Annotated in this window: 104 protein-coding genes, 2 pseudogenes and 1 other annotated feature (1 of these 107 only partly in view); of the genes and pseudogenes, 67 read left to right on the top strand and 39 right to left on the bottom strand. The window is 43.6% G+C overall.

Going from position 1 to position 115,343, the window contains the following annotated elements; translation table 11 throughout:
- The first annotated feature begins 306 nt into the window (after positions 1–306).
- The 14 genes from ACYX4M_RS19265 to ACYX4M_RS19200 all read left to right on the top strand — a co-directional run bounded on the left by ACYX4M_RS19265 (position 307) and on the right by ACYX4M_RS19200 (position 17,585).
- Positions 307–723, top strand: a complete 417-nt coding sequence (locus ACYX4M_RS19265) for an HvfA family oxazolone/thioamide-modified RiPP metallophore (RefSeq protein ID WP_476081365.1) — start codon at positions 307–309, stop codon at positions 721–723.
- A 150-nt stretch (positions 724–873) separates the two neighbouring features.
- Positions 874–1,725, top strand: a complete 852-nt coding sequence (locus ACYX4M_RS19260; protein WP_476081364.1) for an HvfB family MNIO-type RiPP peptide maturase — start codon at positions 874–876, stop codon at positions 1,723–1,725.
- Positions 1,722–2,486 carry an HvfC family RiPP maturation protein gene (locus ACYX4M_RS19255; RefSeq protein WP_476081363.1) on the top strand — a complete coding sequence of 255 codons (765 nt, stop codon included), beginning with the start codon at positions 1,722–1,724 and terminating at the stop codon, positions 2,484–2,486. Before ACYX4M_RS19260 ends, ACYX4M_RS19255 begins: the two co-directional genes overlap by 4 nt.
- 153 nt (positions 2,487–2,639) lie before the next feature.
- Positions 2,640–2,762 (top strand): hypothetical protein, encoded by a 123-nt coding sequence (locus ACYX4M_RS19250; protein WP_476081362.1) that lies wholly within the window; start codon positions 2,640–2,642, stop codon positions 2,760–2,762.
- 22 nt (positions 2,763–2,784) lie between these two features.
- On the top strand, positions 2,785–3,321 hold the full coding sequence (gene apt, locus ACYX4M_RS19245; RefSeq protein ID WP_476081361.1) for an adenine phosphoribosyltransferase: 537 nt from the start codon (positions 2,785–2,787) through the stop codon (positions 3,319–3,321).
- Between the two features lie 41 nt (positions 3,322–3,362).
- Positions 3,363–6,377 carry a DNA polymerase III subunit gamma/tau gene (gene dnaX / locus ACYX4M_RS19240; RefSeq protein ID WP_476081360.1) on the top strand — a complete coding sequence of 1,005 codons (3,015 nt, stop codon included), beginning with the start codon at positions 3,363–3,365 and terminating at the stop codon, positions 6,375–6,377.
- 38 nt (positions 6,378–6,415) lie between these two features.
- Positions 6,416–6,742 (top strand): YbaB/EbfC family nucleoid-associated protein, encoded by a 327-nt coding sequence (locus tag ACYX4M_RS19235; RefSeq protein WP_014950049.1) that lies wholly within the window; start codon positions 6,416–6,418, stop codon positions 6,740–6,742.
- A gap of 340 nt (positions 6,743–7,082) precedes the next feature.
- Positions 7,083–9,701, top strand: coding sequence for an HWE histidine kinase domain-containing protein (locus ACYX4M_RS19230; RefSeq protein WP_476081359.1), 2,619 nt, complete (start codon positions 7,083–7,085; stop codon positions 9,699–9,701).
- Positions 9,702–9,705: 4 nt separating this feature from the next.
- Positions 9,706–12,102, top strand: coding sequence for an EAL domain-containing protein (locus ACYX4M_RS19225; protein WP_476081358.1), 2,397 nt, complete (start codon positions 9,706–9,708; stop codon positions 12,100–12,102).
- A gap of 217 nt (positions 12,103–12,319) precedes the next feature.
- A complete protein-coding gene (locus ACYX4M_RS19220) occupies positions 12,320–13,267 on the top strand; it encodes a hypothetical protein (RefSeq protein ID WP_476081357.1) in 948 nt (315 codons plus the stop codon).
- A gap of 5 nt (positions 13,268–13,272) precedes the next feature.
- A complete protein-coding gene (gene recR, locus ACYX4M_RS19215; protein WP_476081356.1) occupies positions 13,273–13,872 on the top strand; it encodes a recombination mediator RecR in 600 nt (199 codons plus the stop codon).
- A gap of 253 nt (positions 13,873–14,125) precedes the next feature.
- A complete protein-coding gene (htpG, locus tag ACYX4M_RS19210) occupies positions 14,126–16,048 on the top strand; it encodes a molecular chaperone HtpG (RefSeq protein WP_476081355.1) in 1,923 nt (640 codons plus the stop codon).
- 347 nt (positions 16,049–16,395) lie between these two features.
- Complete coding sequence (gene adk, locus ACYX4M_RS19205) at positions 16,396–17,040, top strand: adenylate kinase (RefSeq protein WP_476081354.1); 645 nt, start codon at positions 16,396–16,398, stop codon at positions 17,038–17,040.
- Positions 17,041–17,189: 149 nt separating this feature from the next.
- On the top strand, positions 17,190–17,585 hold the full coding sequence (locus ACYX4M_RS19200; protein WP_334059353.1) for an MAPEG family protein: 396 nt from the start codon (positions 17,190–17,192) through the stop codon (positions 17,583–17,585).
- Between the two features lie 80 nt (positions 17,586–17,665).
- Here ACYX4M_RS19200 and ACYX4M_RS19195 read toward each other — a convergent pair whose 3' ends face one another.
- Both ACYX4M_RS19195 and lepB read right to left on the bottom strand, forming a co-directional pair.
- A complete protein-coding gene (locus ACYX4M_RS19195) occupies positions 17,666–20,185 on the bottom strand; it encodes a TonB-dependent receptor (RefSeq protein ID WP_476081353.1) in 2,520 nt (839 codons plus the stop codon).
- A 523-nt stretch (positions 20,186–20,708) separates the two neighbouring features.
- Positions 20,709–21,383, bottom strand: coding sequence for a signal peptidase I (lepB, locus tag ACYX4M_RS19190; protein ID WP_476081352.1), 675 nt, complete (start codon positions 21,381–21,383; stop codon positions 20,709–20,711).
- Between the two features lie 311 nt (positions 21,384–21,694).
- Between lepB and ACYX4M_RS19185 the strand changes: the two genes are divergently transcribed.
- Positions 21,695–24,595: a M16 family metallopeptidase gene (locus ACYX4M_RS19185; RefSeq protein WP_476081351.1), complete on the top strand. Its 2,901-nt coding sequence runs from the start codon at positions 21,695–21,697 to the stop codon at positions 24,593–24,595.
- A 198-nt stretch (positions 24,596–24,793) separates the two neighbouring features.
- Here the strand turns inward: ACYX4M_RS19185 and ACYX4M_RS19180 are convergent, their stop codons facing one another.
- Together ACYX4M_RS19180 and ACYX4M_RS19175 are read right to left on the bottom strand one after the other, a co-directional pair.
- Positions 24,794–26,545, bottom strand: coding sequence for a methyl-accepting chemotaxis protein (locus ACYX4M_RS19180; protein ID WP_476081350.1), 1,752 nt, complete (start codon positions 26,543–26,545; stop codon positions 24,794–24,796).
- Entirely contained in the window at positions 26,481–26,930 is a 450-nt protein-coding gene (locus ACYX4M_RS19175) for a hypothetical protein (RefSeq protein WP_476081349.1), read from the bottom strand. The genes ACYX4M_RS19180 and ACYX4M_RS19175 overlap by 65 nt, the downstream gene beginning before the upstream one ends.
- Positions 26,931–27,239: 309 nt before the next feature.
- Here ACYX4M_RS19175 and ACYX4M_RS19170 point away from each other — a divergent pair, with 309 nt between their 5' ends.
- Positions 27,240–28,085, top strand: a complete 846-nt coding sequence (locus tag ACYX4M_RS19170; protein ID WP_476081348.1) for a formate/nitrite transporter family protein — start codon at positions 27,240–27,242, stop codon at positions 28,083–28,085.
- A 75-nt stretch (positions 28,086–28,160) separates the two neighbouring features.
- On the opposite strand, the gene hisIE is transcribed toward ACYX4M_RS19170, so the two are convergent.
- Genes hisIE through hisG form a run of 8 tightly spaced genes read right to left on the bottom strand, consistent with a single transcriptional unit; the run spans position 28,161 to position 35,301 of the window.
- A complete protein-coding gene (hisIE, locus tag ACYX4M_RS19165) occupies positions 28,161–28,778 on the bottom strand; it encodes a bifunctional phosphoribosyl-AMP cyclohydrolase/phosphoribosyl-ATP diphosphatase HisIE (RefSeq protein ID WP_105929303.1) in 618 nt (205 codons plus the stop codon).
- Complete coding sequence (gene hisF, locus ACYX4M_RS19160; RefSeq protein WP_179983945.1) at positions 28,775–29,587, bottom strand: imidazole glycerol phosphate synthase subunit HisF; 813 nt, start codon at positions 29,585–29,587, stop codon at positions 28,775–28,777. The genes hisIE and hisF overlap by 4 nt, the downstream gene beginning before the upstream one ends.
- Positions 29,569–30,306: a 1-(5-phosphoribosyl)-5-[(5-phosphoribosylamino)methylideneamino]imidazole-4-carboxamide isomerase gene (gene hisA / locus ACYX4M_RS19155; RefSeq protein WP_476081347.1), complete on the bottom strand. Its 738-nt coding sequence runs from the start codon at positions 30,304–30,306 to the stop codon at positions 29,569–29,571. Before hisA ends, hisF begins: the two co-directional genes overlap by 19 nt.
- Positions 30,306–30,935 (bottom strand): imidazole glycerol phosphate synthase subunit HisH, encoded by a 630-nt coding sequence (gene hisH / locus ACYX4M_RS19150; RefSeq protein WP_187446637.1) that lies wholly within the window; start codon positions 30,933–30,935, stop codon positions 30,306–30,308. The genes hisA and hisH overlap by 1 nt, the downstream gene beginning before the upstream one ends.
- A complete protein-coding gene (gene hisB, locus ACYX4M_RS19145; protein ID WP_476081346.1) occupies positions 30,935–32,005 on the bottom strand; it encodes a bifunctional histidinol-phosphatase/imidazoleglycerol-phosphate dehydratase HisB in 1,071 nt (356 codons plus the stop codon). Before hisB ends, hisH begins: the two co-directional genes overlap by 1 nt.
- Positions 32,002–33,081 carry a histidinol-phosphate transaminase gene (gene hisC / locus ACYX4M_RS19140; protein WP_476081345.1) on the bottom strand — a complete coding sequence of 360 codons (1,080 nt, stop codon included), beginning with the start codon at positions 33,079–33,081 and terminating at the stop codon, positions 32,002–32,004. Before hisC ends, hisB begins: the two co-directional genes overlap by 4 nt.
- The gene (hisD, locus tag ACYX4M_RS19135; RefSeq protein WP_476081344.1) at positions 33,081–34,385 is read right to left on the bottom strand and encodes a histidinol dehydrogenase; all 1,305 of its coding nucleotides are present in this window, start codon (positions 34,383–34,385) and stop codon (positions 33,081–33,083) included. The genes hisC and hisD overlap by 1 nt, the downstream gene beginning before the upstream one ends.
- A gap of 13 nt (positions 34,386–34,398) precedes the next feature.
- Positions 34,399–35,301, bottom strand: coding sequence for an ATP phosphoribosyltransferase (hisG, locus tag ACYX4M_RS19130; protein WP_179983939.1), 903 nt, complete (start codon positions 35,299–35,301; stop codon positions 34,399–34,401).
- A 50-nt stretch (positions 35,302–35,351) separates the two neighbouring features.
- Positions 35,352–35,469: a sequence feature (His leader region), on the bottom strand.
- A 229-nt stretch (positions 35,470–35,698) separates the two neighbouring features.
- On the opposite strand from hisG, the gene ACYX4M_RS19125 reads away from it, so the two are divergent.
- Positions 35,699–35,938 (top strand): hypothetical protein, encoded by a 240-nt coding sequence (locus tag ACYX4M_RS19125; RefSeq protein WP_476081343.1) that lies wholly within the window; start codon positions 35,699–35,701, stop codon positions 35,936–35,938.
- Positions 35,939–35,953: 15 nt separating this feature from the next.
- On the opposite strand, the gene ACYX4M_RS19120 is transcribed toward ACYX4M_RS19125, so the two are convergent.
- A complete protein-coding gene (locus ACYX4M_RS19120) occupies positions 35,954–36,874 on the bottom strand; it encodes a ParA family protein (RefSeq protein ID WP_476081342.1) in 921 nt (306 codons plus the stop codon).
- 59 nt (positions 36,875–36,933) lie between these two features.
- Here ACYX4M_RS19120 and ACYX4M_RS19115 point away from each other — a divergent pair, with 59 nt between their 5' ends.
- Positions 36,934–38,844: a TonB-dependent receptor domain-containing protein gene (locus ACYX4M_RS19115; protein ID WP_476081341.1), complete on the top strand. Its 1,911-nt coding sequence runs from the start codon at positions 36,934–36,936 to the stop codon at positions 38,842–38,844.
- Positions 38,817–39,866 (top strand): MBL fold metallo-hydrolase, encoded by a 1,050-nt coding sequence (locus ACYX4M_RS19110; RefSeq protein WP_476081340.1) that lies wholly within the window; start codon positions 38,817–38,819, stop codon positions 39,864–39,866. The genes ACYX4M_RS19115 and ACYX4M_RS19110 overlap by 28 nt, the downstream gene beginning before the upstream one ends.
- A 75-nt stretch (positions 39,867–39,941) precedes the next feature.
- Here the strand turns inward: ACYX4M_RS19110 and ACYX4M_RS19105 are convergent, their stop codons facing one another.
- The 4 genes from ACYX4M_RS19105 to ACYX4M_RS19090 all read right to left on the bottom strand — a co-directional run bounded on the left by ACYX4M_RS19105 (position 39,942) and on the right by ACYX4M_RS19090 (position 42,935).
- Complete coding sequence (locus tag ACYX4M_RS19105; protein ID WP_476081339.1) at positions 39,942–40,931, bottom strand: hypothetical protein; 990 nt, start codon at positions 40,929–40,931, stop codon at positions 39,942–39,944.
- Between the two features lie 304 nt (positions 40,932–41,235).
- Positions 41,236–41,808: a lipid-binding SYLF domain-containing protein gene (locus ACYX4M_RS19100; protein WP_014950022.1), complete on the bottom strand. Its 573-nt coding sequence runs from the start codon at positions 41,806–41,808 to the stop codon at positions 41,236–41,238.
- 220 nt (positions 41,809–42,028) lie between these two features.
- Positions 42,029–42,274: a DUF6482 family protein gene (locus tag ACYX4M_RS19095; RefSeq protein WP_476081338.1), complete on the bottom strand. Its 246-nt coding sequence runs from the start codon at positions 42,272–42,274 to the stop codon at positions 42,029–42,031.
- A 178-nt stretch (positions 42,275–42,452) separates the two neighbouring features.
- Entirely contained in the window at positions 42,453–42,935 is a 483-nt protein-coding gene (locus ACYX4M_RS19090; protein WP_476081337.1) for a DUF2244 domain-containing protein, read from the bottom strand.
- 152 nt (positions 42,936–43,087) lie between these two features.
- On the opposite strand from ACYX4M_RS19090, the gene ACYX4M_RS19085 reads away from it, so the two are divergent.
- From ACYX4M_RS19085 to ACYX4M_RS19075, 3 genes are all read left to right on the top strand, one after another.
- Entirely contained in the window at positions 43,088–43,993 is a 906-nt protein-coding gene (locus ACYX4M_RS19085; protein ID WP_476081336.1) for a sulfite exporter TauE/SafE family protein, read from the top strand.
- A gap of 127 nt (positions 43,994–44,120) precedes the next feature.
- Complete coding sequence (locus ACYX4M_RS19080; RefSeq protein ID WP_476081335.1) at positions 44,121–45,425, top strand: alpha-amylase family glycosyl hydrolase; 1,305 nt, start codon at positions 44,121–44,123, stop codon at positions 45,423–45,425.
- Between the two features lie 85 nt (positions 45,426–45,510).
- Positions 45,511–45,729: a hypothetical protein gene (locus ACYX4M_RS19075; RefSeq protein WP_474873534.1), complete on the top strand. Its 219-nt coding sequence runs from the start codon at positions 45,511–45,513 to the stop codon at positions 45,727–45,729.
- Positions 45,730–45,815: 86 nt separating this feature from the next.
- Here ACYX4M_RS19075 and ACYX4M_RS19070 read toward each other — a convergent pair whose 3' ends face one another.
- Both ACYX4M_RS19070 and ACYX4M_RS19065 read right to left on the bottom strand, forming a co-directional pair.
- Positions 45,816–46,439, bottom strand: a complete 624-nt coding sequence (locus ACYX4M_RS19070) for a phosphatase PAP2 family protein (RefSeq protein ID WP_476081334.1) — start codon at positions 46,437–46,439, stop codon at positions 45,816–45,818.
- Between the two features lie 134 nt (positions 46,440–46,573).
- The gene (locus tag ACYX4M_RS19065) at positions 46,574–47,269 is read right to left on the bottom strand and encodes an EF-hand domain-containing protein (RefSeq protein ID WP_476081333.1); all 696 of its coding nucleotides are present in this window, start codon (positions 47,267–47,269) and stop codon (positions 46,574–46,576) included.
- Positions 47,270–47,841: 572 nt separating this feature from the next.
- On the opposite strand from ACYX4M_RS19065, the gene ACYX4M_RS19060 reads away from it, so the two are divergent.
- Positions 47,842–48,762 (top strand): cation diffusion facilitator family transporter, encoded by a 921-nt coding sequence (locus tag ACYX4M_RS19060; RefSeq protein WP_476081332.1) that lies wholly within the window; start codon positions 47,842–47,844, stop codon positions 48,760–48,762.
- Between the two features lie 102 nt (positions 48,763–48,864).
- Positions 48,865–49,197, top strand: a complete 333-nt coding sequence (locus ACYX4M_RS19055) for a hypothetical protein (protein WP_476081331.1) — start codon at positions 48,865–48,867, stop codon at positions 49,195–49,197.
- A gap of 190 nt (positions 49,198–49,387) precedes the next feature.
- On the opposite strand, the gene ACYX4M_RS19050 is transcribed toward ACYX4M_RS19055, so the two are convergent.
- Positions 49,388–49,627, bottom strand: a complete 240-nt coding sequence (locus tag ACYX4M_RS19050; protein WP_476081330.1) for a hypothetical protein — start codon at positions 49,625–49,627, stop codon at positions 49,388–49,390.
- Between the two features lie 296 nt (positions 49,628–49,923).
- Between ACYX4M_RS19050 and ACYX4M_RS19045 the strand changes: the two genes are divergently transcribed.
- From ACYX4M_RS19045 to ACYX4M_RS18990, 12 genes are all read left to right on the top strand, one after another.
- Complete coding sequence (locus tag ACYX4M_RS19045) at positions 49,924–51,843, top strand: ATP-dependent DNA helicase (protein WP_476081329.1); 1,920 nt, start codon at positions 49,924–49,926, stop codon at positions 51,841–51,843.
- A 78-nt stretch (positions 51,844–51,921) separates the two neighbouring features.
- A complete protein-coding gene (tsaB, locus tag ACYX4M_RS19040; protein ID WP_476081328.1) occupies positions 51,922–52,638 on the top strand; it encodes a tRNA (adenosine(37)-N6)-threonylcarbamoyltransferase complex dimerization subunit type 1 TsaB in 717 nt (238 codons plus the stop codon).
- An 88-nt stretch (positions 52,639–52,726) separates the two neighbouring features.
- Complete coding sequence (locus ACYX4M_RS19035) at positions 52,727–53,020, top strand: hypothetical protein (RefSeq protein WP_334059383.1); 294 nt, start codon at positions 52,727–52,729, stop codon at positions 53,018–53,020.
- A gap of 349 nt (positions 53,021–53,369) precedes the next feature.
- A complete protein-coding gene (locus ACYX4M_RS19030; RefSeq protein ID WP_476081327.1) occupies positions 53,370–54,017 on the top strand; it encodes a Slp family lipoprotein in 648 nt (215 codons plus the stop codon).
- A gap of 105 nt (positions 54,018–54,122) precedes the next feature.
- Positions 54,123–54,962: an alpha/beta fold hydrolase gene (locus ACYX4M_RS19025; protein ID WP_476081326.1), complete on the top strand. Its 840-nt coding sequence runs from the start codon at positions 54,123–54,125 to the stop codon at positions 54,960–54,962.
- 121 nt (positions 54,963–55,083) lie between these two features.
- Positions 55,084–56,751, top strand: coding sequence for a long-chain-fatty-acid--CoA ligase FadD (gene fadD, locus ACYX4M_RS19020; RefSeq protein ID WP_476081325.1), 1,668 nt, complete (start codon positions 55,084–55,086; stop codon positions 56,749–56,751).
- A gap of 48 nt (positions 56,752–56,799) precedes the next feature.
- Complete coding sequence (gene rnd, locus ACYX4M_RS19015; protein ID WP_476081324.1) at positions 56,800–57,957, top strand: ribonuclease D; 1,158 nt, start codon at positions 56,800–56,802, stop codon at positions 57,955–57,957.
- A 76-nt stretch (positions 57,958–58,033) separates the two neighbouring features.
- Positions 58,034–58,330 carry a YcgL domain-containing protein gene (locus ACYX4M_RS19010; RefSeq protein WP_476081323.1) on the top strand — a complete coding sequence of 99 codons (297 nt, stop codon included), beginning with the start codon at positions 58,034–58,036 and terminating at the stop codon, positions 58,328–58,330.
- A 6-nt stretch (positions 58,331–58,336) separates the two neighbouring features.
- Positions 58,337–59,419 carry a lytic murein transglycosylase gene (locus tag ACYX4M_RS19005; protein ID WP_476081322.1) on the top strand — a complete coding sequence of 361 codons (1,083 nt, stop codon included), beginning with the start codon at positions 58,337–58,339 and terminating at the stop codon, positions 59,417–59,419.
- Positions 59,419–60,087, top strand: coding sequence for a fumarylacetoacetate hydrolase family protein (locus tag ACYX4M_RS19000; RefSeq protein WP_476081321.1), 669 nt, complete (start codon positions 59,419–59,421; stop codon positions 60,085–60,087). Before ACYX4M_RS19005 ends, ACYX4M_RS19000 begins: the two co-directional genes overlap by 1 nt.
- Positions 60,084–60,578 (top strand): YcgN family cysteine cluster protein, encoded by a 495-nt coding sequence (locus ACYX4M_RS18995; protein ID WP_476081320.1) that lies wholly within the window; start codon positions 60,084–60,086, stop codon positions 60,576–60,578. Before ACYX4M_RS19000 ends, ACYX4M_RS18995 begins: the two co-directional genes overlap by 4 nt.
- A 135-nt stretch (positions 60,579–60,713) precedes the next feature.
- A complete protein-coding gene (locus ACYX4M_RS18990; protein ID WP_476081319.1) occupies positions 60,714–61,997 on the top strand; it encodes an alginate export family protein in 1,284 nt (427 codons plus the stop codon).
- Between the two features lie 85 nt (positions 61,998–62,082).
- On the opposite strand, the gene ACYX4M_RS18985 is transcribed toward ACYX4M_RS18990, so the two are convergent.
- Genes ACYX4M_RS18985 through nhaB form a run of 3 tightly spaced genes read right to left on the bottom strand, consistent with a single transcriptional unit; the run spans position 62,083 to position 64,733 of the window.
- Positions 62,083–62,631 carry a GNAT family N-acetyltransferase gene (locus ACYX4M_RS18985; RefSeq protein WP_474857117.1) on the bottom strand — a complete coding sequence of 183 codons (549 nt, stop codon included), beginning with the start codon at positions 62,629–62,631 and terminating at the stop codon, positions 62,083–62,085.
- Positions 62,628–63,155 carry a disulfide bond formation protein DsbB gene (gene dsbB, locus ACYX4M_RS18980; protein ID WP_474857116.1) on the bottom strand — a complete coding sequence of 176 codons (528 nt, stop codon included), beginning with the start codon at positions 63,153–63,155 and terminating at the stop codon, positions 62,628–62,630. Before dsbB ends, ACYX4M_RS18985 begins: the two co-directional genes overlap by 4 nt.
- A gap of 3 nt (positions 63,156–63,158) precedes the next feature.
- Positions 63,159–64,733 (bottom strand): sodium/proton antiporter NhaB, encoded by a 1,575-nt coding sequence (gene nhaB, locus ACYX4M_RS18975; protein WP_476081318.1) that lies wholly within the window; start codon positions 64,731–64,733, stop codon positions 63,159–63,161.
- A gap of 429 nt (positions 64,734–65,162) precedes the next feature.
- Between nhaB and fadR the strand changes: the two genes are divergently transcribed.
- From fadR to ACYX4M_RS18955, 4 genes are all read left to right on the top strand, one after another.
- Positions 65,163–65,873 carry a fatty acid metabolism transcriptional regulator FadR gene (gene fadR / locus ACYX4M_RS18970; protein WP_476081317.1) on the top strand — a complete coding sequence of 237 codons (711 nt, stop codon included), beginning with the start codon at positions 65,163–65,165 and terminating at the stop codon, positions 65,871–65,873.
- Positions 65,874–66,186: 313 nt separating this feature from the next.
- Positions 66,187–68,364, top strand: coding sequence for a S9 family peptidase (locus ACYX4M_RS18965; RefSeq protein WP_476081316.1), 2,178 nt, complete (start codon positions 66,187–66,189; stop codon positions 68,362–68,364).
- Positions 68,365–68,578: 214 nt separating this feature from the next.
- Positions 68,579–68,938 carry a phasin-related domain-containing protein gene (locus tag ACYX4M_RS18960; protein ID WP_025255732.1) on the top strand — a complete coding sequence of 120 codons (360 nt, stop codon included), beginning with the start codon at positions 68,579–68,581 and terminating at the stop codon, positions 68,936–68,938.
- Between the two features lie 223 nt (positions 68,939–69,161).
- Positions 69,162–69,926 (top strand): hypothetical protein, encoded by a 765-nt coding sequence (locus ACYX4M_RS18955; protein ID WP_476081315.1) that lies wholly within the window; start codon positions 69,162–69,164, stop codon positions 69,924–69,926.
- A 124-nt stretch (positions 69,927–70,050) separates the two neighbouring features.
- Here ACYX4M_RS18955 and ACYX4M_RS18950 read toward each other — a convergent pair whose 3' ends face one another.
- The 4 genes from ACYX4M_RS18950 to ACYX4M_RS18935 form a co-directional block, all read right to left on the bottom strand.
- Positions 70,051–70,617 (bottom strand): hypothetical protein, encoded by a 567-nt coding sequence (locus ACYX4M_RS18950; RefSeq protein WP_476081314.1) that lies wholly within the window; start codon positions 70,615–70,617, stop codon positions 70,051–70,053.
- Between the two features lie 209 nt (positions 70,618–70,826).
- Positions 70,827–71,363 (bottom strand): DUF3592 domain-containing protein, encoded by a 537-nt coding sequence (locus ACYX4M_RS18945; protein WP_476081313.1) that lies wholly within the window; start codon positions 71,361–71,363, stop codon positions 70,827–70,829.
- Positions 71,364–71,420: 57 nt separating this feature from the next.
- A complete protein-coding gene (locus ACYX4M_RS18940; RefSeq protein ID WP_476081312.1) occupies positions 71,421–72,854 on the bottom strand; it encodes a hypothetical protein in 1,434 nt (477 codons plus the stop codon).
- Between the two features lie 78 nt (positions 72,855–72,932).
- A complete protein-coding gene (locus tag ACYX4M_RS18935) occupies positions 72,933–74,393 on the bottom strand; it encodes a DUF3336 domain-containing protein (RefSeq protein ID WP_476081311.1) in 1,461 nt (486 codons plus the stop codon).
- A 410-nt stretch (positions 74,394–74,803) separates the two neighbouring features.
- Between ACYX4M_RS18935 and ACYX4M_RS18930 the strand changes: the two genes are divergently transcribed.
- From ACYX4M_RS18930 to ACYX4M_RS18920, 3 genes are read left to right on the top strand one after another with little or no spacing between them, the layout of a single operon-like run.
- Entirely contained in the window at positions 74,804–76,012 is a 1,209-nt protein-coding gene (locus ACYX4M_RS18930; protein ID WP_476081310.1) for a DUF445 domain-containing protein, read from the top strand.
- A gap of 55 nt (positions 76,013–76,067) precedes the next feature.
- Positions 76,068–76,733 carry a TetR/AcrR family transcriptional regulator gene (locus tag ACYX4M_RS18925; RefSeq protein ID WP_476081309.1) on the top strand — a complete coding sequence of 222 codons (666 nt, stop codon included), beginning with the start codon at positions 76,068–76,070 and terminating at the stop codon, positions 76,731–76,733.
- Between the two features lie 20 nt (positions 76,734–76,753).
- Positions 76,754–78,193, top strand: coding sequence for a wax ester/triacylglycerol synthase domain-containing protein (locus ACYX4M_RS18920; protein ID WP_476081308.1), 1,440 nt, complete (start codon positions 76,754–76,756; stop codon positions 78,191–78,193).
- 24 nt (positions 78,194–78,217) lie between these two features.
- On the opposite strand, the gene ACYX4M_RS18915 is transcribed toward ACYX4M_RS18920, so the two are convergent.
- Positions 78,218–78,943, bottom strand: coding sequence for a DUF1439 domain-containing protein (locus ACYX4M_RS18915; protein WP_476081307.1), 726 nt, complete (start codon positions 78,941–78,943; stop codon positions 78,218–78,220).
- A gap of 214 nt (positions 78,944–79,157) precedes the next feature.
- Between ACYX4M_RS18915 and ACYX4M_RS18910 the strand changes: the two are divergent.
- Positions 79,158–80,810 (top strand): annotated as a pseudogene (locus ACYX4M_RS18910) (GMC family oxidoreductase).
- A gap of 52 nt (positions 80,811–80,862) precedes the next feature.
- Here the strand turns inward: ACYX4M_RS18910 and ACYX4M_RS18905 are convergent.
- Positions 80,863–81,474: a TetR/AcrR family transcriptional regulator gene (locus ACYX4M_RS18905; RefSeq protein WP_476081306.1), complete on the bottom strand. Its 612-nt coding sequence runs from the start codon at positions 81,472–81,474 to the stop codon at positions 80,863–80,865.
- 138 nt (positions 81,475–81,612) lie between these two features.
- On the opposite strand from ACYX4M_RS18905, the gene ACYX4M_RS18900 reads away from it, so the two are divergent.
- The 3 genes from ACYX4M_RS18900 (at position 81,613) to ACYX4M_RS18890 (ending at position 85,186) form a co-directional block, all read left to right on the top strand.
- Complete coding sequence (locus ACYX4M_RS18900) at positions 81,613–82,449, top strand: crotonase/enoyl-CoA hydratase family protein (protein WP_476081305.1); 837 nt, start codon at positions 81,613–81,615, stop codon at positions 82,447–82,449.
- A 121-nt stretch (positions 82,450–82,570) separates the two neighbouring features.
- Positions 82,571–84,613, top strand: coding sequence for an oxidoreductase (locus ACYX4M_RS18895; protein ID WP_476081304.1), 2,043 nt, complete (start codon positions 82,571–82,573; stop codon positions 84,611–84,613).
- 210 nt (positions 84,614–84,823) lie between these two features.
- The gene (locus tag ACYX4M_RS18890; protein WP_476081303.1) at positions 84,824–85,186 is read left to right on the top strand and encodes a HopJ type III effector protein; all 363 of its coding nucleotides are present in this window, start codon (positions 84,824–84,826) and stop codon (positions 85,184–85,186) included.
- Positions 85,187–85,257: 71 nt separating this feature from the next.
- Here ACYX4M_RS18890 and ACYX4M_RS18885 read toward each other — a convergent pair whose 3' ends face one another.
- The 4 genes from ACYX4M_RS18885 to ACYX4M_RS18870 all read right to left on the bottom strand — a co-directional run bounded on the left by ACYX4M_RS18885 (position 85,258) and on the right by ACYX4M_RS18870 (position 90,070).
- On the bottom strand, positions 85,258–87,507 hold the full coding sequence (locus ACYX4M_RS18885) for a tetratricopeptide repeat protein (RefSeq protein WP_476081302.1): 2,250 nt from the start codon (positions 87,505–87,507) through the stop codon (positions 85,258–85,260).
- Positions 87,508–87,586: 79 nt separating this feature from the next.
- Entirely contained in the window at positions 87,587–88,807 is a 1,221-nt protein-coding gene (locus ACYX4M_RS18880; protein ID WP_476081301.1) for a retropepsin-like aspartic protease family protein, read from the bottom strand.
- Positions 88,804–89,253 (bottom strand): acyl-CoA thioesterase, encoded by a 450-nt coding sequence (locus ACYX4M_RS18875; protein WP_476081300.1) that lies wholly within the window; start codon positions 89,251–89,253, stop codon positions 88,804–88,806. Before ACYX4M_RS18875 ends, ACYX4M_RS18880 begins: the two co-directional genes overlap by 4 nt.
- Before the next feature lie 106 nt (positions 89,254–89,359).
- Positions 89,360–90,070: a DUF8198 family protein gene (locus ACYX4M_RS18870; RefSeq protein WP_476081299.1), complete on the bottom strand. Its 711-nt coding sequence runs from the start codon at positions 90,068–90,070 to the stop codon at positions 89,360–89,362.
- 154 nt (positions 90,071–90,224) lie between these two features.
- On the opposite strand from ACYX4M_RS18870, the gene ACYX4M_RS18865 reads away from it, so the two are divergent.
- From ACYX4M_RS18865 to ACYX4M_RS18855, 3 genes are all read left to right on the top strand, one after another.
- Positions 90,225–90,839, top strand: a complete 615-nt coding sequence (locus tag ACYX4M_RS18865; protein ID WP_476081298.1) for an elongation factor P hydroxylase — start codon at positions 90,225–90,227, stop codon at positions 90,837–90,839.
- Positions 90,836–91,999 (top strand): ATP-NAD kinase family protein, encoded by a 1,164-nt coding sequence (locus ACYX4M_RS18860; protein WP_476081297.1) that lies wholly within the window; start codon positions 90,836–90,838, stop codon positions 91,997–91,999. Before ACYX4M_RS18865 ends, ACYX4M_RS18860 begins: the two co-directional genes overlap by 4 nt.
- 119 nt (positions 92,000–92,118) lie before the next feature.
- Positions 92,119–92,412, top strand: coding sequence for a YfcL family protein (locus ACYX4M_RS18855; protein WP_476081296.1), 294 nt, complete (start codon positions 92,119–92,121; stop codon positions 92,410–92,412).
- 458 nt (positions 92,413–92,870) lie between these two features.
- Here the strand turns inward: ACYX4M_RS18855 and ACYX4M_RS18850 are convergent, their stop codons facing one another.
- A complete protein-coding gene (locus tag ACYX4M_RS18850) occupies positions 92,871–93,212 on the bottom strand; it encodes a carboxymuconolactone decarboxylase family protein (RefSeq protein WP_039222723.1) in 342 nt (113 codons plus the stop codon).
- A 376-nt stretch (positions 93,213–93,588) separates the two neighbouring features.
- Here ACYX4M_RS18850 and ACYX4M_RS18845 point away from each other — a divergent pair, with 376 nt between their 5' ends.
- Positions 93,589–97,722 (top strand): hybrid sensor histidine kinase/response regulator, encoded by a 4,134-nt coding sequence (locus ACYX4M_RS18845; protein WP_476081295.1) that lies wholly within the window; start codon positions 93,589–93,591, stop codon positions 97,720–97,722.
- Between the two features lie 67 nt (positions 97,723–97,789).
- Positions 97,790–99,097 carry a short-chain fatty acid transporter gene (locus tag ACYX4M_RS18840; protein ID WP_476081294.1) on the top strand — a complete coding sequence of 436 codons (1,308 nt, stop codon included), beginning with the start codon at positions 97,790–97,792 and terminating at the stop codon, positions 99,095–99,097.
- 109 nt (positions 99,098–99,206) lie between these two features.
- On the opposite strand, the gene ACYX4M_RS18835 is transcribed toward ACYX4M_RS18840, so the two are convergent.
- Positions 99,207–99,731, bottom strand: a complete 525-nt coding sequence (locus tag ACYX4M_RS18835; RefSeq protein WP_476081293.1) for a cysteine hydrolase family protein — start codon at positions 99,729–99,731, stop codon at positions 99,207–99,209.
- 125 nt (positions 99,732–99,856) lie between these two features.
- Here ACYX4M_RS18835 and ACYX4M_RS18830 point away from each other — a divergent pair, with 125 nt between their 5' ends.
- The 3 genes from ACYX4M_RS18830 (at position 99,857) to ACYX4M_RS18820 (ending at position 102,782) form a co-directional block, all read left to right on the top strand.
- The gene (locus tag ACYX4M_RS18830; protein ID WP_476081292.1) at positions 99,857–100,813 is read left to right on the top strand and encodes a GlxA family transcriptional regulator; all 957 of its coding nucleotides are present in this window, start codon (positions 99,857–99,859) and stop codon (positions 100,811–100,813) included.
- A gap of 81 nt (positions 100,814–100,894) precedes the next feature.
- On the top strand, positions 100,895–102,097 hold the full coding sequence (gene zigA, locus ACYX4M_RS18825; protein WP_476081291.1) for a zinc metallochaperone GTPase ZigA: 1,203 nt from the start codon (positions 100,895–100,897) through the stop codon (positions 102,095–102,097).
- Between the two features lies 1 nt (position 102,098).
- Positions 102,099–102,782, top strand: a complete 684-nt coding sequence (locus ACYX4M_RS18820; protein ID WP_476081290.1) for a DUF1826 domain-containing protein — start codon at positions 102,099–102,101, stop codon at positions 102,780–102,782.
- 223 nt (positions 102,783–103,005) lie between these two features.
- On the opposite strand, the gene ACYX4M_RS18815 is transcribed toward ACYX4M_RS18820, so the two are convergent.
- Positions 103,006–104,484, bottom strand: coding sequence for an ATP-binding cassette domain-containing protein (locus ACYX4M_RS18815; RefSeq protein WP_476081289.1), 1,479 nt, complete (start codon positions 104,482–104,484; stop codon positions 103,006–103,008).
- A gap of 151 nt (positions 104,485–104,635) precedes the next feature.
- Here ACYX4M_RS18815 and ACYX4M_RS18810 point away from each other — a divergent pair, with 151 nt between their 5' ends.
- The 6 genes from ACYX4M_RS18810 to ACYX4M_RS18785 all read left to right on the top strand — a co-directional run bounded on the left by ACYX4M_RS18810 (position 104,636) and on the right by ACYX4M_RS18785 (position 109,637).
- Positions 104,636–105,367, top strand: coding sequence for an SDR family oxidoreductase (locus ACYX4M_RS18810; protein WP_476081288.1), 732 nt, complete (start codon positions 104,636–104,638; stop codon positions 105,365–105,367).
- 5 nt (positions 105,368–105,372) lie between these two features.
- Positions 105,373–105,861: a GNAT family N-acetyltransferase gene (locus tag ACYX4M_RS18805; RefSeq protein WP_476081287.1), complete on the top strand. Its 489-nt coding sequence runs from the start codon at positions 105,373–105,375 to the stop codon at positions 105,859–105,861.
- Between the two features lie 84 nt (positions 105,862–105,945).
- On the top strand, positions 105,946–106,458 hold the full coding sequence (locus ACYX4M_RS18800) for a M23 family metallopeptidase (RefSeq protein WP_476081286.1): 513 nt from the start codon (positions 105,946–105,948) through the stop codon (positions 106,456–106,458).
- 14 nt (positions 106,459–106,472) lie between these two features.
- Positions 106,473–106,862: a hypothetical protein gene (locus ACYX4M_RS18795; RefSeq protein WP_476081285.1), complete on the top strand. Its 390-nt coding sequence runs from the start codon at positions 106,473–106,475 to the stop codon at positions 106,860–106,862.
- Between the two features lie 280 nt (positions 106,863–107,142).
- Entirely contained in the window at positions 107,143–108,531 is a 1,389-nt protein-coding gene (locus ACYX4M_RS18790) for a L,D-transpeptidase family protein (RefSeq protein WP_476081284.1), read from the top strand.
- A 41-nt stretch (positions 108,532–108,572) separates the two neighbouring features.
- On the top strand, positions 108,573–109,637 hold the full coding sequence (locus ACYX4M_RS18785; protein WP_476081283.1) for a YcbK family protein: 1,065 nt from the start codon (positions 108,573–108,575) through the stop codon (positions 109,635–109,637).
- Positions 109,638–109,723: 86 nt separating this feature from the next.
- Here the strand turns inward: ACYX4M_RS18785 and ACYX4M_RS18780 are convergent, their stop codons facing one another.
- Together ACYX4M_RS18780 and ACYX4M_RS18775 are read right to left on the bottom strand one after the other, a co-directional pair.
- Complete coding sequence (locus tag ACYX4M_RS18780; RefSeq protein ID WP_476081282.1) at positions 109,724–110,332, bottom strand: lactoylglutathione lyase family protein; 609 nt, start codon at positions 110,330–110,332, stop codon at positions 109,724–109,726.
- Between the two features lie 229 nt (positions 110,333–110,561).
- Complete coding sequence (locus tag ACYX4M_RS18775; RefSeq protein ID WP_476081281.1) at positions 110,562–110,975, bottom strand: helix-turn-helix domain-containing protein; 414 nt, start codon at positions 110,973–110,975, stop codon at positions 110,562–110,564.
- A gap of 90 nt (positions 110,976–111,065) precedes the next feature.
- On the opposite strand from ACYX4M_RS18775, the gene ACYX4M_RS18770 reads away from it, so the two are divergent.
- Positions 111,066–111,551 (top strand): DUF2938 domain-containing protein, encoded by a 486-nt coding sequence (locus tag ACYX4M_RS18770; RefSeq protein ID WP_476081280.1) that lies wholly within the window; start codon positions 111,066–111,068, stop codon positions 111,549–111,551.
- Between the two features lie 50 nt (positions 111,552–111,601).
- On the opposite strand, the gene ACYX4M_RS18765 is transcribed toward ACYX4M_RS18770, so the two are convergent.
- Complete coding sequence (locus tag ACYX4M_RS18765; protein WP_476081279.1) at positions 111,602–112,213, bottom strand: chalcone isomerase family protein; 612 nt, start codon at positions 112,211–112,213, stop codon at positions 111,602–111,604.
- Between the two features lie 136 nt (positions 112,214–112,349).
- Here ACYX4M_RS18765 and ACYX4M_RS18760 point away from each other — a divergent pair, with 136 nt between their 5' ends.
- From ACYX4M_RS18760 to ACYX4M_RS18740, 5 genes and pseudogenes are all read left to right on the top strand, one after another.
- Positions 112,350–113,057, top strand: coding sequence for a hypothetical protein (locus ACYX4M_RS18760; protein ID WP_476081278.1), 708 nt, complete (start codon positions 112,350–112,352; stop codon positions 113,055–113,057).
- Positions 113,058–113,187: 130 nt separating this feature from the next.
- Positions 113,188–113,286, top strand: a pseudogene (locus ACYX4M_RS18755) (GNAT family N-acetyltransferase); the annotation flags it as partial.
- A 45-nt stretch (positions 113,287–113,331) separates the two neighbouring features.
- Complete coding sequence (locus ACYX4M_RS18750; protein WP_474873474.1) at positions 113,332–113,676, top strand: VOC family protein; 345 nt, start codon at positions 113,332–113,334, stop codon at positions 113,674–113,676.
- A gap of 345 nt (positions 113,677–114,021) precedes the next feature.
- Positions 114,022–114,687, top strand: a complete 666-nt coding sequence (locus ACYX4M_RS18745; RefSeq protein WP_476081277.1) for a FlgO family outer membrane protein — start codon at positions 114,022–114,024, stop codon at positions 114,685–114,687.
- Positions 114,688–114,691: 4 nt separating this feature from the next.
- Positions 114,692–115,343 carry the 5' portion of a FlgO family outer membrane protein gene (locus ACYX4M_RS18740; protein WP_476081276.1) on the top strand. The gene runs 113 nt beyond the window's last position, so 652 of the gene's 765 nt are visible here — the first part of the coding sequence; its start codon is at positions 114,692–114,694; its stop codon lies beyond the right edge, outside the window.

Raw genomic sequence — 115,343 nt, 5'->3', positions numbered from 1 at the left:
ATTCCTCCTTCAGCCGAACCTCAAAAATGGGGTCGAAGTACTTTATTACTATCAAGGTGAGTACGCAGTTATACCGTTATCCCCAGTACCGAAAATTCAGAAAAAGTACTCTGACCCCTTTATTTGTTATTTATTCAAGCTTTAATGTGCATTTCGAATTTTATAAAAATCAATAATATCAATTGGATATAAAATAACTGTAAAAAAGTTAATTTTTTATGAAATTTCCTTGTGGGTAGGAAGGTCTTCTTAAATACACGTGCTTACTGTACGTCAAACATGACTAATATTATTGAGGGTAGATCAATGAAACAAATTAAAAAATCATCAGTAGCGACAGCGTTGGGTGCAGTTGTAATTGGCTCTTTGGCGTCAACGGTTGCAGTAGCAGATGTAAATCCATTTGGTATGCAAGCATTAGAATCTGGTTACAGCCAATTCGCTGCGGAAGGCAAGTGTGGTGAAGGCAAATGTGGCGGCGACAAAGCAGAGAAAGAAGGCAAGTGCGGCGGCGACAAGAAAGCTGAAAAAGAAGGCAAGTGTGGCGAAGGCAAATGTGGCGGCGACAAGAAAGCTGAAAAAGAAGGCAAATGTGGCGAAGGTAAATGTGGCGGCGACAAGAAAGCTGAAAAAGAAGGCAAGTGTGGCGAAGGCAAATGTGGCGGCGACAAGAAAGCTGAAAAAGAAGGCAAGTGCGGCGAAGGCAAATGCGGTAGCATGTAATTGTTATTCAATTAACATTGTGTAGCGTAAGATAGAATGATGTAAGGCTATACGAGTTAAGCTTAGCAACAAATGGCTGTCGAATGATGGCCATTTTTGTCTAAAAACGTACGTTACTATTGTGCAATCCCATGCGGTAAAGGGGAAGATATGGAAAACATCTGTGGCGCGGGTCTTGGATTTCGTCGAGAAATGCTTAAAGCGCTTTCACCTGCATTGCCATCTGAGGTCGATTTTTGGGAAGTTGCACCTGAAAATTGGATCCCACTTGGTGGAAAGTACCAAGATCAATTTCAGCAAGCGTCTTCGCAAGCTCCCTTTACAACTCATGGTTTATCTTTGTCTATCGGAAGTAGCGACAAACTAGATGTCGAGTTTGTAAAAACCGTTAAACGATTTTTAGATGCAAACAACATTGCATTGTATAGCGAGCACTTAAGCTTTTGTTCTGGCAACGGTCATATGTACGATCTGATGCCTATTCCTTTTACTGAAGACGCGATTAAGCACGTAGTATCTCGAATTGTTCAAGTTCAAGATATCATTGAACGACCGCTAGTCTTAGAAAATGTCTCTTATTACATTGCGCCAGGCCAAGAGATGGATGAGCTTGAATTTACCAAGAGCATACTAAAAGAATCGGGTTGCAAAATGCTTCTCGACGTAAATAATGTTTACGTGAACAGTATCAACCATAAATACGATGCGAAAGCGTTCATTAACGGCTTGCCCTCAGACAAAATTGTGTATGGCCATATTGCAGGTCATTATGATGAAGCAGAGGATTTGAAAGTTGATACTCACGGGGCTGATGTGATTGAGCCAGTTTGGGCGCTGTTGGAGCACGCTTACCTTACTCACGGCGTATTTCCGACTTTGTTAGAGCGTGATTTTAATATTCCCCCGCTAAGCGAATTATTAGCGGAAGTGAAGAAAATTAAGCAAATTCAAGCAAAATGCGAAGCTGCAATAGCGTCAAGGGTTAAAGGAAGTGTCGCGTGACTCAGTCATTTCAAACCACTCAAAAAACGTTCGTTGATGCGATCAAAGACCCAAAGACATTTTGTGATACCGACGCTGATCACATTCGCCGGATGAAAATTTATCAATCCCTGTTTTTTAACAACGTCGATAATTTCGTCAGTACCGGTTTTCCCGTTTTAAAATCTATTGTGGTAAAACAGTATGGTGAAAAAGGATGGGAGAGTATTGTGCGTCAGTTTTTTATTGAGCACGAATGCCGCTCTCCTTATTTTGCCGAAATAAGTAAAGAGTTCGTTGAGTACCTTTCAACAGAGCCAGCCTTCGATATTACTCTGCCTGACTTTGCTGCGGAGCTTGCTCACTATGAGTGGCTTGAGCTTGACGTCAGTATCAGAAAAAATGAAGACAATGTTGAGTTCTATCAGCAAGAAAACAATGTTACCGCTATTAGGGTGTCACCGTATGCCTCGTTGGCGGCATATCAGTTTGAAGTCCATCTAATTGGTGAGGATTATATCCCTGAGCAACCTGCCCAAGAACAGCAGTTCTACGTTGTTTACAGAGACCGTGAGTTTGACGTTCAATTTGCTCATGTTAATCCGGTAACGGCTATTCTAGTCAACACGCTGGAACAAAATGAAATGGGAATGGAAATAGAGCAATTAGCTGAGTCGTTGTGTGAGCAACTTCCCCAAATTCCGTCAAACGTGCTTGTAAATGGTATGAACCAGACCCTCACTGATATGTTACAAAAAGGAATACTGCTTCCAGTATCCTAAGTAACCATTACTATTTAGCTGCTTTATATTAAACTTTCGCTAAGATCTGGTCTGAAAGTGAGCGATCGATCATATTAGCGCTGTCAATCGGGCTTGCTTTCGATTAACATTTAGCACCATTTTTTTGTTCACAAAATTGTTTAGGTAGTGCAAATGGCTGACAATTCAGATTTCATAGAAGTCTATAACAAGTGGTACTTTCTAGCATCGCTAGTAACTCTAATCGCGTTCCCGTTGATGCATATCATCGCCGGCTGGTTCACCTTCTGGTTATAACGCAGACATTCAAGGCATAATTGTGACTGCAGAATATATTAAATCAGTAGTGAAAACCGTACCTGACTATCCAAAGCCAGGTATTTTATTTAGAGATGTGACCAGCGTTTTAGAAGATCACAAAGCATTTAGTAGCTGTATCTCGTTACTTGTAGAAAAGTATCAAGGTATGGGATTTACCAAGATAGCAGGTACTGAAGCACGCGGGTTCCTTTTTGGTGCGCCATTGGCCATCGAAATGGGCATTGGTTTTGTTCCAGTAAGAAAACCCAACAAACTTCCTCGTGAAGTCGTTAGCGAAAGCTACGAGCTTGAATACGGCATGGATACTTTGGAAATCCATAAAGATGCCATCGAGCCAGGTGATAAAGTGCTTCTTATTGACGATTTACTTGCAACAGGTGGGACGATAGGCGCTTCTGCAAAACTAATTCGTTCATTGGGCGGTGAAATAAATCACGCAGGTTTTGTGATTAACTTACCAGACCTGGGTGGCGAAAAGAAATTGAGTGCGCTTGATATAGAAAGCTACTCTATTTGTGAGTTTGAAGGCGAATAATCGCTATAAAGCATAATTAGCAAAAGGCGAAATACGTAATAATGAGTTATCAGGTACTAGCAAGGAAGTGGCGACCAGGCAAGTTCAGCGAACTTGTAGGTCAAGAACATGTAGTCTCTGCCATTTCAAATGCTTTGGATAACGACCGTCTACACCACGCTTATCTGTTTACAGGTACGCGAGGTGTAGGTAAAACTACTATTGCACGTATTTTTTCGAAAAGCCTTAACTGCGAAGAAGGGCAAGGGGCCAACCCTTGCGGTCAATGTAATACCTGTAAAGAGATAGAGCAGGGCAACTACGTTGATTTGTTAGAGATTGACGCTGCATCAAGAACTAAGGTCGAGGATACTCGCGAACTTCTTGATAACGTACAATACAAGCCAACTCGCGGACGTTATAAAGTGTACCTTATCGATGAGGTACACATGCTTTCAAAACACAGCTTTAATGCGCTGTTAAAAACGCTGGAAGAGCCACCTCCACACGTTAAGTTCTTACTGGCGACCACCGATCCTCAAAAGCTTCCGATAACCATCTTATCCCGTTGCTTGCAGTTTAACTTGAAAGCCATGTCTCGGGAGCAGATTGTTGGGCAGCTGCAGCATATTTTAGAGCATGAACAGCTACCTTTCGAGCCACAAGCGCTAGCGCTTCTGGCAAGAGCCGCCCAAGGCAGTATGCGTGATGCGCTGAGTTTAACTGACCAAGCGATTGCACAGGGTGGAAATCAAGTGCTGGCATCGGTGGTAACCGATATGCTGGGGCTGATGGACAAGAACCAGTTGCTTAAAGTGGTTCATGCTGTGGTAAGTAAAAGTCCTGCTGATGTATTGCAGTTGGTCAATGACATCGCAGAGCAAGCCCCCGATTATGACAACGTACACAGCGAATTAGCTAGCCTGCTGCACCAAATAGCATTAACGCAATGGGTGCCTGAAGCATGTAAGCTAGAAACCACGTCGGCTAAAGCGATATTTCAATTAGCGAAAACTATTCCAGCAGAGCAAGTGCAGTTGCTTTACCAGATTGCGCTGCAAGGAAGAAAAGACTTACCGTTTGCTGCAGACGGAAAAAGTGCGTTTGAAATGACATTGATGCGTATGATGTCGTTTGCTCCAAACATCCCCATCGACGACACCGCAAATGAGATTGAAAACGGGAGGAGTGAGCATAGTTTACCTTTAGATCATGCTTCTTCCAGTGGTGGCCCGGGAAACGTCGGTAAGCAGGAGGAAGCGCCGTTAAGCGAAACTTCTGCAACCAATGTGCAGGAGGAAACGCCTTCACATCTATCGGTTGAATCTACCTCTACCCAGTCGTCAGAAAGTGCGCCATCTACCCCAGACTCACTTGCTACATCAATAATTGAAAAAGAGCAGCAAGAGCAGGAACACGCAGCCGCTGATGAAAGCGAGTTGAGTGGAAGTGATACTCTGTCGGCGCTACCTCATGCAGAGTCAGAGGCTTCGCCGACTCAATCAACAGGGCCGGAGCGTGATGCTTCACATGATGATGAATCCGTAAAGCCAGCTCCAACTTCGTCTATTGAAGAACTACCCGTAGAAAAAAACGCGGTACAAACAGAAAACGTTGCTGCAGAGCTTGAACCAACGCTTAAGGATGTCAGTGCCCCCTCTAGCAAAGCAGAGCAGCATTACGATGGACCTCCATTAGATGCGTACATGGACGATATGCCACCTCCGTCAGAAGATGATGGGTCGTTAGGTTTTGATGGATTTCATGATGCTGAAGGCTCTTATGACGCTAAAGGCTCTGATAAAAACAGCGAGGTGTTGGCGCACGAGAACGAAGTGTCTTCATTAACCGCCGAAGAGCAGTTGACTTCTACGGCTGATATGTTGGCACTTCGTCAAAAGTTAAAGCAAAGAAAAGCACAAGACGCAGAGGCAAAAAGTACCAGCGCAGCAAATGCTAAGACCGAAAGTGCAAGTGATATTCAAGCGCGCTTTACCAGAAGTAAAGCCGAGGCTTTGAGTACTGCACAAACTGCACATGGAGTTAACAAGGGTAGCGATAATAGTGCAGGGCAGGCTAGCGCTGATAATGAAATCAAGAGGGGGGATTTAAACCCCGTTGGGCATGAAGACAGCCGTGAGCTGCAAGACCATAGCCCTGAGCCTCTAAATAATAGTCCAGAGCTTAAAGAGAGCAGCCCGGAGCGTATAGATAGCGGCTCAGAACATAAAGACAATAGTGTTGCGCGCGTAGACATTCCTCAACTGGAAAATACAAATTCAGGCTCGTCCTTAGGTAATACTCTCGCGCATTCTTCTGACGCTATGCATACTAGCGAGTCAGAAAAGAATCATTCTAGCTCAAACCACACGAGCGATTTCTCGCTTGATGAGTTTGAAGAGGATATGCCTTTTTCAAATGACGAATCTAAGGCGCAATCAAACTCGGAAACACCGGTTGAGGATATGCCACCTTGGGCTACTGATTACGATAATCAACCACCTCAACACGTTGAAGGTGCTGATTATGTTGAAGCGCCCTTAGATAGCAGCTCCAATTACGACAGTGCCCCAGATCAAATGGAAAGTGCGGGAGATCGGTCTTTTGCGCGGGATGCTCTAAATTTTGATACGCCGCTGAGCAGTACCTATGACGGGCAGTTAAAAGCGTACTTAAATGACGGAAGCAAATTAACTCACGCTAGCCAAATTGACGAATGGAGCAATCTAGTTGAGCAAATGCCAGTTGCTGGTCTACTCAAACAATTGGTGCTGCACGCATCATTTTCTCGAGCGGGCAATCAAGTGTCCCTTGAAATTGACCATAGTCAGACGCATTTATTAAATGATAGTGCGAAAAAGCAATTGGTTGATGCAATCCATCATGGGTTGGGTGAAAACGTTGAAGTAAATATCACGTTAGGTGAACCAGCATCGACACCTTTTGCGTTACAACAAGAGATTCATGCCATGCGCCATGCGCATGCACACTCGGTGATTAAAACCGACGATACAATTCAAGCATTGCTATCGACTTTCGATGCGTCAGTGCTAGCCGATTCGGTTAAAGCGCGATAGCAGAATTATTAACACCAAAACGAAGCGAGACAAAAATTATGTTTAAAGGTGGAATGGGCAATATCATGAAGCAGGCGCAGCAAATGCAAGAGCGCATGCAAAAAGCACAAGACGACCTAGCCAAAATTGAAGTAACAGGTGAAGCGGGTGCAGGCATGGTTAAAGTAACCATGACGTGCAACCACAACGTGCGTCGTGTAGACATTGATGAGTCATTGATGGACGACGACAAAGATATGGTTGAAGATTTGGTTGCTGCAGCATTTAACGACGCGGTACGTCGAGTTCAAGAAACTAGCAAAGAGAAGATGGGTGATGTAACTGGCGGTATGCCATTACCTCCTGGCTTCAAAATGCCGTTTTAGACCTTAAACACTCATACGCGCTGGGCTTTAATGCATCAGCATGTGGTAAGTTCTCACGAAGCTCTGGTTTTATACCGGAGCTTTTTGGTATTTGCTCTTTAAATTAAATGAACCTAATCGGTCAAATTTCTACAATCGACTCTAAATCCAAATTGCCAGTATAGACTCGAGCAACGGCATTCTTATCTCGTTATTCACGCTTTTCATCCTAAACACACACGTTTGTTTATATCTACACTAATATTAATAAAAGCGCATAAAAAGTTTAGGTTAACCAATTCCTAGTCTATATTTAAGTTACTTTGCTCTTAAAGTTTTTCTATGGAGTGTTTTCTAAAAATTGATAGAAGTTAGACTCTTGATAGAGTCGTCTAAAAAATGGGTTGGAACAAATATAATGCACAACAAAGCTAGCGAACTTTTATCATTAGTGAATCAATGCGATAAAGAACCGATTCATCTTTTAGGTAAGATACAGAATCACGGTTTCATGATTATTGTGGATAAAGAGGGGGGGGTTACTCATTTATCGGAAAACCTGGAGCATTTCGCTAATGTGTCTCGTGATAACCTAATCGGTCAAAGTCTGTGGGAAATACTAGACCGTAAGCTTGTGCATGCAATTCGAGGCGCGCAGAGTCAGGCGATGATCCTGAGTAAAGCAACTTACCTTCATTCAATTTCAATACCTCATTGCGAAGACAACTTCGACCTGTGTATTCATCAAAGTGCAGAGCATTTAATTCTTGAATTCGAAAAACTAGAAAGTGCTGGTAAATACGAGGGCGTAATCACTGCACTTATGACTCAAATGTCAATGTTTTCTGAGCTTGATGACCTTTATGAAGGTTTGGTTGAAAGTGTAAGAACAGCGACGGGCCATGACAGGGTAATGCTCTATCAATTTTTAGCAGACGGTTCAGGCGAGGTTATTGCTGAGTCTACCACTAGCGATATGACGCCTTTTTTGGGGTTGCGTTATCCGGCCTCTGATATCCCTCGCCAAGCAAGACAGCTCTACAAGAAAAACCTTATTAGAACCATATCTGATGTCAATGGTGAAACCTACAGCATCATAGGGCAAAACATAGAACATGCAGACAATATCGATCTTTCACTTTCACGTCTAAGAGCGGTGTCGGAAGTCCATATTCAATATCTTAAGAATATGAAAGTTGGCGCTTCTATGTCGATATCGCTTATTGTTGAAGGCGAATTGTGGGGACTAATTGCTTGTCATCACAACAGTAAAAAAGTGATTCCTGGCCGGTTAGTCGCTCAGCTAGAGCTTTTTGCAGAAATGTTTTCACTAGAATTATCGAGAAGGCTTGTTAATGAACGCATAAGGGTTAGTGAAAAAGCGAATGCTACTTTTGCCCGCGTACTTAGTAATCTTTCTTTGGGCAGGTCATTAAACAATGCCATTGCAGAACAACTTTCTTTGCTTAAGACGCTCATAGATATCGACGGCATAGGCTGTATTTTTAGCAATGAATATACTAAATCGGGTGCCGCATTTAGCTCTCGGAAAATTAAGCGGCTCACGGCAATACTAGCCGAACTTCCCGATGAGGAAATTCACCAATTTGATAATTTGGCCGACATTGATGATTCGTTAGCAGATACTCAAGTGGCAGGGGTTTTAGCACTCAAAATCTCTAGTCAGCCAATGGACTATATTTTTCTTTTTAGAAACTCAGTGGTCAACCAAGTGTCTTGGGCGGGCAATCCTTCGAAGCGGGTTGAATTGAAGGACGGTGAAGAGGTACTTACTCCACGGGCGAGTTTTGAGAAATGGGTAGAGACTAATGAGTCAACCTCTACTCCTTGGACCACGCTCGATATTGAACGTGCTAAATCTATTAGACTCGGAGTGATGGAATTAACAATTCGCCATTTACACGAAAAAGAGCAATTGCAACGTGAGGCGAAAAAAAGACTCGAGTTACTCATTGGTGAATTGAATCACCGAGTTCGCAATATCTTGAATTTAGTAAGCGCGATTATTGGACAGACATCGCAAAATAAGAAAGATATCGATGAATTTGTGGTCTCTTTATCGTCTAGAATATCTGCACTTGCTCTGGGCCATGACCAACTTACGCATGCCTCATACAACAGCGTGAGATTCAAGGATCTTCTTCATAACGAGCTTAAAGCTTATATGATCAAAGAGTCGTCTTTTAAAATAGAGGGGCCTGACATATATCTTGTGCCATATGCCGTTACGCCAATTGTACTAGTTTTTCACGAGATGATTACCAATGCAGCGAAATATGGAGCCTTAAGCGCTACAAGTAATGATGGCAGGGTGGCGATAACCTGGGACTTAGATGAAAAAGGCTGCATTATTAAATGGGAAGAGCTAGGAGGCCCGCCCTTACATGGCTTAGGCGAGGAAGGGTTTGGGATGACGGTTATAAAATCAGTTATTCCTCATGAACTCAAAGGAAAGGCGTCATTGAGCACTAAAATTACCGGACTCAATGCAGAGTTTCTCATTCCTCGTAAATATGTAGAGTTTGGTACTAGCCAAACAAGTTCTCAGCATTCAACTCATGGCGAAAAGCCTCAAGCGGCCACTACAGCTAAAACTGAGAAAGTCCTCACAAGCGCCTTCATTGTGGAAGATAATCTACTTATTTCACTAGACCTCAAAAAACACCTCAAACAATTGGGCATTGATAAGGTTGATATCTTTGGTGATATCAGCTCAGCAAGGGCGGCATTGGCCAAAGTTAAACCTTCGATGATGTTTTTAGACGTTCATCTGGGGAATGAAAATACTTTTCAGTTAGGTATCGAAATACAGAAATTATCAATACCTTTTCTTTTTATTACGGGTTACGGAGCGGCAATAGAGTTGCCAGACGAACTCTCTGATGTGGATATACTAACCAAACCTGTCGACACAACATTATTAAAGCGCTCTATCGAAGCTTTTGGTTTTAAGGTGTAAACCCGTGATTGCCAATACTAACCCTGTGATACTTGTTGTTGAAGACAATTTAGTTGAAGCGATGAACGTTAAAAATGCGCTGACCGAAGCAGATATGCAGGTGTTAGGCATAGCAAAGACGGAAAGTGAATTGTATGCGTTAATTGATAAGCGTGTTCCAGATCTCATTTTGATGGACATCGATTTGGGTGGTTCAGATTCTGGTATTGGAATTGCGAAAAGCGTTACAGAAAGGTTTGAAGTGCCAGTTGTGTTTAGTACCTCTTACTGTGATGACTCGACAATTTCTAATGCGCTCGCAGTTTCCCCGTATGGATATTTAGTAAAGCCGTACGGTGTGCTTTCGCTCACTACTACTATTCACGTTGCGCTTGAAAGAAAAAAAACGGAAAAAGCGCTAGCCTCGTCTAATAGGCGTTTCGCAATGGCATCAGAGATTGCGAAGCTAGGCGTGTTAGAAGTCGATACCTCTACTCAGTCAGTCGTTATTGAAAGCGTGGAGAACCTTTTTGATTTTCCACGCAAAATGCCAATAGCCAAATTCCTTACCTTGTTTCCCGAAGAAAAAGAAGCTGAGTTAAAAGAGGCGATACAATTAAAGTCGAATTACCTCACAACATTGCAGCTAAAAATTGAAGGTCAACCGACTAAATGGTTTCAGATTGTCCTTTCAGATGTAGGGTGGGGCGAAGACTATGTTCAAATTGGCGCCATACAAGATATATCTATCCTACAGAGCACTCAGACAAACCTGAGTGTTGCAGATAAGATTGTAAGTGAAATTAAAGAAGGTGTTTTAGTCTGTGATGCTGAAGGTCTCATAATAAAAGCTAACCAATCTTTATGTGAGATGCTAGGCACCCAAGCCGAGCACCTAATATCTACTCACATTAACAAAGTTTTTCCTAAAGCGCGAAAACACGATCCTCGCCCAGACTATCTGATAGACGGTTTAAGGACAGAGCTCACTATTGTAAGCGAAGGACGAAGGTTTCATTTAACCATGTCGGTAACTTCATTTAATCTTGATGATGGAGAAACAAATTTCGTCGCCATTCTTACCGATGTTTCAGAACTAAAGTCATCGGAAAGCCAACTCAAGTACCTTGCATTTACTGACGCCCTCACTGGTGCTGGAAATCGAAACTTTTTGAATAGTATTGTCGAGACTTATAGTGAATCATGTGAGCCCTGCTCAATCATTTTTATCGATATCGATGAATTCAAGCTAATAAATGATACTCATGGGCATGAGGTGGGAGACGAGATATTAAGAGCATGCGCGAGCCGATTTAAAGCTGCACTGCGAGATGATGACAGTATTATTAGGTTTGGCGGTGATGAGTTTGTTGTTGTGACAAGTACTACCTGCCATAAGCTGTTAAGTAAAATGACATCCCGATTATCTTCTTCACTGAAAACAGTGTTTAAGACAACATCAGGCGACTTTCAAATTACAGCAAGTATTGGGCTAGCGTCATCTACAGAAAACATGTCGCCAACAGAACTACTAAAAAATGCCGATATCGCAATGTTTTCAGCAAAACAAGGCGGTAAAAACAACGTTGTCAGATTTAGCGAGAACCTGTCGAAAAACATTGAATATAGGCTGTTTATTCAACAAGGGCTTAAAAGCGCTATTCAAAATAAACAAATTACCGCTTATTTTCAGCCTATAATGGGCTCAAACGGTGAGGTTTTAGCCGTGGAGGCCTTAGCGCGATGGCACATTCCCAGCCATGGGCCAATAAGCCCCGACAAGTTTATACCTATAGCAGAGCGTACCAAGCACATTCACGATATCGGGTTACTGATGCTTGATGAAGTCTGTTTCGCTCTCAAAGCACTAAGCGGATGGGGTTTTTCAAAGGTAAAATTCAATTTAAATATGTCAGCGGTGCAGTTACAGAATGATGGTGTCATAGAACTGTTTGCTGAACGTTTTGCCTTTCATAACATTGACCCTGGACGAATAGTTATAGAAATCACTGAATCTACGCTGCAAAGTTCAAAGGCAAGAGAGGTGCTTGCCAAAATTAAAGCGCTTGGCGTCAGCGTTTCCATCGATGACTTTGGTACAGGCTTTTCTTGCATATCAGAGTTGGCGGATGAAACGTATGATGCGATAAAAATTGACCGCTCGCTACTACCCGCTTTTCCACTGCCAAATAAGCAAGAAAAACGCAGAGCGCTTATCATCGAGAATGTAGTATCTATGTGTGTGAAACTAGGTATGCCATGCACATTAGAAGGGTTAGAGACCGTTGAACAGGTATCCTTTGCCAAAAAGATTGGCGCCAAAGCGATGCAAGGGTACTACTTTGCAAAGCCTTTGAACTTGGTCGGATTAATGGAATATCTTCAAGCAGAACATGCTTCACCGCTTGTCGACATTTCATAAAACGACGAGTTGTAGTGAAGGAGTATCCACAAGTACTAATTTACGTCATCAGAAACTTACCTATCGCACTAAAACGTTCCTTCGCTTAGAATTGGTCTTTAATCTGACGTTATTCGTTATATTATAGATTCTTTATTCCCTCCAGCGTTTTGACAGTTTTTTCTCATAAACAGTGCAGGGAAATTGTAAAACCAATCACCCTAAATAGAGGTTTGTAGTGCTAAGGAAAGGCTTAGTTATCACCACGGTTCTTTTGCTTCCTATCGCCGCCGTGTTGTTTTTTATGAGTGTGCACGAACTGTTTAAAATGAAAACGGTGACAGTAGACCCAAAACTCAAAGAAATTTCTGGAATAGAATTCGACAAATATAAAAGACTGTGGGCTATCAACGATAGCGGCGACGGTCCGATTCTATATATGCTTAACAAAGACGGCAGCATAGAGAGAGAGGTGACGGTTTCAAATGCTAAAAATGTTGACTGGGAAGATATGACACAAAACAGCTTTGGTCATTTCTTTCTGGGGGATTTTGGCAATAATGACAACAAACGCCGCTGGCTTACTATTTATAAAATTGAAAATCCTATCGATATTCAGGGGGATAGCACGGAAGCAGAGATTATTAAGTTTACTTATCCTGAAATGGGAAAAGGTAAAGTAAAGCCTGAAGATAAAAATTACGATTTAGAAGCTTTTGTGGAATACAAGCGCAACCTATACTTATTCACGAAGAATAGAACAAAGCCATTTGATGGCATTACTAAATTATACAAAGTGGGCGATCATGCGGCGAATTTCGACGCGCAGTTAATTGGAGAGTTTAAAACCTGTACCACACTAGAAAAGCTATGTTGGATAACGTCCGCGGCGATAAGCCCTGATAGAACAAAGCTGGTATTATTAGATTCAACCAGCTTGTGGTTATTTGAGAATTTTGAAGGTGATAATTTCTTTAGCGGCGATGTCTCTCGTATCGACCTCGGTGTAGTAACGCAAAAAGAGGCCGTAACTTTCTATGATGACAACACTCTTGTGTTTACAGACGAAGAATACAAAGGCCTATTTGGCGGCAATGTATACGAAGTTAAACTCGACCAAGTGAAGCGTAACGTGATTAAATACCGCGAAAGCCCCAAACTAACCGAACAAATACCTAAGCAGTAAATATTATGAAGTTCAGCCCGCTACTCTCAGAACTAATACAGGCATTGACCTGTCTTCCCGGCGTAGGCAATAAGAGCGCCCAACGAATGGCATTTCACCTTCTAGAGCGAAATCGCACGGGTGCGATTGATTTAAGCAATGTGCTACATAATGCCATGGAGCACATTCATCATTGTAAGCGTTGCAGAACGTTCACGGAAGATGAGCTATGCGATATTTGTCGCCATCCAGAAAGAGAAGCGAGCGGTTTATTATGTATCGTAGAAAGTCCCCAAGATGTATTAGCAATAGAGCAAACGCTCAGTTATAAAGGCCAGTATTTTGTACTGATGGGACATTTATCTCCTATAGATGGTGTTGGGCCTGAAGAAATTGGTTTAACCGAGCTTGAGGCGCGCTTAGCCGCTGGTGGGATAAATGAAGTTATCCTAGCCACAAACCCAACCGTAGAAGGTGAGGCAACGGCGCACTACATTGCTCAGCTTTGTACAAGTCACAAAGTTGACGCTTCTCGCATTGCTCATGGTGTACCTGTTGGGGGAGAACTTGAATACATTGACGGTAATACACTTACCCACGCTTTTTCAGGTCGCCGTAAACTGTAACGTCGCCGCAAGCTGTAACTAAAATACAGAGCGTTTTAAACATGTGAAATAAAACGCTCTCTTTTTATAAAATCTTTGCTTCATTTCCAAGTTAATTCCTACCTATTCGCTCGTTATACAAGCGGTATTGGCCTTTTCTCGAAAAAGTTTGCGAATAGAAAATAAATTTTCGTTCTAAACGTTGAAAAGTGCGTTGAGTGACCTTACCTGTTTAACATCAAACGTGATCCATTCAACGAGGAGATATTGGATTATGGCTGAAGCAGCCCACAAAGAAACCCACGGTTTTCAAACAGAAGTAAAACAGCTTCTTCAACTGATGATTCACTCTTTGTATTCAAACAAAGAAATTTTTCTACGCGAGCTTGTGTCAAACGCGGCAGACGCGGCAGATAAACTGCGTTTTCGCGCGTTAGAAAATGATAGCTTGTACGAAAACGATGGTGAATTAAACGTAAAACTTAGCGTTGATAAAGAAGCGAACACGGTTACGATCACTGACAATGGTATTGGTATGACTCGTGATGAAGTCATCGCCAACCTAGGTACTATTGCCAAATCTGGTACTAAAGATTTCTTTAGCAAGCTTTCTGGCGATAGCGCAAAAGACTCGCAGCTTATTGGTCAGTTCGGTGTAGGTTTCTACTCAGCATTTATCGTTGCAGACAAAGTTTCTGTACGCACTCGTGCAGCTGGTGCTGATGCATCTACTGGTGTTGAATGGGTTTCAGACGGTGAAGGTGAGTTCACTATCGCTGAAATCAACAAGCCGACTCGCGGCACAGAGATTACGCTTCACCTTCGAGAAGATGAAAAAGAATTTGCCGATACATGGCGTCTACGCTCAATTGTAAGCAAATACTCAGACCACATCAGTATTCCTGTACAAATGTGGAAAGATGAAGTGCCAGAGAGTGAAGGTCCGGATGGTGAGAAAATTGAAGCTCAGCCAGGCGAATGGGAGGTGGTAAACAAAGCCACAGCGCTGTGGACTCGTGAAAAGTCTGATATTACGGATGAAGAGTACAACGAGTTCTACAAACATATCTCTCATGACTTCGCTGATCCGCTAGCATGGGCGCACAATAAAGTGGAAGGTAAAACTGAGTACACCAGCTTACTTTACATTCCTTCTAAAGCGCCTTTCGATATGTGGAACCGCGATCAAAACCATGGTCTTAAGCTTTACGTTCAGCGCGTTTTCATCATGGATGACGCAGAGCAGTTTATGCCTACTTACCTGCGTTTTGTTAAAGGTTTGCTAGATAGCAACGACCTTCCGCTAAACGTGTCTCGTGAAATTCTTCAAGACAACAAAATTACCCAAGCACTTCGTCAAGGCTGTACTAAGCGTGTTCTACAGATGCTTGAGAAGATGGCTAAGAACGACAGCGATAAGTACCAGTCGTTCTGGAACGAGTTTGGTAATGTACTGAAAGAAGGCCCAGCGGAAGATTTCAGCAACCGTGAGAAAATTGCTGGTCTATTGCGTTTTGCTTCGACACACGGAGAATCTGACGCCCAAATGGTTTCATTAGCTGATTATATTGAGCGAATGAAAGAAGGTCAGGATAAGATTTACTATGTGACTGCAGACAGCCTGCAAGCGGCTAAGTCTAGCCCTCACCTTGAGATTTTCCGTAAGAAGGGAATCGAAGTATTGCTAATGGGCGAGCGCATTGACGAATGGCTAATGTCTCACCTAACTGAGTTTAACGAGAAACAATTTGTTTCTATCGCGAAAGGAAACTTAGATTTAGGCGACTTAGAAGACGAAGAGTCTAAAAAGGCGCAAGAAGAAGCAGAAAAAGAAGTAGAAGGCGTTCTAGAGAGAGCGAAAACAGCACTAGGTGACAAGGTTGTAGACGTTAAGTTTACGCACCGTCTTACCGACTCGCCTGCTGTTATTGTTGCCGACGACAATGGTATGACTACACAGATGATGAAGTTGATGCAAGCGGCTGGACAGACCGTGCCAGATGTGAAGTATCACTTTGAACTCAATCCAGAACATAGCTTAGTTAAATTGCTTGCAGACACGCAGGATGAAGAGCTATTCAACCAGTGGGTTGGTGTGTTGTTCGACCAAGCAGCACTGTCAGAACAGGGCAGTTTGAAAGACCCTTCTACGTTTGTTCAGAACTTGAACACATTGTTGATGAAGTTGGCTAAATAGCCGAGTGAACAATAAGGTTTACACTTAAAAAACGGGCACGATGCCCGTTTTTTTATGTCTACTACTAACAAAAATAAATTGGGCTGCTTTATTGTGCTATATTTTGGCAGTCAAAATTGCTAGTTAATCACTTAACACTTTCAAAATTCATGCTTTTAAGATGAATTATTGGGCGATTGGCTTATGGGTATAGACTTAAATTTATAAACACGCCTATAAGCTGAACATATATTCGCCATTAGTCTTAAGATTAACTTTACGGTACTTCTTACACTTGTCACTACAGTGTTGAATGTGTAAAGTGCCCGAAGTAAAAAGTTCAAAAATCATAAGCGGAGAACGCACTCATGCGAATCATTCTTCTCGGCGCTCCTGGCGCGGGTAAGGGCACACAAGCTCAGTTCTTGATGGGCAAATATGGCATTCCACAAATTTCAACGGGCGATATGCTTCGTGCTGCAATTAAAGCAGGTACAGAGCTAGGTCTAGAAGCTAAGCGTGTAATGGACGAAGGCAAGCTAGTGTCTGATGAGATTATCATTGGCCTAGTTAAAGAGCGTATTGCACAAGATGACTGCAAAGACGGCTTCTTGTTAGATGGTTTTCCTCGTACCATCCCACAAGCTGATGCAATGAAGGAAGCAGGTGTTTCTGTTGACCACTGCATTGAGTTTGATGTTCCAGATGATGTAATTGTTGAGCGTATGGGCGGTCGTCGCGTACACCCAACATCGGGCCGCGTTTATCACGTTGTTTACAATCCGCCTAAGGTGGAAGGTAAAGACAATGAAACAGGCGACGATCTAATTGTTCGTGACGACGACAAAGAAGAAACTGTACGCAAGCGTCTTGCGATTTATCACGAGCAAACTAAGCCGCTTGTAAACTACTACAGTGCTGAAGCTGACGCTGGAAACTGTGAATACCACAAGCTTGACGGTACACGTCCAGTTGAAGAAGTGAGTGCTGAATTAGCAGAGCGTTTAGGTTAATCGCCGACAACGTTTATAAAAGGTCGCTTAGGCGGCCTTTTTTGTTGCTTGTAACTTATTAGCGGATAACGTTTAATAGCCTCTAATAGACGTAAGGTTTAATCCCTGATTAAAACTACGCGTTATAACGATAACATGTGGAGTAAACCATGGTTTTGCCAATTACGGCGTTTTACGCCAGCTTATTGGGTATTTGTTACCTGTACTTGTCGTTTTTAGTTATTGGTGCCAGACGTCGTCATCAAGTGGGTATAGGCGACGGAGGTCATGAAGATCTTAGTCGATTAGCCAGAGCCCACGGTAATTTCAGTGAGTACGTGCCTATTACTCTCATTATGATCGCGTGTTTCGAAGCCAATACGGGCCAAGTATGGGCTGTTCACGCTCTAGGAAGTGCGTTGTTATTTGGTCGTGTTTTCCATGCTTATGGACTAGGGAGACATTCTGGCGTTAGCTGGCAGCGCTTTGCGGGCATGATATTGACGTTTCTTGCTATGTTATGTGCCGCAATTGGAAACCTCGTGCTTATTCACTTTGGTTTGTAAGGTAATATCTGCCACAGGCTTATTTAAAAAGCGCTCATGGCAAAATAGTGCCAGCGAGCGCTTTTTCTTTTGAGCTACTTCTAGAAACGATAAGTTAGTTTAGAGTAAACGAAGCGGCCACGCGGGTTGTGCACGCCGCCTACATAACCGTAAAGGTCGCTATCACCGTTACCAATGGCAAATGGTGGCTCTTCATCCAGCAGGTTGTTTGAACCAATGACTAAGCGAAGGTTATCGCTATAGTTGTAACCAATCTGCAAATCAACCAACATTTGCGAATCAACGGTTCTTGAGGTGTTTTCTTCAAAATCCAGTACACCATCGAAGTTAATGTCTGGTGTATCTTCAAATTCACCAATAAAGCTGATGTTCAAGTTGGCATCAAACGCGCCTTTTGACCATGTTGTGCCGAACAACCAGCGGTGTTCTGGATAACCATACTCACCAGTGTAGTCTAGACCGTCTTTTTCAAACTCGTTCATATAAGACCAATCTAGGTTAAAGCGCACGTTACCGTATTCTTGAAGCTCCATGCTGTAATTAGCACTGAAGTCTACACCAGAGGCTTCTTGTGACGATACGTTTTGGTAAGTGTTGAAAATTTTCTGAATAACCCCTAGCGACTCACCTTGCTGCGGGTCTAGACGAACACAGATTGTGCTGTCTTGATTATTACACTCTGCGTCGTAAACCAACCCAAACTGCTGTTCGTCAATTTTGTTGTCTTGGGTAATGCTCCATACATCAATACTCAAGCCGAGTTCTTGAATAGGAGCGTAGATAACACCTACGTTCCAAGATTCAGACTCTTCTGCATCTAGGTCAGGGTTACCTGCAAACTCGATGTTGTAATCTAGGGATTCACAGTCTTGACCGGTGGCATCACAGCGATATTGATCTACAAAAAATACGCTTTTCTGCGATGGACCAAGGCCAACTTGTGCAAGAGATGGTGCTCTAAACCCTTGTGCCCAAGAACCGCGCACTGTCACTTCATCGCTTGGAGCCCAACGTAACGCAATCTTAGGGTTGGTAGTGCTGCCAAAGTCACTGTAGTGGTCATAACGGCCTGCTAACTGAAGTTCTAACTCATCAGCCAACGGAATTGAAAGCTCTAAATACGCAGCATACTGGTCGCGTTCTGCTGAAGCTGATACTGACTCAGTACCAAAGATCAGACCGCGTTGGAATTGGACGTCAGGCACGTCAGATACTTGCTCTTCACGATACTCAACACCTGCAGCCATCATAACTACATCGCCGCCAAAATCAAAGGCTTCGCCCGTAATATGTGCATCGACACTGGTCATTCGAGACTCACCGCGGCGCACTAAACTAGTAGTAATTTCGTCTATAACGCTTTGCGGGTTAGTTACGCCGCCAAATGGGTTGTAGTTGCCAAGATCAATTTGCTCTTGTAACCAATCAACGCGAACCCAGCCCTGTGACTGATCGCCACTTTGCTCTGAACGGCTGCGCCCTTTTTGTACTGACGCTTCCCAATCATAATCGCTAAATGTACCGCGTAGCCCTGCAACTAAACGAAGGGTATCGGACTCAATGTCCCAACGACGTGCGCCAGCATCAACAGGTCGGTAGCGACCTATCTCAATGTCTTGACCAAACGGATTATCTGGGTGAGTACCTGGAACGGTCAAGCCAGCGTCTTCATCAAGTGGGGTTGCTGCACCGCCTGCTTCAGACGTGTTGTGCTGCATAGCTACTTCCATAAACGCTGTGGTTTCATCGCCAATTTTGTAATCAAATTGACCGATGAAGCCTACACGCTCCGAAGCGGGGATGGTAAGACCGAAAGGACCGTAGTCGAACAAGCAACTACCAGAAGCCGTAGCGCTATCCTCTGGGCAGTCTGGATCGATGGTTTTGACGCCATCTACATAAAAGTAGCCAGGGTAACCCCGGGAAGAACGAAAATCCATACCGCCATAAGGCGATTGATTCGCGGTACCAAAACGTCCTATTTCATCAGCACCTAGCGTGCTGTTGTTAAAATAGTCAATGATAACAGTAGCACTGCTTTTCTCGCTTTGAGAGCCCCACAATAGACTTGCGGTTGTTTCATCGTAACTAGGGCCTGTAGTGCCACCGTAACCTGCATTAAGCTCTAGCCCTTCGAAATCTTTCTTAAGTACTACGTTAACTACACCCGCAACCGCGTCAGAGCCGTAAATTGCTGAAGCACCGTCTTTTAGAATATCAATACGTTCAATGGCTGAAACGGGAATAGAGTTAATATCTACAAATGAATTGGTAATACTTTCCGCAAATGCGCTGATGGCCACGCGGCGACCATTAATCAACACCAACGTCGCATCGGGCCCCATGCCTCTTAGTGATACGGCTGCTGAGCCGTTGGCGGTGGAGTCTTGGCTGTTATTGCGTGTTGAAAAAGTTCCCGCGCCGGTAGCAGGCATACGCTCAAGTAGCTGCTGAAGGTTTTCGTAACCCATACCGTCAATCATAGTTGCATCAATTGATTGAATAGGTGAGGGGCCTTCCATATCTGTACGCTTAATACGAGAGCCGGTCACTGCAATTCGTTCAAGGTTGGCTGCCTTCTTCGTCAGCTTGCTGTGCATATGCAGGAGAAAAAGAGGTAATTCCTGAAAGTGCTAACCCCACTGCAATTGCACTTACTTTACGACCTTGTTTCATTAATATTTCCTTATTGTCCATTTTACTTGTTGTGTTTTGCAGCTTAGGTATGCTGCAAAATTATCAATAGCATTCCTTATACTAAAGTTGCAATAGCGTAAAATGCGAAAGATGTGACACTTGGTTACAAAGTGTGTAAAGCAAGACTTACTTCAGAGCATTAGGCTCTTTTAATTAGAATAGTTAAAAGAAGATGTAGATAGCCTGAAAATAGAGGGATAGCGTGGAATGCTCCGACGATAAAACTATAAGCCTGTGGTTAAAGTACAGGCAAAAATTAGCGGATATTTTGTAATAGTTTGAAGGAGATGTGATTGGTTTAAATTTTTCAACAGCCGTCGAAGATAAGCAGTTTTTGAATATCTAAGCTGCTCACTACTGACGCAAATTTAAGCGCATGTAAATGTCTTATAGTTTTTTTAAATGAAAGGCTTAACCTAGCTGCGCTTATTGAAGTGCAACAAAAACTCTGTCTTTTCTGGGTAAATACCTATTATGTGTGTCTAAAGAAAATGCAACGGACGTCGCTTTGCCTTGAACCTCCTCAACTGGAAAAAAACCATAGTAGCGGGAATCTACGCTATTGTTTCTATTGTCTCCCAGAGCAAGGACATGGGCTTTCGGTACGGTAACCACATCGAAACTATTAGCGAAGCTAGGTATTGGATTAAGCGCAATAGTGCGATGTTGGCCTAGAATGGTTTCAGAATACAATTGACCACCTGTCGGATTTAATGCTGCCTTTTCACCGTTTATAAAAAGTACATTGTTTTTTAGCTCAACTTTATCACCCGCTATGGCAATAACTCGCTTTATGAGCCTTGTATTAGCAGCGTTGCTGTCGATAATTACAATATCGCCGCGTTTGATACCGCCAGTTTGAGCAACTACAACATCGGTAAAGGGGAGCTCTAACGTATATGCCGATTTATCAACAACCACCCGATCCCCAACCATTATTGTTGGTTCCATAGAGCCGCTGGGAACGTGATACCAGTCAGCGACACTGCTTCTAAATGAGAAGAGCAAAACGATAAATAAAATAAAAGGCAGGTTGTTTTTAACGTTTTGTTTGATGTTTGTCACAATCGCATTCTCGCTATTAGCATCTGGTAAATTCATTTAAAAGCTTTCTCTACACTTGATATAGAGATCATTCTGGTGCGTTCGTTCAATTTTATGTTGTGGCGAAAATGTAACTAACTGTGTCGCTGCATAGTTGAAGTTACTTCAGTTTTTATGTTTGTCATTTAGGTTTTATAAGTAAAGTCATTTTAAAATCAAATGCTTAATATTGGTTGGGCGAAAGTTGAATGTAGGTTCCGCAAGAAAGTTTTACTTAGGCAGTGCATAAGGGCTGTGGCTAATATCGTGCAGTGCCTGCCCGCTTATGATATTTCTTACATAATTTGATTAATAAAGAAATAAGAACGATGCGTGCGCGATTAAATTTAAAACGAATATATGCTGCCGTTGCTGTTAGTGCATTAAGTGCAGTGTCGGTGGGATGCACCTATAACACGAATAGCATAAATAAAAGTCAGCCAGTTTCTGTCGAAGAAACGAAGTTGGACTCTCAGAGCGCAACTTCTTTCAACGTAGGCTATGAACGATTTACGTTAGATAATGGACTTACTGTGCTATTACACGTAGACAGATCAGATCCAGTGGCGTCTGTCGCGTTGACGGCGCATGTTGGTTCGGCCCGAGAAAAGGAAGGTCGTACCGGATTTGCCCATCTATTTGAGCACTTACTCTTTCTAGAATCAGAAAATTTAGGGAAGGGAGGTTTAGACAAACTCAGTGCTAGAATTGGAGGATCTGGGGCAAATGGTTCAACGAGTCGTGACAGTACCAATTACTACCAAACGGTTCCCATTGATGCTTTAGAAAAATTGATCTGGGCTGAAGCAGATAAGTTGGGTTTTTTCATTAACACGGTGACAGAGCCCGTCCTTGCGAAAGAGAAGCAGGTTGTAAAAAACGAAAAACGTCAGAGTGTTGATAATCGCCCCTACGGTCATAATCAATATGTCATAGATAAAAATCTCTATCCCTCGGGTCACCCCTATAGTTGGCAGGTCATTGGTTCACTCGAAGACTTACAAAACGCTACACTTGCCGACGTTAAAGACTTTTTTGAGACTTGGTACGTCCCTAATAATGTAGTGCTTACTATTGCGGGTGACATAGATGTAGCACAAACAAAGGCTTGGGTTAAAAAGTACTTTGAGGAAATTCCCGCAGGAGACCAAATCAATAAATTAGCGCCTCAAGCTGCAAAGCTTGAAAATACAATAAAACGATTCCACGTTGATAATTTCGCTCAAGCGCCACTTTTAACCATGGTGTGGCCTACTGTGCCCGAGTACCATAATGACTATTACGCCTTGCAAGTGCTTTCTCAATACCTAAGCGAAGGTAAGAATGCGCCACTTAACAAAGTGCTTATTGATGAAAAGAAACTTACCAGCAATGTATACCTATACGGTTATGACGCGGAGATAGCGGGACAATTGCAACTTCAGGTTATGGCGTTTAATGGGGTTAGTTTAAATGCAGTTGCCCAAGGCGTTAAAGAAGCGTTTGCACGTTTTGAAGATGAAGGCATTTCTACAGAAGACTTAATGCGGATAAAAGCAGGGCAAGAAACCCAGTTCTATCAAGGTCTTTCCAGCGTGCTAGGTAAGGGGTTTCAGCTCGCCCAATATGAGATATTTGCGGGTGGCGCAGGCTACATAAGCCAAGACGTTGAAAAGATATTGGGCGTAACCCAGCAAGATGTAATTCGTGTATATAACACCTACATTAAAGATAAACATTATGTTGCTACGAGCTTTGTTCCTAAAGGCGGACAAGACTTAGTGTTAAACGGCTCTACAAAAGCTAAGGTTGTTGAGGAGCAGATAGTAGCGAACGCAGAAGAAAGCTTTGATGCTACGGTTGCTGCTGAATATGAACGGACTCCTTCATCTTTTGACCGCACACAAGAGCCTAGTTACGGTGATAGCATCGAAATAACACCTCCGAAAGTTTGGCAAAGCACATTGTCTTCAGGCATTGGTGTAACTGGCATCTCTAATGACGAAGTACCGCTTGTCGCCTTTGAATTACAGCTTGAGGGGGGGATGTTGCTTGACCCAGAAAACAAAGCGGGCACCGCAAATTTATTAGCCGAAACTCTTCTTAAAGGTACAGCTAATAAAACCGCTCAACAATTAGAGCAGGAAATTGAGCTTTTAGGTGCATCCTTAGACGCTAGCGCTTCTGAAACTGCCTTAACTATCAGCGGTACCGTGTTGTCTAAACATTACGGCAAACTAATAGAGTTAGTTTCTGAGGTTATTCTTTCGCCTCGTTTTGATGAGAAGGAGTTTGAACTAGCGAAAGACGATGTGATTAATCAGATTGAACAAATTAAAGCAAATCCGAACGCAATAGCATCTGTAGAGTTTAAATCACTGCTATACGGAAAAACGCACCCGTTTGCTCGAACAACTTTGGGTGATATTGAGTCAGTTCAAAATATTACGCTTGATGACCTACGGAAATATTACACTAATAATGTCTCGCCAATGGTCGCTAAACTGCGCATTGTGGGCGATATCAGTCAACAGGAAGCTGTAGACACATTATCTAACCTTAACGATAACTGGGACGCTAAAAATGTTATGCTTCCAACCGTGTCTGAGCCTGCTTTACCGCAAAAGGCCCAGCTGTTCTTCTACGATGTTCCTGGCGCAAAGCAGTCGATATTGTACTTCGGACACTCTGCACCCAACGTTCATCATCAAGACGCCTATAAAGCTAGTGTAATGAACTACCGATTGGGTGGGGGAGGTTTCGCCTCTCAACTGATGCAAGAACTCCGTGAAAAAAAGGGCTACACCTATGGTATTCGATCGTCATTTTCTAGTGACCAGTATACCGGCGAATTTACTATTCGAAGCTCAGTTCGCTCAAACGTGACCCTTGAGGCGACACAAGCGATTATAGATATATTGACGTCTTATGATAAGGGTTACTCTGATGAAGATCTTGCCGTTACCAAAGGCTTTACACTCAAATCTGGCGCACGGGCGTTTGAAACACTTGGAGCCAAGCTAGACATGGTGGGTGAAATCAGTGACTTTGGCTTTGCTAATGATTATGTATTAAAGCAAGAAGCAGAGGTGAAGGCGCTGACAGTCAATGAGATAAAACGCTTATATCGCGATTATGTGCATCCAGATAAGATGATTTATCTCATTGTTGGGGATAAAGAAACGCAATTTGAGCGCCTGGAGGCTCTTGGACTCGGGAAGCCGATACTGCTAAATGCTGAGCAGGAATAAAGGGCGAGCGGAATAAAAGGGTAAGCGGAACAAAGGCTGTTCCCCTGGCCTCAATTAACCTACTAAATAGAATGTAAAAGAAAGGGCCCGCACCAAACAGTGCGAGCCCTTTATGCATATTTTCTAAAGCTGTACGTGCTTCAGCTCAACGCTGAAAGCAACAGCCGTCAAGGCTATTTGTTATATCAGCGCTGGGTACTACTGTGTTTTCAGTTTAGCCAAATGCTGTTCCAATGTGCTAACGGCGGTAAAGATGGCTTTCGAACTCTCTGCCGATGCCTGTGAGTTGCTGGATACTTCAGATGTAGCGTTGCCTATTACTACCATGTTTCTGTTGAGCTCTTCACTTACTTGGCTCTGTTCTTCAGCGGCTGCCGCCATTTGCGTCATGCGCTCGCTGATCTCTCCTATTTGAAGTACCGTGGTTTGCATTTTTTCAAGGGCTGACTGGGAAAGCTGTGCTGCACCTTCGGCTTTCTGACTGCCAGTGTGTATGGTTGTTACTGTGTGATCAACTTCGCTTTGTAATGCTGTAATCACCCTACCAATTTCACCTACCGATTCTGCTGTCTTGGAAGCAAGAGAGCGCACCTCGTCAGCAACGACACTGAATCCTCTTCCATTTTCTCCCGCACGTGCTGCTTCAATAGCTGCGTTTAGTGCCAAGAGGTTGGTCTGGTCAGCTATCGCGCCAATAACGTCAAGGATCTTTTTGATGTCAGCGCTTCGTTGAGAGACTGCTTGTACAGCGTCCGATGCGTTTTGCATTTCACTCGACAGTTCTATTACTGAATGTGTTGATTGAGAAATTTCACTTTCCGTTTGTTTTACAGAATTTGTCGCGTTATCCGCATTATTTGCGGCGTCGGCGGCGGTTCGCGCTACCTCTTGAGCAGTTTGCGACATTTCAGTAATAGCGGTGACAACGCTATCAATTTCAGCTTGTTGTACTTGAATTAAAGAATTCGTGCTCTGTGTGTGGCTTTGTGTTTGTTCGCTTTGCGCTATAACTTGAGCGCACGACTGTTTTGCTTGCTCAAGCAACTCACGTACTCTTTCTTTAAATAAGTTAAACGCTTCGCTTAACTGAATAAGTTCAGCGTGAGAGTCCACTTGAATGTCTTGGGTCAGATCACCACCTTGACCAGCAAGCTCTTCCATTCTTTGAGCGACCTGTCGCACTGGCTGAATAATGCTTTTTGTGAACACGAAAACCAGAGCAAGAGCAATTGCGGTACATATTATCGCTACAATTAGTTGGGTGGTTAATAATGAGGTTACTGACGAAGATATCATCTCCTCTAGTGAAGTTATTGGCGCCAGCGCATTCGTTTTATTAACGCCAACGATCATTTTCCATTTCACCTTTGCCACATTAAGCGATATGTCTTGTGAAACATATAGCATACCGTCACTTTCATAGAGCCCTGATTGTTGGTCGGCATTGAGTAGGCGACTTGATTTCGCTTCATCGCTAAATACTTCAGAAAATGGACGAGCTAACTTACTCTTTGCGCTCGTTGCTGCAACCACTAATCCATTTTGGCTTACAACGTAAACTTCAGCATTACCGTCGTACAGCGATGCCTTTAGACTTTCAGCTCGTTCTTGGATAATAGGGAGGTTTAAGTCAGTGCCTACCACTCCACGAAAACGATTATTAACAATGACAGGAACCGTAAGGCTTGTCATTAGTTCGCTGTAGCCTTCACGGATTTCGTATTTATAAGGGTTAGATACACACGGTGTGAGCGTCTCCTTGTTACACAAATACCACTCTGCAGCCCTGAAGCCAAATTCATCTAAGGTAGTGTCATGTTTAAGCGTTGGGTCGGTAATCAAAACCTGTTCGGGCTTATTGTTAGCGCCCCGAATGAAATAGACTTCAAAAGCTTCCTGTGCCGGGAGTCGAATGAGTCTTTCCGCTACTGTTTTCTGCAGCCTTGCCATCGAACAAATTAGCCTCGAACTGAGCGTACATACTTGATGTGACATTCGTTGTTAGCACACTTTTAACCAGTCTCTCTGCCTGCTCTCTACTTAACGACAATTCGTCGCTTGCTTCAATACTCGAAGTTAACTGGGTCGCGAGCGCAGTCGGCAAGTAGTGGGCACTGTTAAGCAGAGCTTCTGTTTGCGCCGCAAATTGTGCCGCCTTAGCTGATACTGTCCTTTCTATTTGTTCGACAACTTCTGAATTAACATGTTGATCAATCTGACGCTCTGTACTTTTAAGTAGCACATAGCTTACGCCAATAAAAACCGAAGCAAGCAAAATAAATAGTATGCCTACAACAAACATGAGTTTAGACGACAAGGAGTAGCTTTTTTTCATGAATAATAACTTAGCTAGGATATGTGCAGCCCGCGTGTAGCGGAACGTTTATGTGAACGCTTCAGCGGATTCGTTTTCTATAAAGTTCCGTAAAGCGTAATGATATTAAGTGTAGGATGTTTTGATAATTATGCTTACTTATTATACGTAAAACCTTATGTGAAGAATGTAATAACTCGTTTTTTCATAAATACACAGGTATTTTATCTTATACCTTTTTGGTGTGAATGTGACCGGAATCACCGGTGAATTGCGTAGTTATTGGTAGAAATAATATGTGTAAGCAATTTAAAGGACGAGACAAATCGGATGCCGGATAAAAAGAGTGAAGCAGGTGAACGACGTAAAGACGTGGCGCTTAGTCATACCGAAGAGAAAGACGTAAGAGATAATCAGAGCTTAAATTCTGTTTCTTTGTATGCCATTGTCCACAGGGAAGGGTTAGAAGAACTGCAGCGCCCGATGATGTCACTGTGGTGGTCTGGTGTTGCAGCAGGTATTGGTATTTCGCTTTCTATTTTAGCTGAGGGCATTCTGCATCAGCTTTTTGTAAACTCCCCCAATCAGTTTGTTATTGAAAATTTGGGCTATACGGTTGGTTTTGTGCTGGTTATAGTTGGGCGCTTACAGTTATTTACTGAAAATACGCTTTCGGTCATTCTTCCGTTGTTAAGCAAGCCGTCTTTATACATGGGTTCCTGCATTACGCGTTTGTGGCTTATTGTTTTCGCCGCCAATATGTTCGGCACCTTTTTGGCTGCGTTTTTCAGCTATAGCTTGCAAGCAGTTCCACCAAACCTCGTTGAAGGAATGACTGCCATATCTGAGCACTACGCTAGATTATCACCGTCAGACGCCTTCTCATACGGCATTACGTCTGGTTTTATCATTGCCGCTATTGTGTGGATGAAGCCTTCGGTTAAGCATTCTCAAATATTGATGATCGTTATTTTCACATATTTAATTGCGATTGGAAATTTCACGCACGTGATAGCCGGTTCAACAGAGCTTTTCTTGTTAGCACTGCAAAATAAAATAAGCGTTGTTGAAACCGTTTCTCTCATCGGCGCTACATTGCTTGGAAATATTGTTGGTGGAACGGGCCTGTTTGCACTGTTGGCCTATGGGCAAGTGGTAAGGGAAATCGAGAAATAACATTAGTAGACAAAAAATGCCCTTAGCGCAAAAACGCGAAGGGCATTTTAAATAAAACGTTAGCGCACTTGTAAATTACTTATGACGCTCACGCAATACATTAAGCGCATCGTTCAATGACATATCGCTTGCTTGAAGCAGAACCGTTAGGTGATACAGCAAATCAGCGGCTTCATTCTTTAACTCTTCTTTGTCGTGTACAGTCGCAGCCAATGCGGTTTCTACACCTTCTTCGCCCACCTTCTGTGCTATTCGCTTAATGCCTTTGTTGTAAAGGCTGGCGGTATAGCTGCTTTTTGGGTCGGCATCTTTGCGGGCAGCCAAGACACGTTCTAAATCTGCAAGAAAGGTAAATGCTGGTGTATTGCCGTCAAACCAACAGCTTTCAACACCAGTGTGGCATGTCGGGCCGTTAGGGTTGGCTAGTACCAATAGTGAATCTTGGTCGCAATCGCAGGCAACGCTCACTAAATCTAGCGTGTTACCCGAGGTTTCACCCTTGGTCCAAAGGCGCTGCTTTGAGCGGCTGAAAAAGGTTACTTTGCCAGTATCAAGGGTTTTCGCCAATGCATCTTGGTCCATATAACCCTGCATTAATACTTTGCCCGACAGTGCGTCTTGCACAATGGCGGGCAGCAGATTATCCATTTTGTCCCAAGCTAGTTTATTGCTGTTTTCGTTAGTAATTATCACGGGTTTACTCCTTCTGCTTGCGCCGTTAATCCGTGACGCTTACGCATGGCAACGCCATTGCTGGTTAATTCTGCTTTTAGCTCATCAATATTGATGATGCCTTTGTGAAATACCGATGCTGCTAAAGCGCCATCTACATCAGCTTGTTGGAACACATCAGTAAAGTGAGCAATTTCGCCTGCACCACCCGATGCAATTAGCGGCACTTCACATACATCGCGCACGGCCTTCAGCTGTTTCACGTCGTAGCCTTTACGCACGCCGTCTTGGTTCATACAGTTAAGTACAATTTCACCTGCACCACGTGACTGTACTTCTTTGATCCAATCGATGGTTTGCCACTGGCTTTTCTGCGTGCGGCTTTCATCACCGGTGAACTTATACACTTCATATTGGTCGGTCGCTTCGTTATAGAAGCTGTCGATTCCAATCACGACGCACTGCTGACCGTATACATCATGAAGCTGATTAATAAGCTCGGGGTTATTAAGGGCAGGGGAGTTAATTGAAATCTTATCTGCACCCATTTCCAAAATGCGTCCAGCATCTTCAATGCTCTTAATGCCGCCAGCTACACAAAACGGGATATCAATAACCTGTGCAATACGGCTTACCCAGCTTTTATCTACTACGCGGGCATCAGAGCTTGCGGTAATATCATAGAATACTAGTTCGTCGGCACCTGCTTTTGCGTATTGCTCAGCAAGAGGCACAATATCACCAATAATTTCATGGTTTCTAAACTGAACGCCCTTAACAACTTTGCCGTCGCGTACGTCTAGGCACGGTATTATGCGTTTTGCCAGCATGCAATAGCCTCCTTCACCGTAAACTTACCTTCAAGTAGTGCGCGCCCTAAAATAACGCCGCCAACGTTTGTGGGTTTTAGCGCTTCAATATCAGCGATGCTGCCAATACCGCCAGACGCTTGCCAACTTGCATTAGGGAAGCGGGCTGCCATTTCTTGATACAGCTCAGTGTTCGCACCTTGTAGCGTGCCATCGCGGCTAATGTCGGTACACAGCACATGCTTTGCGCCTACTGTAGCGAAGTCTTCAAGCAAGCCTTCAAGGGCTACGCCAGAATTCTCTTGCCAACCGTGGGTAGCAATAAGCTTTTCACCGCTGTCGTTAATATTGATATCAAGGGCCAATACAATGTGCTCTGGGCCGTATTTTTCTACCCAAGACTTTACAAGCTCGGGTTGTTTTACCGCCAAAGAACCAATCACTACGCGGCTTACGCCCGTTTCTAGTAATTGCGCCACTTCTTCTTCACTACGGATACCGCCGCCTGCTTGAAACTGCATGCGCTTAGTGTCAACCATTGATTTAATAAGCGAAAGCTGGCGTTTGGTTGTGTCTTTAGCGCCTGTTAGGTCAACAATGTGCAGCCAGGTTGCACCTTGGTCGGCATAGTCGTGAACCACGTCTACTGGGTCCAGTTCGTATTGGGTTTTCTGCTCGTAGTCGCCTTGATAAAGGCGCACTACGTGTCCGTCAATAAGATCAATCGCTGGAATAATCATTATAGGTTCACAAAGTTAGTCAGTAATTGTGCTCCGGCCTCGCCAGAACGCTCTGGGTGAAATTGCACCCCGTAAAAGTTGTCTTTATTTATAGCTGCTGAAAACGTATTACCATAAGTGCAGCTTGCAAGCGTGTGCTCGTATTCAGGTACCGCAAAGCTATGCACAAAGTAAAAGTAGGTATCTTGTGGAATGCCCTTAAATAAACTTTCTTCTTTATGAGAGACTGTGTTCCAACCCATATGAGGTAAGCGCACGCCTTTTGATTCCATGCGAGCCACATGACCTGGCATTAGGTTCAAACAGTCGATGTTGCCTGTGCCTTGAAAGCCACCTTCGGCGCTGGTTTCCACCATAAGCTGCATGCCTAAACATACACCTAATACAGGTTGGGTAAGCGACTGCAGGGTTTCCACTAGCGCTTTTTGTTTTATGCTTGCCATGGCTGCAGCGGCGGTACCTACGCCGGGTAAAAACACTTTATCAGCGTTTTTTATCACGTTTACATCGTCAGATACGTCTACTTCAACGCCTAAGCGCTCAAGGGCAAAGCGTACCGATGAAATGTTCGCGCAGCCGGTATTTACTATGACTATTTTTTGTCGCTGGCTGGGGTTTACCACTGACATTACAGGGCTCCTTTACTGCTTGGCAGTGCATCGCCTTGGCGCGTAATAGCTTGACGAAGGGCACGTCCAAATACTTTAAACAAGCTTTCTACTTGGTGGTGTGCATTGCCTTCGCTGGTGGAAAGATGAAGCGATAACCCCATGCTTTGTGCAAGCGAGTAGAAGAAGTGTGGCACCATTTCTGTGGCCATTTCGCCTACTTGGTCGCGGCTAAATTCAGCGTCAAACTTAAGGTGTGGGCGGTTAGAAATATCCATGATACATTCCGCACGACACTCATCCATTGGCAAAGCAAACCCAAAGCGACCAATACCTCGTTTGTCACCCAGCGCCTTTTTAAGCGCCTCGCCTAGTGCAAGCGCGGTATCTTCTACACTGTGGTGATCATCAATGTGCAAATCACCATCAGTAGTCAGATTTAACTCGAAACCACCGTGGGTAGCAATTTGGTCGAGCATGTGATCAAAAAAGCCCATGCCAGTTTGAATGGTCGACTTAGCTTGCGAGTCTAAATCTACACGAACGCGAATATCGGTTTCAGAGGTGGTACGCACGACCTCTGCAATACGTGAAGACGCAAGCAAGCTTTTCTGAATGTCGTTCCAGTTTAAGCTTTCACGGTTGTACTGAAAGCTGCGAATACCCATGTTTTCAGCAAGCTGTACATCGGTAATTCTGTCACCAATAACAAACGAACGAGTGAAATCCACTTTGCCCTGCTGCAAGTATTCTTGCACTAAGCCAAGCTTTGGTTTGCGGCATGTGCAGTTATCAGCATCGAAGTGCGGGCAAATAAGCACGTCGTCGAATACTACGCCTTGGCTTTCAAAAATGGCCATCATGGCATTGTGTGGCTTCTCGAAATCTTCTTGAGGAAAACTGTCTGTACCCAAGCCGTCTTGGTTACTTACCATCACGAGTTTAAACCCAGCTGCCTTTAGTTTAAGTAGCACAGGAATAACGTTTGGCTCGAATACCAGCTTCTCTAAACTATCTAATTGCTTATCTACTGGCGGCTCTTCTACGAGTGTACCGTCGCGGTCAATAAATAAAATGGCTTGCTGACTCATGCCGCGTCCTCATTATTTTTAAATTCGTTAATTAGCTGCATTAAACGCTGGTTTTGCTCTTCAGTGCCTATGCTTACGCGCAAACAGTTTTGTAAGTTAAGCTGTTTTGATTGATCGCGAATAAGCATGCCTTGGCTTACCAAGTACTGCATTAGGGCTTGCGCTTTTGCGTAGCGGAATAAGATAAAGTTTGCTCGTCTATCACCCACTAATTCAAAGCCTTCGATAGATTCCAGCGCTTCGGCTAGGGCCTCTTTTTCCCGGTTAATGGTAGCCACCTGAAGCTCAAGTAACGTTAGCGACTCAGCCGACAATGCTTGTGCAGCAATCTGCGCTACTGGCTCTGGAATGGGATAGGGCGCTATCACTTTAAGCAGAGCTTGAATAACGGGTGCCTGAGCAAGTGTAAAACCACAGCGAAGCCCAGCCAGTGCAAACGCTTTAGACAGCGTACGAAGTACCACTAAGTTTGGGTAGTTGTTAATCTCATTCGCCCATGTATTGTCGGCATCGAACTCAATATACGCTTCATCTACAACAACCAGTGCTTTATCGGCAAAGTGATTAAGCACGGCTTTGATATCTTCGCGAGCAACCGGTGTACCGGTTGGATTATTTGGCGCGCAGATGAAAATCACGTTAACGTCTTCTTCTGCGCAAACTGCATTCACATTAAGGCTAAAGTCGTCGTTAAGCGGCACTTTCTTAATGCCCACATCACAGGTTTCAGCACTGATGGCATACATACCGTAAGTAGGTGGGCAAATCAGAATGCTGTCTTTACCCGGCGTGCAGAAGGTACGGATAAGCAGTTCAATGCCCTCATCTGCACCGCGAGTAACGATAAGCTGCGACTTATCAAGCCCTGCGTAGTTTGCGTAACCACTCACTACCGCTTCAGGCTGACACGAAGGATACCGATTAAAGTTACTGCTATCTACACTATATTCGTTAGCATAAGGTGACTCGTTGGCATTAAGCCAGTCTTGACCACCTGAAAACAAGCGGCGCGCTGATTCATACGGCTTTAGCGGCACTAGGTTGTCGTTTATTAGGTTATCGATAAGTGCCGACATTAGGCGTCTCCATGCTTAAGTGCCTGCATACGAAGTGCAACAGCTTGTTCGTGGGCGTCTAACCCTTCTGCTGCGGCTAGTGCCATGATAGCAGGGCCTAAATTACGCATGCCGTCTTCACTTAACTCTTGAATGGTGTAGCGACGCATAAAGTCCAAAAGCCCAAGGCTAGAATAATTCTTAGCATAGCCGTATGTGGGCAGCACGTGGTTAGTGCCTGACGCATAGTCCCCTGCAGATTCTGGTGACCACGGACCTAAGAAAATAGAGCCTGCATATTTAATTTTTGGTAAATAATCGCGGGCATTCTCAATCTGCACAATTAAGTGCTCAGCTGCATAGGCATTGCTTGCTTCAATGGCTTGTTCAATTGAATCGGCCAAAATATAGCGTGCATTTTCCATAGCTGGGCGAGCGATTTCAGCACGAGACAGCGTAGCTAATTGGCGTTCAACCGCGGCTTTTGCTTCTTCAATAAGCGTGGCGCTGTTGGATACCAAAATGGCCTGTGAATCTGGGCCGTGTTCGGCTTGAGACAGTAAGTCTGCGGCCACAAATTCAGGGTTTGCAAATTCATCAGCAAGTACCAATACTTCTGATGGACCCGCCGGCATATCAATAGCAGCACCATCAGCACGTTGGCTAACTTGCTGTTTAGCTTCGGTAACAAAGCTATTGCCAGGGCCGAAGATTTTATCGACCTGAGGAATCGTTTCAGTACCCAATGCCATGGCTGCAACCGCTTGAGCGCCACCACACAAGAAGATTTTATCAATGCCGCATTTTCTTGCCGCATAGGCAATTTCAGGCGCAATAAGTTGTTCTTTATTTGGCGGTGTGCACAGGAGTTTATTTTCACAACCTGCCACTAGCGCTGGTACACCAAGCATTAGTACAGTTGAGGGAAGTGGAGCACTACCCCCTGGAATATACAGACCTACTGCGTCAAGGGCAGTGAAGCGGAGCTCACATTTGACGCCAGGCGTTGTGGTCAGCGCAATATCACTTGGCATTTGCGCTTCGTGAAAGGTTTTTATATTGTTAAACGCTGTGTCGATAGCGTTTGCGACTTCAGGTGTTACCTTAGCTGCAAGTGCATTGATATTCTCTTGCGAAAGCACAAGGCTTTTTAGATCCGGGCAATCGAACTTACGAGTATAGTCGAGTACTGCCGCATCACCTTCTGCTTCAACGCGGGCGATAATCTCGCCCACGGTTTGCTTTAACTGTTGGCTATTGGCCATAGCCGGGCGGGCTAGCGCCTGTTTTTTCTCATTTGTCGAGAGAGATGACCAAGTAATCATAATTGTCTGCCTTTTAGCCCATCATTTTTTCGATTGGCATTACAAGAATAGAGCTACAACCAAGGGCTTTTAGTTTTTCCATGGTTTCCCAGAACAAGGTTTCTGTAGAAACTACGTGGATAGCAACTTGCTCTTCATTTCCAGCAAGTGGAAGCACCGTTGGGTTTTCAGCACCGGGAAGTAGGCTCTTAACCTGTTCTAGGTAAGCTTTAGGCGCGTGTAGCATGATGTACTTGCTTTCTTTTGCTAGCAGTACACCATCGACACGAGGCATTAGGCGGTTAACCAGTGTTACTTTTTCGTCACTAAGTTCGCTGTCAGTACGTTTGATAAGTACTGCTTTACTGCGGAAGATAACGTCTTTTTCCACAAGGCCATTTGCTTCAAGGGTTGCGCCTGTAGATACCAGGTCACAAATTGCGTCAGCGACACCAGCACGCGGCGCAACTTCTACTGAGCCCTGTAGCATTACGGCTTTCGCGTTAATACCCTGGTCTTTGAAGTAGCGCTCAAGAAGGTAAGGGTAAGTGGTTGCTACTTTTTTGCCTTCTAAAGACTTAATACCGTCGTAATCCATCTCATTAGGTACAGCAATTGATAAGCGACAGCCGCCGTAGTCTAGACGACGCAATACTTCATACTCAAACGGCTTACCTGCTGCTTTGCGTTCAAGCATTTTTTCTTCTAGCTCGTTCTCGCCAATGAAACCAAGGTCGCAAACGCCGTCCATCACTAGACCTGGAATATCGTCGTCACGTACGCGAAGTAAATCGATTGGCTCGTTCGTTGAGTGCGCAATCAGCAGGCGATCACGAATGTTCAATTTAATGCCGATAGCTTTAAGAAGTGCGATGCTGTCATCACTCAAGCGACCTGATTTTTGTACGGCAATTCGAAGTCTGTTGCTGTTACTCATTGAAACGTTCCTTACACGTTGTGTTTTAACTTTTGATTGCGCCTAAAACGAAAAACCCCCGGAAGTTTCCTTCCGAGGGTCGAGAATTTTTCTATCTGCGCCGTTGGAAGGAAATATAGACCTTCCAGCACGAACCTGAAAGGTTATGCTTTGTGGTGATGGTGATGTTTCGCCGCGCAGTTAATCATTTTGGTAAATCTAATTCCTAATTTCGAACGGCTGAAACATTAGCGGTTTGAGCTTCGATTTGCAAGGCAAAAGTGAACTCTTTTCTTACATTAACTCTAAATTAATATACATATAATAAAACTATTTGTTATGAATTAGTTGTGAACCGTAATTTTGAGCGCTTCTCTGCCGATAAATTATAAAACAGATACACATTTTAGGAGGGCGTATGAGCAACGATTTACTGTTTCCCATTTTGCCTCGTAACACCAAAGTGCCGATTGAAACTGATGAGCGGGTGAAAAAAGTGCAGAAGACAAAGAAGTCTGAGCATCTTAGTGAAGACGATCGCGACAACTATCAAGACATAAAACGCACCGAAGTGGTTGATGCGTCAGTAGAGAACACAAAAGACAAAGAGCGAAGCAATAGCGGCGGCGGGCTAAAGCACATCGATGTTGATGTTTAGGATGTCTTTTTGGCACTAGGTTTTATTTGCAAAAAGCTCTTCAAATAACCCTTCGATTTGCTTTGTGACTTTGTGCTTTGGCAAATAGAACGGCAGTGGCTCCCGTTTAGAATGAGACTCTTTTACCTTCACCGTGGCACTTATATAGCTTTCTAATACTGGCAACCCTTGTTGCTTAAGCGATTGTACCAGTTCTGAAGGCAGTTTAGCCTGACTATTATATTGATTGACTACAATACCCAATAGCTTAAGTTTTGGGTTATGGTCCTCTTTGAGCTCTTCTGCATTGTAGAGCAAGTGCTCTATAGCTTGTGCGGAGAAATCATCGCAATCAAAGGGAACACAAAAGCCATCTGCTGCAATAAGAGCCGCTTTTGAATAGAAATTAAAATTTGGTGGCGTATCAATAAAAATATGGTCGAATTCGCCTTTCAACTCCTTTAGTGCATCTTTAAGCTTAAAAATCTTGTATCGAGATTCGAGTTCTCGTTCTACATCAGCTAAGGCTGGTGAAGACGGCATGACGAAGAGATTTTCAAAAGGTGTGGAATGAACAAACTCAATAGGCCTTTTAGCCGTTCTGAATATTCCCACCACTTGTTTAAACATATCAGCAACGGAAAGGCTTTTCTCGTTGGGGGTAAGCCCCGCATAGTGAGTACTGTTACCTTGGACATCCAGATCTACTAATAACGTTTTGTGACCCAACTTCGCGCTTTGGGCGGCTAAATTGGTACTAATCGTTGATTTACCCACCCCACCTTTTTGATTAAATACCACGACAATCATACGCGATCCCTTTGTTGAAACGGTTATTGAATACACTGATTGATTAAAATATGCCCAAATACAATAGTGGATGCAAAGTATTGTTTTTATTTTGATCGTTTGCTCTTTGTAAAAATACCTAAGCGTGACGATAAAAATGAAATTCAACTTTACATATTAATGATAATGATTATCATTGGGTATTATTTTATATTAATCGATTAAGTATGCGTTTTACTCCCACTTTACTGGCAATTTCATTGTATTCACTGTTCTCTCAGAATGTTCTTGCTCAATCTAACGAGCAAGATGATATGGAGAGCATTACTGTTACAGCCTCTGGCTTTGAACAGCTTTTGTCTCAAGCACCCGCGTCAGTGAGCGTCATCGATAGAAAACAATTGGCGCAGCGAGCTTACAAGGACATCACAGACGCACTTCGAGATGTGCCGGGGGTTACTGTAACGGGGGGCGGGTACCGCCAAGATATCAGCGTTCGAGGCCTACCTGCACAATACACATCTATACTTGTTGATGGTAAAAAACAAACAGGTAGAGAGTCCCAGCCAAATGGCAGCGGGGGGTATGAACAAGATTGGTTGCCGCCATTGGACAGCATAGAACGTATTGAAATTGTGCGCGGGCCTATGTCTACCTTATATGGTTCAGACGCAATGGGTGGGGTGATCAATATCATTACGCGAAAAAACTTCAGAAAATGGAGTGGTAACCTTCGCGCAGAAACAAAAATTCAAGAAAATTCAGACAGTGGCTCAGATAGTCAAGTTCAGCTGGCGTTTTCTGGGCCGTTAATCGAGAATTTGTTGAGCATTACAGCCAGCGGCCTTTATCAAAAGCGAGAAGAGGACGATATTGAACGAGGCTACGCAGAAAAAGATCTAAGCAACATTCGTACAGCGTTTCACTTAACACCTAATACTACAGATACACTCACGTTTGAGTACATCTTTCAAGATCAGACACGTATATCTACACCCGGTAAGTCGTTGCCAGAAAGAAATTCCTTATCAGAGACTGAAAGCGAGAGACATTCATATGCGCTGACTCACGAAGGGAAGTATGATGATGTGACTGCTCGAAGTTACGTTCAGCAAGAGTCGGTTGAAAACGTAGGGCGAGATATCACTATTGATAATCTGGTCTTTAATTCTCAATGGTCTTGGGCAGCTAGCGATAGCCACATGTTTACGGTTGGCACAGAGTTTCTTGAAGAGTCACTGGATGATTTTGATACCAACGGCGGCGAGGCGACCAATATTGAAAACAGTCAATGGTCTTTATATGGCGAAGATGAATGGCGTGTTAACGATAGTTTGGCCTTCACGCTAGGTATTCGTCTTGATGACAATGAACAGTTTAGCTCCCAAATTAGCCCTCGTGCATACGCGGTGTATAACCTCAATGATAATTGGGTAGTGAAGGGTGGTGTTTCTACCGGCTATCGTACGCCGGAGCTTCGAGAAATGGCTGAGGGATGGATTCAAGAAAGCCGCGGGGGAGATGTTTACGGTAATCCGGACTTGTCGCCCGAAACTACATTAAACAAAGAACTCGCGCTTTACTATTCCGGTGATGCTGGCTTGGAGTACAGTATTACCGTCTTCCATAATGATTTCGATGATAAAATTGCCATCGCATCATGTGAACTATCAGCCTGTTTGGATGAAACGGACCGCTACAATATCAATATCGATGAAGCTGAATCTTACGGTGCAGAATTCGCTGCAAAGTATAACGTTGGAAACTGGTCATTTAACGGTGCATACAGCTACACGCGTTCTGAACAAAAGACAGGTTCAAATGAAGGCCTACCTTTGGTTCAACAGCCTAAACATTTGTTCACGCTAAACACCACATATCGCCTATCTCAAGAAAGCGAAATCTGGTCTAGGTGGACAGTAAGAGGGGAAGAAACGGCGTTAACGTCAGTATCGTCGCGCTCTATTTTGTCCCCAGGGGTCGGTTTGTTTGACATAGGTTACAACACCAAGCTTACGCGCAATATTAAATTGCAAACGGGGCTCTACAATGCATTAGATAAAACAATGCGATATGACGAGTTTGGGTACGTTGAAGATGGCAGAAGACTATGGCTAGGGTTAAATTGGACGTTCTGAAAATAGCGGTTATTGCCTGGGCTGTTTGTGTGTGCGCTAGCTGCACTGCTAGCTCTTCGCTAACCGCTCAAGATTATGCCCGAAAGGGCCTAGAGAGCGCTACGCATTTTCCTGGTTTGGCAAACCTCTGTGATATTAGTGCTCCACCTAGAAATGTGTTCAAACTCGATGAAAAACGACGAGAACGACCTAAGCGTGCCGAAAGTGGCAGCAAGCCCGACCGCAAAGGCAAGGGGCGGCGTCAAATACCACCCCAGCAGGTCTTTGATAACCTCTATTATGTAGGGGCAGGCAACGTTGCAAGTTGGGCAATAGATACGGGCGAAAGCATTGTTCTGGTGGATGCGTTGAATAATGACGAGCAAGCTCAACAGTACATAATTGATGGCCTTTCTGCACTCGGATTAGGCAACAAGCCCATATCACACCTCATTATTTCTCATGGCCATGGCGATCACTATGGTGGGTTTGAACTTATCAAGTCAACATATAGTCCTCGCATAGTCATGAGTAATGTAGAGTGGGATTACCTCGAAAACGATAAATTTGCCAGTTATCGTTGGGGTAAAAAGCCAAACCGAGATGTGGCGGTAGCAGATGGTGAAAAATTGAGTGTTAACGGTACTGAGTTAACGCTTTATGTTACGCCAGGCCATACGCCAGGAACGTTAACGGTCGTTTTTCCCGTAATTGACGGAAGCGAAAAACATCGGGCTGTGTTATGGGGCGGTACTGGGCTCAACTACGGCCCTGATGTCTCGCGCATTCAGTCTTATACTGACTCTGCCATGACGATGAAACGATTAGTAAAAGAACAAAATATTGATGTTTTTTTATCGAACCATCCTGGGCGTGCCGGAACAAGAGAAAAGCTTGAAGCTTTAAGTAATCGTGAAAGTAATGAAAAACATGCCTTTGTTCAAGGTCGAGATGTCGTTGTTGAAGCGTTTGAACTGCTTGAAAACTGCACGCGCGCACAGTGGATGAGAATTGAGGAAAAAAAACACGAGCAACGTAAATAGCTTGGCTGAATCAAGGCAAGAAGAAGAGGGCGCTTTATGGCTGCCTCATTCTTCTTGCCAGTTTATTACCAGATGCTATTTGCAAAGAGTACTGTGCTTGTTAAACCTTCTCGCACTCAGCAAGCCTACTGCGAGAATAAAAATCGCAAACGTAGAGGGGGCACTTACTTCAGTTGAAGATGAGGTGGTAGCAAACGAACTTGCTAGTATGATCTCTCCGTTAACAATGGGATTATTGGTTAGATTGAACACCGGCCCGGTTAACGGCCCGCCAGCAGGGAATAGCGCATCGTAAAATGCATTTAGTGAGAAATCATCGAAAGATACTCTAACCGCGTTGCGTGATTCTGTGCAAGAGGTGTTGGAACACGACTTTTCGACTTCATTAACAAATATTCCCAAGCCAAAGTCAGCGATATTCAAACCTGCAAAGAGAGACTGATTTTCAAGTGCAGTAGCCGTTACGGTATTTCCCCAAAGATTCACTTCCACATCCACAATGTCTGATGAACCTGCTGTAGATAGATTCACGTTTGAGCCGGTTGTGGCGTTTCCGTCAATTTGCGAGACTGTGGAAAGTACATCAGCACTTAGCGTTAAAAAGCCACTTATTCCAAGTAAGTCTGAAAATAAGTCAAGATTAAGGTCGTTTATGGTTCCGCGGCCTGACGTAAAAAAGCTTGCCGGAACAAAACTCGTTAAAGACGATTGAGATTCGCCTTCAATAATAGTGGTGGATAGCGCGCCATCAAACTCTGTAACGTCGATGGGGCTGCCCAGCGTACCCGAAGTATTTGCGCTTGCGCCAATAATAGTTTCACTCTGTGAATAACTTTCAGGCGAACTACCGCCGGTGTGAGCTAAGTTAATAGTTGAGTTAGCAATTGCAGAGACCACATTCCCCACATTGCTTGTAATGGATAGGTCGACATGGACTGCATTCCCATAACTGCTGCCTATTATCGCAGCGTTGGACGAAAAACTGATTGCTGCAGAAGCGAACGTAGTGCTCGTTAATAGTGTTCTTACTATTGCTCTTATCGCTTTGTTGTTTTGTGGTTGCATGATGAACCCCTCGTTAATGGCTTAGCGTGCTGCTAAGCGAGCCTTTTACAAATAAAGCGTAGTCACGAGTGTTCAATTCAGTTATGAGGGTTTCCCCCTAAATTTAGACTTTCGTATACACGGCGGTGGTAAGAGAAGCTATGGGGAACACGACACTGCTTATTACTGTGATTCAGACAGCCTAAAGCTTTAGAACGGTAGCTGGCAGTTGTGCAGAAAAAATAAAAAGGCCTCTTGCATTCAAGAGGCCTTCGGTGTGTTGGATCGCTAATCGCTAATATGATTAGGAATAGTTAGGGCAGAATTAGTTTAGTTCTTTATCTACCCAAAATTTCGTGCCTTTAACAGTGGCCTGTAATGTAAGGCCGCTTTCAGTCATAGTATACACTGTGACGTTACCCAAGTAGCCTTCGCCTTCTGCAGATGCGCCTTTGTTACCGGCTTTCGCTGCTACATCCGCGTTACCACCTACGGTCCATCCATTTTCAATAAAGTGATTCATCGCTTTTTGTGTGTGGAAAACCATAACAATTCGGTAATCTTTTGCGCCCAAGCCAAGGCCTACGCCACCTTCGGCCATATTCATATATGTTTTTGCGCCGGTTACATTATTGTTTACAACACCATAGCCTGTGCCCGCCGCCACAAAGAATACGTTGATGTTAGCATTGGTAAATACGGCGTAGCCGGCAGCGTCTTTTACCTGAGAGCGCGTATCGGGCTTTTCAGAGTAAAGGCGGGCGAGCGCGTTATCTTGCATATCTAAAATAGCTTGTCGCTTTTCAGCAACAGTTCCGTCGCCCATCGAAGCGCACGCCGTTAAGGCTAACACGGCAGCCACAAACACAGATTTAATAGCTAACTTACTTATTTTCATGCAATTCTCCTTAGCATGTAGGTGTTTTATTAACTACAGAAGAAGACCATTCTTACTGTTTCTAATTCAATAAAATACCGTTTTAATTTACGTCACATTAGTTGTACGCAAAAAACGTGCTAAGTGGAGCAGGCATATATAAAATAGTAGGCGCCTTTGGTGAATCGGTGGCTTCGTGCTATTAATTTTAGCCCAAGTTGGGTTCGCTAACAGTCAGCATTCACCATTCTATTTCAAGCTCTAGCGCACCGGGATGATCGGTTTGACCGACCATTTCTTCATACGGAGTACTCTGGCGAAGCCAAACGTGCTCAAATGCTTGTGAGTCGAAATGTTCTCTAATTTCATTCAAGCAGTGAAATGTTTTAGGTTGTGATTTTTTGTCTCTAACCAGAGTGCGAGATGCACCCATGCCGGTGGACGCTAGGTAGTTACCACCCTCTAATGACTCGATGTATAAATTCATAAAGTAGCCCTCGTTAGGTCGCAGCTAACTTTGGCTGCGTCTTATAGTTAATTAGTCGAAAACGCCCACAATGATCATTAATTTTGTGTCATGAAGGTTTCCGTTTGAATCAATCGGTATCTAAAAACACAAGAGCAGCAGAAGAGTCGCTTGAAGCAAAATATAAGAAGATAGTTTTTCACCACCATTTGTTAGTGCACACCATGATTCCAGCTCGATGCAGATTATCGTGCACCTGCTTCTTATCCTCAGAGTTTAAAAATGCGCCCAACTCAAATTGCTGCATAGGCGTCTGTAAAATCAATCGTGAAATTCGTTGAAAACCTACGTCTTTTTGATAAAACAAGGATGTGTCTGGCCGTGGGAAGCATAAGCTAGTGCCGTTCGAGCATGATATGTGAATACGGTCAGCAGAAATTAAAATGGTTTCCCATCGATAGGTTGCTTTAGACACCAAGTACATAATTAGTGCTAATAGGCCTACCTCTATTCCAGCAAATGGGAGGATGACCCACGCTCCCACTATTGACCAAGCAATGGCTATCGAGCTAATGAATACGGCAAAAGCGGTAATAAGATATTTAGTTTGCTTCCAAGTTGCTGAGCGGTTTGGCGAAAGATGCAGTTGCACCTGCTGCTCAAATGTAGATACTTCAACCATATTTTACAAAGTACTGTATATGATAATTGTGTAAGTAAAAACTTATACGTTATGAGCCAACAATAGTTTGAAAAATGTACTGATGCGAATAGTTAATGTACCAAGCGAGTTTGTTTTTTAACAATTATCATAGTTTTGTCGTAAGGACGTGTGTGATCTCTTTATTAAAGCGCCAACCTAGCAAATCAATTTTTGTTCTACTTCTTCTTACTTGGTGTAGCCTTTTATTAGCGCAGCCTGCACCTATTGAACTTGTTAAAGAGTTCGGCCTTTTCAGCGTTCTTGGTGTGATAGGTGCTATATTTGCGAACGCCACTGGAGCCGGCGGTGGCGTGGTGTTCGTTCCATTTTTCAATTACCTGTCATTTTCATCGCAAAGCGTAGTGGCAACTAGTTTTGCTATTCAATGCTGCGGCATGACCGCTGGAGCATTAACTTGGGCGGCTTACTATAAAAAACAGCACAAACACGATAACTACTGGAGAGCGTTTCCGAGCGCACTCATGCTAACCGTTCCTTCATCTATTTGTGGCATAGGGTTCGCGCAATATTCGTCGCAAAGCCAATTGTTTTTAGCGCAATTATGGGGCGGTGCCAATAACCTTCACATTGCTTTCGGCGGGTTTTCTATTTTATTAGCCATTGCCATTTTTGCGTCTGTTCCATTAATGAAGCGCACTCGTTTTAATAAGGATTTACAAACAAAGGATTTAGTGTTTTTACCTTTCATTGGTTTTGTGGGCGGCGTTATTACAGCTTGGCTTTCAGTGGGAGTGGGTGAGTTAGTGGCGGTTTACTTAATTATTCGTAGCTTTAATGTCACTATGTCTATCGCGGTAGCCGTTATTCTATCGGCTTTTACCGTGTGGTCTGCGTTGCCATACCATGCTTTTATTGGGGAATCTGTGGTGTGGCAGGTCGTTTTGTTTGCTGGTGCGGGCGCTATAATAGGTGGAATGATTGCCAAATATGTAGTTTTGGCATTTTCTGTTCAGCGTCTAAAACTTTTTTTCGGTATGTGGGTACTAATTTTAGGAGTTACAAGTTTACCTATTTAAGTCATGAGCTTGCCATAGTTAGCAGTCCAGCTTGCTGCAATTTAAAGCCTAAAAGTAACATAGTGCATGGTAACGCTCACTATTAAGGTTCTTCTTCTAAACGCTTATCTCGATAAGGAAAGATAATATGGATATCAATCCTGTTCCCCAGAAACGCTATAACGTGCTTCAGCCTAAATGGTCATCTCATGCGGTTATTTATCAGGTCAACACCCGACAATTTTCAGAAGAAGGAACTTTTGAAGGAGTAAGGAAGGGTCTTGCGCATATTAAATCCCTCGGCGCGGATATTGTTTGGCTTATGCCGATACATCCTATTGGTGAAAAAAACAGAAAAGGCGAGCTTGGCAGCCCCTATGCCGTTAAAGACTATTTGGCCATTAATCCAGAATTTGGTAGCGAAGAAGACTTTAAGGCGCTGGTGGAAGAAGCCCACCGACTTTCGCTGAAAGTCATTATAGACTGGGTGCCAAATCACAGCGCATGGGATAATCCACTGGTTGAACAACATCCCGAATGGTACGCCAAAGATTACAAGGGCGATTTTCGTCCCTCGCCGTGGTGGGATTGGAGCGATATTATTGAATTCGATTATGAGCAAATTGGCCTTCGCAAATACATGATTAATGCTTTGTGTTACTGGGTTGAAAAGTTCGATATCGATGGATTTCGCTGTGATGTAGCGGGGTATGTCCCCAACGATTTTTGGCAGCAAGCAGTGCAAACCCTAAGCGCAATCAAACCAGTTTTCATGTTGGCTGAGTGGGAGAATCGCGACCTTCACGAAAATGCGTTCAATATGACATACGCATGGAGTTGGAACGAGACGCTACACGAACTCGCACACGGACAATGTTCGCTGGATAGGTTGCGCAAGTATTATTCGTGGAACGAACGCAGCTGGCCTCACTCCGCCTATAGAATGACCTTCGTTAGTAATCATGACAAAAATGCTTGGGATGGCACACAGCGCGAACAATTTGGTGATGCGCTTGAAGCCTGCATTGCGTTGTCGGTGATCGGTGAAGGTATGCCGCTCATTCACAATGGGCAAGAAGCCGGGGAAACCAAGCGTTTAGCGTTCTTTGAGCGAGATCCTATACAGTGGCAAGAACATGAAATAGGCAACTTGTACCGCAAGCTAATTGCCCTTAAAAAGTCCAAAGCCGTGCTAGGGAATGGAGAGTACGGGGCAAGAATGATTCAGGTGCCTAACTCTAAGATGGGTGAGGTTTTTAGCTTTGTACGTTGTAGTGAAAATGAAAAAGTGTTCGTCATAATTAATTTCTCGAACGATCAGCTTGAAGTAACGTTTGAAGAACCATTATTTGAAGGTGAGTATGCGCACTGGGAGCGTGACGAGAAGCAAAGTTTTGAATCTGATTCTGTCTGTAAACTTGCACCTTGGCAGTTTGAAATATGGGTGGCTTGAAGCGTTGATCGTTTGTCCTAGTCTTTTACTACAAAAGATATACAAAATTTTTCATATCTTACCAAGCAAAAATTAAGGACGAACTATGACTACAAATGATTCAATTGAAAAGAATGAAGACCGCTCTATAAACAATCATGCTGCGCTTAAGACTTCTATCGCCAATGGGGATGTAAAAGAGGTTAAAGCACGACTTAAAGGACACGCTTTGGATAAGCTAGAAAAAGGCTATCTGATCGACCTCGCACGCTTAAGCGGTAACAGTGAAATCGAGGAAGTGATAATGTCCACACCCGAAAGTTAGATGCTTAAATAACACACCGTATGTAAGCGTGTTTCCTACTAAACAAGTGAGGGGACACGCTCTAAACTGTATTTTCGTGATTAGTATTATTTAATTATATTCGGTAGGTGAGAGCTTTGCTTCAAGTTTTCAACTTCAGCTTCAACGGGCTTTTCGAGTTTAGATACGGCGTAGGCAACGCCGAAACCCAAGCAACTTCCCACCAACACATCTGATAAGTGATGCGCCTCGCGTTTAGTCCTCGACCTTCCAATAAATGCGGTGGCAGCAAGACCTGCCGCTGACGCTAATAGTAGAGATCCAGATGTACGAGGTATTGAGCCCGCAACTGCCGCTACTGCTGACGCGTGACCAGAAGGCATAGAGTTAAATTTGTCTTTCAATGCAGGGCCTTTTATTTCAGGGCCATTTTCTGCTCTTGGGCGTTTTCGTCCAATCAAACGCTTAAGCCCTGCGTTAAGTAAGCCCGCCACTGAAGCTGACAGCGTTGACTTCAAAAGAAAGCGCTGCAGTTGTGGTGCATGAGTCATTTTAGATATAACGTAAGCTGAGCCCGTAATAGCGACAACGGATGGCGGCGTTGTCGCGTTGCTCAAAGTGCTAGATATAAGGAAGTTTTCGTTATTTTGTGCTGTGTTAGCACTGTGTCCCTTCATTTTTCGCAGCGCTCGATACGCAAGTAGGCCTTTAATTCCTGTGGAAGCTAACATAAAAATTCCCTCTTCGATAAAGCGATTAACTGCTAAAGAAAGCTCTTGTCATGTACAACATTGAAGAGATGTGTACAAAACAAGCTGTTAAAATACAAAAGAGCCGCGCATGCGGCCCTTGTATTACTTAGTCATTACTCTTCAGAGTTATCACTCAAGTCACTTTCAGACATACTGTGATAACGCTTAAATTCAGTATGCGTAATAAGTTCATCATCATTAAGGTCAATTTTATCGAAGTCGCGGGTAACACCGCTTCTTGAAGCTTCGGCTTTAGTAAGCTCGCCATCGTTGTTCGCGTCCATCATTTCAAATTCACTATGCGCGACCACCGCTTCGTCAGCGATAACTGTTTTATCGTTAACAACCGTATCTTTCGTGACTTTTTCAACTTTCGTCTTTTTTAAGTCTCCATTCGCTTTTAGCTCAGTTTCGGCTCTTAACTCGTGTGTCAACCTTTTGTCTTTCGTTGCTGCAACGACTTCATCTACATCGGTATCAACTTTCACTTCCGTTTCCATCGTACCTTTTTTACCCATGCTTTGTTTCATCGATTTTACAGTCGCAAGCACTTCATCATCGAAGTGTTGAGGGTGCTTCATAACATGAGTGTTAAACTCTTCAATCGAAAGCTGCATATCTGAATTAGCATCAATTTTAGAGAAATGCGCATAAATCTCATCGTCGTCTGCTTCTTCCCGCGAGATGTAGCCGTTGTCATCGTTGTCTAAATCGACGAACGTTGTGTCGATTTTCTCCATGTCGTTGCCAGCAAATGCACCAGCAGAAAGAGCGGCACTAATTAATGTAGCAATAGTTAACTTTTTCATATCTTACTCCTTGGTTTTTGGCCTCCATACTGCTTAAAAACGGAGGAGAGAATTCACAAAGAGTTATTCATAGTGTATGCCATTAAGATAAAGTTAAGTTAAATCAATGTGTTGGGTTTTTTAAGTGGCTCGGGGAGGCAGGCGAAATTGTGAGAACTATAGAATTTTATGAAAAAGTTACTCGTTATTTTTAACAAAAATAATACAAGTTAAGTGAGATAAACTGTGAAGCGTGTTTACAAGCGCGTAACGATAGTTAAAGTGAGGCAGTACTTGATAACTATACGGTTCTGGCACCACTAGAGAATGGCCTGCATAAGCAAGTCCACGAGAAAAAGCCTGTTCAATTTCCTGTCCGCTTTCATCAACATCAAAGTAACTTTTATAGAAGGGTGGGTTACAATTTTCATAGTTTAGAATAGGGGCAAAAAACGCATTGCGTTAAGTCGAAATTATATAGGCGCTGTTTAACACTGAATTGGTTAAAAAAATAGCAACATTTCTGTTCAAAGCACTATTTTTTTTAAAATATCGGAGTAGAATCCGCGCACCCTAATTTCGATGTGATTTTCATGGACATTGGCTTCCATCACCTTGAAGAAAAGCGTCTATTAACGCTTTCTTTTTATATTGCCGGCGCGTTTGTCGTTATTGCGCTTGGTTTTGCCATTTTTACGAGCTCAGGCGCTATTTTATTTGATGCCGCTTATTCGTTAATTGCTTTTGTTATGTCAATGCTAACGCTCAAAGTAGCTAGCTTAGTTCAACGTCCAGATGATGACCGGTTCCACTTTGGTTACACGGCAATAGAGCCTACGCTAAACATGTTTAAGTCGCTTATTATCATTGCCACGTGTGTGTATGCCGTTGCGAGCTCTGTTCAGAGTTTATTAGTAGGTGGGCACGCAGCTGAGTATGGTATTGGTATGGTCTACGGTGTTGTGGCAACGGTTGGCTGTTTTAGTATCTCTCTGTACATGCGAGTAAAAGGTAAGAATTTACTGTCCGACTTAGTAAAAGTCGATTCTCACACTTGGATGATAGACGGCGTGCTAAGTGCATCCATCTTGTTCGCTTTTATTTTGGCCTACGCGTTAGAGTTGACGGAATATAGAACGCTGTCGCCGTACGTTGATCCTGTTTTATTGATTATTCTTGGTTCGGCAATGTTGCCGGTGCCTTTTAAGATTTTGCGTGAAAGCCTTAATGAAGTAATTAACAAAGCGCCGCCTGAAGCTATCTCGGCGGTAATCGAGAAAAAATTCAAAAAAACGTTGGCTGACGTCCCATACGAACATGTGGAAGTGCGAATTAGTAAGCGGGGTAGGGATGTCTATCTGTTAGTCCACATTATCGTGGATGACGCATTCTCGATTGCAACGATCAGTGAGTTAGACGAAATTCGACTGAAATGCGAAGCAGAAATGCGCGAGTGGGATCCTGCAATCATCATGGACATCTTGTTCATAAAAGATCCTGAGCTTGCAGAGTAATGATGCGGGGGAGTGTGAAATTTCTCGCATTCTCCCCTTTCTTGGCTGGCAAAATCCTCCAAACTTTCCGATAATCAACTCTTTAAGCTAATTGAAGATGTGATGGAAACGCGACTTCCGCTATATAAAAAGCTGCTGGTAATGTACCGCATAGAACCGGGGTGCCTTGGGCCGCAAGGTGCTGACTACGTCGAGGAATTCTGTGTATTCGCCAAGAAAAAGCTAAAGGACAACAATGGTCATTGTTTGCGATGGACCATTAAGCCCCGCTACGACAAGACACTGCCCGAGCTTGAATTTCAGATAAAAAACGCCGTACTTTCCCGTGACAATGCGGCTAAATATATGGATAGCTTTGGGATTGATATCGACACTTTTGAAGAAGAGTTAGAGGAGTCACTGGCCGATTTGGTTGATGCGTTTTTTGAACGCTGATTTATTCGAATAAAGCCACCTTTGCATGCACCGCTGTATATAAGACTGAAAAACTCGAAAAGGCATATAAAAAAGCAAGGCCAAATAATGTGCTCACTTCAAAAAAAGAAAGCACAAAAAAGCCCCGTCATTTCTGGCGGGGCTCGTTTATTTATTCAGATAAAGTGAATCAGTAACTCACCTTATTAGATTAGTTTAAAAATTTCAGCTTTTGGTAACCTTCAGCTTCTAGCTCATCATTCACGCACTCTAATACAAATGCATCTTCCGACTTGTCTTTTGTGCCTTCTTCTTCAGCGATTTCTTTACAGAACTGAGTTAGTTCAGCTACTAGTTCCGCAGGTGCTTCTTCTGATGCAGCTGCAGTTACAGAGAACGCCATTGCGCTTAAACCTACTAAGCCTAAACCTATAAAGCGTAAACCTTTCATAATTACCTCGTTGAATAGTTGTATAGATATTTACGAGCGGGATATTGCGCCTAAGTATTAAGTTTAAAAAGCAAATTCTTTTGTTCTAGAAGATAAATTCTTTTCATCAAAAAATTAACATTTGTGTTGCACGATAAGTGAAGTTAAGCGCTACGTGCTTTTAGTAATTTAACTATCAAGCTAGGCAAATGAATGGAAGAAGACGACGTTAAAATGCAAACCTTTAATGGGCATTCCAAAGGCTTTTTGGCATAATGCGCGGCCTAAAGTAGAAAAGTAATGACAGCGCTTAAACTATGCCCACAATAAATAATGTATTCTCTTCAGATGGCCTCCTTGCAGGTGCTATCAAGGGGTTTGTACCTCGCGAAGCTCAAACTGAAATGGCAAAGGCGGTTAAGCGCGCTATTGATACCACAGGTAGTTTAATAGTAGAGGCAGGTACGGGAACGGGAAAGACTTTCGCTTATCTCGCTCCAGCATTGTTGAGCGACGGAAAAGCCATTGTTTCTACAGGGACTAAAAACTTACAAGAACAGCTATTTCACCGCGACTTACCGCTGGTAAAAAAGGCCTTGGGCAGCAAGCGAAAAACTGCACTGTTAAAAGGCCGTTCAAACTATCTTTGTCTACACCGTGTAGCGCAGCACAGCGGCAACTCTACGCTGGTTGAAAAAGAGGTATTGGGTCAGCTTTCAGAAGTGAAACGTTGGTCTAGTACTACGAAAACAGGTGATATGGGTGAGCTAAAAACCCTTCCTGAAGATGCCCGTGTTTTACCGCTGGTTACCTCTACAGTGGATAACTGCTTGGGCCGCGATTGCCCAGACTATGAAGATTGCTACTTGGTAAAAGCGCGCAGAAAGGCGCTGGATGCTGATATTATTGTGGTAAACCACCACCTTTTCTTTGCTGATATGGCACTGAAAGACACAGGATTTGGCGAACTTATCCCAGAAGCTGACGCGATTATTTTTGATGAAGCCCATCAAATTCCTGATATTGCGAGCGATTACTTTGGCGAGTCACTTTCGACCAGACAAATTCACGACATTGCGAAAGATATTACGCTCTTGTTCAGAACAGTGCTAAAAGATGCTGGGCAATTAGATAAAGCAGCTGACAAATGCAGAATGATTGCCTCTGATTTACGGTTATTGTTCCCGGACACGGCTGAACGCGGCAATTGGGCCGAGGCACTAGACCGTGACGACGTGCGCATGCAGGTGGGCAAGCTGGCCGAAGCGCTTGGCGTGCTGCATGAGGTGTGTAAGTTACACATTGGCCGTGATAAAGATTTAGACAACATGTATGAACGTGTTGTCGCTGCACGAGAGCAGTTAGATGCGTTAAGTGACAATAAGCAAGAAAATGTAAGTTTGTGGTATGAGACTACGCAGCGTCACCTCATTATGCATTTAACGCCATTATCGATTGCGGCTAAATTTAAGCGTTTCGTATCATCGCCCCCGCGCGGGTGGATATTTACCTCGGCAACCTTAATGGTAAACGGCGGTTTTGATCACTTCCAGCGCCGCATGGGCTTGGAAGACGCAGAAACGTTAGGTTTGGATAGCCCGTTTAATTATCCTGAACAGGCCATGCTATGCGTACCCCGTTATTTACCCGAGCCCAATAGTTACGCTATGCGCGAAACCTTGTTAGAAACAGCTAAGCGTCTAATCAAAGCAAGTCGCGGTAGATGTTTCTTACTCTTTACCAGTCATGCCATGCTTAGGGAAATTGCGCAGAAGCTAGAAGATGAGATAGACAATCCGCTACTGGTGCAAGGGACTACCACTAAGCAAGCATTGCTGGATGCCTACCTTGCAGATGAAAAAGCCGTACTAATGGGCACAGGCGCGTTTTGGGAAGGGGTTGACGTACGCGGCAATGACCTGGTTTGCGTGATGATTGATAAGCTGCCCTTTGCGTCACCAGATGATCCGCTGCTTCAAGCGCGCATGGAAGATGTAAAAAAACGAGGAGCAAACCCGTTTGGTGTTATTCAAATTCCCCAAGCTGTTATTACGCTAAAGCAGGGGGCTGGGCGACTCATTCGAGACCCATCAGATAAAGGCGTACTGGTAATATGTGACAATCGGTTAGTGACAAAACCGTACGCCAAAACCTTCGTTGGTAGCTTACCTGATATGAAGCGTACAAGAAGCTTGGACGAAGTGGAAAAATTTTTAGCCGGCATTGATGAAGCCTAAGTTAAAACACTGAAAATGCAGTTGAAGAGAGCCCATTCTCTAACGCTTTTTTCAGTTGATATGAAATAAGAGAAAAACATGAATATTTTAGCTATAGATACGGCAACTGAAGCATGCTCGATAGCACTTCAGTATAACGACACTGTTATTACGCGTTTTGAAATATGTCCTCAGCAGCATAGCCAACGACTACTTCCCATGGTGGATGATGTGCTAAAAGAAGCACAGGTAACCCTTAGCGACCTTGATTTGTTGTCTTTTGGTCGAGGCCCCGGAAGCTTTACCGGAGTTCGCATAGCTACGGGTATGATCCAAGGCCTTGCGCTAGGAACTGGGCTAAAAGTCGCCGGTGTAAGTACCCTTGAAGCTATGGCGTTTGAAGTGGCGAGTAAAGCCGAAAACCGAGAGGCGATGATCGCTGTTGCATCGGATGCACGCATGAATGAAGTGTATTTTGCTGTTTATAAGCAGACAAAAGAAGGTGTTTTACTCACTATTGAAGAGCAAGTTTGTCCGCCGGAAGTAGCTATTGAACAGTTAAGTGCAATGCGAAAAAGTGACAGCGCGGCTGTGATTACCGTTGGAACGGGCTGGTCTGCTTATGATGAACTTACTCAATGGAAGTCTGAAGTAGCTAGTGAAACAACGTGTGACGTTACCCTTCCAAACGCACAATTCATGCTAAAGCTTGCACACGATGCTTATGACAAAGGTGAAGTGTCTGAAGCTGTGAATGTGGAGCCTGTTTATTTACGCGATAAAGTAACGTGGAAAAAGTTACCGGGAAGAGAGTAGAAGTACTAAAAAGAACGTACCTTGTTAAAGCAAACGAAATACTACGGTTTGCTCTTGTGTGGTACGTTTTTTGCTTATCTAGCCTTATATGATTATCAATAATAATTTCGCACTACCGTCCTCTGAACCTTCGCAAGGACGAGTCGCAAAGATCAACAAAGACCCCGAACAGCAAAGCAAGGGGCAGAGTGAATCGTCGGTAAAGGCGATCGTTGTTGCACCCGATGAACAGGGTACGGATAACGCCAAGGCCTACCAGCAATTTATCCGCGAGGATGGCAATACTTATTCTCAAAATGCGATAGCCTCTTACACCAGCTTTGAAAAACAACAGCAACGTGAATCTATCCAATCAATGTTCGGTGTAGATATCTACGCATAATCTTTTGCAAGCTGCTGCTTTTTGCCTTGTACATTAATTCTAACAAATTGTTAAATTTCGCAAACAGGCTTGAACAAAATCTAGTATATCTGCTCTAAAGTATGTGTATGACAGATATGCTTTCTTATTTATGCGTTAGATTAGTTGAACGACAGTGGCTGTCGTTTCGTAATAATGCTAATGTTTGGTTGCTGGAGTGCGGTTTTTCTTTGTAACTTAAAGAGATACGTAAAGGTATATAAGAGTTTTTAGATGTGTATCGCACGTGGACTTCATTTGGAACACTTGCTGTTTTATTTGTAATCCATACAAGCGCAACATTTTTTCTAGGGTTCACAGGAGCGCTTTAATGTCTCGTTATTTAGTTTTACTTACGGTCATGTTGTTTACTGGCTGTACCATAGTTCCAGACAGTATTGATGTACCAGAGGGCACACAGTTAGTCAGCTACTCTAAAGCGGTCACTTCCGGTGCTAATGCGCAAGGTCAAAAAGCGCGTTGGGGGGGGATGATTGTAGGTGTTGAAAATAAGCCTAACAAGACTCTTATCGAACTTGCCCACTTCCCTTTGAACCACTACGGTAAACCTTCCACTAACGGTGAAACGTCGGGTCGTTTCAAAGTTCAAATAGACGGCTTCGTTGACCCTATTGTTTTTGAAGAAGGACGCTCTGCAACATTTTTAGGCAGTATTACGGTGCCAACTGCGGGTATGGTGGGTGAGCAACCTTACATCTATCCAACGATTATCGCAGATGACTACCATATGTGGAGAAAACAAGAGGTTTACGATGTAAACACTTATTTCTTCAATTACCATACAGGTTGGTACTCACCATTTTATCGCTTCAATGGCCCTTGGATGTACCCACACTTTAATCGAACCCGAGTTATCCGTTATCAAAACGCGCCTAGTAAGGCCAAAATGCCATCTCAGAAAACAGGCGGCAGCAAAGCAAAGAAGAAGTCTGCTGCGCAGCCCATGCAAAGGCACTAACAGAAATAGTGGTTGTTTATAAAGCGGCATATTTTTGCCGCTTTATGCTTTTTGACGGAATAAAAGAGTAAAGGAGGCGGCAACTATTTGCCTGCATGGAGTGTTATGATTGAAACAGAATTTAATATTGGGGCATTACACTTAGCAGCGCTAGACAATCAAGGTGCTGGTAAGGTTGTGATTGGTTTACACGGGTATTTGGATAACGCAGAAAGCTTGAGGTTACTTGCGCCTTATCTACAAACCCACCGCTTTATTGCAATCGATCTTGCAGGGCACGGCCGTTCATCGCATCGTGTGCATGGAGCGCATTACAACCAAGCAGATTACCTGCAAGACTTGTACGCCTTAATTGAGTCCCAAAATTGGGAAGAGGTTATTTTACTGGGACATTCACTTGGGGGAATCCTTGCTAGCTTATTCGCCGCTCTCTTCCCAGATAAAGTCTCTGCCGTTATTAGTATTGACGCATGCGGCCCGCTTACAGAAAGTGAAGAGACCACTGCATCGCAAATGCGTGAGTCTATTATCAGTCGCCATGCCAAATCTCGCAATAAGTTACGCATCGTCGATTTAGAAGATGCCGTAAAAGCGAGATGCAAAATTTCAGATATTCCGGAAGAGCACGCCCGTTCAATATTGTCTAGAAACTTAACCCAAGATGCAGGCGGACACTGCTTTTGGTCAAGCGATCCTAAATTACGTACAAAATCATCGCTAAGGTTCACAGAAAAACAGGCAGAAACTCTCATGCGTGCTATTGTATGTCCTGTACTTTTTATCGGTGCATCTAATAGCTTTAAAAATCTCGAGTCAGTCTTTACAAAAAGGAAGGGGTGGTTTTTAAATGCACAATACGAACAATTAGTAGGCGGTCATCATATTCACATGGAAAATACTGATGATGTAGGGCTATTAATTCGCAATTTTGTTGAGCAATTGTAAATTGTGGCGTTTATTTTTTTTTACACTTCCTATACTATTCGCAAGTTATCAGACCAGTTACATGGGCACGTCTTCAAAAGTGCTCATTAAATAGTATAAGAATAAAGTAGAGGAGGTTTTGGTGGAAAAAACCTGGCTTAAGCATTACGACCCTCGCGTTTCCGCAGAAATCGATGCCGATCGTTACGCATCTGTAGTAGACATTTTCGAGCAGTCGGTTAAGAAGTTTAAAAACAAAGAAGCCTTCATTAACATGGGGCACTCAATTTCGTTTGAGGAGCTAGATACCTTATCAGCGCAGTTTGCTGCATACCTACAGTCTAGCGGCTTAAAACGCGGTGATGCTGTGGCAATTATGATGCCTAACCTCCTTCAGTACCCTGTTGCTATGTTTGGGATATTGCGCGCAGGTATGGTTGTGGTTAACGTCAACCCTCTTTATACCGCTCGCGAGTTGAAGCACCAGCTAAACGATGCCAATGCTAAAGCTATCGTTATAGTCGAGAACTTCGCTTGTACCCTCGAAGAGGTCATTGCAGATACTAACCTTCAAGAAGTCTTTTTGACTTCGCTGGGTGATATGTTGCCTGCTCCTAAGCGATGGGTTGTCAACGCGGTGGTTAAGTACGTTAAAAAGATGGTGCCCTCATTCAACCTGCCTGAAACGACTTCGTTTATGTCGGCGGTAAAGAAAGGTCAGTCTCTTAAGTACACGCGGCCAGACATCGACAGCGGCGACTTAGCATTCCTTCAGTATACAGGTGGAACAACCGGCGTTTCTAAAGGTGCGATGCTCACTCACCGCAATATGGTGGCAAACTTAGAGCAAGTTTCAGGCATTCTAGAAACCGTGATTGAAGAAGGCGAAGACTTTGTTGTTACTGCGCTTCCGCTCTATCACATCTTTGCGCTTCTGGCGAACTGTTTGATGTTTGTTAAATATGGTTGCCGCAACTTACTTATTACCAACCCCCGCGACATGCCGGCTTTTGTAAACGAATTAAGCAAATATCCGTTTACCATTTTACCTGGCGTAAACACGTTATTTAATGGCTTGCTAAACACGCCTGGGTTCAGCGAACTTGATTTCAGCAAATTTAAGTTTGGTTTAGGCGGCGGTATGGCAGTTCAGCGTCCTGTTGCAGAAAAGTGGGAAAAAGTAACCGGTACCGTGCTTCTCGAAGGCTACGGGCTGACAGAGTGTTCGCCAGTGGTTGCGGTTAACCCACCACAGATTGAAGCATATAAAGGCGCTATCGGTATGCCTGTACCCTCTACGGATATCAAGCTTCTAGATGACGACGGTAACCCTGTAGAAAAGGGTGAGCCTGGTGAAATGTGGGTGAAAGGTCCTCAGGTAATGAAAGGCTATTTGAACCGCCCAGAAGCAACAGAAGAAATTCTAAAAGACGGTTGGTTAGCTACAGGTGACATTGCAACGGTAGATGATGAAGGTTACTTCTATATTGTTGACCGTAAAAAGGATATGATCCTAGTGTCAGGCTTTAACGTGTTCCCTAACGAGATTGAAGAAGTTGCAGCAATGCATGACGATGTTGTTGAAGCGGCTGCGGTTGGGGTTCCTCACGAAGTCAGCGGTGAGGTTGTAAAGCTATTCGTAGTTAAAAATAACGATTCGCTCACTGAAAAAGACGTTATCGCGCACTGCCGTAATCATTTAACAGGTTACAAAGTGCCTAAGCAAGTTGTCTTTAAAGATGACTTACCAAAAACCAATGTGGGTAAAATACTGCGTCGGGAAGCTTCGAGACTAATTTCATTGAAATAGTTTTTTGAAAGCCGGCGTTAGCCGGCTTTTTTATTACTGTGTAAAAATATGCAATATCAATTAATTACAACAACTGAACAACTCGAAAAAGTGTGCACTGCAGCACAACGTCAAGAGGCAGTAGCCTTAGACACCGAATTTGTAAGAACCAGAACCCTTACTCCTCATCTAGGCCTCATTCAGCTTTATGATGGCCATCAACTTGTGCTTATTGACCCGCTTGCTATAGATAACATGGGCCCGTTTATCGAGCTTATGGAAAATACCGAAGTAGTAAAAGTACTGCACTCGTGTTCAGAAGATATAGAGGCGTTTCTTACCGCCTTTGATACGGTACCAACGCCGGTGTTTGATACACAGTTGGCAGGTAGTATTTTGGATATGGGGCCATCGCTGGGCTACGCAAAGCTAGTAGAGTTGCTATGCGATATAACGTTAGACAAAGGTGAGTCGCGAACAGACTGGATAGCCAGACCTCTTCGCGAATCGCAGCTTAGCTATGCAGCAAACGACGTATTGTATTTACTACCATGCTACCAGCAGCTAGCCAGTAAAGTGCAAGAGGCGGGTAAAGTGCATTGGATTTACCAAGAAATCGCATTACTGGTTGAGAAAAAACGCGCTCAAATGCCAGAAGATTTTGCCTATTTAAGCATTAAGAACAACTGGCGATTAAACAGCGAGCAGCTTACGGTATTACAAGCGTTAGCAGCATGGCGATTAAACACAGCTCGCAAGAAAGACTTGGCTTTAAACTTTGTTTTCAAAGAGGGGCATCTGTTTGAAGCAGCCCAGCGTCTTATTGATAGCAAATCTGGCCTTTTGCGCATTAACGGCGTGAATCACCAGTCGGTGCGTCGTTATGGTGACACTATTATCACTCTGATTGAAGAGGCGAGAGCAAAATATGCTCAAACGCCAGAGAAGCTACGGTTACCTGTTGTGCTGCGGCTAATCGATATTGCTAAATACAAGAAGACCCTTGCCGAGCTTAAAGTCATCAGCGACCAGATTGCGAAAGACAATGCCGTTAATAGTGACGTTATAGCTTCTAAAAAACAGCTAAATCAATTGTTAAAATGGTATTGGTTTCCAGTTGACGAGACCCGTGTACAAGGTTTAATGCCTGACGTGTTGTCTACTTGGCGTGAGCCATTATTTCGTCCTCACGTAACCCGACTGTTAGGCGACGCGCCTTCCCAGTAACCTTCTACAAAACAACGTGGGCGGCAAAAGTGAAAAATTTCACGGCCGCACTTATTACTAAGCGAGTAAATCAATTATGTTATGCGCAGTTTATAAAACGCGAAAAAAAGAAGGCATGTATTTATATGTGCCCAAAAAAGATCATTTTGAAGATGTACCAGAAGCGCTGATGGAGACCTTTGGTCGCCCGGAGTTAGTGACCATAATCGCTTTAGAAAAACGAGATAAGCTAGGTATGGTCGATAAGCAAAAGCTCATTGATGAACTTACTGAAAAAGGTTTTTACCTACAAATGCCCCCTAAGGAAGACAACCTATTAGAGCAGCATCGCGAATCCCTCGGCTTGTCTAAAAATCCGGATAAAAAGTTTTAAATATTCATGTTAGTAGAGATAATAAACCGCTTAGTCGCTCGACTGACGGTTCACACTAAGCGTAGTAGCTATAGTTTGCTGGCCAAGCCGCTCAACGTGGCCGTGCTTATATCGAGCATCTCTTTAAGCCTTTCGGTTTCGGCTTATGCTGAAAACAAGCCGAGTAGTGACAATGGGCTTAGTGAAGAAGGCTTTAAACGCTATGTCGCTCAGCTTAAAAACGAAGCAGCTGCAAAAGGTATAGATAAAGCTAAGCTAGAGCAGGCGTTCGCTGATATCACCTTTAGACCTACCGTTGTTAAATCTGATAAAAGCCAGCCAGAGAAAAAAATCACTTTAGATGACTACCTAGCGACGCGAGTGCCTGGCTGGAAAGTAAAGCAAGCGGTTGAGCAGTACAAAGAACATAAAGTATTACTTGACGAGATCGCTGAAAAATATGGCGTGCAAGCGCGCTTTATTGTAGCGCTATGGGGTAACGAGTCTAACTTTGGTAAAATTCAGGGCAATTTCAGCGTACTGTCCGCATTGGCATCTTTGGCCTATGAAGGGCGAAGAGAAAAGCTATTCAAAGATAATTTTTTTGCCGCACTTCGCATACTTGATGAAAGGCATATTGATGTAAAAGCCTTTAAAGGTTCTTGGGCTGGCGCGATGGGCCAAACTCAGTTTATGCCCATCTCGTTTCTAAATTACGCGGTAGACTACAATGGCGACGGCAGAAAGGATATTTGGGGCACCAAAGCTGACGTATTTGCGTCAATCGCCAACTACTTGTCATCTGAAGGATGGGATAGTGAAGGGACATGGGGGCGCCAAGTAACACTGACCAAGCCCGTGCCTTTTTCAGGCCTCTCAAAATCGAATATGAAGCCGCTATCTTTTTGGAGCTCAAATGGCGTTAGGCGCTATAACGGCAGTGAACTCCCCAATGTAGACATCACAGCGTCGCTTATTATGCCAGATGGTGAAAAAGGCCGAATCTATTTGGTGTATAACAATTTTCACACGCTGATGAAATGGAATCGCTCATCATATTTCGGTGTGTCGGTTGGGTACTTATCAGAGCGGATAAAGCGAGGTTACTAATGGCATATCGTCACATTGATACCCAAGGTAATGAAATATCATTACCTGTTAGTAAAGTGCTATGCATTGGTCGAAATTACCTCGACCACATTCAAGAAATGAACTCTACGGTGTCTGAAGCACCGCTGCTGTTTATGAAACCTAAGGCTGCGCTGTGCCATATGCATGAGCCCATTGCTATTCCCAATGACAAAGGCGAATGCCATAACGAGCTTGAGGTGTCGGTACTGCTTAAGTCACCACTTAAAAATGCAAGTGAAGATGAGGTCAAAGGTGCTATTTGGGGGATTGGCCTAGGGCTTGATTTAACTCTCCGCGAAGTCCAAGCAGCGCTTAAAAAGCAAGGACAACCTTGGGAACGAGCCAAGTCTTTTGATAACAGCGCGCCACTTTCTGGCTTTGTGCCGTACAGCGAAGCTGGGAATCTTGATGATTTGCGCTTTACCTTAACCATAAACGGAGAGGTCAGGCAGCAGGGGCATACCGAACTCATGCTACACAGAATCATTCCTCTAATCGCTCACATGTCATCTATATTTACCCTAGATAGCGGAGACGTGGTCCTTACCGGTACGCCAAAAGGGGTAGGTAAATTGAGTCCTGCAGATAAGGTCGAGGCATCGCTAGATAGTTTGCTCGCTTTAAGTACAGAGGTGGTGGCGCAATGACGGTGGCATTTTGGGAAACTAAGTCATTAGAAGAAATGAACCAAAAGGAATGGGAGTCTCTCTGTGATGGATGTGGTAAATGCTGCCTGCAAAAATTTATTGATGATGACGCGGTAGAAGAATACGAAGTTACCGACCATATTAACGATAATGAAAAGATTCATTATACCAATATCGTATGTTCTTACCTTAATACCAAAAAGTGTGAGTGTACGCAGTATGCGAGACGTACCGAACTGGTACCAGATTGTGTGAAGCTGACAAAAGAGAACCTAAAAGATATTTTCTTCATGCCTAATAGTTGTACCTACCGCCGACTGCATGAGGGAAGAGGGATACCGTCCTGGCATCCATTGCTTAACAAAGGGAAGAAACACGTAATGCATGCGAAGGGGATGTCGGTACGTAATAAAACGGTGTTTGAAAGCGATGTGGATCTCAACCATTTTGAAGACTATATCGCCATTTGGCCGCTAGAAGATTTAGACTAAACCCTGCGAGTTGTGACTACTTTAATTCAACACATCACCTTTGTTGATTTTGATTTTAGACTAAAGAGCGTGAGTGAAATGCGACTGACTCGCTTATACTTACGCTTTTCTTACCCGATTTTCAAAGGCTTAAAGATGAGTAAACTGAGTGCTAGTGCTTCGATATTATTGTTAGCCACTACTTGTATAGGCACATCATTAAAAGCAGAAAACCTAGATACCAGCTACAGCGGTTCAGTTAGAGTACGTTATGAAACGCTTAATAATCCAATCTTTCCTACAGACGAAAACATTCGGGCTAAAACAAATCAACGCCTTTCAACGCGAATTAGGTTAAAAGGCGAAGCCAACTATGGAAATTGGGGTGCTGTCGCCGAGATAGAAGACTCTAGGGCTTATCTCGACGAGAATGATCCCACTCTCAAGTCTTCGCAGGTGAATACGCTTGAGCCAGTGCAGTTGTACATCACTTACAAGGGTATCAGTGAAGTTATAGATAGCGTAACTCTTGGACGCGTAACACTAGATCACGGCAGTCGTCGACTGATGGGGCGCACACGATTTAGGAACGCTACAAATAGCTTTGAAGGTGCACTAATTGATGCAACTTGGTCTGGGTGGCATGTTCGTGGTTTCTATTTGCTGCCACTTACTCGCTTTCCATTAGATTCGGCCTCAATCGATAGTAATAAACGCGCTTTTGATAAAAGTTATAGTAATCAAAAATTTTATGGCGTATATGCTGAATCAGAAGATAACACCTGGAAAGTACACAGTTACTGGCTGAAAGAATCTGACTCAAAAGAGCTAGCGACAAAAAATCGTGACCTGTTTACCTTGTCGGTGGATTATTCGAAAACCTTTTCAGAAGATTGGAAATACAACATAGAAGCGATAGGGCAAACTGGTCAGGCAAGGCAGTCTACATCAACATCAGACATAGATGATAAAGACGTTACTTCTTGGATGGTACATAGTCACATCGGCAAACAAATCAACGCTAATACTTTTATTAGAGCAGAAATTGATGCAGCAAGTGGTGACAATGATAGTACTGACGACACCATAAAAGCCTTTGACTCTCTTTATGGTTTACGGCGGTTTGATTTCGGCCCAACGGACGTTTATCAAACATTTCCTCGTAGCAATATATTGGCACCGGGGCTAAGAGGAGTTACAAAGCTAAATGACGATAACACGCTTATGCTTGGGTACAAAGGACTGTGGCTTCAAAAAGTGGCTGAAAGTGAAGAAGACTTTCTAGGGCACCAAATAGAGTTTCGCTGGCGATATCAAGCATCTGCGCCACTAAGGTTCGAACTAGGCGGTGCATACCTTGCTAAGGGTGATGCGTTAGAAACTGGCGCGTACCCCGATAATTCTATGTACGCCTATACGGGGGTAATGTACTCTTTCTAAGATTAATTACAGATTATAGGAAAGCATTGCCACATAAACAGGAAATATTGGGGCTGTTGGTGGCTAGATTGCACATTTAAGCTGGTTAGATAGTGAGTGCATAAAGAAGCGCGTCTCTTCCAAATACGCGCTTTCTACACAGCCCTTCTTTCACGCCGCCAATTCGCTCGGCAACACGCATACTCGCTTTATTGTTTGGTTCAACAAAGCACTCTAGTCGGTGCAGATTCATTTGCGAGAATGCGAGCTTTTTTAGCGCTTCACACAGCGCCGTCGCTAAGCCTCTACCGCAAGCGTCGGGTCTTAACCAGTAGCCGAGGTTTGCGGTTAAATGGGTATGATGAATATGATTGATAATACCCATGCCCAAACACTTTTCGTCATGCATTAACAAATACGTAAGACCGTAGCCTGTCTGACGGGCTTTTTCCATATTAGTTATGCACTGCTTTGACAACGCTGGCGTAACAGGGCAGACCGCAGAGCCGAACCAAGGCTTTACATGGTGAATAGATTGTTGGCCCGCATCACACAGCGCATTGCAGTGTTTCTCTGCGATGCGCTGAATACTAATTGGGCCTTGCTCCGACTGTATGGGAGGTAGGCGAGAGGGTAAAATGGATAAGTCGATCAAAAGGGTTTCTTATCCAGTAAGCGGCAGGCAAATACAATGGCAAATACAGCGAAGTAAGCAGCAAAAATTATTTGCATCCACTCTGCCATTCCCATAGACAAAAACTGCCACGTGTCTTCCAAACAGTCACCCTCAGCAGCAAACACCGCGGGCAGCCATTCGTGAAGCTGTAACCACGAAGGGAAGTTTGGCACTATTTCACAGCTGGCAAAAAACGGGTTGGCAGCGTTGAGAATACCTACGTGTTCTTTGGCTATTAAAAATCCCCAGCCTGAAGATACCGCCCAGCCAGCAAAGCCAAGCATACGGGTAAACCCGTTGTTTTTTATTACAACAATAAGTGCCGACAAAACAATGCCGTACATAGCCGTACGCTGATAAATACACATAATGCATGGTTTCAGGCCCATGCCATATTGGAAGTACAGGGCAGCAATTTCCAATGCTAGTGATGTAGCAAAAAGCACAAGCCATGAAGACTTGTGCTCTGCCCACTGGCTTATGCCGTGAATGACACCGCGCATAGATTAATGACCTACCGCTTGTGCGCCTGCTTCAGCTGCAGTGTGGTGTTCAATAAGGTGCATGTCGTATAGCCACTGAGTAGCATCAGCAAGCCCAATATAGGTCGCTACCAGACCAACAATAGTAAGTACTATCGTATATGGCAACGCCATCATAACCATACGGCCGTACGACAAACGAAGCAGTGGCGCGATGGCAGAGGTCAGCAAGAATAGGAAAGCAGCTTGACCGTTTGGTGTTGCCACACTGGGTAAGTTGGTTCCCGTATTGATTGCTACAGCAAGCATATCGTACTGGTCACGTGTGATTTGACCGGCCTGTAGAGCAGCTGTGACTTCAGTGATATAAACAGAGCCCACAAACACGTTGTCACTCACCATCGACAGCACACCGTTGGCAAGATAGAACATGACCATCTGCGTTTCGCCCTCAAACGACAGCACCCAATGAATAACTGGCTGGAATAGGCCTTGGTCAATAATAACCGCTACAACACCGAAGAATACGCAGAGCAAAGCAGTAAACGGTAATGCTTCTTCGAATGCTTTTCCTAGCGCATGCTCTTCGATTACACCGCTCATCGATGTGGCTAGGACAATAACAGACAAGCCAATTAAACCGACCGAAGCCATATGTGTCGCAAGACCGACGATTAACCAAACGCCGATAAGCGCTTGTACTACTAATTTGGCGGTTTCACGCTTACTGCGACCCTTGTCCATGTGGTCGTTATAATCGACCAAAATTTGTCTAACCGCGGACGGTAGTTTTGCGCCATAAGAAAACATGCCGGTTTTCTCTAGCACTACGGTGGTTAACAGACCAAATACAAAAACAGGTAAAGTAACAGGCGCCATGCGGATAAAGAATTCAACAAAGTCCCAACCTGCTTTATCAGCGATAATTAGGTTTTGAGGTTCACCTACCATGGTCATAACGCCGCCAAGTGCTGTACCTACCGCTGAGTGCATCATTAGGTTGCGCAAGAACGCCCTGAAATCTTCTAGGTCGTGACTTCCTAGTTCGTCGTCACTGGTGTGATCGTGATCAGAATGGAACTCTTTGCCTGACGCCACTTTGTGATAAATAGAATAAAAGCCCAAGCCCACGCTTATGATTACTGCTACTACCGTTAGCGCGTCGAGGAATGCAGATAAAAACGCAGAGGCAAAAATAAACGAAAGCGAAAGTATTAGCTTATTGCGTACCTTGATAACCAGTTTGGTAAACAAGTACATAAGTAAATCTTTCATAAAGTAGATGCCTGCTACCATAAATACAAGCAGTAGCAATACTTCTAAGTTCACTTCAATCTCATGCATCATATGACCGGGTGTTGTCATACCGATAAACATGGCTTCGATAAGGAGGAGTCCACCTGGTTGAAGCGGATAGCACTTAAGCGCCATTGCTAGTGTAAATATAAACTGAATGACAAGCGTCCAGCCAGCTATATATGGGTCCACCATAAAGATGAAGGGATTAACAATGAGAAAGGCAATAATGGTTTTTTTATACCAGTCGGGCGCATGTCCCAGGAAGTTCTTATAGATCGCCGCGATCATTGAGGTTTGCATGAGTTCCTGTTCCTTTTACAACAAAGCACGCATTTTGCGCATCTTTATACTGTGTAGTTCCGGTTATTGCATACTTAAACTGCTGGTGCTTTACGATTTAATTCGTCTAACCGCCGTTTCGTAGCTGTCATTATAGTCGGAAATTAAGCGTACATGATATTACCGCCTTGAGAAAGCAATTCACAGACCCCACCATATGAAAGTCACTGAATATTTATCACTTTTTTGAAGATAAATATCATTAAGATAGATAATGCTGACTATTTCGAACATAAAGTGAACAGTGAATACTTTAGTGTCTCTGAAATAACACTTAGATTTTAACAAGTTGTTAAAAGCTTCGGTGGACTAGGCATAATTCATTGTGATAATAAAAGAGCATCTGGTACAATCAGTTGTAAAATAACAAGAACGTGCAGGCGATTAGTTATGATTTATAAGGCACAGAGTCCAGCCGGATTCGCCGAAGAATATATTGTTGAATCTATTTGGAGTGGAAGGTTTCCACCTGGCACCATTTTGCCTGCAGAGAGAGAGCTTTCTGAGCTAATAGGTGTAACGCGAACCACTTTGCGAGAAGTATTGCAGCGTTTGGCACGAGATGGCTGGTTGACTATTCAACATGGCAAGCCGACCAAGGTAAATAACTTCTGGGAAACGTGCGGTCTGAACATTCTTGAAACCCTGGCTCGCTTAGACCAAGAGGGCATTCCTGAGCTTGTTGATAATTTGCTTGCCGCGCGTACTAATTTAAGTGCTGTTTTCATTCGAGGTGCAATCCGCAACAACCCTCAAGCGTCTGCAGATATCATAGCTAGATACAAAGACGTTGAACAAGAAGGCTTAGCTTTTGCGCAATTTGATTATCAGATGACTCACGATTTAGCGCTTGCCTCTAATAACAACGTTTTCGTTTTGATGATGAATGGCTTTCGCGGGCTTTACTCGCGAATTGGAGGCTACTTTTTCTCGCACCAACAAGCACGGGATGTTGCAAACAAGTACTATGCTGACTTGCTTGAGGTCGCCGAAAAAGGCGAATACGAAAAAGTACCAGTAGTGGTAAGAAACTACGGTATTGAGAGTGGCAAAGTCTGGCTTTCTATTCGCGACGAAATGCCAAACGACTTAGTAGATTAAAGGTTTTGAACTCTCATTCTGTTTATCAAAGCTGCGCCTAGTAGTCGACCTGTAGTCGTTAAGAGAGCTAGATTTAAAACACCGCATGTTCTAAAGAACCTGCGGTGTTTCTGTATGTGAGCTAGATGGATTCAACTTTTAGTAGAGCTAGAATATTTCGTAACATTTAATTTTAAACTCGCTATCATTCACGCTAGAACCCCAATCTCATTTATATATACTCAAATAAAAGAACACGGCTTAGTGTTTCGTTGCGCATTTTTAAATGCTGGTAAATACAAAGCGTTAGCAAAGCCTCTAAAAGGAAGAATTGATGAAATATTTATGGATAGCGCTTGCTGCAGGCGGACTGATGTCAGGCTGTAGCCTTGAGAGTAAAACGGAAAGCGTTCAACAGGAATTAGACAACACGGCTCAATCGGTTATGTTAAATACGAAAGTAAATGCACCAGTTGCGAAAAAAGTGCTTTATGAAATGTCGGCCCATGGGGTTACCAGAAGAGATAATTATTATTGGATGCGTGACGATTCTCGTACTGATAAAGAGATATTGACGCATTTAGAGCAGGAAAACAGCTATTTAGAATCAGTGCTTGCTCCGCTTAAAGAAACTCGTGAAGCGCTTTATGAAGAGCTGGTTTCTCGCATAGAAAAGGATGACTCTACAGTTCCAGTATTCGATAATGGCTATTGGTACTACACCCGTTATTCGGGAGAGAACGAGTATCCGGTATACCTGAGAAAGCCAACGCTGGATGCAGAGCCACAAGTGTTGCTTGATGCGAACGTCATGTCCGAAGGACATGACTATTTCAGTATTGGAAGTTACTCGGTGAGCAGTAATAACACGCTAATGGCGTACTCCGAAGACACGCTTAGTCGTCGCATTTATACCGTTTATGTAAAAAACCTGGAAAGCGAAGAAAAGCTCAGTGACGTACTTGAAGGCACATCAGGCAGCGCGGTATGGGCAAACGACAATGAACATTTGTTTTATGTGAAAAAAGACCCGCAAACCCTTTTGGGTTATCAAGTGTATCGCCATAAGTTGGGTACGTCCCAGAAAGATGATGTACTAGTTTACGAAGAAAGCGACCCAACGTTTTATACTTACATAAGTAAAAGCAAAGACGACAGCGTCATTTATATCCATCATTCGAATACTGAAAAAACTGGCGTGACCTTGATTGATGCAGATAAACCCACGTCTGAATCAGAAGTATTCCTACCTATTAAAGACGGTCAGGAATATAGCGTAGCAAAAGCAAGTGACGGTTATTATGTTCTTACCAACATTGATGCAAAAAACTTCAAAGTAATGAAGGCACCATTAGATGCAACAAGTGACGTGTCGAAATGGAAAGAAGTAGTCCCACATCGTCCAGAGGTATTTCTTCAAAGTATTGAAGTGATGAAAAATCACCTAGTAGTAAAAGAGAAAGAAAACGGTATGCTGCGCATGGTTGTGCATAACCTTATTTCAAATGAAGAAAAGGTTATACCAACTCAAGACCCTATTTATGGAGCGTACTTTAATGCTAACCCTGAAATGGACACTAACAAGCTTAGAATTTATTACAGCTCGTTGACTACGCCAGGCTCTATCATAGACATCAACCTTGATACGCTTGAAACTGAAGTGATGAAGCAAACCCGTGTATCTGAGACCTTCGACTCATCCGCTTACGCATCAGAGCGAGTGATGATTGAAGCGAGAGATGGTGCACAAGTTCCGGTTTCTTTAGTTTATCGCAAAGATAAATTTAAGAAAGACGGCACTAATCCCCTATATCAATATGCTTATGGTTCGTATGGCGCAACTATTGACCCGACGTTTAGAAGCAGCTGGCTTTCACTCATAGACAGAGGTTTTGTTGTTGCTATTGCACACATTCGCGGGGGCCAAATGCTAGGGCGTGAATGGTATGAAGACGGTAAAATGCACCAGAAAATGAATACATTTACTGATTTTATCGATGTATCAAAAGGCTTGGTTGCTAAGCAGTATGCTGATGAAGATCGCCTATTCGCGATGGGTGGCAGCGCAGGTGGTTTGCTAATGGGAGCTGTCGTGAATATGGCCCCTGAGCTTTACCAAGGGGTGAGTGCCCACGTGCCGTTTGTTGATGTGGTGACCACTATGAGTGATGAGACTATTCCATTGACCACAGGTGAATATACCGAATGGGGTAACCCAGCAAATAAAGATGAGTTTGACTATATGCTGTCTTACTCGCCTTACGATCAAATAGAAGCTAAAGATTATCCGCACATGCTAGTGACCACAGGGTTGCATGATTCGCAAGTGCAATACTTTGAGCCTATGAAGTGGGTAGCGAAACTTAGAGAGTATAAAACAGACGATAACTTGCTTTTATTTAAAACCGACATGGAAGCAGGGCACGGTGGCGCGTCAGGACGCTTTAAGCGTTTTGAATCAACGGCCCTAGAATATGCCTTTGTTTTGCATCTTGCAGGTGTACCACTTTAGGAAGCCGCGTTTTTAAAGAAAGTTGACGTCAGTCACTACTTAGATTGTTCGCTTTTCAAAGAAGAAGCACTTCAGTATTTAAGCCCGAATAAGCACACGCTTTTCGGGCTTTTTTATTTTTTAGTGTTTTTAGTATGCGGATTCTAATTGTTAAGCGTAAAGTCTAACCATGGTGTTGAAACACACTCAAATTTAGCATTCATAGGAGCTGAACATGACTACTACTGACACAATCAAAGGCAAAATTAACGAAGCCGAAGAAATGGCGCGTAAAATTTGGTTAGCAGGCCTAGGCGCTTATGGAAAAAGCGTTGAAGAAGCACAGGGCCGTTACGAGAAGTTAAGCGAAGAAGCGAACAAAATGTTCGACGAGCTTGTGACTAAAGGTGAAACTTTAGAAGACGACGCGAAAAGCAAGTTCAAATCTACCACTAACGATGTGGAAAACCGTGTAGCTGACGTTCGTAAAAAGCTTGGTTTAGATTCTGAACCAGCAGATCAGCGTATCGAAGAGCTTTCAGCAAAAATCGACGCTTTGACTGAAGCCGTTGCAAAACTAGCTGCAAGCAAGTAAAGCATAGGTTCTTTTGAGCACCGCTTGCGGTGCTCTATATGCAGTTTTCATTTACTACTTCGCTAAAGAAGGGTATTAAAATAAATTGCAATTGAGTGGCAGTGAAAGAAGAGCGTTTAAGCTTAAGATGAGCTCTCAAAGAAGCTTTTAAACAAAGCATTTAGGTTAAGCTTCGAACATTTCTTACATTGCCATGCTTACAAATCTCCATATTGGAGGCGTTATGAGCAACAAAGATATCCCTAATCCTGAAGCTGTGCCTGTTGTCGAAACCGACTCGACTACACTGAATGGCACCACTGTTTCACCTCTTAAATCGTCACCCTTGTTTGGATGGCTCTTTGCAGGCTCAGACCTATTGTCTGCAAAGCTTGATCAAGCCGCAGGTGTGGTCAGCCAGAAAATTGATGACACCCACGAGACCATTAACGCTATGCAGGTTAAAGGGCTTGAAGTGGAAAGTGAACTTAGGCGTACACTTAATCCACTTGCTTTCGTCGATACTGCACAAAAATTGGTGACATCAACGCCACTATTTTCAGCATTATCAGGTGGTCAAAAACGTCAAAAGAAAGAACAGCAGCTTGAAGTGTTGAGTGCAAAAGTGGATTTGCTCGTCGAGCAAGTAGCCCTACTAGCTGCAAAAGAGGCGGCTAAAAAAGCCGAAGCGACAAGTACTGCAAGCAAGGCTACTTCCACTAAAAGAGCAGCATCTAAAAGTGCCTCAGCTGAGTCGACCACGACTACATCAACTACTACGGGCACTCGCAAATCGAGTACAGCAAAAACAGCCACTACAACAGTTACTTCATCGTCTAGTTCGACTAAAAAGGCCGCTACTGGAACAGCTAACAAGCGAGCTGGGGCAAAGTCGACGACAGCTAAGAGTACCGCGCGTAAGACAACAGCTAGTACTAAAGCGACACCGGCCAAAAACACGGCTAAAAGTACATCGAGTTCGTCTGAAAGCACTAAGAACGACGACTAAAAACGTTCAATAAAGATAGTTATTGGTAGTTGCGCCAAATAAATACGCGTATATTTGGCGCGGCTTCATTTAGGTTCGTTTGAATTATCTTTTTGTTTGAGTGTAGAGATAATTATCGGTGTTGTCAGGCTTCTAAGCTATCCACCTCTAATCCAAGAATTTTAGCCAGTATGTCTGAGTCATCTTGTATTGCGTAATAATCGCCGTGAAACATTAATACAATTCTTGTTTGGTTAGTAGTTAGGATGCTCAGTTCGTGACATGTCAGTGAGCGTTCAGATGTATATATTTGTGTCGTTACTAAAAGAAGCTTTTCAAAAGAATCAAAAGCAACTTTAGTTTTCGGGTTGTTCAAACTGCCGATGTTTATCACTTTTTCTTTTAGGTCAAAATAAAATGCTCTTCTGCTTCTTCTGCATACAAAGGCCGTTCCTAAACTAAAAAGTCCCCCCAGTGTAAATACAACTATAACAAACTCGGTTTTAGAATTAAGGTTGGGTTCCAACTGCCAAACTTTAATTGACATGTATATGCATACTGCCCAGCAGAAAAGATGCATTCCCCATTCAAACAAATAGCTTCTAAGGTTAGGAGTAATAGCGACAATATCGTTATTTATCTTCAATTTAGCGTTGCAATAACTAGAAGCAGCTATTTCTCTTGTAATAGTAATTTCGTCATCCGTTTTCATACAAAAATTCCTTTTGAATAATAAAAACGAGTATAAGAAATATTAATGCCGTAGGCTACGCATAGAGATAGTTGTATTTGAGTTTTGTTTTACGTTTTTCAGCGGCGGGCGTTTGAAGAAAATATGAAACGGGTAGCCATCAAAATAAGTAAGCGAACTGTATGTGCCAATAGTAGCTTTTAAAAAGCAACTAGATAAATTCAAAATCATCAGCGCTTATACTTTAACTTAAAAATAAGTACGTAAACTAACCAAAGAAAGACCGACCAAGAAATAAGAAATCCGGCAAGCAACATCGACATATGTTCCCAAACGACACTTTTGTTTAAAACGGATTCTTCCGGGTTATTGGGGTTTATGTAAATGTCTACTGGCTCAGAAGCTGCAAATTTTCTTTTTAATTCATACCCTAATTCAAGCATAAAGCCGTCGTCATAAATGTCATACCAAGTAACTCTTCTTCCAGTATGTTCCTGGTCACTAGTATTATATTTGTAAAGGATACGAGGCGTGTATAAAGTATATTGGTTTCGATTATCTCTAGTCGTTGATGTAATCATTTCGTCAATATATACATTTATTAAAGTTGCTTTGATGGGAACCCAATTCATTGAAGAAATGGGGCCGGCTAACCCTTTAAATACTTGTATTGAGAAGACGATGACAAAAACTAGAGCAATTGAAGCGACAAAATAGACCCCCAATCTTGCTTTTCTAAGTTGTGCTCGGCTTACCTCAATAGTCATAAAAACGTCTCATTCAGCCCGTGTTTTATCATATTTTTATAGAAGAGTACTTGCTCGCTAATTGTTCTTCGCCCACAAATTCTGATGCTTTTTAAAACCAAAGAAGTCATAGGGTTCCCAAAAGCTTGGCACCAAATCGTCAATAGCATCCGGCGTGAAATTGTTTGACAGCTGGCTCATGATTTCGCCTAACCTTTCCTGGCCCACGCGCATTAGCTTTTTTCTGTTCGCCGGGAAGTACAGGTTTCTGCCTTTAGGGATGACTTCTTGCGCACCGCTTGTGATGTATTTTTGGTTCCTTGTCACCACTTTGCATAAAGGTTCTGCGGGGTTCGCGGGGTTCAGTCCAATTACTATGGCGCACTCGTATTGGTCTTTTTCTTGGCCCTTTTCATTCACAGGAATATAAGTAACTCCAAAACCTTGGGGGAAGTAGCCCACCAGTTCAACAAAGTCCTGTGCTAATTGTTTATTTAGGCCGCCTTTTTTCGCAAGTTGCTCAATTAGCATATACCCCTTGGGTAAGCTCATTCGTGAGTAGTCTGACTTGGTTGAAAGCACAATGGAAACGTAAATTTGAGGGATCTTTACAATCTCGCCTAAGCCGGATTTTGACACAAAGGCGTCTTTAACCAAACTCAGCAAAAATTCGTTAGCGTCTTTGTGAGTTTGATTGAAACGGTCTCTCTCTTCTTTGTTGTTACCTACGTAGTTAGGCTGGCCCAAACCATCGGATAAGTAACGTAACGTGAAGTGATAGTTTAGCTTCAGCAGGTCTTTTCGCTGCGATTCTTCTAATAAACGAAACTCATCTAAGTCGCCGTTTTCACCTTTTAATATGGTTTGCGCAGCAGGGCTTTGTAAACCAATATCTTGTAGAAGGGCGGCGGTGATAAGAGGGCGACCTAACTCAGTTTTCCATTTGTCTCGCCAATAGCGGTTTCCGCGAAAGCGAGAGGCGGCTTCTCGATACTTTGATAAATATTTGTGGGCAATTGTATCGTGTTCTAAAAGTCTATCTACTAAGCGCAACGTTAAAACAGCCTTGTAAAGTGGTTTGAAGCGCATATGTACACGAGCGAAATTGCCCTCAGGGCCTCGCGTTAGCAACATTATTGTTCCAAGCAGCTTAGCACTTTGTTGTTGTGTTTCTTGCCAGTTATCGCCTTCACAGAGTTCGATGATTTTAGTGCTCACAGCGTCCAAACGCTCTAATCTTGCTAGGCGCTCTTCCTCAAGTTTTTCTGAACTATTTTGTATTTGTCGGGCAAGCTGCTCAGCCAATACTTCTTTCGTTTTGTTACCTTCAATTCTTTTAAGCTGCACTTTTAAGTCGTCGATATGCTGCTCAAGGGAAGGAGTGACTGAAAAATAATGGCTGGCATCCTCAAAAACTGAGCCATAGCCCGTGTCTTTGGGATAAATCATATTGATAAGTTGTTTTACTTGTTGCGTGTAAATGCTATCGGGGTTATGGCTTTGTGCGCTCACCGTCTTCCTTTAAAATGATACTGCGAATTGCCATTAGACTGCTATAAGCAATTCAAGACAGACCAAGCGTTGCACAGGTTATCTAACCTCGTGCCCAAGCTCTACTGCCTCACGTTTTTTCAATTGACTTAAATGATACCGTAAATTTTCACTAATTTTGGTATTTCTTTTAATAACATGTAGTTGCGGCCATGATGCCCGCTCTCCGCTTACAATTAACTGGCTAATGCTTTCGCGGGTTGGGTTAGACAATACGTGGGACAAATTCCTTATTTGGCGCTTGGGTAAAATATTGATATTGCCAACGTACTGCTGATCAATAATAGAACGTACTTTGTGAATTGCTAGCTTGGCGCTCTTATTTCCTGTTAAACGTTCAATGATATCAATAGCGAAAATACTATTGGTTTTCGCAAGTTGTCCAATGTGACGTGCCGACATATCCCATAGCGAGTTAGGATCGATGCGGTTTGATGAAATGAACGGCACCGCCAAAGGGTTTGTTTGGCTTACAATACTATGGTTCACGCCATATAACCGAGCCAAGCGCTCGAAGGGGAGATCTGCCATTAACGAACCGTCGGCAAAACGTCGGTTAGGTATGTAGGGGACAATCTCTCCAGCCGGGGTTTTCGCTCTTAGCTGCACTGGGCTAAAAATAACAGGTACAGCACATGATGCACGTACCGCTTGGGTAATAATTGCATTAGGCGATGTTTTGGCATTTAACAGTCGCGAATGCTGATGCAAGTCAGCGGGGGAAACAGTGACAGTTATGTGTCGCCCTGTCTTTGTAAACGCTTCTTCAAAGGTTGTAAGGTCGAACAGTTCAATCAGCGCGTTTTCAAGCACTGAGCTATCGAATAACCCTTTTTTCCCAAGCCCTGCGAAACTTCGCCAATGCTTAAAGGTTTCGTAAATAAAGTCGGCGCTGAGTGCTTCTAATAATTGGTCGTGCGTTCGTGTGCCCAACATAGCCGCGATGATTGACCCTGCACTTGAGCCAGACACTACCGTAGGCAGTAAGTTTTTTTCGTTTAACGACTTAACCACGCCCGCGTGGAAAAAGCCTAAGCCAGCGCCGCCTGAAAGCATGAGGCAGCTACGGCCGAAGGCATGGGCGGTTTCATCAAAAAACGATAGCTTCTCATAGAAGTCTACGTCTTGTTCATCGGCGTTATAGATCTGCTCTAGCGCCAATATCACTTCATCAATAAACTGTTCAATAAGATATTTAGTGCCAATTTTGCACTGGGTAAGCAGTATAGGGTTGGCGATATTACCTAAATTGCCGTGCAGTCCCTCGTGCAGTATGGACATCAGCGCATGTAAATCGCCTCTGCTTCTAGCCAGCTGTAGGCGTTGAACACGCTTTCGAATAAGCTTGTAGTCATAGTCATCGCTGGCATCTTTTGCTTTCCACTCTTCTGCGCCAGACAGCGCATCGTGTGCTAGGCATGCGGCCTCATATTCATCGTAACTGCTTGCATGCTCTATCTCATGTTCAAGCTTTTTTAACCGCAAATCGAATACTGCCATAACGATAACCTATTTAAGTTGATGAGCGCTGCCGCCTTTCTTGTATGACAAGCAAGAGCGCGGATAACACCAGCAAAAGGAAAAATGCGTATTTTGAACGCTGTTTACAGAGTGGCGCATTCATCGGCATTTACTAAAAGCATTCAGTAAGCCTGCGCGTATCAAAAGCGATCTATACGCCATCTTGAGTGTATGGTGTAAATTTAGAATTCACTACCTAAACCCTTCTACTAAATTGACCGCTTGGTGCTTTTAGCGTGTTACTCAAGGCGGTATCTTTTAATTGTTAGGCTTTCAGAAGGTTGTTTTCAATCAACAATTAGCAGTAATTTTGTTTTTTACATTGACCATTTCATAAGCACTCAGTAGCCTGAGAGAGAAAATAATAATGTGGATCTCTTTTTTGTAGTATGGAATGGAATTTTCAAACGCTAAGCCTGCTATCAATCCCTTTAATTAGTGCCATTGTCGGGTGGCTGACTAACTATTTGGCGGTAAAAATGATGTTTTACCCCATAGAGTTCGTTGGCATTAAACCTTTCTTTGGGTGGCAGGGGCTTATTCCCGCGAAGCGCCGCCAAATGGCAGAGATTGAGGTTGAACTAGTTTTAGGTAAATTACTGAGTGTTGAAGAATTAGCCCAGCGCTTAGATGCAGATGAACTAACGAAGGCTATTGAGCGCCGCTTAGGGCAGGTTATACGCAAAGTTGTCAATGACGTAATGGCCGAATCAGCGCCTCAACTTTGGGCAGCTTTGCCTGTGCAAGGTAAAAATTTAGTTTACCAACGCATTGAAAACGACATCCCTAATGTGGTCCACAAAATGGTGGATGACTTCCAGCACAATGTTTCAGAAATTCTAGATATAAAAGAGCTGGTGGTAGAGCAGCTGGTTAATGCACCTGAGCTCGTTAATGAAATTTTCTTAACGGCAGGCAGCAAGGAGTTTCCTTTCATAGTGCGCTCTGGCTTTTACTTCGGTTTCCTATTCGGCTTACCAACCATGTTGCTTTGGTATTTCTACCAAGCATGGTGGATATTACCCCTAGGCGGACTGCTTGTGGGCTATGCCACCAATTGGATTGCCATCAAGATTATTTTCGAACCCAAACGCCCGAGAAGACTGGGGCCTATTACTATTCAAGGTATGTTTTTAAAACGCCAAAAAGAAGTGTCTGAAGTTTACTCAAGCATTATTGAAGAAAAACTTATAACACCTAAAAACATCACCCATATAATTTTGCATGGTTCAGGCTCAGCCCAGCTTTTGGAGCTCATTGAGCTTCATGTCAACGACGCTATTGAACGCTATGTGGCTATCGCGCAACCTTATTTTGCACTAGGTGTTGGGTCAGAAAATTATCATAAAATGAAGGCGCTAGCGGTACGTCAAATCTTTGATAATTCAGATAAATACTTACTTTATGCCTTTGATTATGCCAACAATGCGATGCAGATAGGGCACGATTTGAGTGAACGAATGCAGGCGCTGAGTGTTGAAGAATTCGAAGGGGTGTTGCGCCCAGCTTATCAGCAGGATGAGTGGAAACTCATCGTAACAGGCGCTATTTTGGGTATGGTAGCTGGTGTTGCCCAACTTTATCTGGTGTTTATTTAAGGTGTTCCATAAGTAAAAACTAACGCACAGGGTTGGTAAGGGGTCGGATTAAATTATGAAAACCGCGCAGAAAATACTACTCACCGCGCTTACGTTATTCAACGAACATGGCGAAAACACGGTAACCAGCGTTGATATCGCCGTCGAGATGGATATTAGTCCGGGGAATCTCTACTACCACTTTAAAGGTAAAGACAGCCTTGTTAGTGCGTTGATGAAAATGCATGAACAACAAATGCAGAAGATACTCAATCGAGAAAAACTCGATACACTTCATCCTGAAGAAATTATGTATTATCTGTATTTGCTTATAGATAGTATTCATGTATTTCGCTTTTTCTACCGTAGCCCAGCCGACCTAGCAGAAAAGTATCCCAGTATAGTGCGCCCTAGACAGCACATATTATCTAGGTTAAATAAACAATTAGCGTTTCTTTTTGAATCATTATCAAAGCGCGACATTCTTATTGCCTCCAAGGCAGACAGGGCACTTATGGTGGATTTAATGTCCTTGATCATCACACAGTCTTGTCAATTTGATGAATTAAACAGTCATATGGATAGTACGATGCAGCGCTATCATGCTTTGTCACTAATGATGGTAAGCGTTTTGCCAAGGTTGGCGCTTTCCCATGAACAAAAGCACCAGCTAGAACAGATGCTCGACTCTCATGACTTTGTGAGAAATGCCTCAACCCCGTCACCACTCGACTTCGCGTAAAGCAACATAAAGGAATAGTAATGGCAAAAACGCTCAGTTTCTTAGATAAGTCATTTTGGATAACCGAGTCAGACGAGAATCCAAAACATGTAGCTTGTTTGCAGCTACTTGCCATACCTAAAGGGGCGAAAAGTACCGAATACGTGCCCCAGTTATTCCGAGAAATAAGAAGCTATGCCCGTGCTACTTCTCCGTTCAACTGTGCGGTAAAAACGGTATTGGGGTACCCGGTAGGGTTTGCGCCGGTGAAAAAGCTCAACATGGATTACCACGTTCAAATTCATCGCGTAGCTGACGTTAAAAACCGCGAAGCGCTAGATGCATTTGTAGCAAGACTACATGCTTCGCGGTTAGATCCCGACAAGCCCCTTTGGCAATACCATTTTATTTTTGATGATAACAGCGAGACGTTTGCTATTTATGCACGGGTTCATCATATGTATGGAGATGGAGCGACCCTGGTACGCTGGTTTCAAGCCGGTTATGTATCAAACTCTCACGAGACTAAGTTCACACCAGTATGGGCAGTAAAACGACTGCGTCATAAGCGCAGAGAGCCCGTGAGCTTTTACAAACGCTTGGTAGGCGTGGGTTACGCGCTTAAAACCGCGCTCGATTTATTTATTATCTTTATTCGCATATTCATGAAAGCGCTGCGAGTAAACCCACACTATATGCCTATTCCTTTCACAGGTACGAAAACAGTGCTGACTGGTCAAGTAAAAGCAGGTAGGGCTGTGGCCACTATGGACTTAGACTTTAAGCGGGTGAAAGCGCTAGCGAGGCGCACGCGTTCTACCGCAAATGAGGTGTTGCTATGCGCTTTTGATATCGGTGTGCATAAGTTACTACAAGATCATGGTCAGGTATTTAAAAAAGCCTTATTCACCAATATGCCGATTAATTTGCGCAAACCCGGTGAGAAAACCACAGGTAATAAAATAGCTATTGTGCCGGTGGAGTTAGCACATGGCGAAAACGACCCCTATCTTAGGTTGCGCCAGATTGTGGTGAATCATCGTATTGTTAAAAATGCAGCGCAGCATGCGCGCCCTGCGGCATTTAGTGGCTATACCATTGCAATTCAATCTCTTGCACTGGTCTTCGAATGGTTAAAGCTATCTAGCGTAGTTAAACCCATTGCAAATATTCTTATTTCAAACGTACCTGGCCCCAAAGATACAAGGTATCTAAAAGACGCGGAGTTATTGGCTTGCTACCCTATTTCTACCATGACGCCTGGGGGCGGGGTAAATATTACGCTTATGACCTACGCGGGCACTGCAAATGTGGGCTTGGTGTGCTGCAATAAGAACATTGAATCGTTACAACCGTTAGCGCGCTACGTCAAAGAAGCATTCGATATGCTAGAAGCGAGCGTGGACGATCCAAGGCTAAACATCGACGATATTGGCGAGCAGGTGGATACCGTGCCTGTCTCTATTGTGTCAGATCACTAGTATGCGTAACTTTTAGACTGAGCGCTATTCAATGAGATAGAAGCGCAGTACGTTGTCTTCTACACGTGCGTTTTGACCTAGTTTCGAGAAGAGTACTTCGCGCCAGTGGTCACCACGCATAGTATGGCTTAAGTCTTCTTGGGTAATTTGCTTTTTTAATGCCTTGTTAATATGGGGAATGTGATATTCCAATACTGCTTGTTTAGAACCCGTTAAATAGACCTGTAAATAGTCCGCTGCAATATCAGATGTTCCGGCGCTAAAAAGCGATAGGGCTGACTTTAACGAGCCGCCAAGCAGTGTATTTACACTTTTAGGAAAGAAGCGCGAAACCAAAAACTGTGTGTCTTTAATCAACGCGTAATCATCGTTGACTAAACTGACACTATCAGTGGAAAGGCCGGTTAGATAAAGCGTGCTCATATTTTTGTCGTAATGAGGCGATGCTGACACAGTGAAAACCACGTGAGCGCGATAAATAGTTGAAGAAGCTACCGCAATATTAAGTGCCGCAAGGCACTGAAGACCAATACGGTTGTTTGCATTATCTAATGTAATGTTGCCTTCAAGCACGGTCACAGTGCCACTTCCCATAGGGATGTTGAAGGTGAAGGTGTAAGGAAAGCTATCGTCTATAAGATCTTGGAGTTCAGCTTTGGTAAAGTCGTCGTGCGTCAGCTTACCCCATTTCACAAGCCATTGTGCCAGGTACACTTTGCATTTGTCTTTGAAGGATAGGTTATTGGTCAAGGTGTATTCTTAGCCTAATTTTTCTAGGCAGTGGCTTGTAGCTAGATAGTTTAATGTAATGCATATACCAGTACAGCACTTAAGTTATCAGGATTATTAGATTTTTTAAATCTTACAATTTAATTCTTTTATTGATGAAGTATTGTTTGCTAATCTGGTCGTACCACAACGTTTTATTAACATTTAAAAGTCTTGCCCTCAAGGAGTTGGCGAAATGAGCGAAGTACTCAGCAAATACGATTACATCATTGTAGGCGGGGGCTCTGCGGGTGCAGTGCTTGCCACTCGATTATCGGAAAATCCTGCGTTAGATATTTTGCTATTGGAAGCTGGCTCAAAGGATACCAACCCACTTATTCATATTCCTTTTGGTTTGTCTCTGCTCAGTAGGTTTGAAGGTATTGGTTGGGGTTATCATACGGCTCCTCAAAAAGAAATGTACGACAGAGAGCTGTTCTGGCCTCGCGGTAAAACCTTGGGCGGCAGCAGTTCAGTCAACGCCATGTGCTATATTCGAGGACAAAAAGAAGACTACGACCGCTGGGCTAATGAAGAAGGGGCCGAGGGCTGGTCATTTGAAGATGTACTGCCTTATTTCAAACGTTCTGAGAACTTTGAAGAAGGTGCTGATGAATATCACGGCACAGGTGGCCCGCTAAATGTTAGCAAGCTTAGGCATACAAGCGTACTGTCCGATGCTTTTGTGAACTCTGCGTCGATTGCAGGCTATCAACAGCTCGACGACTTTAACCGAGACGATAGGGAGGGGCTTGGTTACTACCATGTTACACAAGTCAACGGCCAGCGCTGCTCAACAGCAAAAGGGTACTTAACGCAGGCAAAGCACCGCAACAACTTAACTGTTCTTACGAGAGTCGCTGCTGAAAAGGTGTTATTAAAAGAAGGGCGTGCTATAGGGGTTCAAGTACGTGAAAAAGGGGTAGTAAACCGCTATTTCGCTAAAAGCGAAGTTATTCTTTGCGGCGGAGCGATCAATTCACCTCAACTTCTAATGCTTTCGGGTATTGGACCCAGAGCAGAACTAGAAGAAAAGGGGATTTTTGTACAGCAAGACTTGCCAGGTGTGGGCCAAAACCTACAAGATCACCTAGATGCCATCGTGCAATATACCTGTAAAGCCAGAGAAGGTTATGCCGTGGCATTCGGAGCGCTGCCTTCTTACGTTAAAGCCACCGCAGACTACGCGTTTAAGCGCAAAGGTATTCTTTCTTCAAATATCGCTGAAGCCGGTGGTTTTGTTAGATCAAGCTTAGCGACACAGGGCCCTGATATTCAATTCCACTTTTTACCTGCAATTTTAAACGACCATGGAAGACAGTTGGCTTTTGGTTATGGTTATGGCCTGCACGTATGTTGCCTATACCCCAAAAGCCGCGGCACTATTTCGCTTCAAAGTAACCATCCTGCCGATCAAGCGCTTATTGACCCGAATTACTTATCCGCAGAGGAAGATCAGCAAGTCATGATTGAAGGCGTGCGTATTGCCCGAAAACTGCTGTCTGCACCAGACTTCGACAAGTTCCAAGGCAGTGAATTATATCCTGGGGAAGAAGCTTAGACAGATGAAGAAATATTAGAGTTTTTACGAGAGCGCGCTGAAACCATCTATCACCCGATTGGTACGTGTAAAATGGGTAGTGATGACGATGAGATGGCAGTGGTTGATACACAATTGCGCGTAAGAGGTGTAGCAGGTCTTAGAGTGGTAGATGCTTCGGTGATGCCAAGCTTGATTGGCGGCAATACCAACGCCCCCACCGTCATGATTGCCGAACGTGCTGCTGAATTTATTAAAGCGACCCACGAAGGGCAGCCAGTATCTTTGGCTAAAGCAGAATCGGCATAATTAAAAAGATGCTAAGAGCGAGCCCTCATCTCGCTCTGGCAATTCATCCGCTCTAAGTATTCATTTGCTTTTGCATAAACAAATCTGCTGCACAATCACACATTTCGTCGATATGGCTGCTGTCAGCGTATATACCGTCAATAAGCAAACGCGCTATACCGTGTAACGTGCCCCACGTTACCTGTGCCAGTCTCAGCGCATCCTGATTGTTTGGAAGTAGCCCTTTATCTTGCCAATAGCGCGTCATCGTCACTTGAAACTGAAAGCAGGGAAATGCAACGTCTTTCAGATCGTTGGTCGCCGCTTGATTTTGCCAAATAGTGCGACCAAACATCAATTCATACATCTCGGGGTTGTCGGCCGCGTAGCCAATGTATTCGTGAACAAATTCACGAAAACGTGCCTTTGGCGTTTTGTCTTCTTGCTCAAAAATGCGCTTTGCCGCGCTATGCCAGTCGCTAAAGCCTTTCGCCGCGATAGCACTTAACAAAGCACTTTTATCTTTAAAGTGATGATACGGCGCAGTACGTGAAACCCCGGCATCTTCTGCCAGCTTTCTCAGCGAAAGACTATCAACGCCATGCTCCGACAAACGCGCCGTTGCTGCCTCTATAAGGGCACTGCGTAAATCGCCATGATGATAGTTTTGTACTGCATTAGCCATATATCAAATATTTCCGTTGTTGCAATTGGGACGAATAGATAACGTTTTATCTTGACACTGTCAACATAGCCTTTTATCTTGACGCTGTCTAGTTTGCAAATTTGTTAACAGGAATAGCCCAAGGAGACAGCGCAAACCATGAAGTACTCTACATTAGAAGTAAAACAAGAGGGCCATATCGCCCACGTAGTACTTAATCGCCCTGAAGCGATGAACAGCATGATCCCAGAGTTCTGGACCGAGCTACCGGCAGCCATTCGTGAAATAGATGATGAAGCCAAAGCACGGGTAATCGTTATTTCATCTACAGGTAAGCATTTCTCTGCCGGTATGGATTTATCGGTGTTCCTGAATATGAAAGAAGACTTTAAGGGCGACCCATCGCGCAGAGCTGAGCGTATGCGCCGTATGGTGATGTTGCTTCAAGATAGCTTTACCGCCATAGAGCAGGCACGTATGCCGGTTATTGGCGCCGTGCAAGGCGGGGCAATTGGTGGTGCAGTAGATTTACTTAGTGCATGCGACATGCGCTATTGCACACAAGATGCTTTTTTCACTATCAAAGAAACCCAATTAGGCATGACGGCGGACGTCGGCACGCTTCAGCGCCTGCCAAAGCTTATTCCCATTGGCATAGTGAAAGAGTTGGCGTATACCGGTCGCAATTTTGGTGCTGTAGAAGCGCAGCAACTTGGTTTTGTAAATCAGGTATTTGACGACCAAGAATCAATGCTAGAAGCGGTAATGAAAATAGCGCAGCAGATTTCAATGAATTCGCCGCTCGCGGTTTCAGGCACTAAGACTATGATTAACTACGCGGTAGAACACACGGTGGCAGAAAGCTTGACCTATATGGCCACATGGCAAGCGGGCATGTTCCAAATGGAAGATGTGTTTAAAGCCATGGAAGCACAAAAAACCAAAACGCTGCCGGAATACCCGCCTTTACACCCAGCGATTAAAAAATTGAATTAGTAAGTTAATGTAATTAATTGAATTGTAAAGCGCCTTCATAGAAAGGGCGTATTAGACAAGATTATTTGAACAGGCTTTTTAACGGCTTCAACCAAGCCAAAAACACTTTCAGGAATGTATCATGAATCAGACCGTTACCGATCATCCCGTTTACCCTCATTTATTTCGCCCATTAGATTTAGGTTTTACCACCCTTAAAAATCGCGTGCTTATGGGCTCTATGCACACGGGTTTAGAAGAATTACCCGACGGCCACAAACGCATGGCGGCATTTTACGGCGAACGTGCCAGAGGTGGTGTAGGTCTTATTGTTACCGGCGGTATTGGGCCAAATGAAGAAGGCGCAACCCATCCATCAACGTTTCGTTTAGATACCGACGAAGCAGTGAAAAACCACAAAGAAGTCACTGATGCAGTGCATATAGCGGGCGGCAAAATTTGTATGCAAATTCTGCACACGGGCCGTTATGCGTATAGCCCTAAACTTGTTGCACCTTCTGCGGTACAAGCGCCAATTAACCCGTTTAAACCAAAAGCGCTAGAAGCTGACGAGATTGAAAAGCAAATTAAAGATTTCATCACTGCAGCAACTCAAGCTCAGCGCGCTGGCTACGATGGCGTTGAAATCATGGGTTCTGAAGGCTATTTCCTTAACCAGTTTATTGCTAAACGCACTAACCACCGTGACGATGAATGGGGCGGTGAATACGGGAACCGTATCCGCTTACCTATTGAAGTCGTGCGCCGCGTGCGTGAGGCGGTAGGTAAGAACTTTATCATTATCTATCGTTTGTCGATGCTTGACCTTGTTGAAGGTGGCTCTACTTATGAAGAAGTCGCACAGCTTGGCAAAGAAATCGAAAAAGCGGGTGCCACTATTATCAACACCGGTATAGGTTGGCACGAAGCGCGTATCCCAACCATTGCCACTAAAGTACCGCGAGCGGCATTTACATGGGTAACGGCTAAATTCCGCGAAGCACTTTCGATTCCGGTAATCACATCGAACCGTATCAACACCCCTGAAGTCGCTGAAGAAGTGCTGTCTCGCGGTGATGCAGACATGGTATCAATGGCTCGCCCATTCTTGGCCGACCCTGACTTTGTGCGCAAGGCGCAGCAAAATAAGGCCGATGAAATCAATACCTGTATTGGCTGTAACCAAGCCTGTCTTGATCACGTATTTAACGGCAAAATGACCAGCTGTTTGGTAAATCCTCGTGCGTGTCACGAGCTTGAAATTAACGTAAAGCCAGCAGAGACTAAAAAGCGTGTAGCGGTTGTAGGCGCAGGTCCAGCGGGATTAGCAGCAGCAGTGACCTCGGCCGAGCGTGGTCACGACGTTGTGATTTACGACGCATCTAGCGAAATTGGTGGGCAGTTTAATATTGCTAAACAAATCCCTGGCAAAGAAGAATTCTATGAAACGCTGCGTTATTTCAAGCGCCAAATTGAGCTTCATAAAAATATTACCCTCAAATTGAATACTTATGTTGATGCGGCTGCGCTAAACGATGAAGGTTTCGATGAAGTTATGATTGCGACGGGTATTAAGCCACGCACGCCAGCGATTGAAGGTATTGAGCACGAAAAAGTACTGACCTATATCGAAGTGTTAAAAGAGAAAAAGCCTGTAGGGAATAAGGTGGCCATTATCGGTGCTGGCGGTATTGGTTTTGATACCGCTGAGTATTTGTCTCATGGCAAAGAAACGCCAAGCCAAGACATTCCTGCATTTATGAAAGAGTGGGGCATTGATATGACCTTCTCGGCTCGCGCAGGTATTGAAGGCGTTAAGCCGCAGCCAGATCCATCGCCAAGAGAGATTTTCCTATTACAGCGCAAGACAACCAAAGTTGGCGCGGGTTTAGGCAAAACAACGGGGTGGGCGCACAGAGTAGGCCTGCTTGCCAAAGGCGTGACCATGATCCCTGGCGTAAGCTACGATAAAATTGATGATGAAGGGCTACACATTACGGTAGAAGGCAATAGCCAAGTATTGCCGGTAGATAACATCATCATCTGTGCAGGCCAAGAGCCGATGCGTGATATTGTTGAAGGCTTAAACATGCCTTATCACTTAATTGGTGGTGCAGACGAAGCACTAGAGCTAGATGCAAAACGCGCCATCGACCAGGGTACGCGCGTGTGCGCTACGGTTTAATTACCTAGCGCAAAAACACAGTTAGAAATATAAGTGCCTTAATAGGAGGGACTTAAGATTGATAATAAACCCCTCTTTTTTCAGAGGGGTTTATTTTTTCCAGCCGCCGAAAGCTGTAGTTTTTATGAAAATACCGAAACCACACCTGTTTTAGCCTGTTGAAGTTACCTAGACCTGCTATTATCGTTTTCCTTTTTCACTGAGATAAATATGACGTTCAGCAACACTCAAAACTTAGTCCAAGCCGTTAGCAATTCACCAGAGACTATCGAGTTTAACGACGTTATCGCGCTCGTTGATAGCGCGTTTGCTTTTACGCCAACCGCGTTCACCAATGGTGATGTAACAAACGAAGCTAACCAGAATAATGGCTCATGCAAGCTGCTTGCACTGGGTCGGTATTTAAACCTAAACCAAGCACAAACACTGGCTTTGTTTGGGCGCTTTTATCGTGAAGACGTACTCAATAACCCCGATGGCAACGACCACGCCAATATCCGCAACTTTATGAAAACAGGGCATGAAGGCGTGGCGTTTGAGACGTTTCCCTTAGTTGTAGTAAATGCTGATTAGTGGCTTTTTACAGGTAGTACGCTTGCCTATTAGGACATGCAAAGCATGACCTCAGTAATGCGGCAAGTTGTCTACCGCCTAGCTTTAGACTGGAATAAGCGGGACGACGCTTCATCGCCTATTTTTTGTGAAAGTGACAGCCCCAAGCTGATAAGCGAATTATCAGGCTGTCTCTTTATGGCTTTTTTTAGTACGTTGAGTGCGCTTTTCGTTTGACCTACACTATCTAAAGCAAGGGCGTAAATATACCAATTTTGTGGGTTCTCAGGGTCAAGTTCTGTTGCTTTTTTGAAAAGTGTAACTGCAGTTGCTTTATCCTGTTTACGAACATGCAGCATGCCTAACGAATAATGGATGAGCGCGCTATTAGGTAAATTGCTCATTCCATCAAGGAGGGTTTGTTCTTCTAACAGAAGTTTATTTTGAGCGCGATACAATTCGGCCAAGTTGATGTAGTTCGCCTCAAAGTAAGGGTCTACAGTTAGACCTCGTTTTAGCAGCTTTTCTGTTTGATAAATATTGCCGAGCTGATATTCAACCAGACTTTGATTGAGGTTACCTTCGCCCCGCCATTGATTTACGGTATTCGACAACCTAAGCTCTTTTAGCGCTTTTTTGAAGTTCGGTGTGTTGAAGCCCAGACCTAGCAAGTTATTAGCTGCCGTTACTCGTATAGCTTTATATTTATCATCAAGTAGATTTGCGTACGTTTTCGTTCGTTCATTAGGAAGAAGGGCACGACCGGCTTGCGCCGCCCCCAGTCTTATCAAAGGCTCTTCATGCAGAATAAATTTTTGTAAGTCTTTATCAGTAAGTGACTGGTTAGACGATGCCAACAAGCTCAGCGCAGTAGCCCGTTTTATAACTGGAAGAGACGACGAATGGGCAATACGCAGCACAGCTTGCTTACTATGAATATTACCCTGCATAAGAGAGATATAGTTTTCTTCTTGTTTGTTTAGTGTAGAGTCTTTGCCATACCAGTTGATTAGCTTTTCTGATACCCAATCATTATCTTGGTCGTGACAGTTTAAACATGCGTTGGGTGCGCCAGTAGTCGAAGAAACGTGGGGAGTTGGAATACTAAAGCTATGATCCCGCCGTGCATCGACACCCATATAGGTGCGCGTAGGCATGTGGCAGTTTACGCACTGATTTACATTTTCACTCCCCAGATGCTTTGTATGCTTTTCACCTTCATAAGCCGATGCCGAGTGACACTGAAGGCACAAACCATTTCCCTCTATTTTGAGCTTCATAGAGTGTGGGTTGTGGCAGTCTATACAGTTAACACCAGCTTCATACATGCGGCTTTGTAAAAAAGAGCCGTAAACATAAACCTCTTCACGTATTTGCCCATCGGCAAAATACAATGGTGAAATAAGAAGCGAGGGTGAGAACTGGTCTAGGAAAGGTTTTTTAGGGTCTATTCCGTCAGAAAGTGAGGTGCGCAGAGAGTGACACGCATAGCATGTTTCCATGAACCGATTGTCTCGTTTTGCAGGAATAAATTCGCCATTTTTTTGTTCGTGCCAAGTAGCGATGTTGCTTCCATCTTTTAACAGCCACTTTCCAATTGCTTGTTGTTCATTTAGAGACAGGTCGCGAGAAGTGAGCGATGACCTATGGTGCTTAGCTTCTTCAACATGCGTAACGTTGCCCTTTTTATTTGGTTCGCTGTCATTAACGCTTGTTGTATTTGCAGCATAATGCGATGCCATATCACCGTGGCAGGATGCGCACGACACATTGATTTCATCAAACTGGCTGTCGAATGTAAGCGTCTTAGTATCAAAATTACGCTTTAAACCGCTTGAGTGGCAGTCTGCACACATACCATTCCAGTTTTGCATCGGTTGTTTCCAATGCAACCTATCTTTAGGAGTAATATCCTCAGATGGATAATTGGGGTACCAACGTTGGCCGCCTTTTGATTTGTCTCGAGCATCCCAAGCAAAAGGAAAAACTTGAAGTTTACCTACTTGTGTTTCGATGAGGTATTGCTGCAACGGAAAATGACCAAAAACATAAGTAATTGGATAGATATTCGTACTTCCTGCTTCTGTAAGCTCGGCAAAAAATTTATTTTCGTTTTTGAAAAAACGTGCCTTCTGTGTGAAGTGAGTTATAGAAACATTATCGAAATTGGCAAGCACGGTTTTATCATTAGCATGGGCCATTGCTTTCGCGTGGTCTGATTGTTGCCACAACGTAACCTGTTCCTGATGGCAGCTCACACAATTAGCATACTCTTGTGCGTGTAAAATTTTAACTAAACTTGATAGATAAATTATGCTTAAAAGAAAAACCAACCGTGGCATTACAACTGCTGTCTGAATATTTGTGAACTCTCTGAACTTTATCACAGAGGCACGAGTAGCGGTAAACAAAGTTTGCGCGCTAATTATCACGCTCAGTCAAAATCAATTCACTAGACTGGGGCATTATCGCAAAGTCAAATTGGCCTAAGACGTTCATTCCCAACAATCCATCAGCATCGGGTAATGCGTCTTCGGGCAGCACGATGGCAGAAACATCGTTGAACTCGTAGCCCGCAAAGTAAAATCGCGGTATTTGTACTAGTGGTGCTTCAATAGTTCCTGAGGCGGTTCTCACGTTGAAGTTACCGATAAACGTGAGGTTTCGCATACGACCCAAGCGAGCGAATAACCGTGACGATATTGCTGTGGTACTGGCACCCGTATCTAAAATCATGGTGGCTTTTTGGTTAAGCGCCTTTGCTTCAAGGCGATATTGGTCACCAATACGCTGCAAAGCTAAGCGAGTTTCATAACGTGCGTTCTCCCCGTCTGGCGGCGTTAGTTCACTGTTGTTCGGTGTAGTGTCGGCATTAGCAATATCGCGCATGTCATAGGCTTTATCGCGAATGATATTGGCGTCTCTATCGTTTATCGGCAGAGCAGCGAGTACATCTTCCATTAGCGTAAGCTTTTGCTGGTAAGCATAAGCTTCAGCCAAATTTAGGGTGTAGTGTTTTGCGTCGGGTATGCGTTGATAAAGAGGCTCATTTAATCTAGCCACCAGTTCCCATTGTTCGTCTTGACTCAGTTGCGTCTGTGCTTGTTGATATAAGGTAGCAATTTTTGTGTATATAAACGTGAGTGTTTCGTTTGAAAGAGGCAGTTCAGCCAAGTCGTAGTAGTGTACTATCGCTGTGGGCAGGGGCTTGGTTAACTCAATTAGTTCAGCTTCTAGTAACAGCAGCGATTCGTTTAGAGAGTCATTTTTTAATAGGTTTGTAAGCTCAGTGGCAAGTAATGCATATTGTCCGTCTTCGAGCAGAGTGGTTAGGGCTGCTATATCACTTTGGGTAATTTGTTGCGAAGATAAGCGCTGAACTTCACGCTCATTTGACGGTATGTTAGTTCTGTCAGCGTTCGAAGAAGAGGTGAATGCAGGTATTTTGTCAAATGGCTCTACATTGCCCTTTGCCTGAGTCTCACTTTCTAGCGCTGCTTCATATTGTAAACGATCCTCATAGCCTGCTTCTAGCTTATAAGCGCCGTCATTGTGCTGCTTTAAGCTAATCCATAGGTAAACATTGGTGCCTAACGACACACATAGAAACAGGGTAAGCAGAACAGCGAGCCATGTCTTCATTGTTTTAAACACGCCTTTCCATAGACGTCCACAAACTGCTTAGGCATCCGCTTTGGCGCGCCGGTATCAAGGCTAACGCACACGAATGTGGTTATAGCATCGAATACGGTTTTATTCCGCTTAGGGCAGATGAACTGAAATTGTCGTTTCAAGGTCAATTTTTTATCACAGTGGACTATCCAAGTTGCACACTCTAACGTATCGCCAAGATGCGTAGGAAGGTGGTAGTTAAGCTCGTGACGTTTTATCACCATCCCACGGTTTAGCGCTTGATAATCGGCAAATTGTAAGCCAAGGGCGTTTGAGTGTGCCCACGCGAGGCTTTCTAGCTGCGACAGGTACGCCACATTGTTCACGTGCTGATAGTGATCGATGTGTGTTTCATCGATATGCCATTGTTGCACATAGGGGGTGTCTAACATCCAATTTAGCGTGGTGGAGCTCAAATTTCTTCCTCATTTATGTGTCTTGTTTATACCCTAGCTGCTTCATTACCGTCGGCGTAGCGCCGTTCCTTACGAACGCCTGTTTTTGCGCTTCTGTTTTTGCAACTTATACCACAGGTAACGGGTTATCTTCTGGTAAGGTTAAATCGTCACTTAACAGCGATTGCATAATTGCTTTTTCTCTTACCAAAACAGGCTGTATAAAGCTTTGCACATCACCTAGCGCTTTAAATGCATTAAAACCACGCTCTAAAAACTCATGCAGAGCAAGCAAACCGGCTAGTTTGGCTGGACGACGCGAAAGCGAAATCAACATACCTATACCACGAATCTTTATTACATCAGAGAGCTGATCGCCCAAGTGCGAAATAATATCGATTTGGTGCGCTCTGTCTTCCATCCTGCCTACGTTGCGATAAGCAAGGGCATAGTTATCTCGGTTGATGGGCTCCCCAGGAAAATGGCTTTGTAAATATTGGGCCATTGCCATGTCTAAGTCGAACGACAGTGCATTTAACGATAATGCGTCGTCCATGGCGTTCATGGCTTTGTCTGGCAATACTTTTGCGAGCTTAGGAATAACGCGAACTAAGTCAGCGTCGCGCTGGCTGAAATCTTTTGGCCCGTACAATTCATCTACAAAGAACGCCATGGCTTTTTGATAGCGTCTTTGCTGCGCCAAGTCGTCGTGCGTGACCAGTAAACGCTCACACTGCCAATGCTGCAGCTGATGAATGATAGGCATTACACCCAATTGATTGGCCAAATCACGAAGGGCATTTACCCTATGAATATGTTTAATTATCTGTTGCGCCAAATGAGAAACTCCCTGTTGAACTAATGTGACTTGTTCGCTCTTGTAAACCTAGATTGACCTATGCCAGCATGCCTTTCAAGTGAGAAGACAAAGTTTTGCTGGTATACTCCACCGCCATTGATTTAGCTCACTCGTATAGAACTTATTTGCCGACATGAAGATTGCAAGTCATCACGCTCTGCCTGACCCAGACGTTCCCGCGTTAATAGCCCTGTTTGATTCTACATTTGAAGACTTTAATACGCGCTTGGTTTTAGGTGATGATGAACCCATTTACCTCCCTGCAAATGGTGAAAAGCCTTATCATCAAATCGTCTTTGCTCATGGGTTCTTTTCAAGTGCCTTACATGAAATTGCGCATTGGTGCATTGCAGGCGAAAAGCGCAGACTTTTAGAAGATTACGGTTACTGGTATTGCCCTGATGGCCGCGATGCAGTGCAGCAAGCAGACTTTGAAAAAGTAGAAATTAAGCCACAGGCTATTGAATGGGCGTTTACCGAAGCCGCAGGCAGAAAATTTCAGGTGAGTACGGATAATTTGAATGGTGCTGAGCCCGACAGAGAAGGTTTTACCCGAAACGTGGCGGCTCAGCTAGAAGCCTATAAAGCTAATGGTTTTCCACCTCGCGCTGAACGTTTTATACGAGCGCTGTTATCTGAGTTTAGCAAAAGTAAATTATCTGCTTTACCTAGCAATTTGGCTGAAAATACGCCAACAGGTCTAGAGAGAAGCGAAATAGGTTACGGGATAGGAGTTGTTGCTGAATGAGTCAAGTTAGCACTAGACAATCAGTGTCTGATCACAAGCCTACATTCAAGCTAGGCGTCATAGTTAACCCCTTTGCCGGTATTGGCGGAGCGCTTGCGCTTAAAGGTAGCGATGGTGCTGATATTCGTGAAAAAGCCCTCGCTATGGGAGCAGAGAAAAAAGCTAACGAAAAAATGGCCAAAGCGCTAAGTATTTTAGAAGCGTTGTCAGGTCAGTTCACAGTAGTTACAGCTTCAGGCGATATGGGCGAAACAGTCTGTGAATCTCTAGGTATCCCTTGTGAAGTCATCTATACAGCCAATGCCGAACAAACCGAGGGCGAAGATTCAGAACGTGCAGCCAAAGCAATGGTGGATGCAAACGTCGACTTGCTGCTTTTTGCTGGCGGGGACGGCACAGCCCGTAATATCTGCAGCGTAGTTGGAACACAGGTGCCCGTGCTAGGCGTGCCAGCAGGCTGTAAAATTCACTCTGGCGTTTACTGTGTATCGCCGTCAGCGGCAGGGCAGGTAGTAAGTCAAATGATCGCAGGCGAGCTCGTAAGTGAAATGGACGCTGAAGTTCGAGATATTGACGAAAACGCCTTTCGCGAGGGCAAAGTTATTGCCAAACATTATGGTGAAATGCGAGTACCCGCTGAACTCACTTACGTTCAAGCTGTAAAAATGGGCGGCAAAGAAGACGAGGCCTTGGTGCTTGACGATATTGCGGCATATGTCAGCGAAATCATGGACGATGAGCCTGATACGTACTTTGTAATGGGCTCGGGCTCGACCGTAGGTGCGGTTATGGAGTTCCTTGGCTTAAATAATACTTTGCTAGGTGTTGACGTGGTTAAACAAGGCGAGTTAATCGCAAGTGACGTGACTGCCAGCGAACTAATTGCGCTGACAAAAGACAAACCCACCAAAGTGATTTTGACAGTTATCGGTGGTCAGGGCCACATTTTGGGGCGCGGAAATCAACAGTTAAGCCCAGCGTTTATTCGTCAAATTGGCAAACAGAATATGCTTGTCGTTGCCACTAAACAAAAACTACAGGCGTTAAACGGCAAACCGCTTCGATTAGATTCAAGCGATGCTGCGCTTGATACTGAATTAGCGGGTGCCTTTACGGTTATTACCGGCTACAAAGACAAAGTACTTTGCCAAGCTGTATAAAGGCATTACGCCATGTACCAGAGCTAATTCATTGCCTTTTAAACAACAAGTTTTATCTTGAACTGAGAACTTAAATTTAGAGATAAAGAACTGAAATTAACAATAGAAAGGAGTAAGACGTGTTACCACCTGCTGCAGCACCAGAAAGTGTCGTTAACGCTATCGCAGATATTGAGGCGTCGCTTGATGACGTGGTAAATCACGGTAGTGATGACGAATTGTTTATTGCCAGCTACTTGCAAGGTCATTTCGCGGTAGAGGCGCGCCAAATCGAAATGCAAGAAGACGCTACCGTTGCGATGCTTAATGACAAAATGCTTGAAAGCCTTGATAGTGCTTTTGCTAACAACGAATTAGAAAGTGAAGATGCTCAGCAAGTAAAAGCACTTTGGTCACGGTTAGTCGCAATGTAATTGCGGCTTTCCTCTAATCTGCCCACAACCACTATATCCCTGTTCGTCGTTATTTCTTTTTTTAATCCGTTACAGTTTCATTAGCGAAACCCTTTATTAGCCGCCAGATGGGTTTATGTTTAATATTGGCGAAAAGCCGCTTTGTGGTGGCTGGTCAGTTCGAAACGGTCAATGAGGTCATGTATAGCCTTTTATCAAGTCAAAGATTCAATAGAGAATGTAATAATTCAGAGTCTTTGGTCGAAAAGTACAATGGCTTATCTTTGGACGATTTAAGTAGTGCTGCATCCAGAAAAGTTGACATGGATAATTATTGGTGATGCCGAAACAAATCAAAGCGGATGTTGAAGCCGCTGAGCTTGGGCCTGTCAGTGTACAGAGTATGAACTCACTGTAATCGGCGACACTGCAATTAAAGCGAAAGGGCCGAGAAATTACTCGGCCTTTTTTATTCAGAATTATTCACTAAATTCGTCAAAAGCACGTAAAGCATCGGCAGCATACATAAATGATGGGCCGCCTCCCATATAGACGGACATACCGCACACTTCTTCGATTTCTTCACGGGTAGCGCCTAAATGCACTAACGCTTTAGCATGAAAGCCTATGCAGCCATCACATCGTGTTGCGATGCCAATGGCAAGGGCAATAAGCTCTTTCGTTTTTTTATCTAACGCGCCGTCGGCGGTCGCCGCTTTGGCCATATCAGAAAATCCCTTCATGACTTCTGGCACGCCTTTTTTAACCTCGGCTAGATATGGATTTAAACTATCTGTAATTTCTTTATATGACTTCGTCATAGTGCTCCCCTGATGAAAATGTAATGGATTATTAGGCTTGAACATCTATAGATACTCAGGCTTAATCTAAATAAAGTTCAAAGCAAATCTTATCGGTCAATGTGCACTTATTTTAGTCTAAAGTTAATAGTGCGCTATGACGTAAGTCAATAACTGTCTAGGAAATCGTACAAATGCGCCTTTTGTTGAATGGTTCGAAAGGCCAGAATGCACTAAAGTCACGGCAGTTTAATTTATCGCCTCGATTCTTATTTTGAAGCTCCTCTCACCTGCGAACACAGCAAAAATTTTACGTTCTCTCGAGCGTACGTTTGCAATTTTCCTAATCCATTTGTTTTGTGTTTCGTTAGTGTTTGCTTCGGAGTCAAACAAGTTAATGAACGAATATGCGGTCGAACTTTTAACCGCTGAAGATGGCTTTGTTTCATCAGAAATTTATTCCATAGTCCAAGACCGCCAAGGCTTCCTTTGGTTTGGCACAGCAGAAAATGGCGTCATGCGTTATGACGGTCGCAACGTTAAGCTCTTTGAGTCAAATAGCGAAAACGAGGAAAGCCTTTCTCATAACGATGCCGGCAACTTAATGTTGGATGCCGAGGGCAACATTTGGGTGGGTACGTGGGGCGGTGGTGTTAACAAATACGACCCCACAACCGGTCAGTATGCGCGCTATTTAAATGTGCCTGATGATCCAAATTCTTTGTCATCAAACCGAATTCAGTCACTTTTTCAAGATAACGCAGGTGATATCTGGTTAGGCTCTTACGACAAAGGGCTTAATCGTTTTTTAGGCAATGGAGAATTTCAGCGAGTACAAAAAATACCAGGGGATAAAAATAGTCTTTCCCACAATCGCATTTGGGACATTATTGATAACGACGCCAATAGTCTATGGGTAGCGACCAGCTATGGGGTAAATTTACTCGATAAAAAAACGTTAAACGCTAAGCATTTCTTGCCTGAACCAGAAAATAAAACAGCAACAGGCGCAAATGAAATACGCAGCTTGCTTCGTACATCTTCTCACCAGTTATTTGTTGCGACGCAAAATGGGCCCTTCTTGTTTTTTCCAAGTTCCGGTGTTTTTCTGCCTCAAACTACACGAGAAGGTAAACCACTAAGTCAAGTAAACTCAATGATTGAGGACCATGATGGTCAAATATGGTTCGTGACTACCGAGGGATTGTATCGTCATACCGGAGAGGGGAACTATGTTGAAAAGGTCGACTTTGGTTATGAAAATGGCCTTCGCATAATTTTTGAAGATCATACTAAAACCAAGTGGATTACCAGTGAGGTTCACGGAATTTTTAAATTTTCTCCTCGCGGCAAAATTAAACAAATCAATAGTGAATTATTAACCGCACCAAGTGGTATCGCACTTGATATAGCACTTGATGACAGCGATAAAAATGGCGATGTACTCATCGTCACGGCAAACGCCGACGTGTTCAAGTGGAAAGTTAAAGAAGAGCTTTTGCAAAAAGAATACGACTCGGTATTTAAAGAGCTTGAAGGTTATAAAGAGCGTGGGGTTATTGAAAGACCTATCATAGTGCCAGACCAAGAAGGATTGCTGTGGGTGGCACAGGATGACTTTGTAGTCAGAGTTGACCGACGCACTAAAGCAATAAGCCGAATTGAATATCCCAAGACTGACAGTAATTATCGTCAATTTCGTGAGTTCAGAGCTCTTGAACTAGACAATGATGGCTACGTTTGGATTGGTACCTATAAGCACGGTATCTATATTTACAACAGACTTTCCGGGGAGTTCAAGCATCTCACAACCAAAGACGGCTTAACGCACCCAGAAATTCACAGCCTATATAAAGACGCGAGCGGTAATATATGGGTGGGCACGGGCGGAGGTGTGAATCTTTGGTCAGTTGATAGTAAAAGTTTCGCGTACTTCAGTGGCGCAGAGGGGCAAACGGGAAGCTTGGTCGATAGCATTGTGGAAGATATCCATCAAACGAGCGACGGGCAAGTATGGATAGCGACGCAAACGGGGTTGTACCAATATTTAGCAGAGTCTAAGTCCTTCAAGCATTTTAGCGAGAAAAATGGGCTGCCCACCACCTTAATAAGAGCTATCGCCGATGGCAATGACGGTAGGCTGTGGCTTACCACCAACAAAGGTGTTTTTCTTTATAATCCCGACACACAAAATGTTATCAGCTACAACAGTACTAAAGATTTGGCGGGCAAAAACTTTTACTCAGATAGCTTAATTAAAGCGGATGGGTATACTTATTTTACGAGTAGTCAACGGGGGATAGAGTACTTCAAGTATAGCCTAGAACAAACAGACACCGCTAACGCAAATATAGTTCTCACGGGTTTTAACAAAATGGGGGAATCGGTAGAGCTTAATAAGCCACTGTCCTATGTCACTGATATCGACCTTTCTTATGAAGACTACTTTTTTTCATTAGATTTTGCACTTTTGGATTTTTCAGACCCTAAGCGCGCCCACTTTGCATACAAGTTAGAAGGGTACGATGAGCAGTGGATTGATATTGGAAATCATACTTCGGTGTCGTTTACCAATTTGAATGGGGGGGACTACAGGTTACTAGTAAAAGCCATGAAGCCAAATGGAGAGTGGGGTGATGATGCTCTATCATTAAATTTGCATGTGGCAGTAGCACCATGGAAAAGCTGGTGGGCTTACACTATCTACAGTTTATTTTTGTTAGGTATTCTAGTGTTGGTGATTTATCTGCGCACCCGTCTACAGCAAACCGAAATCACTAAACAAAAACGCTTCGTTCAAACCTTAGAACAGCAGGTATCTGAAAAAACTGCGTCGCTAAAAGCCCAGGCGAACGATTTAAAACAAGCGCTCGAACGTGCCGAAGAAGCCACAAAGTTGAAGTCTGAATTTCTTGCCAATATGAGCCATGAAATTAGGACACCGATGAACGGAGTTATAGGCATGCTTGGCCTGTTGAAAAAAAGTGACCTAACAGCAGAACAAAGCCAGCGCGTGAGTATTGCAAAAACCAGTGCTAACTCACTGCTTGTGCTTATCAATGATATTCTAGATTTTTCAAAGATTGAAGCAGGTAAGCTTGAACTAGAGTCTTTGGATTTTGACCTTAGGGAGCTGGTGGAAAGCACTGCGCTATCAGTAGCGCACTCAGCACAAGAAAAAGGTCTAGAGCTGATTGTCGATGTCTCTGAAATTAGCGAAACAAAGATATATTCAGATCCAAACCGAATTCAACAAATTCTGACTAACCTCTTGAGCAATGCTGTTAAATTCTCTGAACAGGGGGAAATATACATTGCAGCAAAGTTGCTTCCAAGTGATGTTGCAAATGAATCTATGCTTCACTTAACTGTAAAAGATACGGGTATAGGCATCCCGGAATCCAAACTTCCTCATTTGTTTGACGCCTTTACCCAAGTAGACGCTTCTACAACGAGGCGTTTCGGAGGCACTGGACTTGGTTTAAGTATCACTAAAAATCTGTGTCTGTTATTGGGTGGAGACATAAGTGTTACGTCAGAGCTTGGTAAAGGTAGCTGCTTTCAGGTTATATGCAAAGTTACGGGCTCAGATGAAAGCACGGAACTGCAACCAAAACTTGTTAAAGAAAACACGCGTTGCTTAATAGTAGATAGCAATGCATCAACAAGGCACACCTTGCAAAATCAGCTTGGGCTTTGGGGGGTGAATGCGTTAACTGCATCATCAATAGAAGAGGCTGCAGCGCTTTACTTAGCTGATGAGGTTAGTGAACAAGGCCCTTTAAGTATCGATATTTTGTTTTTGGAAAAAGTCGTTGATGACCACGAGCCAGACAATCAATCGCTGAACCTCGACGGTGCCGAAAGCTTAAGGTTCAGTCGTACTATTCTTATGACCAAATTAAGCGATGTCGATAGCTTCAGCGAGTATAGAGGGCTGCCAGTTGACGAATGTCTCCCCAAACCCCTAACGACAGCAGATTTACTAAGACTACTAGAAAATACGGTTGATAAGTCCTGTACTCAAAACGATGTGCATCCACTGCAGCTGGGTGTGGATTCTGCAGACTTTGTAGAGCAGCATCTAGATGAAGGCCTAACAGAACAACAACCTGAGTGTTGCTCACTTAATATCGAAGCCGCACGGATTTTGTTAGTTGAAGACAATGTGATAAACCAACTGGTTGCTACTAATGCGCTCGAAAGCGAAGGGTATCAGGTAGATGGGGCAAATAACGGCTTAGAAGCGTTAGACATGTTGAAGCGCAGCGAGCTTGAAGCACGATACAGCGCAATTATTATGGATTGCCAAATGCCCGAAATGGATGGGTTTGAAGCAACGAAATGCATCCGTGAAGGGGCGGCGGGAGATATTTACAAAAATACGCCCATTATCGCGATGACAGCCAATGCCATGCAGAGCGACAAAGATATGTGTATGGCAGCAGGTATGGACGACTTTCTAACAAAGCCTATCGATAACCAAAAAGTAATTTCAACCTTACAGAAGTGGCTGAGCAAAATTAACTAGCCTCTCGCCAACAAGGAAGTAAACGCGTTAATATGCAACAAGTTTTTAACAAGTTGTGAGAGCGTTAATGCTAAACCGTGTATCAAAACCCTTCGTCAAACTCGTCGAAAGATATCTTCCCGATCCCTATATATTCGTTTTATTGTTAACGCTCATTACGCTTGTCTTTGCGGTTGTCATTCAAGACCAATCACCACTTACCACAGTTCAACAGTGGGGAGACGGCTTCTGGGGGCTGCTAACTTTCTCAATGCAAATGCTCTTGGTATTAGTAACCGGGTTTATGCTGGCATGCACGCCGCTAGTCAAGACACTGCTGGAGAGTCTCGCCCGTCTAGCTAAAAGCCCAGGAAGCGCTATTGTACTGGTTACTTTAGTGTCACTTACGGCCAGTTGGATAAACTGGGGCTTTGGCCTTGTTGTAGGTGCGCTGTTCGCAAAAGCACTTGCAAGAAAAGTGTCGGTAGATTATCGGCTATTGGTGGCGAGCGCATATTCAGGTTTTGTCGTATGGCATGGCGGCTTAGCGGGCTCTGTGCCCTTAACTATTGCAACGCCGGGTCATTTTTCAGAAGCACAGATTGGCGTAGTTGGCACTGGAGAGACTATTTTCAGTGGGTTTAATTTGCTGTTATTGGCAATCATGTTCGTGGTTATTCCTCTTGTTAATCGTTTAATGTTACCGCCTGAATCTGAAAGCATTATTGTCGATAGCGCCAAGCTACAAGACGACGCTTTGCCGTCGGCAACGAACGAGCGGCCCGCCGATAAACTTGAAAACAGCAAGTTGCTTGGTTTACTTGTAGGCTTTGCAGGGCTTGCTTATCTCATCAGCTACTTTGTTTCAGGGGGCGGGCTTAATCTCAATATCGTTAATACGCTATTTCTTTTCCTTGCAATTGTCCTTCATGGTACACCACGCAATGTACTGCACAGTCTGCAGCAAGCCGTTCAGGGCGGTAGTGGTATTGTTATACAGTTCCCATTTTACGCGGGGATCATGGCGGTAATGGTGCAATCAGGATTGGCCCAAACCATGTCAGAGTGGCTGATTAGCTTTGCATCTGCAGAGTCTTTGCCCGTGTGGAGTTTTATCAGCGCAGGCGTTGTAAATATCTTTGTGCCTTCGGGTGGAGGCCAATGGGCAGTGCAAGCCCCAGTAATCTTGCCTGCCGCCGCTGAACTGGGGGCCGAAATAAATAGAGTGGCCATGGCGGTGGCGTGGGGCGATGCGTGGACCAACCTGATTCAGCCGTTCTGGGCGCTTCCAGTGCTTGCCATAGCGGGCCTGAAGGCCAAAGATATTATGGGATTTTGCTTAGTTCAGCTTATCGTAATAGGCGTTATTATTACCTTGGTATTGCGATTTGGGTGAGACAATTAACTTTATGTTCTTTCTCTAAAAAAATAGCGGTTATCCCGAAAAAGAAACTGTTAGCGCTCATCACGAAAATAGATAACCTGATGAGCGAAGCAAAGCGGTATTAAGCGAATGCGGTTTCTATCGATACAATGTCAATACCGCGCACTTGCATAGAATCCAGCGCTAATAGATGACCAATGGCGTCACGCGTGCAGGTGCAAGGCTCAATGACTTTGGGAGAATATTTGGCTGCTGCTGGCGATAATGCTGTGTGAGTTACGCAATTGTGCGTCATCATGCCTGCAAGAAGAATTTCATCTACGCCCAATGACTGTAAGGTTTCTTCTAAATTGGTCTTCTCAAAACAATCGGCGTGTTGCTTTGTGATGATGGGCGCATGCGGGGCTGCGGCTATCACCTCTTTATGAATTTCAGCGCCATGAGATCCTTCATAGAAAAACAACCCTTCTCCTGCCTCAACAGGCACAAGGTGCTGTATGTGAATAATCGGAATGCTCTTTTCCTTTGCAATAGCCATCGCTTTAAGTGTTTCTTGCATCGCAAGCTCTGGTTTGTGCAAAGGATACTTCCCTTGAGGAAAGTAATCGTTTTGAATATCTATAACAATAAGTGCTTGTTTAATCACGGTCTTACCCTCTTTTTCCAAGAAATAGTCTCTAGCACGGTTTAAGTTGTGCTTACTCGATATTGACTATTTTGCAGATTTTCACGTGTAATAGAGAGTGACGATAATGACAAAAAGCGCGCCAAATGCGACAGCGTTCACAGAGCGACAATGAAACGATGAAAGAAATAAAAATAGCAGTAATAAACTATCCAACCGCAAGCCAATCTGCGCTTTACGGCATTGTTGAGATGTTAGAGTTAGCAAATACGATGTGTGAGCAAATCAACGCTGATGTGGCATTTAGCGCGAGTATTTACAAAGCGGAACAGTTAAATTCAAATGCGCTGGTTGATGTCGTCATCTTGCCGCCAAGTATGAGTGAAACATTTTTTGAGCATGACTTCACACCACTCATCAACTATATGGAAGTCATGCAGTCCCAAGGTGCATTGCTCGCATCTGCTTGCGTAGGTGCATTTATTCTTGGCAAAGGGGGCTTTTTAGATAACAAAGTGTGTACTACACACTGGCGAATTGCCGATCACTTCATGGCAGCCTTTCCCACAGCAAAACTAGATGCTAAGGCTATCGTGGTAAACGGGGAGGGCGTAATAACAGCTGGCGGGAGAATGGCGTGGATTGATCTTGTGTTTGAAATCATATCGACCTTAAGTTCACCCACCATTGCCTTGAATCTTTCCAAAGAGATGGTAGTGGATACAGGTTACAGGGAGCAAGGCTTTTATCACCAGTTTTCACCTAAAAAAGATCATGGCGATGCTCTCGTTGTTAAAGCGCAAAATTACTTGGAAAACCATTACAGTCAGCCAATTTCTCTTAGCGATTTAGCCAGCCACACTTTCGTTAGTCAGCGAACCTTACAGCGAAGATTTGCGCAAGCGTTAGGTATGTCAGTCATCGACTATCTGCAGAAGCTGAGACTTCATCATGCTTGTCAGCAAATTGAAGTATCAACGCGCAGCATTGCTGATATTGCATTCAACGTGGGCTATCAAAACGTCAACGCATTTAGGAAGATATTCCGTAAAGAGTATGGGCTTAGTCCGGTGGAATACCGCAAGCGTTTTGCAATAAATTAATCATATCGTTATTTTCATTTTAATTGTTATGTTATAACATTTATTGAGTTCGAGATTTAAAATGAAACTTAGTGAGTCGTTATGTCTATTCAAACTCAGCTTCCCGTTACCGTACTATCGGGCTTTTTAGGCGCCGGTAAGACCACGGTTCTAAACCATATTCTGAATAATCGAGATGGATTAAGAGTAGCCGTCATTGTTAACGATATGAGTGAAATCAATATCGATGCAGCTACGGTGAAAAATGAAGTTAGCTTTAATCGAGCCGAAGAAAAGCTAGTTGAAATGAGCAATGGCTGTATTTGCTGCACGTTGCGAGAAGATTTGCTTGAAGAGATAGAGCGTTTAGCGCATGAAGGTAAATACGATTATCTGGTAATAGAGTCTACAGGTATTTCGGAGCCTTTGCCTGTAGCTGAGACCTTCACGTTTGCCGATGAAGACGGTAAAAGCTTATCGGAAATATCACGCCTCGATACTATGGTTACCGTTGTCGATGCATTGAATTTTCTTAAAGACTATGACGAAGCTAAGTTTCTCAACGAAGTGGGTGAGAGCTTGGGGGAGGAAGACGAGCGAAGTGTGGCAGACTTGTTGGTCGAACAAGTGGAATTTGCTGATATATTGCTAATAAGCAAAACCGACTTAGTCTCTGAACAAGAGTTGGCGCGCCTTAAAAGTATTCTGCAAACCCTTAATACCGAGGCTATTCAAGTTCCTATTGAGCATGGGAAAGTACCTCTAGATAAGGTATTAAACACAGGTCGGTTTAGCTTTGAGCGTGCTCAGCAATCGCCCGGTTGGCTGAAAGAAATGCGTGGCGAGCACGTACCAGAGACTGAAGAGTTTGGTATAAGCAGCTTTTCGTACGAAGCGCGACGTCCGTTCGATCCGCAGAAGTTTTATGACTTTATTCATAGTAAAGACATTGCAGGTAAGTTAATTCGTTCAAAAGGCTTCTTTTGGTTAGCAACACGCCCTCAATTGGCAGGTAGCTGGAGCCAAGCAGGCGGTATGGCGAGATACGGAGCCGCTGGGCTGTTTTGGAAAGCCGTACCCAAAGAGCAATGGCCTGAAGACCCTGAATACCTTAAAGCGATAGAAGAACAATGGATGGAGCCCTTCGGTGACATGCGTCAAGAGCTGGTGTTTATCGGACAAGGGCTTAATAAAAACGACATTATCGAGCGGTTAGATAGTTGCTTGTTAACAGACGAACAGCTTATTCAAGGTCATCATGTTTGGGCTGAAATGCCTGACCCATTTCCTGCGTGGGAGCACTAATATGCAGGCGTTACAAGACCACATTACTTCCTTTGAATACAGCGACTCTTGGCGTTCAAGTGCCGATGCGATGGTGTTAGGCGATATCTTTGATAAAGGTATTAGCGTTGCGGTATGGACAAGGCCTGAAGCTCCACTTGTCTCGCAATACTATGTCGACGTTTTTAAATCATTAGGAATGGGGATTCGCGGTGTTTTCTCTTTAACATCACTGAAAGAGGAAATCGCAAAGCTTTTACCTGATGGAATAAATAGTGCCGGAAAGCAGGCTGCCATTGACGATATTTATTTGCTGTCTGACATGCTCACCACGCTATTTGATTGTGACAGTGTTGGCGTAAGGTTAGTGCCCCTTTCATCAGCAATGTGCCCAAGCTTTCATGTGGACAATATTCCTGTTCGGTTGGTGAATACCTATTTGGGCGAAGGTACAGAGTGGCTGCCGAAAGAAAGTGTGGTTACACGCCCAATGATTGGTCTTAACGACGCGAATACGCAAGGGCTTGCTAAGAATAGATTGGGCCAGCACTATCACGAGAGCAGCGTTAGGCAAATGAACGCGTTTGATGTGGGTTTACTTAAAGGTAAATCGTGGCAGGGCCATGAAGAATTTGCCGCCGTGCACCGCTCCTGCAAAGTCATACCTGGTACACATCGCGCGTTGCTTACCTTGGATCCCATGTAGTTTTTAAGTACTTATTGTACCTCACCCTCGGTTACTTCGGCGCTGTCACTTTTTCCATGAGTTTTCCCTTGTGATAGCGCTTTTTTCTCTCTTGGTACCTAGCCTCGCTAATCTTCTTAAATATCCGCTTTTAAGCTCCCAGCTTTAAGGCTAATTGTCTAACAGGCAAGTGCCACACCTTTATAGCGAAGACCTGAAAAGCCAAGTTTTTCAACATATACCCTTAAACATTATAGTCTTTCATATTTAACGTATTGTGAATGCTAGGAATGCGTTCTTCTGCATGGTGATTTACATACAGCAGTGTACTTGTGCCTGCTTTAGCCAATATATCAATAAGCTTAAGCGCTTTTTGGCGGTTGAAGTCGTCTAAACCATTGCAAGGTTCATCCAAAATAAGCACGGCGGGGTGCTTAACGATAGAACGTGCAATAAGTACTAATCGCTGGTCACCAAAGGACAGTGACTGAAACGGCGTGTTCTTTTTCTGTTTCAAACCCAGTACTTCAAGCCACTGCTCTGCTACCATGCGCTCCGCTAGCGTGGGGCGGGTATACAGACCAATGCTGTCGTGAAAGCCTGAAATGATGACGTGCTCAACACTTGCGTTCACTTTGTACTGCATATGGAGCGCATTAGACATAATTCCAATGTGCTTTTTAATGTCCCATATGCTCTCGCCTGTGCCACGTTTTATGCCAAACATTGTTAAATCGTTGGTATAACAATGGGAATTATCACCGGTAAACATTTGAAGCAAACAGGTTTTTCCTGACCCATTTGGACCAGTGATCTGCCAATGCTCATTTTTGTTAAGGGTGAAGTTAAGCTTTTCAAATACGGTTCGCTCATCGAAGCGCACGAAACCGTCATTCAGCTGGATTAAGGTATGGGGTAGGGAGTCAAGTTCGCTGTTCTGGTTAATGTGATCTTGGTCCTCGCGGTTCGTGTCGTTTGCGCTAAGCGCTGCTGGTACATCGATATCATCAGACTCCAGCGCAAACCAGGTGCTTAACTCTGAGCGCAAGTCATCACAGTTTAGTGTGCCGTCAGATTTCCACGTAATAGCTAGATTATCCATCACAATGAGTTGTGCGTTAAGGCCCTCAGGAATGTCTGCAAGCTTGTTGGCGGTCATTATCAGCGAAGCTTGTTGTTGATAAACAAGAAAGCGGCTAAATGCACTTATCGCTTCAACATCTAAACCTTCGAAGGGCTCATCAAGCAAAATAATAGAGGCATTACTTAACCATGCCAACATGATAATAATCTTGCGGGTTTCACCTGTTGAAAGTGAAAGAAACGCATTATCTAGCAAATGCTCAATTCTTAGAGCAGAGGCGAGTTCATCGTAATAAGGGTGGTTTTGATAATCCTTATTAGTCTGTGCGAATAGTTCGCGAACCTGTGTTGGCTCAGCTATTACGTCTAAAATATCCGCACTGTCTTTTTGTTTTTCTTCTTCAATTATCGCTTGCTGTTTAAAAACCGATACCTCTGCAACAACCGAACTGCATTCACGACTACCGCTTGCTACCTTCCCACTACCGGCAAGCGCGGAAATTAAAAGTGACTTCCCGCTACCGTTTCTGCCTGCAATAAGGACGTGCGAGGGTGGTTTTTCGTTATTTAGTGTTAACGAAAATGCAGGGGTAATATATTGATTAGGAAGCTTTGTTTGAAATTCGGAAAGATACAGCATTACGATTGCGAGTGGATAAGAAGTAGAACTATTGTGAAGTTTTCTGTTTACCTGTCAATGGTGAATAAGACTTTCTGAAGACGGAGTCAGCTGGTAAGTTAGTCTTATGAGCTAAGCGCTACACTCTACAGTCGATTAAGGGAATAAATTTTTGAGCAAGGTAGTCATTGTTACAGGGGCAAGCCGTGGTATAGGTGCCGCAACCGCTAAATTGTTAGGAAGTAGCGCTTATAAGGTTTGCATTAATTACCTATCAGATAAAAATGCTGCGGATAGCGTGTGCGCGTCAATAGCCGAAAGTGGTGGCGTTGCATTTGCCCATAAAGCCGATGTTTCAGATGAAGCGCAAGTGCTGAACATGTTTAAGACTGTGAACAGCCGATGGGGTGAGATAACGCATTTGGTAAACAATGTGGGCATTTTATTTACCAAAACTGAGTTATTTAACATCAGTGCAGAGCGCTTCACCAAAGTACTTAATACCAATGTTTTTAGTGCATTTTTGTGCTCAAAAGCTTTCGTCAAACAAAATGTTACGGGTGGCGCAATAGTTAACGTTTCATCCATAGCATCTCGTACAGGTGCGCCCTTTGAATACGTAGATTATGCCGCATCGAAAGGAGCTATGGATTCATTTACTAAAGGGCTTTCCTTAGAACTTGCCGCAAAGAATATTCGTGTGAATAGCGTTAGGCCCGGGTTTATCAAAACAGACATTCATGCCGATGGTGGTGAACCTGGCAGAGTTGAGCGGTTGCGCTCACAAATACCTATGCAGCGGGGCGGTACAGCTAACGAAGTCGCACAGGCGATAGCCTGGCTTCTGTCACCTCAGTCTTCGTATGTTACTGGGACGTCTGTTTATTCAGCGGGTGGGAAGTAAGGCGCATGGTAACACTCAGAGATTTTAAAACGAGCGATGTAGGTAGGCTGGTAGATATTTTAAATCAACCGTCGGTTACTCAATATCTTTCGACAAAAATTCCTAACCCTTATACAAAAGAAGATGCAATGTGGTGGGTTCAAGAGGGTAGTACCCAAGGCTTTATAAGAGCTGTTGAGTATGAGGGCGAGTTAGTAGGGTGTATTGGTGTTAACCCAGGTAACTTTGAATATGAGAGGTCTGGAGAAGTTGGATACTGGCTTTGCTCATCACATTGGCGAAAAGGCATTATGCGCGAGGCGCTGCGCCAAATTATTGCGCTTACTTTTTCAAACACAAATATAGAACGTATTTTTGCCTGCGTATTTTCATCGAATTTTGCTTCGCAAAAGCTGCTGCTAAATGCAGGGTTCAAGCAGGAAGCGATATTGCAACGCGCCATTTTCAAAAATGGACAGTTTTACGATAGCCATATTTTTACCACCTTGAGATAGCTAGAAGGTAATTCCCCAATAAAGTGTTTATCTGAGTCTGAGAAAACAACCTTCGAAAGGTGCGACCTATAAAAAGGAACTTTTGTGAAAAAAACGATCATATCAATTTTACTAATTTTTCTGGTATTCATTTGCGCGGGGCTAGTAATTCCAGAAAAACTTGTAATTCCAGTAGAGGGGGCATCCTCTAACGACTGGAATCACAATACGTTTTGGTATGAGCCATGGGGCAGCTCTGGTGTGCACAAAGGTGTAGACATCTTCGGTGCAAAAGGCACGCCTGTTCAATCCGCTACCTCTGGCTACGTTATCTACACAGGCGAATTGGGAAAAGGAGGGAACGTTGTCGCGGTTCTAGGCCCTAAGTGGCGCGTGCATTATTACGCTCATATGCAAGAAGTTACAGTGAAGAAAGGGGGTTGGTTATCTCAAAAAGATCAAGTGGGAACCCTTGGCGATACTGGCAATGCCAAAGGTAAGCAGCCCCACCTTCACTACTCGATAGTTTCTCTTATTCCTTTGCCATGGAAAGCAACGTCTGAACCTCAAGGTTGGAAAAAAATGTTTTTTCTTAATCCTCACGAAAAGTTGCTGTAGGCGCAAATGCAAGGATGAGAGCATCTTTAGGTGAATACATACTTCATGTTGATGGTATCGCAGGAACGAGTACTGGCTTATTGCTTCTGCTTTTCCAAAATATAGCGAGCGACTTCTACCAACTGCCGAAAGGGCTTATTCTATTCTTAGCGGGTGCGAATTTATGCTATGGCATAAACGCATTGAGGCTTGCCCTTATACGCATTAGGTCACTTAATGAAGTAACGGCTTTAGCTATTGCAAACTTTCTTTGGGTGGTTACATGTGTAGGAATTCTTCTCACTTATTACGAACAAGCGAGTATATTCGCACTGCTTTTTATTAGTGCCGAGTGCATGTTTGTAGCAATACTTGGTTCGTGTGAGTGGCGCTACAGATTTTTATTAGTTGCTAGTGGTAATTGATTTTCGCTTAAAGCAAATGCGATTTTCAATCGTAAAAATTCTATCTAACATCATTTTGAAAGATATCTAGTTTGTAAAATTTACGGCTATTTTCTAACCTTTTCCCGTAAAAATATTACTGAAGCGCTGAATTACCTACACATAATAATTCTATTATCTAAACCCTGTTATTTTCTTCTTATTTAAATAAACCATACTTTTCAAAGGCTTGTGCTTCTTCTTATTCCTTGGCATTCGTTTTGCGATCTTGTCAATGTGTGTATTTTCAAGGAAAAGATCAATGGAAACCGAACATCGAGCCGTCAAGCATACTGTTCAATTGCGCCATAGTAACCAATTGGAAGTGAACGTTTTTGGTCACTCCTTAGCGCCTAGCAAACGAACTTCTAGCATAGCGAGAAACCTCGTTATTGCTGCAGCTTCTTTCTGGTTACCTTTGGTAGGTGTTGCCTCGACCGTTTCCACTCCAACACCTGCAGCTTTGGAAGAAGCGAGTACAACCTCAGCGTTACAAGCACAGTTAAAGCAAATGAAAAGCGCTTATGCTTTCTACTCTTCTATTGCCCAACAGGGCGGCTGGAAAACCCTAGATTCAGAATCAGTTCTTGAAAACGGTGCGCTAAGAAAGGCCACACGCAATAACAATACAACTAATGGCGAAAAGCAGAGTCAAGTTATACGTGCGCTTATCTCCCGCTTAGGAAGAGAATACCCCTCGATAGATACAAACTGTACTCATGCATTAACGGTAGCCAACTCCGCTCCATGCGTTTTCAACGAAGAAGTTGAAAATGCAGTAAAGGATTTTCAACGTCGTCATGGCCTTCTAGTCGATGGTGTAGTGGGTAGGAATACGCTTGCTGCGCTAAATGTGACTGCAGAAGAAAAAGTTCAGCAGTTAGCCCTTAATATCACACGCTTGGAAATGTTTGAAGAAAAAGACAGCGATGCTTATGTGTTAGTTAACATTCCAGAATTCCGCCTTCGTTATATTAGTCAAGGTAGAGTAAAAGCCACTAAAGATGTAGTAGTAGGCAAGCCAAGCTGGGCTACGCCTTCATTTAGCGATCATATCGAAAAGTTTGTGGTTAACCCGGAATGGCGTATACCCCTTTCGATCGCGACTAAAGAGATCGCCCCAAAAGTAGCAGATAACCCTCATTACTTGGAAGAGAACAACATTGTTATTCGCAAAAACAGTTTCGTTGATGATGAGTTGGTTGACTCCAATACAATCGATTGGAAAAACATAAAGCCTTATCAGTTTGACCATTTTTTAGTAAAGCTTCCCAACGAAAAAAATCCGTTAGGCAAAGTTAAATATCTATTCCCGAATCGACACGCTGTGTACGTGCACGATACGCCCTATCAACAGTGGTTTAATGAAACAAACCGCGCTGCGTCACACGGCTGTATTAGATTGGAAGACCCTTTTTCACTAGCAAAGTTAATTGCAGAAGAGCAGGGCGTAGAGAGTCTAATGGACAACGTTATATCAGCCCGTGATTTAAGCCAGTCAAGAACCTTTCACCTTGAAGAGCCTTTGCCTATCCATTTGGTGTATTGGACCGCGTGGGCTGACCAAGACGGTACGGTGAACTTTAGGAATGATATTTATCAGCGCGATAGACGTGACGCTGAATCGCTTACGCAGGTAGCGTCTCTGTAAAAGAATATAAACGAATGATAGTGGTAACAAGGTATATGACAATGATAGTGAATAACTTAACAGCTTCGGTAGTGGCATTCGCATTACTTTTGCCTTCACATTTTGTGCATGCTTTTGTACAGGGCACCGATGCAAAAAGCGATGAGATAGTTCAACAGAATGTTCCCAAAAGAAGTACTCAAGTAGCGCCACATGAGCCAGTTGTCGTTGAGAATAGAGCGCATTTAGAAGACGCGGAATTTAGTTTAAAGATCAATAATATTGTGGTGCCTTATAACGTCTTTTCTTTATTTGTGCTACCTGAAGAAATTACTGAACTAGAAATTATTTATCCGCAACCGGACAAAACCTATCAGTTGTTTGAAAACGGCGTAATGGTTGAGAAATCCGAGTCTATGACCTGGCACTGGCAGGCGAAAGATACGCCGGGTGAACAGCGCCTAGAAATAAGAAGCGAAGACGGGCTGGTTAATATGTCACTGAATGTATTTGTGATGGTTCCTGCCGAGGAAGTCCAAGGAGGACGCCTAAAATATTATCATATAGGGCCTTACCCAGATGAAAGCGAAGTTAAAAATAAAGACGTTTACGTTGAACCCGAAGGCTTTATTGAAGTTACCCAAAAAAACCAAGACTTATTATTGTCTCCCCATTTCACATTAAAAGAGTTCACCAGTAAACAGCGCTCTGGTTATCCTAAGTTCGTATATCTTCGTCCATCTCTACTTTTAAAGCTGGAAATGCTTAGAAGGGAAATGAATATGAACAATATTCACGTTTCAAATATGGTGATCATGAGCGGATACAGAACGCCTCAATATAATAAAGCAATCGGCAACGTTAAATTTAGTCGACATGTATATGGCGATGCTGCCGACATTTTTGTCGATAATGACGGTAACTACAGAATGGACGACTTGAACGGCGATGGGGTAGTAAATATTGCAGATGCTGACGTTATGGCCAACATGATAGCAGAGCTAAATAAACGCAGCGAATATAAAGGCTTAATCGGTGGTATGGGGGTTTACGGGCCTAAACCTCACCGAGGTCCATTCATTCATATCGACACCCGTGGTATTAAAGCGCGATGGAGAAAGCCTTAAGCAGATAATCGCTGTATCTCAATTGCATTTCATTTTCGATTAGCTAAAACGCCCGTTACATGCGGGCGTTTTAGCGAATACAACGCTTACTTATAAGCGCCGCTAGCGTAGTGAAGTTCATAGCTGTGGCTGTAAATTTCGATGATGTTACCGAACGGGTCTTCCATATAAATCATACGATAAGGCTTTTCACCCGGGTAGTAGTAGCGAGGCTTTTCCATTCGACGCTTACCGCCGGCATCCACAATTTTCTGCGCCAGTTCTTCAACATTTGGATCTTGAACTGCGAAGTGAAACACACCCGTTTCCCAATATTTAAAGTTATTGTCAGGGTTTTTCTGTTGTTCAAACTGGAACAGCTCAACACCTACCTTATCACTTGTAGACATATGAGCAATTTTGTAGCTGCCCCATCCCTTGCCGAATACGTCGGTCGACATTTTGCCAATTGCGCTGTCATCTTCTTGCACACTAGTCGGGCCCATTATGGTATACCAACCCAGTACCTCACTATAAAATTCTACTGCTTTTTCCAGATCGGGTACTGAAATACCGATGTGGGAAAAAGAACGCGGATATGCTGCGTGTGAGGCTTGCTCTTTTTTATTCAGTGTTTCCTGCACAGCATTTGCAGTAAATGCCGGTAGAGTGAATACCGATAAACTCGCCATCATTAATAGCCACTTCTTCATCATAACTTCCTTAACTGTTGTATTACTGTAAACCGGGCAAGTGCCCTTGATTGACCGATATACTAGTTTTTAAAGTTATTAAATTGAAATTATGGATTATTATTATTTTGATAATTTTAAATTATTATTTCGGCTTTCAATAGGATAATTGCGCTGGGCGAATAGCCAGAAGGGTGTGCACGTATAGTTTCAAATTCCAGTTCGAATAAATACACGCCTAAAAGCTGTCATTTTACTTTCTGTTCGTTGCTAAGCCTTTTATTGCCCCTGTACCTGCAAGGTTCATCAAACGGCGAAATCTTGGGCATTCTAAGTGGCTTGGTGCTGTGCAGGCTGCAGCATGTTGCAGACCATCGCGCATGGCTGTGAGCTTTTTTATTGTTCCGTCTAGTTCATTGGCTTTTCTCAGTAGTAGTTCACGATCAATTTCGGGCTTTGCCTCGTTCCCCAAAATGCCCGCAATCTCATCTAAAGAAAAACCTGCAGCGCGACCTAATGCTATTAATTCAAGGCGCTCTAGTACATTCGGGCTAAATACGCGACGTATACCTTGCCTACCAATAGAAGTGATAAGACCTTTCTCTTCATAAAACCGCAGCGTGGATGCTGAAACTCCGGACTTTTTGGCAACTTGAGATATTTCCATACATTTTCTAAAGGTTCGCTTGACTTAAAGTTAGCTTGAAGTTGTAGGCTATCATCTCTAATTGATTGTAACTAGTTATCGAGTGTGAATATGCAGAATATTGTTTTTATCTTACTGATTGGCATTGGAGCTACTCTAGTGATGGATTTATGGGCGCTGCTAAGGCAACAATTGTTTGGTATTGCTCCAACAAATTGGGGCATGGTGGGGCGTTGGGTAGGGCATATGAGAAAGGGGCGGTTCTTCCATACTTCTATTGCCAACGCCGATGCTGTGAGTGGTGAGAAAACTATTGGGTGGGCAGCACATTACGTAATTGGTATTGGCTATGCGGTGTTACTTTTCCTTATATTTGGAGAAGCTTGGTTGTTCGAACCGACACTAGGTCCAGCTGTGGTGCTCGGTATCGCTACGGTCGTTGCACCGTTCTTTATATTGCAGCCAGGTATGGGCGCAGGAGTTGCTGCGTCTAAAACACCTAATCCTAACGCTGTCCGTCTACACAGCGTTTTAAACCATGCTGTATTTGGCATTGGGCTGTACCTTTCGGCATTGATAGTGAGATTTGTTTTATAGCAATACCTAATACGCGGCCAGCGCAACACTGGCCGCGATTTTCTTACACCTCAATTTGCTAAAATGTTTTTTACTAAGTCTTCTGTATCTACAATTGGGTCTTTGCCAAACCATATGGACCACAAGGCGTCAGCCAACGCTTTGTTTTCAGTCTCGACAACCAAGGTATTGTTGAAAAACACACTTAGCTTATCTGAAGGAAGTCTGGATATTGTTAAGGTTGAATGTTTTCCTACTTCATCCTGAAATCCAGCAGATAGTCTTTTAATATCCTCTTTAATTTTACTAAGGTCAGCATCGACGTTATTTCGCTCAATGCCTTCAATTAGTGCTTCCTCTATTTGCTCTCGGGATACATCCCTTAGGAACTCCAATTCTAGGCGCTGCTGTGTGTCTGCATTTAAAATAAACGTGATCAGCGCTTCTTTCGATGCAAAGTTAACACTAGGCTTTGCCATGAAGTGGCTCAATTTGTAAACGCTAAAGAAAAAGCGCTTTTTAACGGTGGTTCCGCTTAACTTAAGAGCATCTGAAATAGCTGTAGAATTGTTTTCGACTGAGATGCTGTGGGAATATGTCGAATCAATCACTGCTTCGGCTGTCACACTAAAACAAGTCATCATTAAAAGAATTAGACCGCGGTTTAAAATTACTTGCGACAAAACTGTTCCTCTGAAAAAGCTATTAAAATATCTATTTGTAGCAGTACTGATAGCGTTAATTGCAGTTAACGACAATTTGCGATCAATTTCTATACTTTTTCAGTACGAAGATAGACAACAGTAAATAGAGACTCTCTTGAAGTTTATAAGCTTTCTTCTTTATATAGTCCTTTTTGTTACCTTAAGTAAACAAAGTCATGCAGATTACCTGCAAGGCTGTGATGATCCTGAGTACCTAGAGTATATTGAGAAGCGTTTTGCATACCTTGAATCAAGAAATCGTCGACTGCTTAATGAGACATGGAAAGACTATCAACTGAGTTTGTCGCTCAACAGTAATCCATATCAAGTGCTCAACAACTTAAGTAGGCATATAAAATATAGTGCGCAATTTGAGCCCATTGAAATAGCTGAATTGAAGATTGAGCGCGCATTTGAATATGCTGATGAGATGAGCACAGAACAACAAATAGCGGGCGATGTGTACGATGGTTTCAGTAGTGAAAATCATTATCTGGATATCGCTAGAGCGTGGATAGCCTATCGGCAAGGCGATGTTGCGGGTGCATTTCATGCGCTACATAATTCTATAAAGAGTGTTGATTCTGCGCTGCTGGGTGCTTTTGGCCCAGACTTTGATTTGGTGCGTCAGCTTTATAATGATGGTTATATTGACACTGTGGTCGCTTACATCAATAAGACTGAATCATTTTGGTCTGGCAAGCGACCCGATGCACTACGCAGTGCGTGGCTTAATATGATTAAGGCCGGCTGTAAAATACAATTTGACTCTATCGATACAATAAAAGCTGAGCAATTAGGGCTTACCGTGATTGACGTTTAAAAAGCGCTTGGTTTCGATTAACAGGTATGTTTGCTTTTGTAGATGGAATTGGCAGCGTTGCTTTATCTCAAACCATCACCCTCACATAGCAAACTTCTGAGCTCAAACAAATAAAGATATGGTATAAAACAAGAATTCTGTCGCCAAAGCCTTCTATTCAAGCTTTGGTTTCGAAGAGGTGGGGTTAGATGAAGATGGCGAAGACATGCTTGCTGTTATTGCCATTTAGCCACGAATTAAATTTAAAGCAGCGAAATGCGAGGGATCTCAAGATATGGACGTCATCGATATTAAAACTTTTATTCCAAGCAAAAACTACGACATTTCTAAAGCATTTTATTCTGAGATTGGATTTAATGCAGAATACGTAAATGAAGACCTAACACTGTTTGAAAATGGTGATTGTCTCTTCTTTCTTCAGCGCTTCTATAATCCTGAATTGGCGAATAACTTTATGCTACAAATATGTGTAGCAGACATTCAGGACGCTTTTGATTTGTGCTCGCGCTCGTTACATAAAACGAAAATTTCATCAATTGAGCAACAACATTGGGGAAGTGTTTTCTATCTGTGGGGCCCGTCGGGCGAACTACTTCACATTACCGAATTAGCTAGCTAGCCGTTTAATTATCGGCAGCTTTCTGTCCTAAGGCGGCAAGACGCCTCCGCTTCTTATGAGCAGCCTGACGATAAACATCAAATTCTTTTGGTTCTGAAAATGGCACATCTTCTAAAACTAGGCGCTTTACGTCACTTGGTTATCAGCAATTTTGTTCAATGTAACCTTCAATGTAACCTTCAATGTAAGGTCAATGCTGCTTGTTGCCTCTCTTTGGTGTGAATTTTGCAGAAGCCTGTTTAAAGACACTGAAAATGTCGGTTTGCATAGTAGCTGATCACTGTTTTTCGATGAGTTTTTGCTTATTTCCGATAGAAATTTGACGTTTTTCACTGGACACGTGTAATGAAAAGTATGACAAAACCTGTCTATCACGCTTTGATGACAGAAAATGGTCGCTTAGTCGCGAAAGCCTTGGCATATACGGCGCTTCTCTTGGGCTTACTCTCTGGTTGCTCTTCATCTGACGAACCTAAGAGTCAATTTGCGCAAACCGATGCCAGCGACGTATCGGCATTGGGTAATGTGGAATACCACACCTATATGTTGGCGAACGAACTTTTTGCTGATGTTGGTCCAGCACGTCAGTCTCGCTATGCGGTAGTCGGCTTTGTACCTGCCGATACCATGAAATACAGTGCCGATCATCAACACCCGTTAATGTTGTTGGGCCATCAGCTTGAACAGGGAATGATTACTGAGGCCACGAAAAGAGGCTTTTCTACTCAAGAATTCAAGCTTTCGAACGATATAATTGTTAGTGACGAAAGCGACAGAGTATTAACCCGCGATATCGACCAGCTTTCAAATATTGAGCGCGTCGATTTTTATATAACCGGCACCATGGTGTATCAAGAGTCTGGTGCGGTGGTTAACGCTCGAATTATCAACGCTAGAAATAAAAACATTGTCGCTGCGGCAACACGCTTTTTCCCTGCCGAACTGTTTTGGCGCGAAGAACAAGTAACCACCAGAAACGGCAAGTTATACAGAACTGAAGGTACGAGGTAACCCCATGAAAAGACGAAATCAATACGCGGCGCTTTCGCTTTGTGCTTCACTGCTAAGCGTTAGCGGGTGCTCTATGATGATGGGGGAAGAAGAGGTGGCCGAACAAGCGCCTCAGCGCCCGGCCATGAACGTGATTGATATTACTGCCGCCGACCGCGCTCCTTCAAAGCCAGTTGAAAATAACAGTGATACCCAGTCTCAGGGTATGGACGCGTACGGTGCTATCGGTCAACCTCCTTTGTATTCGAGCGTACAGGGCGCGTATAAAGGTAGACCTCTAACCAAGCATATTGGCGACTATGTGAAAAACATGACGCAAGACTTAATTGCCAATATGGAATACGTGAATAACAAAACACCTATTGGTGTAACCCATTTCGCACTGCTAGATACTGACTTGCAGAAAACAGATTTACTTGGTCGTCAGATGGCGGAATCCTTTGTGCACGAACTGCATAAATTCCGCGTGCCGGTTATAGACTTCAAAGCTACCGAGTATATTCGCATTACTGACGACGGCGATTTTGTATTAAGTCGAGATTATTTGGAATTGAGCAGCAGCCTACCTATTGAATACGTGTTAACCGGAACCATGACCAAGCACCAAGGTGGCGTGTTAGTTAACGCTCGTATTTTGGGCATGGAGTCGCGCGCAG

This window comes from Alteromonas sp. ABV4_150, assembly GCF_056311745.1.
This window is presented reverse-complemented; position numbering and strand designations above follow the sequence as displayed.

Coding starts and splice junctions, on each gene's coding strand:
- ACYX4M_RS19265 (WP_476081365.1), top strand. CDS start 307: ATGAAACAAATTAAAAAATCATCAGTAGCGACAGCGTTGGGTGCAGTT.
- ACYX4M_RS19260 (WP_476081364.1), top strand. CDS start 874: ATGGAAAACATCTGTGGCGCGGGTCTTGGATTTCGTCGAGAAATGCTT.
- ACYX4M_RS19250 (WP_476081362.1), top strand. CDS start 2,640: ATGGCTGACAATTCAGATTTCATAGAAGTCTATAACAAGTGGTACTTT.
- dnaX (WP_476081360.1), top strand. CDS start 3,363: ATGAGTTATCAGGTACTAGCAAGGAAGTGGCGACCAGGCAAGTTCAGC.
- ACYX4M_RS19235 (WP_014950049.1), top strand. CDS start 6,416: ATGTTTAAAGGTGGAATGGGCAATATCATGAAGCAGGCGCAGCAAATG.
- recR (WP_476081356.1), top strand. CDS start 13,273: ATGAAGTTCAGCCCGCTACTCTCAGAACTAATACAGGCATTGACCTGT.
- htpG (WP_476081355.1), top strand. CDS start 14,126: ATGGCTGAAGCAGCCCACAAAGAAACCCACGGTTTTCAAACAGAAGTA.
- adk (WP_476081354.1), top strand. CDS start 16,396: ATGCGAATCATTCTTCTCGGCGCTCCTGGCGCGGGTAAGGGCACACAA.
- ACYX4M_RS19200 (WP_334059353.1), top strand. CDS start 17,190: ATGGTTTTGCCAATTACGGCGTTTTACGCCAGCTTATTGGGTATTTGT.
- ACYX4M_RS19195 (WP_476081353.1), bottom strand. CDS start 20,185: ATGCACAGCAAGCTGACGAAGAAGGCAGCCAACCTTGAACGAATTGCA.
- lepB (WP_476081352.1), bottom strand. CDS start 21,383: ATGAATTTACCAGATGCTAATAGCGAGAATGCGATTGTGACAAACATC.
- ACYX4M_RS19185 (WP_476081351.1), top strand. CDS start 21,695: ATGCGTGCGCGATTAAATTTAAAACGAATATATGCTGCCGTTGCTGTT.
- ACYX4M_RS19180 (WP_476081350.1), bottom strand. CDS start 26,545: ATGGCAAGGCTGCAGAAAACAGTAGCGGAAAGACTCATTCGACTCCCG.
- ACYX4M_RS19175 (WP_476081349.1), bottom strand. CDS start 26,930: ATGAAAAAAAGCTACTCCTTGTCGTCTAAACTCATGTTTGTTGTAGGC.
- ACYX4M_RS19170 (WP_476081348.1), top strand. CDS start 27,240: ATGCCGGATAAAAAGAGTGAAGCAGGTGAACGACGTAAAGACGTGGCG.
- hisF (WP_179983945.1), bottom strand. CDS start 29,587: ATGCTGGCAAAACGCATAATACCGTGCCTAGACGTACGCGACGGCAAA.
- hisA (WP_476081347.1), bottom strand. CDS start 30,306: ATGATTATTCCAGCGATTGATCTTATTGACGGACACGTAGTGCGCCTT.
- hisH (WP_187446637.1), bottom strand. CDS start 30,935: ATGTCAGTGGTAAACCCCAGCCAGCGACAAAAAATAGTCATAGTAAAT.
- hisB (WP_476081346.1), bottom strand. CDS start 32,005: ATGAGTCAGCAAGCCATTTTATTTATTGACCGCGACGGTACACTCGTA.
- hisC (WP_476081345.1), bottom strand. CDS start 33,081: ATGTCGGCACTTATCGATAACCTAATAAACGACAACCTAGTGCCGCTA.
- hisD (WP_476081344.1), bottom strand. CDS start 34,385: ATGATTACTTGGTCATCTCTCTCGACAAATGAGAAAAAACAGGCGCTA.
- hisG (WP_179983939.1), bottom strand. CDS start 35,301: ATGAGTAACAGCAACAGACTTCGAATTGCCGTACAAAAATCAGGTCGC.
- ACYX4M_RS19125 (WP_476081343.1), top strand. CDS start 35,699: ATGAGCAACGATTTACTGTTTCCCATTTTGCCTCGTAACACCAAAGTG.
- ACYX4M_RS19115 (WP_476081341.1), top strand. CDS start 36,934: ATGCGTTTTACTCCCACTTTACTGGCAATTTCATTGTATTCACTGTTC.
- ACYX4M_RS19110 (WP_476081340.1), top strand. CDS start 38,817: ATGGCTAGGGTTAAATTGGACGTTCTGAAAATAGCGGTTATTGCCTGG.
- ACYX4M_RS19105 (WP_476081339.1), bottom strand. CDS start 40,931: ATGCAACCACAAAACAACAAAGCGATAAGAGCAATAGTAAGAACACTA.
- ACYX4M_RS19100 (WP_014950022.1), bottom strand. CDS start 41,808: ATGAAAATAAGTAAGTTAGCTATTAAATCTGTGTTTGTGGCTGCCGTG.
- ACYX4M_RS19095 (WP_476081338.1), bottom strand. CDS start 42,274: ATGAATTTATACATCGAGTCATTAGAGGGTGGTAACTACCTAGCGTCC.
- ACYX4M_RS19090 (WP_476081337.1), bottom strand. CDS start 42,935: ATGGTTGAAGTATCTACATTTGAGCAGCAGGTGCAACTGCATCTTTCG.
- ACYX4M_RS19080 (WP_476081335.1), top strand. CDS start 44,121: ATGGATATCAATCCTGTTCCCCAGAAACGCTATAACGTGCTTCAGCCT.
- ACYX4M_RS19075 (WP_474873534.1), top strand. CDS start 45,511: ATGACTACAAATGATTCAATTGAAAAGAATGAAGACCGCTCTATAAAC.
- ACYX4M_RS19070 (WP_476081334.1), bottom strand. CDS start 46,439: ATGTTAGCTTCCACAGGAATTAAAGGCCTACTTGCGTATCGAGCGCTG.
- ACYX4M_RS19065 (WP_476081333.1), bottom strand. CDS start 47,269: ATGAAAAAGTTAACTATTGCTACATTAATTAGTGCCGCTCTTTCTGCT.
- ACYX4M_RS19060 (WP_476081332.1), top strand. CDS start 47,842: ATGGACATTGGCTTCCATCACCTTGAAGAAAAGCGTCTATTAACGCTT.
- ACYX4M_RS19055 (WP_476081331.1), top strand. CDS start 48,865: ATGGAAACGCGACTTCCGCTATATAAAAAGCTGCTGGTAATGTACCGC.
- ACYX4M_RS19050 (WP_476081330.1), bottom strand. CDS start 49,627: ATGAAAGGTTTACGCTTTATAGGTTTAGGCTTAGTAGGTTTAAGCGCA.
- ACYX4M_RS19045 (WP_476081329.1), top strand. CDS start 49,924: ATGCCCACAATAAATAATGTATTCTCTTCAGATGGCCTCCTTGCAGGT.
- tsaB (WP_476081328.1), top strand. CDS start 51,922: ATGAATATTTTAGCTATAGATACGGCAACTGAAGCATGCTCGATAGCA.
- ACYX4M_RS19035 (WP_334059383.1), top strand. CDS start 52,727: ATGATTATCAATAATAATTTCGCACTACCGTCCTCTGAACCTTCGCAA.
- ACYX4M_RS19030 (WP_476081327.1), top strand. CDS start 53,370: ATGTCTCGTTATTTAGTTTTACTTACGGTCATGTTGTTTACTGGCTGT.
- ACYX4M_RS19025 (WP_476081326.1), top strand. CDS start 54,123: ATGATTGAAACAGAATTTAATATTGGGGCATTACACTTAGCAGCGCTA.
- rnd (WP_476081324.1), top strand. CDS start 56,800: ATGCAATATCAATTAATTACAACAACTGAACAACTCGAAAAAGTGTGC.
- ACYX4M_RS19010 (WP_476081323.1), top strand. CDS start 58,034: ATGTTATGCGCAGTTTATAAAACGCGAAAAAAAGAAGGCATGTATTTA.
- ACYX4M_RS19005 (WP_476081322.1), top strand. CDS start 58,337: ATGTTAGTAGAGATAATAAACCGCTTAGTCGCTCGACTGACGGTTCAC.
- ACYX4M_RS19000 (WP_476081321.1), top strand. CDS start 59,419: ATGGCATATCGTCACATTGATACCCAAGGTAATGAAATATCATTACCT.
- ACYX4M_RS18995 (WP_476081320.1), top strand. CDS start 60,084: ATGACGGTGGCATTTTGGGAAACTAAGTCATTAGAAGAAATGAACCAA.
- ACYX4M_RS18990 (WP_476081319.1), top strand. CDS start 60,714: ATGAGTAAACTGAGTGCTAGTGCTTCGATATTATTGTTAGCCACTACT.
- dsbB (WP_474857116.1), bottom strand. CDS start 63,155: ATGCGCGGTGTCATTCACGGCATAAGCCAGTGGGCAGAGCACAAGTCT.
- nhaB (WP_476081318.1), bottom strand. CDS start 64,733: ATGCAAACCTCAATGATCGCGGCGATCTATAAGAACTTCCTGGGACAT.
- fadR (WP_476081317.1), top strand. CDS start 65,163: ATGATTTATAAGGCACAGAGTCCAGCCGGATTCGCCGAAGAATATATT.
- ACYX4M_RS18965 (WP_476081316.1), top strand. CDS start 66,187: ATGAAATATTTATGGATAGCGCTTGCTGCAGGCGGACTGATGTCAGGC.
- ACYX4M_RS18960 (WP_025255732.1), top strand. CDS start 68,579: ATGACTACTACTGACACAATCAAAGGCAAAATTAACGAAGCCGAAGAA.
- ACYX4M_RS18955 (WP_476081315.1), top strand. CDS start 69,162: ATGAGCAACAAAGATATCCCTAATCCTGAAGCTGTGCCTGTTGTCGAA.
- ACYX4M_RS18950 (WP_476081314.1), bottom strand. CDS start 70,617: ATGAAAACGGATGACGAAATTACTATTACAAGAGAAATAGCTGCTTCT.
- ACYX4M_RS18945 (WP_476081313.1), bottom strand. CDS start 71,363: ATGACTATTGAGGTAAGCCGAGCACAACTTAGAAAAGCAAGATTGGGG.
- ACYX4M_RS18935 (WP_476081311.1), bottom strand. CDS start 74,393: ATGGCAGTATTCGATTTGCGGTTAAAAAAGCTTGAACATGAGATAGAG.
- ACYX4M_RS18930 (WP_476081310.1), top strand. CDS start 74,804: ATGGAATGGAATTTTCAAACGCTAAGCCTGCTATCAATCCCTTTAATT.
- ACYX4M_RS18925 (WP_476081309.1), top strand. CDS start 76,068: ATGAAAACCGCGCAGAAAATACTACTCACCGCGCTTACGTTATTCAAC.
- ACYX4M_RS18920 (WP_476081308.1), top strand. CDS start 76,754: ATGGCAAAAACGCTCAGTTTCTTAGATAAGTCATTTTGGATAACCGAG.
- ACYX4M_RS18905 (WP_476081306.1), bottom strand. CDS start 81,474: ATGGCTAATGCAGTACAAAACTATCATCATGGCGATTTACGCAGTGCC.
- ACYX4M_RS18900 (WP_476081305.1), top strand. CDS start 81,613: ATGAAGTACTCTACATTAGAAGTAAAACAAGAGGGCCATATCGCCCAC.
- ACYX4M_RS18895 (WP_476081304.1), top strand. CDS start 82,571: ATGAATCAGACCGTTACCGATCATCCCGTTTACCCTCATTTATTTCGC.
- ACYX4M_RS18890 (WP_476081303.1), top strand. CDS start 84,824: ATGACGTTCAGCAACACTCAAAACTTAGTCCAAGCCGTTAGCAATTCA.
- ACYX4M_RS18885 (WP_476081302.1), bottom strand. CDS start 87,507: ATGCCACGGTTGGTTTTTCTTTTAAGCATAATTTATCTATCAAGTTTA.
- ACYX4M_RS18880 (WP_476081301.1), bottom strand. CDS start 88,807: ATGAAGACATGGCTCGCTGTTCTGCTTACCCTGTTTCTATGTGTGTCG.
- ACYX4M_RS18865 (WP_476081298.1), top strand. CDS start 90,225: ATGAAGATTGCAAGTCATCACGCTCTGCCTGACCCAGACGTTCCCGCG.
- ACYX4M_RS18860 (WP_476081297.1), top strand. CDS start 90,836: ATGAGTCAAGTTAGCACTAGACAATCAGTGTCTGATCACAAGCCTACA.
- ACYX4M_RS18850 (WP_039222723.1), bottom strand. CDS start 93,212: ATGACGAAGTCATATAAAGAAATTACAGATAGTTTAAATCCATATCTA.
- ACYX4M_RS18845 (WP_476081295.1), top strand. CDS start 93,589: ATGAACGAATATGCGGTCGAACTTTTAACCGCTGAAGATGGCTTTGTT.
- ACYX4M_RS18840 (WP_476081294.1), top strand. CDS start 97,790: ATGCTAAACCGTGTATCAAAACCCTTCGTCAAACTCGTCGAAAGATAT.
- ACYX4M_RS18830 (WP_476081292.1), top strand. CDS start 99,857: ATGCGACAGCGTTCACAGAGCGACAATGAAACGATGAAAGAAATAAAA.
- zigA (WP_476081291.1), top strand. CDS start 100,895: ATGTCTATTCAAACTCAGCTTCCCGTTACCGTACTATCGGGCTTTTTA.
- ACYX4M_RS18820 (WP_476081290.1), top strand. CDS start 102,099: ATGCAGGCGTTACAAGACCACATTACTTCCTTTGAATACAGCGACTCT.
- ACYX4M_RS18815 (WP_476081289.1), bottom strand. CDS start 104,484: ATGCTGTATCTTTCCGAATTTCAAACAAAGCTTCCTAATCAATATATT.
- ACYX4M_RS18805 (WP_476081287.1), top strand. CDS start 105,373: ATGGTAACACTCAGAGATTTTAAAACGAGCGATGTAGGTAGGCTGGTA.
- ACYX4M_RS18795 (WP_476081285.1), top strand. CDS start 106,473: ATGAGAGCATCTTTAGGTGAATACATACTTCATGTTGATGGTATCGCA.
- ACYX4M_RS18790 (WP_476081284.1), top strand. CDS start 107,143: ATGGAAACCGAACATCGAGCCGTCAAGCATACTGTTCAATTGCGCCAT.
- ACYX4M_RS18785 (WP_476081283.1), top strand. CDS start 108,573: ATGATAGTGAATAACTTAACAGCTTCGGTAGTGGCATTCGCATTACTT.
- ACYX4M_RS18780 (WP_476081282.1), bottom strand. CDS start 110,332: ATGATGAAGAAGTGGCTATTAATGATGGCGAGTTTATCGGTATTCACT.
- ACYX4M_RS18775 (WP_476081281.1), bottom strand. CDS start 110,975: ATGGAAATATCTCAAGTTGCCAAAAAGTCCGGAGTTTCAGCATCCACG.
- ACYX4M_RS18770 (WP_476081280.1), top strand. CDS start 111,066: ATGCAGAATATTGTTTTTATCTTACTGATTGGCATTGGAGCTACTCTA.
- ACYX4M_RS18750 (WP_474873474.1), top strand. CDS start 113,332: ATGGACGTCATCGATATTAAAACTTTTATTCCAAGCAAAAACTACGAC.
- ACYX4M_RS18745 (WP_476081277.1), top strand. CDS start 114,022: ATGAAAAGTATGACAAAACCTGTCTATCACGCTTTGATGACAGAAAAT.